The sequence below is a fragment of the Amycolatopsis sp. NPDC048633 genome, assembly GCF_040650695.1.
Lineage (GTDB): Bacteria > Actinomycetota > Actinomycetes > Mycobacteriales > Pseudonocardiaceae > Amycolatopsis.
The window spans coordinates 222,936-334,790 of sequence record NZ_JBEZHS010000002.1 but is presented as its reverse complement, the minus strand read 5'-3'; the positions used below and the strand labels follow the sequence as shown (position 1 = coordinate 334,790).

Below are 111,855 nucleotides of genomic sequence, written 5' to 3'. Positions count from 1 at the left end.
GTTGTCCGATGGGGAAAGCCTGCGCCACGCGACGCGTCCGGGCATCCGTGCTCACCACGGATCGGGTACGGAATCATGGCGGGGTGAGCGCGCTGCCGTGGGAGGACATCTCGGCCCGGGAGGCCGAGGTGCTCGCGGCCGTCGGCGAGCACCTGACGAACGCGCAGATCGCCGGCCGGCTGCACATTTCCGCCCGCACGGTGGAAAGCCACGTCTCGGCGCTGCTGCGCAAGTGCGGCGCGAGCGACCGCCGTCAGCTGGCGGCGCTCGCCGCCGAGGCGGCCGAACTCGGGGCGCGGTCCGGCGACGCGGTGCTGCCGGAGGCCCGGACCAGTTTCGTCGGCCGCGCCGAGGAGCTCGAGGCCGTGCGGACGGCGTTGGACACCGCCCGGCTCGTGACCCTCACCGGGCCGGGCGGCGTGGGCAAGACCCGGCTCGCCGTCACGGCGGCCGCCGCGGTGGCCCCGCGGTTCCCGGCCGGCGTGGTGTACCTCGACCTCGTGCCGGTGCCGCCCGGGCAGGTGGTGGCCGCCGCGGCCGCCGCGCTCGGCGTCACCGAACGCCCGCCGCGGCCGCTGCTCGACAGCGTCGCCGACCGGGTGCGCGGCCGGGCGATGCTGCTGGTGCTGGACAACTGCGAGCACGTGCTCGACGACGTCGGCGGGCTCGTCGAGGCTCTGTTGCGCGCGGGCGGGCGGCTGCGGATCCTCGCGACCAGCCGGGAACGGCTCGCCGTCACGGGCGAGGAAGCCCACGCGGTGCCGCCGCTGCCGCTCGGCTCGGCCGCCGAGGCCCTGTTCCTCGACCGCGCCCGCGCCCTCGACCGCACGTTCGCCGCCGCTCCCGCCCGGGTCACCGAGGCGTGCGCCCGCCTCGACGGGCTGCCGCTGGCCATCGAGTTGGCGGCGGCTCGCGCCGCCGCCATCGGCGTCGACGGGCTGCTCACCGCACTCGACGACCGGCTGCGGGCGGTGGTCGGTGCCCGCGGCGGCGAAGCACGGCACCATTCGCTGAGCGACGTGCTCGGGTGGAGCTACGACCTGCTGGACCCCGCGGAACGCGCGTTGTTCCGGCGGCTCGCGGTCTTCGCCGCGGGTTTCGACCTCGACGCCGCGGCGGCCGTCTCGCCCCGCGAGCGGCCGAGCACGGTCGCGCACCTGCTCGGCCGGCTGGTGGAGAAGAGCCTGGTGGTGCGGCGCGGCACCGACCGCACGCGGTACCGGCTGCTGGAGACGGTCCGGGCGTTCGCGCTCGAGCACTTCGAAGGCGACGACGAACGCGACGAGGTGCTGCGCGCGCACCTGGCGTGGGCGAGCCGGGTCGCCGTGGAGCTGGAAGCCGGGCTCGACGAGGACCTCGCGGCGCGCTACGACGAAGTGGCCGACGACCTGCGGGCCGCGTTCGCCCGGACCGGCGAGGAGCCGGATCCCGTGGCACACCGGCTGGGCCGGGCGCTGGCCCACCTGACGTTCGCGCGGGGTTCGTTCGTCGAGTCACGCGCGCACTACCGCGCCGCGGCCGGGCGGGCCACCGCGCCCGCCGACGCCGTCCGGGACCTGCGCAGCGCCTCGGAGGCCGCGCAGTCGCTGGCTGACGGCGACGACGCGTTCGCCCTGCTGCTCGCTGGCGCCGACCGGGCCGGTGACGAGCGGGACCGCGCGGTGCTGCGGGCGCTGGCCGTGACCCTCGCGACCCGCTTCGTCGGCGACTTCCGCCACCCGGTGCCTCCGGCCCGCCGCGCGGACCTGCTGGCGCGGGCCGAACGGGCCCCGGTCGAGGACCTCGAGCACGCGGCGGTGCTCGCCACCGCCCGCGCCTGGCAGGGCGGGGCCGACCCGGCCGCCGCCATCGAGGCCGCGCACGACCTGGGCGATCCGACGCTGCTGCAGGGTGCCCTGGACAGCGCCAACGCGGCCGCCGCGCGCCAGGGGCGGCTGCGCGAGGCCTACCGCGTCGCCCGCGAGCGGCTGGACCTGCTGCCGACGCTCACCCGGCACCGGCCGGCCGACGGCATCGAGATGTTCGATCTGTTCCACTCCATGTCGGTGGGCGCGCTGGCGGTGGGTGACCTACCCGGGGCGCTGGCCATCGCCGCCCGCGCCACCGAACAGGACCCGGTCAACGGCGACTACCCGTTCGTGTCGCTGCTGAAGTACCTGGCGCCGCTCACGCTGTCCGGCCGGTTCGACGAGGCCGTCGAGCTCGGCGAGCGGGCGTTCGCCGAGTGGCGCGCCGCGGGGTCCCCGCTCCTGGCGTGGCTCGCGCCGTCGGTGCAGGTGCTGGAGCTGGCGACCGGCCTGCGCGGCGACCACGGGCTCTGGCGGGCCCGCACGCTGGAGTTCGCCGGCCACCCCGAGCCGCGCTCGGGACGTCTCGCGGCCACGACAGCTTTCGTGGAGGCTCGACTGGCCGTCCACACCGGACACTTGACCGACGCGGACCGCTTGGTGCGCAACGCGTTCCAGGAGTTCCCCCAGCCGTGGTACCGGGCGTACGCGAACGCCGCGGGCGCGGAGCTGGCGGTCCTCGCCCACCTGCCCGACGCGGAGAAACGGCTGGAGCAGGCCGACCGGACGGCCGAGGAGAACGACTGGGCGGCCGCGTGCGTCGCCCGGGCGCGGGGCAGGTTCACCGGCGACGCCGCCGCTTTCCGACGGTCCTTGGAGATCTGGGACCGCATCGGCGCACAGTTCGAGCTGGAGCGCACGGCGGAGGCCGCGGGCTGACGCGACCACGCCCGGAGTCAGGACCGGATGAACTCCAGCAGGTCCGCGTTGATCGTGTCGGCCTCGGTGGTCGGCATGCCGTGCGGGAAGCCCGCGTAGGTCTTGAGCGTGCCGTTCGCCAGCAGCTTCACCGAGAGCGGCGCCGAATCGGCGTACGGGACGATCTGGTCGTCGTCGCCGTGCATGACCAGCGTCGGCACGGTGATCTTCTTCAGGTCCTCGGTGAAGTCCGTCTGCGAAAACGCGACGATGCCGTCGTACTGCGCCTTCGCGCCGCCTTCCATGCTCTGGCGCCACCAGTTCCGGACGATCGCCTCGGACTTCTCGGCCCCGGGCCGGTTGAAGCCGTAGAACGGACCGGCCGCCAGCGAAAGGTAGAACACCGAACGGTTCGCCGCGAGCTGCGCCTGCAGGTCGTCGAAGACGCTCTGGGGCAGGCCGCCGGGATTCGCGTCGGTCTGCACCATCAGCGGCGGGACGGCGCTGATGATCGCCGCCTTGGCGACCCTCGACTCGCCGTGACGCCCCAGGTAGCGCACCACTTCGCCGCCGCCGGTGGAGTGTCCGATGTGGACGGCGTCGTGCAGGTCGAGGTGGGCGGTGAGCGCGGCCAGGTCGTCGGCGTAGTGGTCCATGTCGTGCCCGTCGCCGACCTGCGCGGACCGGCCGTGGCCGCGGCGGTCGTGGGCGATGACGCGGTAGCCGTGCCGGGCGAAGAACAGCATCTGGCCGTCCCAGTCGTCCGCGGACAGCGGCCAGCCGTGGCTGAAGACGATCGGCTGGCCCGTGCCCCAGTCCTTGTAGAAGATCTCGACACCGTCGTCGGTGGTGATCACCGGCATGTCAGTACTCCTTCCCTGGCGCCGCCAGGACTTCGTTGAACGCTTCCGTCGACGACGGGTGCGTGTAGACGGCGTCGCGCAGCTCGCTCGCGGTCACGCCGTGGCGCATGGCCAGCGTGACGAGGTTGACCAGCTCCTGCGAATCGACGCTCAGCAGCGCCGCGCCCAGCACTTCGTCGGTCACGCGGTCGACGACGAACTTCATCAGCCCGCGCGTCTCGCCGACGATCTTCGCCCGCGGCATCGCGGCGATGTCCGCGACGGCCTTCTCGACGACCTTCACCGGCAGGCCCCGCTCGCGGGCTTCGCGCTCGGTGAGCCCGACGCGCGAGAGCGCCGGGCTCATGAACACCGTGTACGGCACGAACTTCCGGTCGGCGGTGGAGCGCTTGCCCTGGCCGGTGAGCTGGTCGGCGACGATCCGGCTGTCGTCGAGCGAGATGTAGGTGAACTGCGGTCCGCCGTTGACGTCGCCGACCCCGTAGATGTGCGGCCGGCTGGTGCGCAGGAACCCGTCCACCTCGACGGCGCCGGACGGCGTGGTGCGCACGCCGGCGCGCTCGAGGCCGAGCCCGGCGGTCGCGGGGGTGCGCCCGGTCGCCGCGAGCACGTCGTCGGCCGCCAGCACGTGCGTCCGGCCGCCGGCTTCGTAGGTGATCTCGACGCTGTTGTCCAGGTCGCGCACCGCCGTCACCTGGGCGTTCGGGACGAGTTCGACACCGGCTCCGCGCAGGATCGCGGCCGCCGCTTCGGCGACGTCGTCGTCCTCGCGGGGCATGATCCGCGGGCGCGCGTCGAGGACGGTGACGGCGCTGCCGAACTGGGCGTAGATCGACGCGAACTCCACACCGACGTAGCCGCCGCCGAGGATCGCCAGGCGCTTCGGGAGGTGGTCGAGGTCGATCAGGTCGGTGCTGGTGAGCAGGCGCGAGCTCTCGCGCAGGCCCGGAATCGACGGGACGGTGGGCACCGCGCCGGTGTTGATCACGATCGTGTCGGCTTCGAGGTCCAGGACGTCGTCCCCGGCGGTCACCCGCACGGTCCGGGGATCGAGGAACTCCGCCCGGCCGGTGAGGACGACGACGGAGTCGATCGTGTCGAGCATGGCGAAGTTCTTGCCGCGCAGGGCGGTGGTGAGCGCGCGCGTCTCGTCGACGGCCTGGCGGTGCCACTGCGCCGGACTGCCGGGCCCGGGGTGCTCGGCGCGGTGGACCAGCGCCTTCGTCGGGACGCAGCCGATGTTGATGCAGGTGCCGCCGTACATTTCGGCGGACTGCTCGATCATGGCCACCCGCTTGCCGAGCCGTCCCATCGCGGCGGCGAGGGTCTTGCCGCCCTTGCCGAACCCGATGACGAGCAGATCGAAGTGCCTGTCCTCCATGCGCCCATCCTCCGGCGGCGCGCGCGAGCCGGCCACGCGTGATCGGCTCGAATTCCGCCGGGATCGGCTCAGCGGTCACCCGTCCGGGCACTGCTCGGTTAGCGTGCCGGACATGATGCGAGCCGCTTACTACGACGACCAGGGGCCGGCTCACGAAGTCCTCCACGTCGGGGACGTGCCGGTGCCCGAACCCGGACCAGGCGAGGTGCGCATCCGCGTCGCGGTGTCCGGTGTGCACGTCGGCGACGTCGGGAAACGGCGTGGTTACTGGGGTTCCACGATGCCCTACCCCCGGGTCATCCCCCACGGCGACGGCGCCGGGACGATCGACGCCGTGGGCGCCGGCGTGGCCCCGGCCCGGGTGGGCAAGCGGGTGTGGGTCTACCTCGCCCAGTCCTACCGTCCATTCGGGACGGCGGCCGAGTACGCGGTCGTCCCCGCCGGGCACGCGGTGGTGCTGCCGGCCGAGGTCGATCTCGACCAGGGTGCGGTGCTGGGCATCCCGGGGATCACCGGGCACCGGGCGGTGTTCGCGAGCGGCCCGGTCGACGGCCGGACCGTCCTGGTCACCGGCCCGCTCGGCGGGGTGGGGCGCGCCGCGTTGGCGGTGGCCAGGCGCGGCGGTGCGAACGTGATCGCCGGTGTGCGCCACGCCGAGCAGGTGGACGAGACGCTCGCCGCGGGTGCGCACCACGTCGTCAAGCTCTGGGAAGGGGACGTCGCCGGGCAGATCCGCGCGGTCGCGCCGGAGGGCGTGGACCGGATCGCGGAGATCGACCTGGCCCGCAACCTCGACCTCGACATCGAGGTGCTCAAGGTCGGCGGCGTGATCGCCACGTACGCGACGAGCGACAGCAAGGCGCCGGTGTCCTACTGGCCGCTGGCGTTCAAGAACATCACGGTCCAGTACCTGAGCAACGACGACTTCCCCGAGGAGGCGAACGAGGCCGCGGCCGCGGACCTGACCGCTGCCCTCGCCGCCGGCGACCTTCGTTATCCCATCGCCGCGCGGTATCCCCTCGACCGCATCGCCGACGCCCAGGACGCGACCGAAGAGGCCGGCGCGGCGGGGCGGGTCGTGGTCGATCTGTAGGTCAGCGGCGTGCAGCTTCCTTCCGGTACTGAGCCGGCGACATCCCCAAAGCCGCCCGGAACGCCTGTCCGAACGCCGACTCCGACCGATACCCCACGTCCTTCGCGATCCGCGTCACGGAGTGTTCCGAATGGGTCAGCAGCTCGACGGCGACCATCATGCGGATCGCCGTCACCAGCGCCACCACCGTCGTCCCGGTGCGGGCGGCGAAGCGGCGCTGGAACGTGGCCCGGGACATCGCCGCTTCGGTGGCCAGCCGGTCGATCGTCCACGCCTCGCCCGGCCGCTCGACCACGCCGGCGATCGCGCGGCCCAGTGCGTCATCGCCGAGCGCCGTCCACAGGCCGGGCGTGTCCAGGCGCTGCTCGGGACGGCTGCGCAGCGCCATGGCCAGCAGCGCGTCGAGCAGGGCCGCGACGATGGCCTGCGTTCCGAGACCGTCGAAGCCGGCTTCGCCGCGCAGGACCTCGGCCAACGTCAGCGCGGGCGGGTCCAGCGAGACGTGCACCAGCGCCGGCATCAGACGGAACACCAGCGCGCCGGCACCGCGCTCGAAGCGGTAGTGGCCGCAGAACAGGTCCACCTGCGGTTCCGCGCCCGGTGTCCGTCGTGTCGGGAACGCCGTCCCGGGCTCCTCCTCGCAGGGGAGCCGTGGTCCCTCGGTCGCCGTCACCTGGTGCGCGTCGCCGTGCGGGAGCAGGACCATGTCACCGGGTCCCATGTGGACGGTGCTGGCGCCGGACGTCACGGTGCACCGCCCTTCCAGCACCAGGTGGAAGGGCACCGCTCCTGGCTCGGCCGCCGGGTTGTCGAGCGTGAAGCTCCCGGCCAGCAGGCAGCGCACGTCGACCTCGCCGTCGAGCCGCGCCAGCCGGACGAGCCGGCTCACGCTGTCCGTGGCGCCGCCGGTCACGAGCGGCCGCCCAGCAACCGTCGGGCCTCCGGGACCACCTCACCGGCGAACGCGGCGATCTGCTCCACCGACTCGTGCTCCGGCCAGAACACGAACGACGTGAAGGGCATTTCGGTGCCCAGGTGAGCCAGCACCTCCGCCCACTGCCCCGCCGTTCCCCGCACGGGATCGGCGCCGCTTCCGATCCGCAGCTGCCCCTTCATCGTCGTGACGGTACCGACCACCTGCGCGATCCGGCGGACGGAAGCCGGGTCCCGCCCCGCGGCTTCGGCCGCTTCGTCGATCAAGCGGTTGGCTTGACCCCACTTCTCGTACGGCAGGTAGGCGGCGATCGGCGCCGCCCACCCGTCGGCGACTTCGCCGGTGAGGGCCAGGGCGTTCGGGCCCTGCGCGCCGGTCCAGATCTCGATCGGGTGCGCGGGCACCGGCCCCGGGTGCGCGCCCGCGATCGGGTAGTACTCCCCCGCCAGCCGCACCGGCGCCGCGCTGTCCGCCCACAACGCCCGCAGCACCGTGATCGCTTCCCGCAGGGCCGCGTTCGCCTCGCGCGGACTGCGCCGGGGCACGCCCATCCGGGTGATGGCGTCCCAGTAGCCGCCGGCGCCGAGCGCCAGCTCGAACCGGCCACCGGACACGACGTCGAGCGCGGCCGCCGTCTTCGCCAGCACCGCCGGCGGGCGCAGCGGCAGGTTGGCGACGTTCGGGAAGACGCGGATCTTCCGCGTGGCCGCCAGCAGCTGCCCCAGCACCACGAAGGTGTCCAGGTAGGCGGGCACGTATGGGTGGTCCTGGATCCCGAGCAGGTCCAGCCCACCTTCTTCGGCTGCCGACGCCGCCACGTGGAGACCCGCCATGTCGGTGGTCGGCGTCAGCGAGATCCCGAACCTCGGGGCACCTTGCGGGTTAGTCATGTATTATTACTATCATGAATTCGGACCACCTGATCCGAACGAGCACGAGGAGCTGACGATGTCGGTCATCGAGATGACCACGTTCACCGTGACCCCGGAGAACACCGAAGCGATGCTGGCCGCGCGCCCGGGCATGGTGGCGGCGTTCCGGGCGGACCGGCGCGGGTTCGTCTCCGCCCGCCTGATCCGTCTCGACGACCGGACCTGGCTCGATCTGGTCGAGTGGACCGACGACGCCGCGTGGGACGAGTCGAAGATCAAGGGGGCGAACCTGCCGGCGATCGGTGCTTTCTTCGCCACGATCGCCACGCTGGTCGGCGCCGAGCGCGGCCTGCGCTACGACGACGCCGAGGACGGCGCCCGCCGCGTCCGCACGATCGCCTACGGCCCCGAACCGTCACAGGTCGGTGAGCTGTACCTGCCCGAAGGCGACGGCCCCTTCCCGGTCGTGACGGTGGTGCACGGCGGCTACTGGGCCGCGATGTGGGACCGCCGCCAGAGCACCGCTGTCGCCGACGACCTGGTCGCCCGCGGGTACGCGGTGTGGAACGTCGACTACCGGCGGATCGGCGAACCGGGCGGCGGCTGGCCCGGCACCTTCCTCGACGTGGCCGCCGCGGTCGACGCCGTCGAAGGGCTGGACCCGGCGCTCGACACCGGCCGCGTCGTGCTCCTCGGCCACTCCTCGGGCGGTCACCTCGCCGCGTGGGCGGCGCACCGCGGCGTGCTCCCGCCGGAGGCCCCCGGCGCGAACCCCAAGATCACCCCGATCGGCGTGGTCGAGCTCGCCGGCGCGCTCGACCTGAAGACCGCCGACGCCACCGGTTTCGGCGCCGTCCTCGCCGATCCCGCCGCGGAGCCGCCGAAGGACGCTCCCGAACCGGCGCGCCCCGAAGCGTGGCCCGCCGTCGCGGCGGCCGCCGGCGAGGGGGTCGTCAAGCTCCTGCTGGGTGGCCACGTCGCCGAGCGGCCCGAGCGCTACGCCTGGGCGTCCCCGCTCGAACTGCCCGACGCCGGCGTGCCGGTCCTCGCCGTGCACGGCACCGCCGACGAGGCCGTCCCCGCCGGGTGGAGCCGCCGCTACGCCGAGAAGACCGAGGCCGAAGGCGGCACCGCCCGCTACGTCGAGGTCGAGGGCGGAACACACTTCGACGTGGTCCACCCGGACCACCCGGTCTGGCCGGTCGTCACCGGCTGGATCCACGACACCGTCACGGCTCACCAGGAGAAGGCATGAACCACGAAGCGATCTTCGAGCAGGCGTGGGCCGAGCCCGGCAGCACCTCGGTGGAACTGCCGCCGGTAGCGGTGAACGACGTGCTGCGCGAGCGCTACGACGTGCGGCCGCCGTTCAGCTACACCGGCGCCGAACTGTGGGACATGGAGGTGCGCAAGGCCGCGGCGCCGGACGTCTACATCCCGACGGTCGTGAAGCCGGGCAGTGCCGAGAAGTTCCCGAGCGTGCGCCACGGCCACCTCGAGGACTTCACCCGCGTGTCCGACCAGCGCTTGTGGGCCGACCCGGACCGCTACGCGACGATCATCGAGCACGTGCGCCTCGACCACGAGAACCGGCGCGCGTTCTTCATCGGCGCCGATCGCTTCGAGGCGCCCGACGGCCGCGTCTTCACCGCCGGCACCGGACAGCCGCTCTTCCACGTCGAGCACTCCGTCGGCGGCCCGGAGGACGCCCCGCTCAACCTCTGGCGCATCGTCCACCTCACCGGCGAGCCGGACCAGTCGCTGGTGGACGCCTTCGACGCGCTGGCGAACGACCGCTACCTGCGGGTGTTCGTCGAAGTCCACCTGCGGACCGAGCTCGGGCGCGAACTCGTCCGCCGCTGACGATCGTTAAGGTGTAGGCGAGGACGAGGAGGGGCCGATGGTCAGCCGGGCGGAGCGCAACGCGACAGACCCTGACCTGGGCGTCCTGGCGGGCCGGCTCCTGTTCGCGGTGCAGCGGGAGATGTTCTCGACGCTCGCCGATCAGGGGTTCGGCGACCTGAAGCACCGCCACGGCGCCGTGCTCGCCTACCTCGACCCGGAGGGGGTCCGGGCGACCGACCTCTCCCGGCTTTCGGGTCAGTACAAGCAGAACATCGGGACCTTGATCGACGAGCTCGAGTCACTCGGGTACGTCGAGCGGCGGCCCGACCCGAGCGACCGCCGGGCGAAGCTGATCTGCCCCACCGGACGCGGGCTCGCCCAGATGAAGGCGGCGGACGCGATCATGGCCGACATCCAGCAGCGCCACGCCCGGCGCCTCGGGGACGAGGACTACGGGCGGTTCAAGAGCGTGCTCATCGACATCACCGTGCACCAGCGCGACCACCTGGGCACGGCGGGCGACGACTGACCGTCCTCTGTGGACGGATCGGGGCGGCTCGTCCTGCTACGCGCTCCACGCCGCCACCGGCTCGAGGGTGCCGGGCGCGCCGAGCTTCTCGCCTTTGCGGTAGCCGCCGAAGATCAGCCCGAGCACCAGGATGGCCAGGATGATCAGCAGGGCCCACAGCCACAGGGACTTGCGCACACGTTCCCCCTCGTCGGAGACCTGACCACGGAAGCGAGCAAACCGTACCGCCCGACTCGCTTAGCCGCGCGCCGACCTGGGTATCTTTCGGACATGGGTGCATGGGGCAAGCGGCTCGTCGCGATCGCGGCGACGGTGGTACTTCTGGCGGTTGCGGCACTCGTCGCATCGGCGGTTCACCTGTTACCCCAACTGCGCAACCCGTTCGCCGAACAGACCGAGGAGCACTCCGGCCCGGTGCTGCTGCAGTCGATCGTCGAGCTGTCGCGCTACGAGGCCGCCAGTGGTTCGTTCCAGGTGGTCGTCGACATCACGACCAGCTCGGTCCTGCCCAGTTTCCTCGTGGGCAGCGACACCATGTTCATCGGAGTCGGCACGGACAACGCCTTCGTGGATTTCTCGCGGCTGAAGGGCAACGCGGTCCAGGTCTCCGACGACCGCCTGTCCGCCACGATCACCTTGGGCCACGCGCAGCTGGAGCCGGCGACGCTGGACGTGCACGAGTCGCACGTGTACGCGCAGCAGCAGGGCTTGTTCACCCGCATCAACGAGTTCCTCAGCGGGAACCCGAACTCGCAGCAGGCGTTGTACGAGCTCGCCCAGAAACAGATCCAGGCCGCGGCCGCGAAGAGCTCACTGGTGGTCGACGCGGAACGGAACACCAAGACGATGCTGATCGGCCTGCTGCAGTCACTCGGTTTCAAGAACGTCGTCGTCAACTACGCCGACAACGCGGCCGGCTGACGGCGCGTCACGGGCCCAGCTCTTCGATCCGCCGGGTGAGGTACCGCCGTTCCGCTTCGGTGGGCGCCAAGTCCAGCGCCTCCCCATAGGCCTCCACCGCTTCCCCGGCGCGGCCGAGACGACGCAGGAAGTCCGCGCGCGTCGCCGGGAGCAGGTGGTAGCCCGCCAGGTCGCCGGCCTCCGCGAGGTCGTCGGTCAGGGCCAAGCCCGCCGCCGGGCCGTCGGCCATCGCCACGGCCACGGCCCGGTTCAGCTCGATTACCGGGGACGGGTTCAGCTTCGCGACCAGCTCGTACAGCCGGGCGATCCGCGCCCAGTCCGTGTCTTCGGCACGGGACACCGTCGCGTGGCACGCGGCGATCGCCGCCTGGAGCTGGTACGGGCCCGGCCGGCCGAGCGCCAGCGCGGCGTCCAGGACGCCGACGCCTTCGTCGATCACCGCGCGGTCCCAGCGGGTGCGGTCCTGGTCGGCCAGGGTGACCAGGTCGCCCGCGTCGTCGGTGCGGGTCGCGTGGCGGGCGTCGTGGAACAGCATCAGGGCCAGCAGCCCGCTCGCTTCCGGCGCGTCCGGCAGCAGCTCGACGACGACGCGTGCGAGCCGGATCGCCTCCGCCGTCAGTGCCTGGCGGACCAGGCCGTCGCCCGCGCTGGCCGAATAGCCTTCGTTGAACAGCAGGTAGAGCACGCCGAGCACGCCCGCCGTCCGCTCGGGCAGCAGGTCGGCCGGCGGGACGCGGTAGGGGATGCGGGCGTTGCGGATCTTCCGCTTGGCCCGCACGATCCGCTGCGCCATCGTCGGTTCGGGCACCAGGAACGCGCGGGCGATCTCCGGGGTGGTCAGCCCGGCGAGCGTCCGCAGCGTCAGCGCGACCTGCGCCTCCAGCGGCAGAGCCGGGTGACAGCAGGTGAACATCAGCCGCAGCCGGTCGTCCGGGACGTCGTCCGGTTCCGGCGGCTCGTCGTCCCCGGACGTCGTGACGGCCAGCTCGCGCAGCCGGTTCGCCTCGGCCGCACCGCGGCGCAGCTTGTCCAGCGCCCGGTTGCGGGCCGCCGTCGTCAGCCACGCCCCGGGACGGCGCGGCACGCCGTCCCGGGGCCACGTGGCCAGCGCCTTGGCGAACGCCTCCTGGGCGCACTCCTCGGCCAGGTCCCAGTCCCCGGTGACCCGGATCAGGGTGGCGACGACGCGGCCCCACTCGGTGCGGAAGGCCTCGTCGACCGCCATGGAGACGGACTCGGTCACCCCCACACGGGCCGCAGCTCGATCGCGCCGAACTTCGCGACCGGGTGCGCCGCGGCGACGTCGATCGCCTCGGCCAGGTCGGCGCAGTCGAGGATGTCGTACCCGGCGATCTGCTCCTTCGTCTCGGCGAACGGGCCGTCGGAGACGAACGTGCCGCCCTCGCGCGGCCACAGCGTCGTCGCGTCGGCGACCGGCCGCAGCTGGTGGCCGTCGAGACGGCGGTCCCCGGCTTCGGCGACCCAGTCGTCCGGGTGGTCTTCCGCGGTGCCGACGAGGTCCGGGTCGACGCACACCCACATCAGGAACTTCATCGCTCAGTCCTCCCCGAACGGCCGGATCTCGATGGGGAACCGCCCGGCGGACGGGTGCGCGGCCGCGATCGCGATGGCCTCGTCGAGATCCGCGCACTCGACGACCTCGCAGCCGGCGATCCATTCCTTCGTCTCGGCGAACGGGCCGTCCGACGTCAGTCGCTGCCCGTCGCGCACCCGCACGGTGACAGCTTCGGCGGGCGGCCGCAGCAGCGTCCCGGTGTGGGTGGCGCCGCGGGCTTCGACGTCGCGCAGCCAGGCGACGAACTCGGGCATGGCATCGATCTCGGGCGGGCTGAACAGCTCCGCGCCGTCGTCGCAGATCATCAGCATGTACCGCAAGGCTCCTCCTGGTCGTCCGGTGCAGCTTCTCACCCACCCGACGCCGCCGCGGCCCGGAATCGACAGGTCCCCGGAAAGTTTTTCGGGCGACCTGTCGATCCGGGCGCAGCTCTGCGTCGTCCGGGCGGAACCACCCCAAGACCGGAGGAGCCGTCATGATCCCGATCAGCCAGACCGGACAACTGTGGACCGCCACCCACCAGGGTGACCGCGACCGCCGCCGCGCCGAGGAACGCCTCGGCGAGCTGGTCGCCCGGTGGACGCGCCGGCGGCGACCGGCCACCCGGGAGCCGCGCGCTCCCGGGTGGCCGGGGGCTCAGCCCACCTGCACGTCGATGCAGGAGTAGAACGCGTTCGTCGTGTCGGCGATGTTCCAGACCGCCAGGACCGTCTGGCGTCCGGTGTGGCCACCGAGGTTCACCTGGTGCGAAACGGTTTCCGGCGGCTGCTCGTTGTTGCCGCTGATGTCCGCGACCTTCTCGTTGCCGATCCAGTACTCGTAGTTCGACGTGCGGTGGCGGGCCGTGAAGGTCCACGTGAACGTCGCCGTCGTGCCGACCGGCCCGGCCTGCCAGCCCTTTCCGTTGTCGTTGAGTTCGGCGAACTGGGCATTGCCGCCGTTGCAGGACTTCAGCCCCTTCGGCCCTTCGACGCTCTGGGGTTCGTACGTGATGTCGCCGCACGACACGGTGCCCTGGGCGCACTGCGCCTGGCGGCTCGCCGGGGAGTTGACGTAGCCGTGCGCGCTCGCGATTCCGGCGGGGTTGAGCACCACCAGCACCGGGGCCAGGAGGACACCCGCCGCGGCCGCGACCAGTTTGCGCTTCATAGCAGCTCCTTCGGGGACAGGCTCGGTTCCCGCCGTCGGGTACGACGAAGTCGCGGCGGGCAGGCCCACCGCGTCGGGAAGGGGTTCGAGCGAAGGAAAATTGTGGTCTAGACCATACGTCGGGTCGGCCGATTGGTCAACAGATGGCAAAGTCGGAGTTCATGTTGGTAAGACGCCAACCGTCACCCGGTGTTCCGTTCAGCGGGACCCGCCGGGGAGACCAGGCAGCGCGGCGCGCGCCGCCTGCCTCTAGGATTCCGCCGGTGACCACCTACGACGACACGTTCGAGCACCTCGACGCCTCGGCCCTGCCGGAGCGGCAGCAGAAGATCCTGGTGGCCATCCGGGACTGGGTGGTCGGCCACGGCTACTCCCCCAGCACCCGCGAGATCGGCGAGGCCGTCGGCCTGCAGTCGACGTCGTCGGTGTCGAAGCACCTGGCGAGCCTGGAGGACAAGGGCTTCCTGCGCCGCGGTGCGGGCGTGTCGCGCCCGATGGACGTGCGTGCGTTCCTGCACGGCGGCGAAGCGCGCGAGGACAGCGACTCCGTCCCGGTGCCGGTCGTCGGCGACATCGCCGCCGGCACGCCGATCTCGGCCGTGGAGCACGTCGACGACGTCCTCAAGCTGCCGCGCGACCTCACCGGCCGGGGCACCGTCTTCGGCCTGCGCGTGCGCGGCGACTCGATGATCGACGCCGCGATCTGCGACGGCGACATCGTCGTGGTCAAGCAGCAGACCGAGGCCCACTCGGGCCAGATCGTCGCGGCGATGATCGACGAGGAGGCGACGGTCAAGGTCTACCGCCACCGGGGCGGCCACGTGTACCTCGAGCCCCGCAACCCCGCCTACGAGGTCATCGACGGCGACCGGGCGGCGATCCTGGGCGTGGTCGTCTCGGTGCTGCGGAGCGTCTGACCCGCTTCACCAGGTGACCGGCAGCTCGTACACGCCGTACACGGACCCGTCGTGCTTGAACGGGATCCGCTCGACGTCGGTGGCCAGCGCCAGCGTCGGGATCCGCCGGTACAGCGTGCTGTAGACGACCTGCAGCTCCAGCCGGGCGAGCGGCTGGCCGAGGCACTGGTGGACGCCGAAGCCGAACGCGACGTGGCGGTGCGCGTCCCGGGTGAGGTCGAGCCGGTCGCCGTCCGGGAAGACCGCCGGGTCGCGGTTGGCGACGTCGTTGGCCATGATCATGCCCTCGCCCGCGCGGATGGTCTCGCCGGCGATCTCGATGTCCTCCAGCGCGAGGCGGCGGCGGCCGTTGTGCGTGATGTTGAGGTAGCGCAACAGTTCTTCGACGGCCGACGCCACCAGCGCCGGGTCGTCGCCGTCGCGCAGCAGCGCCAGCTGGTCCGGGTGCTCCAGCAGGGCCAGGGTGCCGAGCGCGATCATGTTCGCCGTCGTCTCGTGCCCGGCGATGAGCAGCAGCACGCCCATCTGCGCCGCCTCCGTGCGCGACAGCTCCCCCGCGTGCACCCGGGCGGCGAGCCCGGAGAGCAGGTCGTCGGCGGGCGCCTCGAGCTTCTTTTCCATCAACCGGTCGAGGTAGCCGACGAGCGCCCGGTGCCCGGCCGCCCGCTCCTCGGGCTTGGCGTCCCGCCGGATGATGAGCTTGCTGTTCTCCTGGAAGAAGTCGTGGTCGGTGTACGGGACGCCGAGCAGCTCGCAGATCACCAGTGACGGCACCGGCAGCGCGAACGCCTCGACGAGGTCGACCGGCTTCGGGCCGGCCAGCAGCTCGTCGAGGAGGTCGTCGACGATCTTCTGCACCGCCGGGCGCATCGCGGCGACCCGCCGGATCGTGAACGGCGCAGTCACCATCTTCCGCAGCCGCGCGTGCTCCGGGTTGTCCATCAGGATGAAGCTGATCCCGGTGCCGCCCTGGGGCAGCGGGGCCGGGCTCGGGTAGCCGGGGCGGGTGATGTCGGCACTGACGCGGGGATCGGCCAACAGCGTCCGCTGCTCGGCGTAGCGGGTGACCAGCCACGGCGTGCTGCCGTCCCACAGCCGCACGCGCGCGAGCGGCGCCTCCCCCTGCAGCGCCCGGGCCGCGGGCGGCGGGTCGAACGGACAGCCCGCGGCGCGCGTCATCGGGAACTCGGGGATCTCGGCGGTACTCGTCATCGTTCCTCCGCGGTGGCCGGCAGTTCGTGATCAGTCAACCGAAGACTGCTACGCTAAGTCAAGCGACTGATTTAATTCGGACATCCGGAGGACCGCCCGTGCTCGACCCGTCCACGCCCGCGAGAGAGGCTTCGCCGCGCGCGAACCTCGTCGTCGCGGTCCTCGCCCTCGCGGGCATCACCGTCTCGCTCATGCAGACGCTGGTCATCCCGCTGATCCCCGCCCTGCCCGGGCTGCTGCACGCCTCCGCGGCCGACGCCACCTGGGCCATCACCGCCACCCTGCTCGCGGGCGCGGTGGCGACCCCGACCATGGGCCGGCTCGGCGACATGTACGGCAAGCGGCGGATGCTGCTCGTCAGCCTCGGCGCGCTGGTCGTCGGCTCGGCGGTCGGCGCACTCTCCGACACCCTCGTGCCGATGGTCGCCGGGCGGACGCTGCAGGGCCTGGCCGCCGGCGTCATCCCGCTCGGGATCAGCATCATGCGTGACGAGCTCCCCGCCGAACGGCTCGGCTCGGCCACGGCGCTGATGAGCGCGTCGCTCGGCGTCGGCGGCGCGCTGGGCCTGCCCGCCGCGGCGCTGCTGGCCGAGAACGCCGACTGGCACGTGCTCTTCTGGACCGCGGCCGGCCTCGGCCTGGTCGTCACCGCGCTGGTCGTCGCGCTCGTGCCGGAGTCGCCGGTGCGCACCGGTGGGCGGTTCGACGTCCTCGGCGCGGCCGGGCTCTCGATCGCCCTGGTGTGCCTGCTGCTGGCGATCTCCAAGGGCGCCGACTGGGGCTGGGGCAGCGCGGCCACGCTGGGCCTGCTCGCGGGGGCGGTGCTGGTCCTGCTGCTGTGGGGCCGCTGGGAGCTGCGCACCCCGCGCCCGCTCGTGGACCTGAGGACGAGCGCCCGGCGCCAGGTGCTGCTGACGAACATCGCGTCGGCGGTCTTCGGCTTCGCGATGTTCGCGATGTCGCTGGTGCTGCCCCAGCTGCTGCAGCTGCCGGCCGCCACCGGCTACGGCCTCGGCCGGTCGATGCTGGTGGTGGGCCTGGTGATGGCGCCGTCGGGGCTGGTCATGATGGCGCTGGCGCCGGTGTCCGCGCGCATCACGGCCACGCGCGGCCCGAAGACGACGCTGATGCTCGGCGCGGTCGTCGTCGCCGCGGGATACGCCCTCGGCATCGTGCTGATGAGCGCGACCTGGCACCTCGTGCTGGTCTCGAGCGTCATCGGCGGCGGGATCGGGCTCGCCTACGGCGCGATGCCGTCGCTCGTGATGGGTGCCGTGCCGGTGTCGGAGACCGCGGCCGCGAACAGCTTGAACACGCTGATGCGGTCCATCGGGACGTCGGTCTCGAGCGCCACCGCCGGGCTGATCCTCGCGCGGCTGACCGTCCGGCTCGGACCGGTGGAACTGCCTTCGCAGAACGGTTTCCGGCTCGTGCTGGGGATGGGGTCGGCCGCCGCGCTCATCGCGCTGGCCGTCGCCGCCTTCCTCCCCCGGCACACGCCGGCGGCGCCGGCACCCGCGAGCCCGGAACCCGCGGCGGCGGCGGGCCGCTGACCGGCGGCTCCCGGGACGGTTCGCGCGCGGTGCGCGTCCCGTCAGCGCCGGGCGCGAACCTCGGGGTCATCGCCGGGCCACCACGGCCCGGCACCGACCCGGAGGAGCCGGACATGACGAAGAACGCCTTGGTGACCGGGGGTTCGCGAGGGATCGGCCGCGCGATCGCCCGCCGGCTGGCCGCCGACGGTGCCGTGGTCGCCGTGCACCACGGCGGCAACGAGGTCGCCGCCAAGGCGACCGTCGCGCTGATCGAGGACGCCGGCGGGCGCGCGTTCCCGGTGGAGGCCCGGTTCGGCGAAGCCGGCGCCGTCGACCGGCTGGCCGACGCGGTCATCGAGGCGTTCGGCGACGCCGGGCTGGACGTGCTGGTGAACAACGCGGGTATCGGCTCGCACAGCACCATCGGCCGGCTGACCGAGGAGGAACTGGACCGGCTCCTGGCCGTCAACGTCAAGACGCCGATGTTGCTGATCCAGCGCCTGATGCCGCTGCTGAACGACGGCGGCCGGGTCGTCACCGTCGGTTCGATGGCCTCGCGGATCGCGGTGCAGAGCCAGATCGCCTACACCGTCAGCAAAGCCGCCGTCGAGGCGCTCGCGCCGACGCTGGCGAACGAGCTCGGCCGCCGCGGGATCACGGTCAACACGGTCGCGCCCGGGCCGATCCGGACCGACCTGACCGAACCGGTGCTGGCCATTCCCGAGGCGGCGGCGGGCCTCACCGCGATGACCGCGCTGGGCCGGATCGGCGAGCCCGAGGACGTCGCCGACGTGGTGGGGTTCCTGGCCGGGCCGGACGGCCGCTGGATCACCGGCCGCACCCTCGACGTCTCCGGCGGCACGTACCTCGGCCCGATCGCCTGAGCCGGCACCGGCCGCCCGGGAATCAGGCCCGGGCGGCCACGCCGTCGAGGTGGAGCACGCCGTCGGTGTGCTGCGCGGCGACGAACTCGGGGCCCTTGGTGACGAGCCGCGCGATCGCGGTCGCGTGCCCGTGGCCGAGGCTGTGTTCGGTCTTCAGCCAGGTGACGATCTCGCCGTGCTTCGTGAGCTTCTTCTCGGCCGCGAGGCCGAGGAAGGCGCGCGGGGTGATGCCGGTCTGCTTCTCGGCGTTGTCGAGGTAGGCCTGAAAAGACATGGTGACTCCACGGGTCGTCCGAAGGTTCTTCGGTCTGCCTTGCTTGCCCCCAAGGTTCCACCGACAACTTTTTTTGTCAAGGCTTCACGGCAACGACTGCCAGCGTCGTGTAGGACAGCGTGAAGCCGCCCCCAAGGCCATCGATCGCCGCGCCGACACCGGCGAGCACGTCCGCCAGCGCGTCCTGCGCAAGCCGAGTCAGACCGCCGGTCGTCGGCAGAAGATCCAGCCATTCGTCGCGACTGTAGGTCCGCTCCCACGCGAACGACCACCGCTCGGGTGCGCCGAAATGGCCCGATTCCCGGATGCCGTCGGCGAACTTGGCGAACATGACTTCGTAGAGTTCGGCAGCGCTCCGCGACTCCCCCGCGAACGGCGAGTCCGGCAACACCCGCCGAATACCTTCGGCGAGGGCTTCCGCCACCGCACCGGGCGGCTGGAACACGTGCGCGAACAGGGCAAGCACCCCGCCGGGACGCAAGACCGCGGCCGCCTTGGCGGCACCGGCGACGGGGTCGACCCAGTGCCAGGCCTGCCCGGCGACAACGGCGTCGAAGGAGCGCTCGGCCGGCTCCCAGTCCTCGAACTTGGCGACCTCGACATCAATGCCGCTCTCCCGGGCGAAGGCGGCCATCCGCGAATCAGGGTCGACACCGAGCACCCGGCAGCCGGCGGCACGGAACTGCCGGGCCTCGATCCCGGTACCGCAGCCGACGTCGAGAAAGTCGCGCCCAGGACTGGCAGCGAGGACACGATCGACGAGTTCGGCGGGATACTCCGGCCGGGCGCGGTCGTAGCGTTCGGCATCGACCCCGAAGGATTCGGCGAAGTGACGGGCTTCATGAGGCTGAGTGGGCATGCGCCCACCATAATGGGCACATGCCCACTAGGACAACCACGTGGCCGTTCGCGACGGGCGTAACGGAGAATGAGCCCATGCCGACCGGAGTCCACTTGCGCGACGTACGCCAGCAGCTGTTCCAGGCAGCCGAGCGAGTCCTCCTCCGCGAGGGCCCGAACGCCCTGACAAGCCGAGCGGTAACGGCCGAAGCCGACGTGGCAAAGGGCGTACTCCACAAGCACTTCACCGACTTCGACGCATTCCTGGCCGAGTTGGTCATGGACCGCATAGCCCGCCTGACGGACCAGTCGGCAATCCTGGTGGCCGCAGCGGGAACCCGCACAGTGGCCGAAAACCTGGTAGACGCCCTCACAGAGCTCTTCGACCCGGTCTCAGTAGCCCTCACAAGCTTGGTCTTCTTCCGCGACGAACTCCGCACGCGCCTACGCCGCCCAGACAACGGCCTACCGTTCCTGGCGGAGGCAAGGGAGATGCTGACGTCCTACCTGAAGGCAGAGCGAGCCCAAGGCCGCATAGCGGCAGACGCAGCCGCGGATTCCCTGGCCCTATCCCTGATCGGAGCAAGCCACCTGCACTTCGCAGGCCGCCCCCGCCACACCCTCCCGGAGGAAGCAGAGCTACAAAAGCTGGTCACCACAACAATCGCGGACGTAGTCCAGCGAAGGCTGCTGTAAAAGTCCAAAATAGACAAAAGTCTGGCCGACTACGAGAGGCGACCAGACTGGGGGTCCGGGGGCGTGCCCCCGGCGGGGGTGTGGGGGCTCGGCCCCCACAAGACACAACGAGAGGGTCATGTCCGCGCACTCCGCGGACACAACCCTCTCAACCATCTCGTGGGCGATACTGGGATCGAACCAGTGACCTCTTCGGTGTGAACGAAGCGCTCTCCCCCTGAGCTAATCGCCCGTTGTACGAACTTCCACGAGTTCCCGGGGGTGGGCTCGTGGTGCGCGATACTGGGATTGAACCAGTGACCTCTTCCGTGTCAGGGAAGCGCTCTCCCGCTGAGCTAATCGCGCGCTGCGGAACTCTGTACTGACAGAAGCATATCGGATGCCTGCGGAGGGTCAGCAGGGGGTCGGGTGTGACCGCGCGCACGGGGGAAACCGCCGTGACATGAAGGCGTCGAAACGGGCAGACTGCGAGGAGACAGCACGCTTGAGGTCCCGGTTGTCGCCGGGTCCGTGCGCCGACCAGGAGAGCTCCCACCCCGATGACCGACACCGTGTCCACTCCGCCTGCCGACCTCGACCGCGCTCCGGTGCGCCCGGGGTTGCTCATCGGCGTCCTCGTGCTGTCCGCGTTTGTGATGATCCTCAACGAGACGATCCTGAGCGTCGCGCTGCGTGACCTGACGGTCGACCTGCGGGTGCCGACCACGACGGTGCAGTGGCTGACCAGCGGGTTCCTGTTGACGATGGCGGTCGTCATCCCGACGACCGGGTTCTTGCTCGAGCGGTTCTCGCCGCGGGCGGTCTTCCTGTTCTCGCTGTCGGCGTTCAGCCTCGGCACGTTGCTGTGCGCGCTCGCGCCCGGGTTCGCGATGCTGATGGCCGGGCGCGTGGTGCAGGCGTGCGGGACGGCGGTGATGCTGCCGCTGCTGATGACGACGGTGATGCGGCTGGTGCCGCCGGAGCGGCGTGGCGCGACGATGGGCACGATCACGATCGTCATCGCGGTGGCGCCGGCGATCGGGCCGACGATCGGCGGCGCGGTGCTCTCGTCGCTGGGCTGGCGGTGGATGTTCTGGATCGTGCTGCCGCTGTCCGTGGCGGCGCTGGTGACCGGTGCGCTGCAGCTGCGCCTGACGAGCGAGACGCGGCGGGTGCCGCTGGACGTGCCGTCGGTGCTGCTGTCGGCGATCGGGTTCGGTGGCGTGCTCTACGGGCTGTCGTCGACCGGTGAGCAGGGCGGTGCGGAGCCGCTGGTGCCGGCGTGGCTGCCGATCGTCGTCGGGGTGGTCGCGCTGGTGGTGTTCACGTGGCGTCAGCTGCGGCTGCAGCGCCGCGACCGGGCGCTGCTGGACCTGCGGCCGTTCACGCACCGGAGTTTCGTGGTGGCGCTGGTGCTGACGTCGCTGCTGTTCGTGTGCCTGATCGGCGCGGCGGCGATCCTGCTGCCGCTGTACCTGCAGACGGTGCTGCACACGAGCACGTTCGTGAGCGGCCTGGCGGTGCTGCCCGGCGGCCTGGTGCTCGGCCTGCTGGGCCGTCCGGTGGGGGCGCTGTTCGACAAGGTCGGCGCGCGCCCGCTGGTGATCCCGGGCGCGGCGGCGATGGCGTTGTCGCTGTGGCTGTTCACGACGCTGGGGGCGGGTTCGCCGCTGATCGCGGTGATCGGGATCCACGTGCTGCTGATGGCCGGGCTCGGGCTGATGATGACGCCGCTGTTCACCGAGTCGCTGGGCGTGCTGCCGGAGCACCTGTACTCGCACGGGAGCGCGATCCTGTCGACGCTGCAGCAGGTGTCGGGGGCGTTGGGGACGGCGGTGTTCGTGAGCGTGGCGACGCTGTGGAGCGCGGACGGCGCGGCCGCGGGGCCGGACGCTTCCGGGCTGCGGGCCGCGTTCGTGGTCGCCGGGGTGATCGGGTTGCTGGCCTTCGCGGGGACTTGGCTGATCCGCTCGACGGGCGCCCCCAAGGCAGCTCCGAAGCACTGAAGCCGGGTCCGCTCGGCGGGCTCGAGGGGTCTGGCCGCGCGTTGGCGATGTCATGAAAGACTCTTTCACCTCGTCCGGCGAGGTGAAAGAGTCTTTCATGACATCCGGGCCGCCGTCGCGTCCGTCCACTTCGGACGAAAAAGTCCCGCTTCCGCTCAGCGAAGGCTTGGGGGGAGACCTGCGAGCGAAAGCGGGAGTTCGAGGCCGGTACGGGGGTCGCCTCGCGGCGAGTGGCGCTACACGGCTCCGGGCGAACCGGTTCTCCGTGAAGGCATTGGGTGAGGCCCGGGGACTCCTCCGTACCGACACCCGTTACAACGTCCCGCGCGCGCCGGTGTTCCCGACGTGACCGGGCTCATGCCAGCATCCGACCCAAGAGGACACCCAAGCGGGCACGATCCGCCGCCCCGAAGTCCGACAAGAGCGGGGCCATCGCCCGCGAGACCTCCGCCGTCAGTTCCGCGGCCAGCGAGTGACCCTCCGGGGTCAGGCTGACGCGCACCGAACGGCCGTCGTCGCGGCTAGCTTCTCGGGAAACCAGACCGCGGCGGGCCGCCCGGTCGACCAGGCCGCTGACCGACGACCGGTCCAGACCCAGGTGCGTCGCGAGCTCGGCCATCTTCGGCGTGCGGTCCCGCAGGATCCCCAGTACCCGCAGCTGCGTCAGGGAAAGCTCGTGCGCGGCCGCCACCTGGCTCAGCCGCGCCATCACGGCGAAGGACACCTGGGCCAGGTTGTCCAGCACCTCGTCGGGTTCGGTCATGCCGTCGAGACTACCTTGAACTAGTTGGCAATGCCATCTAAAGTAGTGGGCATTACCAACTAAAAGGAGCCACCATGCGCGCCGCCGTCGTCACCGGGTTCGGGACCCCGCCCACCTGTCAGGACTTCCCCGAACCACAGCCCACGAGCAAGGACGAAGTCCTCGTCGACGTCATGGCCGTGGGCCTGCACCCGCGCGTCCGCAGCCAGGCCGACGGTTCGCACTACACCGGATCGGGTGAACTTCCGCTCGTCCCCGGCATCGACGGCGTCGGCCGGGCACCCGACGGCACGCTGCGGTACTTCGTGCTGCCCGACACCGCCATGGGCGCCATGGCCGAACGCACGGTCGTGGACACGAGACGCAGCGTGGTCCTGCCCGGGGACGCCGACCCGGTGCTCGTCGCCGCGGGCATGAACCCGGCGATGTCGGCCTGGGTCGCCCTGCGCCGGCGCATCGAGTTCGCCGCCGGGCAGGACGTCCTCGTCCTGGGCGCCACCGGGAACGCGGGCCGGCTCGCCGTCCAGGTCGCGAAGCACCTCGGCGCGGGCCGGGTCGTCGCCGCCGGCCGCGACGCCAGGCGACTCGCCGACGTACCAGCCGACGAAGCCCTCACCTTCGACGAGCTCGGCAAGGCCACCGACGTCGACGTCGTCCTCGACTACGTCTGGGGCCCGCCGACGGCCGACGCGCTGCGCACGATCGTCACCGAACGCGCGGACCGGGGCCGCCCGCTGACCTGGGTCGAGATCGGCTCGGTGGCGGGGCGGACCACCGAGCTCCCGTCGGCCGCGCTCCGGGCGGCGCGCCTGCAGCTCGTCGGCAGCGGCCAGGGTTCCGTGCCGACCCGGGACATCGTCGAGGAGCTGCACGCGCTCGTGAAGGAGATCGGCCGCTTCCGGATCGACGCGCGCCCGGTGCCCCTCCAGGACGTCGAAAGCGCCTGGCGGGACACCGGCAGCACTCAGCGCCTCGTCATCACTCCTTGAGATCCTTGAGATCCTTGACCTTCGGCGTCGCCCGCACGCCGGAGTGCAGGTACCGCTCCCCCGTCGGCAGCGTGTAGAACGTCACCGAAATCCAGCCCCGCATGCCCGCGGGGCTGAAGGCGAACTGGGCCGGGCCGACCGGCACCAGCTCGTCCTCGGTCGTCGTCTCCGGCACCAGCTCGGCGAGCGGGCCGGTGACGGTCTGGCGCATCCGCAGCTTCCCGTCGAGCTCCATGACGTCGATCCGGACCGACTCCCGCTCGTAGACGCCGAGGAACTCCGAGGCGTCGACCGCGGGCGGCGGCACGGCCGGTTCGAGCGGGCGCGGCATCACCACGGCCGCCAGCTCGGCGAACAGCTCGCGGTAGAGCTCCTCGTAGAGGTCGTGGGTGCTGCCGCCGTTGGTGAGCAGGGTGATCGCCAGCCCCTGCTCCGGCAGGATCCGCAGGAACGCCGCCTGCCCGATCGTGTTGCCGTCGTGGCCGTACACGCGACGGCCGTCCCAGCCGAAGCGGATCCAGCCGAGGCCCCACGAGTCGCCGAGGGTGTCCTTGTCCGGCATCTCGAACTGCTCCTCGGTCATCGCGTTCGCCGACTCCGCCGAGAGCACGCGCGAGCCGTCCGGGCCGAGGCCGCCGGTCAGGTGCAGGCGGGCGAACGCCAGGACGTCGTCGGTCGAGGCCGAGATGAGCCCGGCCGGGCCCGCCGAACGCTGCAGGCCCCACACCGGCGCGGGCTGCGGCTCGGCGTCCCCCGCCGCGACGTGCCCCACCGCGGCGCGCTGCAGGAGGGCTTCCTCCGGCAGGGTGCTCGTGCGCTTCAGGCCCAGCGGCGTGAACAGCCGCTCGCGCAGGGCCGCGTCCCAGGTCTTGCCGGTCAGCTTCTCGATCACCCGGCCGACCAGGACGAACCCCGAGTTGCAGTAGGACAGCGTCGCGCCGAGGGGATGGCTCTGCGCGGCCTGGTCGAGCACCGCCACGTACTTCTCGAGGCAGTCGTCGCCGCGGCCGGTGTCGGTGAAGACGTCGCCGTCGATGCCGCTGGTGTGCGTCAGCAGGTGCCGCAGCGTCACCTTCTTCGTGACGTCGGGGTCGGCCAGCCGCAGCTCGGGCAGGACGTCGGTGATCGGCGCGTCGAGCTTCAGCAGCCCTTCGTCGACGAGCTGCATCGCGACGGTCGCCGTCCACACCTTGGTGATCGAGCCGATCTGGAACACCGAGTCGTCGGTGACCTCGACGCCGGTCGCCTTGTTCAGCACGCCGTAGCTCGTCTGGACGACCTCGTCGCCGTCGAGCCGCAGGATGCCCAGCGCGGCACCGGGGACGCGGTGCTTGCGCGCGAGCTCGGCGAGCCGGCGGCGCCAGTGCGCGGCGTCGATCGGCACCCGGACCGGCTTGCCCGGCTCGCCCGCGTGCTGCTCGGCCCAGTCCACGATGCGGCGGTTGAAGTCGGCGCGGTGCGACGGGCGGCCCTCGAGGATGAACAGGTGCGACGCGTCCGGGTAGAGCACCAGCCGGGTGGGCACGCCCTGCTCGCGCAGCGCGGTGAACCACTGTTCGGCCTGTCCCGGCGGGCACCGGTCGTCGGCGGCGCCGTGCAGGACCAGCGTCGGCGTGCGCACCTTTTCCACCTGGGCCAGCGGGGAAAGCGCCGCGTAGTGCGCGCGGTTCTCCGCCGGCACGGCCCCGAACTCGGTGACGCCCAGGTAGTGGCCGCCGTCGGACGTGCCGGCCATGCTGACCACGTCGCTGACGACGCCGCCCGCGACCGCGGCGGCGAACCGGTCGTCCCGGCTGGTCAGGTAGCAGGTCATGAAGCCGCCGTAGCTGTAGCCGGACACCGCGAGCCGCCGCGAGTCCGCCACCCCTTCGGCCACGAGCTGGTCCAGCGGCTCGAGGAAGTCCTTGGCGTCGGCCAGGCCCCAGCTGCCGATCGCGGCGGTGTAGAACGCTTCGCCGTAGCCGTCGCTGCCGCGCGGGTTGAGCAGCAGCACCGCCCAGCCGCGGGCGGCGAGCTGCTGGTGGTAGAGGTGCACGGCGTCGGCGGTGCCGTTCCACGCGTTGTGCGGGCCGCCGTGGATGTCCAGCAGCAGCGGCCGCGGGCCGGTGCGGGCGGGGTCGCGCAGCAGCCAGCCGTGCACGACCGTGCCGTCGGAGACGGTGAACTCCCGCTCCTCGTGGACGAACAGCTCGACGTCGTCGTCGCCGTGCGCGGTGCGCACCTCGAGCTCTCCCCCGGGCAGGTCGACCGTCACGATCTCGCCGTGCGACGTCGGCGTGGCCAGCAGGATCGCCGCCGTGTTCCCCGCTACGGACAGCGCGGCCACGGTGTTCCCCGCGCCCCCGACGACGCGCCGCGGTTCGCCGCCGGCGACGTCGACGGCGTACAGGTGCGTGTAGCCGCGGTCCCGGACGCAGAACAGGACCGTGGAGCCGTCGCCGGCGAGCTGCGGGAGCGCGCCGGGGTAGCCCGGGCCGCCCGGCATCACGGTGCGGTCGAGCGGCGCGGCGAGGTCGGCGGTCTCCCCGCCGTCCAGCGGCACGCGCAGCAGTCCGGCGTGGCCCGTGGCGGTGTCACGGCGGCCGACGACGAGCAGGGCTTCGCCGTCCGCGGTCCACGTGACCGTCCCGCTCATGCCTTCGCCCGAGTCGGCCAGGCGCGGCTCGGCGGTGCGGTCGCCCGCGTCGAGAACGTAGGTGCCCGAACGGAAAGTCAGGTCGGCGTCCGCATCGCGCGCCGCGGGGAAGGCCAGCCGCCCGCCGTCCGGCGACCAGGCCGGGTCGCCCGCGTGCCAGTCCCCCGACGTCACCCGCCGGACCTCGCCGGTGGCGACGTCGAGGACGTGGACGTGCTTGCGCAGGGTCCGCAGGAACCCGGCGCCGTCGGCCTTGAAGTCCAGCCGGTCGGCGACCACCGGGGCGCTCGCGCGGCGGCCCTGCGCGCCGTCGTCTTCGCCCTCTTCGGCGGCGAGGTCCACGGGAGCGCTGAAGGCGATCTCGGCGCCGTCCGGGCGCCACACCGGCGTGCCCGCGCCCAGTGGCAGCGTCGTGACCCGCTTGGGCTCCCCGCCGCCGGCGGGCAGCAGCCACAGCTGCGGCGGGCCGTCCTGGGCGCGCAGGAAGGCGATCCGCGTCCCGTCCGGCGACCACGCCGGTGCCACGTCGGCGCGGCCGCGGGTCAGCCGGCGCGCCTCGCCGCCATCCGTGGCGATCTCCCAGAGCGAGCGGGTGTCCTCGTCCTGGTCACGGTCGGCGGTGCGCAGCACGTAGACGATCCGGGCGCCGTCGGGCGAGATCGCCGGCTGCTCGGGGAGCTCCAGGGCGTACAGGTCGTCGATGCCGAGACGTCGGGTCATGCGGATCTCCTTGTGGGATAACGGTCTCACGCGGCGAAGTGGCAAGCCGCGCGGTGCGGCCGGTGGGCGGCGTCGTCGGCCGGGTCGGCGCTGACGCAAAGAGTGCGGTCGGTGTGCACGAGCGGGCCGATCGGGCACCGCGGGTGGTACCGGCAGCCGGGCGGCGGGTGGTGCGGGTCGGCCGGTTCGGTGTCGGCGAGCGGGTCGCCGGTGTCGGCGAGCAGGTTCCGGTGCGCCGACGGCGCGGAGGCGAGCAGGTCCCGCGTGTAGGGGTGCTGCGGGTCGGTGAGCACCTGCTCGGCGGGTCCGGCTTCGACGATCCGGCCGAGGTACATCACGGCGACGATGTCGCTGACGTACCGCACGACGGCGAGGTTGTGGGAGATGAACAGCATCGACAGCGAGAGCCGCCGCTGCACGTCGCGGACCAGGTTGAGCACCGCGCCCTGCACCGAGACGTCGAGCGCCGAGGTGATCTCGTCGGCGATCAGCACCTTCGGCTGCCCGGCCAGCGCCCGGGCGAGCGCTACGCGCTGGCGCTGGCCGCCGGAGAGCTGCCCGGGCAGCATCGCGGCCCGGTCCGGGCCGAGGTGGACCAGGTCGAGCAGCCGGGCCACCTCTTCACGACGGGCGCCGCGGGAAGTGTCCCTCGGCATCGCCTCGGTGATCGACTCGCCGATCGCCATCCGCGGGTCCAGCGACGAGTACGGGTCCTGGAACACCATCTGCAGCGGGCGGCGCCGGGGCAGCTTCCGGACGTCGACACCGTCGAGCAGCACCCGGCCCGCGTTGACCGGCGCGAGCCCGACCGCGGCCCGGGCGAGGGTCGACTTGCCCGAGCCGGACTCGCCGACCAGGCCGACGACCTGTCCGGAAGGGACGGTCAGGCGGACGCCGTCGACCGCGGTCAACTTGCCGTAACGAACGCTCACCGCGTCGAACTCGAGCACGCTCATGCGGCACCTTCCTCCTGCGACCGTCCGGAAAGGACACTGACCTGCGGGTGCCAGCACGCGACCCGGTGCGCGTCGGCGGTCGGTTCCAGCACCGGGTCTTCGGTCCGGCAGCGCTCCGAGGCCAGCGGGCACCGGTCGGCGAAGGCGCAGCCGTCGGGTACCTGGTCCGGCTCCGGCGGGCGACCCGGGATCACGGCCAGTGGCTCGTCGCGGTCGGTGCCGAGGTCGACGGTCGTGGCCAGCAGCGCCCGGGTGTACGGGTGCTGGGCCGGGCTGCCGGTCGGCAGGTCCTCCACGACGCGTCCGGCGTACATCACCAGCATCCGTTCGCACGTCTGGGAAACGACGGCGATGTCGTGGCTGATGAGCAGGATCGCCGCGCCTTCCGCTTCGCGGGTGCGGGCGAGCAGGCGCAGGACCTGGCGTTGCACGGTGACGTCGAGCGCGGTCGTCGGCTCGTCGGCGATGATGAGCTTCGGCTGTCCCATCAGGCCCATCCCGATCATCGCCCGCTGCCGCATGCCGCCGGAGAACTCGTGCGGGTACTGCCGCGCGCGCCGGGCCGCGGCCGGGACGCGCACGGCGGTCAGCCGGTCGATCGCGCGGGCGAACGCCGCTCGCCGCGACAGGCCGTGGTGCTGTTCGGACACCTCGGCGAGCTGCCTGCCGACGCGGCGGGCCGGGTTGAACGACGTCATCGGGTCCTGGAACACCATGGCGAGCGAGGTGCCGAGCTCGCGGTCCGAGGCGGCCGCCAGCGGCGTCCCGGCGAACTCCAGCCGGTCGGCGGTGACCACGCCGGGCGTTTCGATCAGGCGGGACACCGCCAGCGCGGTCAGGCTCTTGCCGGAACCCGATTCGCCGACGACGCCGATCGCCTCACCCGGGCGGACGCTGAAGCTGACCCCGCGCACCGGCACGGTCCACCCGCTCGGGCCCGGGAACGCGACCTGGAGGTTCTCGACGACGAGCACCGCGTCGTCCGCCGGCTCCGCCACGGCCGCGGGCCGCGGCGCCGGCAGCGGACCCGCCGCCCGCCGGGAGGCACGCGTCCGGACCCCGACCACGCCGGCCACCGTCTCCCCCACGAGGTTGAACGCCAGTCCGGCCAGCACCACAGCCACACAGGGCCCGAGCGCGGCCACCGGGTTGACGTAGATGCCGTCCAGGCCTTCGCGCAGCAGCCGGCCCCAGTCGTAGTCCGGGGCCTGCACGCCGATCCCGAGGAACGACAGCCCGGCGAAGGCGAGCAGCGCCGAGCCGGCCCCGATGGTCGCGTTCACGACCAGCGGCTCCCCGATGTTGGGCAGCACGTGCCGGGCCAGCAGCCGGATCCGGCCGACGCCGGACACCCGGGCCGCGGCGATGAAGTCCCGCCCGGCCACCGACGCGGACAGCGTCTGCACCAGCCGGGCGAACGCCGGCGCCACCGCGAACGCGATCGCCAGCACCGCACCCTGCGTGCCGACGCCGAAGATCACCGCGAGGAACAGCGCCAGCAGCAGCCCCGGGAACGCGACCGCGACGTTGACCGCCGCGGTGAGCAGCCGGCCCGCCCAGCGCGGCAGCACCGACGGCAGCGTCCCGAGGAGTACCCCGACGCCGACGCCGATCGCGGTCGCCAGCACCGCGAGCCCGACCGAGAGCCGGGTCGCGACCAGGGTGCGGAAGAAGAGGTCACGCCCGAGGGAGTCGGTGCCGAACCAGTGCGCCCCGGACGGGCCCTGGCCGATCGCGTCCGTGTCGATCGCGGCCGCGGCGTCACCCCACAGCAGCGGGGCCAGCACCGCCAGCAGGACGACCCCCGCCAGCAGGACCGCCGAGCACGCGCCCACCGGCGTCCGCACGGCCGCCGCCCAGACCGAACCGCGTCGCGCCATCTCACGCCTCCCGAATGGCCGAGCGCGGGTCGAGCAGCCCGAGCACGACGTCGACCAGCAAGTTCACCAGCAGCACGCCGACCCCGTAGACCAGCACGATCCCCTGCACCAGCGGGTAGTCCTTCTGCAGGATCGAAGCGACGATCGTCGAGCCGAGGCCGGGCCAGGCGAACACGTTCTCCACGAGCACGGTGCCCGCCACCATCCCGGTCAGCATCAGCCCGCCCAGGGTGAGGGTCGCGGTCAGCGCGTTCGGCAGCGCGTGCCGGACGTACACCAGCCGCGCGGGCAGCCGCTTCGCCCGCGCGGTGCGGACGAAGTCGGCGCCCAGCACCGAAAGCAGCTCCACCCGGACCATCCGCGAAAGCACCGCCGCCGGCCCGACGGCCAGGGCCGCCACCGGCAGGACGTACGCGCTCACGTCGTCGCTGCCGGCCACCGGGAACCAGCCGAGCCCGACGGCGAGCAGCGCCACCAGCCCGACCGCGACCAGGAACTCCGGGATGGCGGCCAGGAACACGCTCACCGACGTGAACCCCAGCTCCGCGCCCCGGCGGCGGCCGCCCCGGGTCAGCACCGCGAAGCAGACACCGACCGGGACCGCGACGACGACCACGACCGCGAAGGCCAGCACCGCCAGCTGCAGGGTCGACGGCAGCCGGTCGCCGATCACCTGCGCCACCGGCTGGCCGCTCGCCATCGACGTCCCGAAGTCCCCGGAAAGCAGGCCGCGCACGTAGTGCCCGTACTGCACCCACAGCGGGTCGTCCAGGCCGAGCTCCGCCCGCTTGGCCGCCACCAGCTCGGCGGGTGCGGTGAGGCCGAGCGAGGCCCGCACCGGGTCGCCGGGGACCAGGTGGATCATCAGGAACGCCGCGGTGAGCAGCGCCCACAGCGACACGGCGAACCGGGCCAGCCGCCGCGCGGCGAACGCCGGCCACGGGCTGCCCCGCAGGCCGGCGGGCGCCGCCGCCGTGGTCATTTCGCGAACATCCGGATCGACGTCGGCGTCACGCTGCCCTGGCTGAGCTCGAACTTCGCGCCGCTGCCGTAGACCGGCACGACGGAGTCGAAGTAGGGCACCGCGTCCACCCGCTTGACCAGCGCGGTCTCCGCCGCGTTCCAGTCCGCGCAGCTGGCGTCGCCGGCCTTCGAAGCCGCCTGCAGCGCCGCCTGGTCGTAGCCGGGGTTGCTGATGTGGGCGAAGTTCGTGCCGTCGGGCGCGGCCGGGCCGGAGACGAACGGGACCAGCTGGCTCGGCAGCGAGAACCCGACCGGGCCGAGGGAGACCTCCCACTCGCCGGTGCCGAACAGAACCTGGCTGAGACCGGGGCTGTCGACCGCCTTGAGCGTCACGTCGGCGCCGAGGGACTTCCACGTCTGCTGGGCGAGCTCCGCGGTCGGCGCCATCGTCGGGCCGAGCTGGGTGCCGTAGAGGACGGTGAGCGCGAGCTTCTTCCCGTCCTTCGCGCGCACGCCGTCCGGGCCCGCCTTCCAGCCCGCCGCGTCCAGTGTGGACGCCGCCGCGGCCGGGTCGTGGGCCGGCAGGTTGCCGCCGACCGTGTTGCCCGGGCACACCTTCGGCTCGTTCGTGATCATGCCCTGCGACGGCTTGCCGGCGCCGCTGGTCAGCACCTTGCCGAGCTGGGGCAGGTCGAGCGCCTGGGTGAGCGCCCGGCGGACGGCTTCGTCCTGCCCGGGCCGCCCGGGCGCCTGGTTGTAGAACACCTCGCCCATCGGGGCGGTGAAGTCGCCGTGGAAGAGCTTGCGCGCCTCCAGGCGCTGCCGGTCCGGCCCGATGATCGCGGCCGCGCTGAGCTCGCCCGACAGCAGCAGGTTCGTCGCGGTCGTGGTGTTGGGGATGACCCGGATGACGACCTTGTCCGGCAGGCCCGGCTCCGCCTTCCAGTCGCCAGGGCCCCACGTGTAGTCCTTGCGGCGGGTGAAGGTGTAGTGGTCGTTGGGCACGGCCTCGGTGACGCTGAACATCCCGGTGCCGCTCTCGCCCTTGGCCAGGAGCTTGCGGTCCGCGAGTCCCTTGGCGCAGGCGATCGGCACCCCGCCGATGTTGCGGGCCAGGAACGCGTCCGGTTTCCCGCTGGTGACGCTGATCGTGCGGGACGCCTCGTCCGCGGTCGCCTTGGTGCCCGGGGCGATGTACAGCCCGGCGATGGGCGACTTGTTCGCCGGGTCGCCGATGAAGTTCACGTTGGCCGCGACGTCGGCGGCGGTCAGCGGGGTGCCGTCCGCGCACGTGATGCCCGGGCGGAGGGTGAAGGACGCGGTCGTCGTCGACGCCTCCCACTTCGCGGCCAGCCCGGCGACCGGCTTGCCGTCGCCGTCGAGCCCCAGCAGCGAGTCGTAGAGGAACCGGTCGACCTGGATGGCCACCGACAGCACGGTCATGTGCGGGTCGAGGGTGCCGGGGTCGGAGCCGGCGCCGAAGCTGAACGTCTTGCCGTCCACCGGGGTGCCGTCGCCGGAGCCCGAGCCGCTGCCCGATCCCCCGCAGGCGGTCGCGGTCAGGGCGAGCACCCCGAGCAGGACCGCCGCGGTCCGTGTCTTGGTCATGGGGTTTCCTTCCGCAGGTGGTCCACGGCGAGGCGGGCGGCCTCGCCGATCGCGGCGTCGACGGCGGGTTGCCGCTCGGCGAGGGAGTCCGCGCGGGTGAAGACGGCGACGGCGAACCGGCGTCCGTCCGGGTAGGACACGACGCCCGCTTCGTTGCGCACCGCGGGCAGGGTGCCGGTCTTGGCCGCGATGGCGACGCCGGAGGGGAAGCCGCTCGAGAGCCGGTGGGGCCAGATCTGGCGCGCCATCATCGAACGGACCCGTTCGCACGCCGCCGGGTCGGCGACGCGGTCGGTCCAGACGGCGTCGAGCAGCGTGGTGATCTCCCGGGGCGTGGACGCCGTCGTGCGCTCCGGGTCGAGCGTGGCGAGCTTCCACGTTTGTTCCGGGGTCGCGCCGGCGAACACGGCGTCGAGGTCATCGTCTTCGGCCGCACCCAAGTCCGCCATGACCGAGGCGAAGAGGTCTTCGCAGCAGCCGATCAGCCGCGTCCGGTGCAGTTCGAGGTCGGCGAGGACGCGGTCGACGGCTTCCTGGCCGACGCGGTGGTAAACGACGTCCGTGGCCGCGTTGTCGCTCATGGTCAGCATGACCAGCGCGAGGTCGCGCCAGCTCATCTCGACGTCGTCGGCGCAGCCCGCGGTGCCGATCCCGCCGATGCGGTAACGCTTCCCCACCCGGGTCCGCGCCGTCTCGTCCAGCCGGCCCGCGACGACCTCCCGCGCGTAGGCGACGGCGACCGGGATCTTGAACACCGAGGCGAGCACCACCGGGTCGTCGGCGCCGACGGCCACCTCCGGCCCGCCGCCGATCTCCCGCGCGTGCAGGAAACCCCGCGCGCCGGCCGCGGTGAACACCCCGGCGATCTCGTCTTCGACGGCCGTCACGCGCTCACCCGCCGATCGGCCCGGCCGGTGTGCAGGTACAGCGCGCGGCCGGTGCCGTCGTCGCCGACGAAGGCGTGCGGCAGGTACATCCCCTGCATCGGCTCGGCCAGGATCAGCGTGTCGCCGTTCATCGCGACCAGCTCGGACTTGTCGGGCTGGGCCAGCTCCGCGAAGATCCCCTTCGGGACGCGCTCGACCCAGACGCGGCCGTCGTCGTCCTGGCTGACCACGATGTCCGCGACCGACGACGAGTACTCGCCGACGTACCGGGTGGCGTCGATGCGCGGCGGGTCCGGGGCCGGCACCGGCGGCACGGCCAGCTCGATGCCGGTGAGCTCCTTGAGCAGGTGGGCGACGACCTCGGTGTAGACGGCGACCGGGTCCCCGCCGTTGGTCAGCAGCGCGACGGCGACGTCGTGCCCGGGCGCGAGGCGCAGGAACGACGCCTGGCCGATCGTGCCGCCGTCGTGGCCGACGACCGCGCCGCCCTCCCAGTCGAAGAGCGACCAGCCGAGGCCCCAGGCGTCGCCCATCAGGCCGAGGTCGGGCAGCTCGACGAGGCGCTCCCGCATCGCGCGGGCGTTTTCCGCGCTGAGCACGCGGGTGCCGTCCGGGCCTTCGCCGTCGCGCAGGTGCATGCCGGCGAACGTCACGAGGTCGCGCGCCCGCATCGCGAGCATCGAGCCGGCCGGGGCGTTGGACGGCGCCAGCGCCCAGATCCCGGCGGGCTCGGGGTCCGCGCCCGGCCCGGGCGTGACGTGCCCCAGCGCGGCCCGGAAGCGGATCGCTTCGTACGGGCTCGCGGCGGCGTGCGTCAGTCCCAAGGGGACGAACAGGTGCTCGGCCAGGCAGTCGTTGTACGCCTTGCCGCGCAGCACTTCCACGACGCGGCCGAGCACGCAGAACGCGGCGTTGTTGTAGGAGAACATCTCGCCGGGCGGGAACAGCTGGGGCACGTCGCCGAGGGTGGCGACGTACTTCTCGACGCAGTCGGCGCCGCGGCCGGTGTCGGTGAAGATGTCGCCCTCGAAGCCGGCGGTGTGGCACATGAGCTGCCGGACGGTGATCCGCGCGGCGGCGTCCTCGTCGGCGATCGTGAACTCCGGCAGGTACTTCCGCACGGGCTCGTCGAGGTCGAGGGCGCCTTCGTCGACGAGCTGCAGCGCCAGCGTCGTCGTCCAGATCTTGGTGACGGACCCGATCTGGAACAGCGAGTCGGCGTCGGCCTCGACGCCGGTGCCCTTGTTGAGCACGCCGGCCGCGTGGTCGATGATCTCGCCGCCGGCGTACACCGCCACGGCCGCGGCGGGGACGTGGTGCTCGGCCAGGACGGCGGGGAGCCGGCTCTCGAGCCAGGCGGCGAGTTCGGTGAGCTTCGACATGGTTGCCTCTCGTCCGAATGGGGAACCGGCGATGCGGGGATGCTAGGACGGCGACCGGGGCGGCCGGTTCGTCGAAACCGACGAGACCCGGGGAAACTTTCATCCCGGCGGACGAATCACCGCAGCCGCCGCGGCAACGCGGACCGGGCCGCCGCGTACCCGAGCGCCACCCGGATCCGGACCTTCGACGTGGTGACCGCCGCCCGGACCGCGTACTGCCGGGCCCGCGCGAGCATCGTGTCCACTGTGGTCATGACGCGACCCACGCCTTCGCGGTGGTCACTTCGGCGAGCCGCTCCGGGATCGGGGTGACGCCGAGGCCGGGACCGGACGGCACCGGCAGCCGGCCGCCTTCGAGCACGAACGGTTCGGTGATGTCGCTGGTGTAGAAGCGGTCCGACGCCGAGGTGTCGCCGGGCAGGGTGAACCCGGGCAGCGACGCGAGCGCGACGTTGGCCGCCCGGCCCAGCCCGGTCTCGATCATCCCGCCGCACCACACCGGGACGCCGTGCGCGGCGCAGACGTCGTGCACCCGCCGCGCCTCCAGGTAGCCGCCGACGCGGCTCGGCTTGATGTTGACGATCCGGCAGGCGCCGAGCTTGATCGCGTCGGCGGCCGACCGGGCGGAGACGATCGACTCGTCCAGGCAGATCGGCGTCCGGATGTGCTTCGCCAGCTCGGCGTGGCCGAGCACGTCCTCCTCTTCGAGAGGCTGCTCGATGAGCAGCAGCTCGAAGGGGTCGAGCCGCTGCAGTTGCGGCACGTCCGAAAGCGTGTACGCCGTGTTCGCGTCGACCTGCAGCAGGATGTCGCCGAACCGCTCGCGGACCGCGCGCACCGGCTCGACGTCCCAGCCGGGCTCGATCTTCAGCTTGATTCGGAGGTACCCCGCGTCGAGGTAGCCGCCGACGACGTCGACGAGCTTCGGAATGGTGTCCATGATGCCGACCGACACCCCGCACGGCACCGAGTCCCGGGTGGACCCCAGCGCCGTGCCGAAGGACACGCCGTGGGCGCGGAGCTCCGCGTCGAGCACCGCCATCTCCAGCGCGCCCTTGGCCATCCGGTGGCCCTTGAACTTCGCCAGCAGCGGCGCGACCTTGTTCGCGGTGAGGTCCCCGGCGGCGAGCAGGGCCGGTACGAGGAACGTCCGCAGCACGTGCTCGACACCCTCGACGTACTCCGAGGAGTAGAGCGGGTCGACCATCGCCCCGCACTCGCCCCAGCCCTCGCCTTCGGATGTCACCGCGCGCAGGAGCAGGAGTTCGCGTTCGGCCTGCGTGCCGAACGACGTCCGGAACGGCGCGACGAGCGGCATCCGGACACGCAGGAGTTCCACCCCGGTGAGTTTCACGACGACTGCTCCTTCGCGACCACGTACCAGCCGGCACGATCGAATCCGACGACCGAGGCGCCGCCGGCCAGCAGGCCGCCCAGCACCTCCCGCAGCGCGACCCGCCACGCCCGGCCGCAGCCGGGGTCGGCGCGCCGGAGCGCCTCGATGTCCGGCGGCACGGCGACGAGCACGACCGGCGCGTCGGCCGGCCCGGTGACCGGCGCACCGTCGGGGCCGGCCGCCAGCGCGGCCACGGCACCCTGCTTCCGCAGCGTGGCCGCGTCGAGCCGGGCGGGCCTGCCTTCGGCGGCCGCCCGCACGGACGGGCTCGTCAGGTCCCAGACGGCCATCAGCCGGTCGGTGTCGCCCGCGCCGTTGATGCCGTCGTGCATCGGGCCGTAGAAGTCCGGCAGGTACTGCTCCGGGCGGGCGGCGAGCTTGGTCAGGTTGAAGTGGGCGTTGCGCCGCACCAGCGGGTCGAACGTCCACGAGATCACCGGGACGTCCTGGCGCAGGGCCCACGCGCGCTGGTGCAGTTTGAGCGCGAAACCGATGCCGCGGCCGTGCCCGGCGGTGGCGACCCCGGCGATGTGGCTGTGCAGTCCCCCCTTCGCGGGTCCGCCGAAGAACCCGAAGCAGGCGCCGAGGAGGTCGGTCCCGTCGAACGCGCCCGCCACGTAGTTGCCCGCCGAAACCATGGCGCGCAACAGTTCGGACGTCACGGGCTGGTTGCCGGGGGCCGGGCGCCAGATCGACTCGAAGAGCCGGGTCACGGCGGTCAGGTCGGCGACCTCGGCCAGGGTCCGGACCTGGACCCCCGAGGCCGTGGCGGCGGCGACCGCGACGGCGGCCGCCTCGTCCCGCAGCGGCGGGGCTGTGTTCGTCACGACTTCTGTCACGCCTCCGATCCTCTCCGGAGACCGCCGGCGGGTCACCGTTGTCCCGCACCGGATTCGCCCCGCGTGTTCGTCGGGGCGGACGAACTCCGGTGCGCCAGCACGGTTTCGGTGAGGGTCTTGAGGAGCGCGGTGCGGCGGGGCAACTCGACGACGACGACGTGCTCGTCGTCGGCGTGGGCGCCACCGCCGACCGCGCCGAGGCCGTCGAGCGTCGGAATGCCCAGCCCGGCCGTGAAGTTGCCGTCGGACGCGCCGCCGACGGCCGCCTCGGTGAGCGTCCCGGCGGCGAGTTCGTTGGCGAGCGCGAAGAGGTCCGACGACGCCTGCGCGTCCAGCGGTGGCCGGTTGATGCCGCCGTCGATGCGGATCCGCGCGCCGGGGAGGCGGGGCCGCAGGCTTCGGATGGCCGTGTCGACGCGGTGTTGCTCGGCCGCGTCCCACACCCGCACGTCGACCGCGACGCTCGCCGCGGCGGGCACGGTGTTGGTCGTCGTCCCGGCGCTCAGGGCGGTCGGGACGACCGTGGTGCCGCGGTCCCGGTCGGCGAGCGCGGCCACCGCGAGGATCTGGTGGGCGACCTCGACCCCGGCGTTGACGCCCTTCTCCGGTTCGAGCCCGGCGTGCGCGGCGCGGCCCTCGACCTCGATCCGGTACAGGGAAACGCCTTTGCGGCGCGTCTTCAGCGCACCGCCGTCGGCCGAGGCTTCGAGGACGAAGACCGCTTCGCAGGTCTTGGCCTCTTCCTCGATCAGCGCCCGCGACCGCGGTGAGCCGATCTCCTCGTCGCCGGTGATGAGGATCGAGAGCCCGTCCCGGTCGGGTAGCGCCGCGGCCGCGTGCAGGGCCATCACCACGCCGGCCTTCATGTCGAAACAGCCGGGACCGCGCAGCACGCCGTCTTCGACCGAAAACGGGTGCGTGCGCAGGGAACCCAGCGGCCACACGGTGTCGTGGTGCCCGAGCAGCAGGACGCGCGGCGGGCCGGCGCCGAACCGCCAGCGCAGGTGCGTGCAGCCGTCGGTGACGATGCGCTCGGGCTCGGTCCCGAGCAGGCGGCGACCGATCCCGGCGACGGCTTCGGCGCTGCGGGCGACGGCTTCGTGGTCTGCCGACGGCGACTCGCACCGGACGAGCGTCTCGATGTCTTCGATCACTTCGGCTCACCCCGCAGCGGTTTGCCGGGCAGCGCGCCGGTGTTCAAGTTTCCTTCGCTGACAACGGGAACTCCGGCGACGAACAGGTGCCGGACGCCGGCCGACGGGCGGGTGGGGTCGGTGTAGGTGGCGGCGTCGGTGACGCGGTCCGGGTCGAGGACGACGAGGTCGGCGTCGGCTCCCACCCCGAGGTGTCCCTTGCGGCGGGCGGCGGGCGCGACGTCGTCGAGGATGCGCGAGGGCAGGTACGAGCAGCGGCGGAACGCTTCGAGCCAGCTCCACTCGGCGGACTCCCGCACCATCAGGCGCAGGGTCTTCGCGAAGGTGCCCGCGGTCCGCGGGTGCGTCGTGCCTCCCGGCGGGAGCGGCCACTCCGTGCTCTCGGTGCGGCCGTCCTTCCAGTAGACCGGCATGGCGTCGCTGGCGACGATGGCGTCGGGGAACGCGAGCGCCCGGTGCAGCAGGCCGCGGTCGCGGGGGTCTTGTTCGTCGAGGAACTCGAGCAGGCACGGCGCGCCGGGGTCCTGCCGCCGCAGGTCGTTCAGGCGGGCTTCGTCGCGCACCCGCTCCCCCGTTTCGAGGATGACGACGCTCGACGGTTTCAGGCCCTTCAGGCGCAGGCGGTCCGGGTCGATGAAGGCGGCGCCGACGGCCGTGCTGCCCGCGCCGTACGGGTAGGCCTCGACGGTGACGCGCGAGCCTTCGCGGCGGGCGGTGTCGAGGGTGGCGAGGACGCGGTCGATGTGGTGGCCGGAGGTGCTGTTGACGTGGCAGTGGTGCATCGCGGCACCGGTCTCGCCCGCGGCGGCGGTGATCTCCACGGAGCCGTCGACCGGGATCGCGGGGTCGACCTCGACCAGTTCGCGGACGTGGGTGTAGGTGGGCACGCCGGCCTTCGCGGCGAGGTGCGCGACGGCCATGAACTCGCCGGGCTCGGTCGCGGGCGCGTAGCCCATGAGGACGCCGATGCCCAGCGCGCCCTTCGCGAGTTCGGCTTCGAGCAGCGAAAGCCACGCGGTCAGCTCCTCCTTCGAGGAACTCCGTTGCCACCGCGGGTTTCCGAGCACCGCGAGTCCGCTGTCGATGCTCGCGTCGGGCGCGATGTTCGCGAGGACCTGCGCCCGGGCGGCGCCCCAGGAGGCGGAGAAGCCGTAGTGCAGCGGCCGCCCGGCTTTTGCGGCCTCGGCGTAGGCGCGCTCGATCGGCATCAGCCCGGCTTCCAGGTCGAGGGCGGTGGTGACGCCGTCCATGGCCTGCAGCCGCTGCCCGGCGATGGAGTGCACGTGGCTGTGCAGGTCGACGAACCCGGGCCCGACGACGAGCCCGCTGACGTCGACTGCCGTGGCGTCCGCTTCCGGGAGCCCGGCGCCGACGGCCTCGACGTGACCGTCGTTCAGGAGGACGTCGGCGATGCCGTCGAAGCCGCTCCCGGGATCCACGACCCGGCCGCCCCGCAGGAGTGTCCGCATCGAGGTGACGTTAGGAGGATTTCCGGCGCGACCGTTCGTGCGCGCCGACGAATCGGAGCGGCGCGGTTGATCCGCGCGGACGAACTCCGTCAGGCCGGCGACGTCATGAAAGAGTCGTTCACCGCGCCGGACGACATGAACGAGTCGTTCATGACCTTCGTGGCGCCCGGGTGAACGTCAGGCCGGGGTGACCGGGGCCAGCAGCAGGCCGGTGATCGCGTCGATCAGGCCCGTCCCCGCGTCGTCCCAGGTCGCCCGCGGAGTGGGGGTCCCCTCCGCCAGCGCCCGCTCGCGCTCCGCCGTCATGTGGATCATCAGCTGGCGGGCCATGTCGCTGCGCTCCGCGCGGACGTCCGCCGGGAGGCCGTCCAGGCAGCGGTTCAGCCCGTCGACCGCGCGGGCGAGCGCCGGGGACGACAGCGACTCCTCCGCGATGATCTCCCGCAGGGCGGGGTCGGTCATCACCTGAGCGCTGAACCGGGCGAACCACGTCGGGGCGCCGAGCTCACGCAGGTACGTCGTGCTCGGGCGGACCAGGCAGGCCACCCATTCGCGCAGGCCGGCGTCACCGTCGGTGGCCTCGACGAGCTCCGTGCGCAGCCGCTCCATCGGCTCGGCGTGCTTGCGGACGATCGCGCGGACCAGGTCGACCTTCGTGCCGAAGTGGTAGTTGACGGCGGCGTTGTTGCCCTGGCCGGCGGCCTCGCTGATGTGCCGGTTGGACACCACCTGCACCCCGTGCTCGGCGAACAACCGCTCCGCCGTCACGAGGATGCTCTCCCGCGTCGCACTCGCGCGGGCAGCCTTCACGTTCATTCCGAAACCACCTGGTCAGCCTGATCATCTACCGGCCCCCACCATACGGAGCTGCCGCGCCGGCGAGAAATCGGCAGAGCGTGGCAGAACAGCCATCGGCCGGTTGGCGCGCCGGAGCCGCGGGTACCCGGCCGGACATGAGCACCGACGTCGAACGCGCCGCGCACGCCTTCTGCCCCCGGTGCCACCCGGACCCGCAGCCGGGCGAGGTCCTCCTCGCGCTGTGCGGCGCCCGGCACCCGTACTACGGCCGCCGCGACCGGCCCGTGAACACGTGCCCGGCCTGTGTCCGGCTGGCATCGGCGAACATCTACGCCTGCGGCCACCCCGGCGGCTAGTCCCGCCACGCGCGCGCCAGTACCGGCAGCGCGATCACCAGGGCGAGCCCGCGCACGGCGGCCGCCACGAGGTACGGCGCCCGCAGCCCCAGCCCGTGGGCCACCAGCCCGCCGGTCAGGGTGCCGACCGGGATCAGGCCCCAGCCGAGCAGCCGATACGCGCTCGAGACCCGGCCGAGCAGCGCGGCCGGCACCAGCCGCTGCCGCAGCCCGACGGTGACGATGTTCCACAGCGTCGTCACGAAACCGTTCACGGCGAGGAACGCGCCGAGCACCACGGCGTCGCGGCTCAGGCCGATGCCCGCGAACGCGCCGACGTTCACCGCCAGCGCGGTGAGCAACGCCGCCCGCGACCCGATCCGGGCCACGATGCGCGCGTTGACCAGGCCGCCGAGCACGCTGCCCAGCGCGGCCCCGGCGAGCAGCAGGCCGTAGCCGCGCGCGTCCAGGTGCACGACCTGGGTGGCGAGCAGGACCAGGGTCGCGTAGGCGAGCTGGCCGCAGAAGCCGTTGACGCCCACCAGGATCGCGAGCGTGCGCAGCAGCCGGTGCCGCAGGAGCCACGCCAGGCCGTCCCGGACGGCGGCGCGCGTCCGGGTCCCGCGGGCCCGCCGGGGCAGCGTCGCCACCAGGACGGCCGACACCGCGAACGAGACGGCGTCGAGGCCGAACGGGAGCGCCGCCGCGACGCCGAACAACAGGCTGCCCAGGGGCGGGCCGGCGAACTGCTCGGTGACCGTCGTGATCGCCTGCTGGCGCCCGTTGGCGCGGGGCAGCAGCGGCTGGGCGACCAGGTCGGGCAGGATCGCCTGGGCCGCGGTGCCGAAGACGACGTCGCCCGCGCCGACCCCGAACGCCGTGACGACGAGGACCGGGATGCCGATCGCCCCGCAGGCGGCCAGCACAGCGGTCACCGCAACCAGCACGGCCTGCGCCGCCTGCGCGCGCCACATCAGGCCGGCCCGGTCGTGGCGGTCGGCCAGCGCGCCGGCGGGCAGGGACAGCAGCAGCCACGGCAGGTACGCCGCGGCCGAGACGAGCGAAACGAGCCGCGGGTCGTGGGTGACCGTGACGGTCAGGAGGGGCACCGCCGCGGTGAACGCGCCGGTGCCGAGGTGGTCGATGCCGGTCGCCCACAGGAGCCGCCGGAAGTCCGGTCCGATCATGACCCGATCCTTTGGCCCGCCGCGGCTTCGCGGACAGCATTTAGCTCCGGGCTACATACTCGGAGCCATGGCCCTGACGATCGAACTCGGCGTCGCGGAGCTCGCGGCGACCCGCTTCGCGATCTCCCCGCTGTCGGAGACGGTCGCGTGCCTGCAGCAGCTGGGCGGGCGCGAGCGGCAGGCGAGCGCCCTGCCGTGGCTGCGCTGGGCGGAGGACGAGCTCGCCCGCGCGCCGCTGGACCTGCCGTGGACGTGGCCGCTGATCGTGAGCGACCGGCCCAACTGGCCGGAGTTCCTGGTCCCGGCGCCGCGTGGTGCCGGTCCGTCCATCGAGGACGATCTGGCCGCGCTGCGGCGGACGACCGCGCGTCAGGTCCGGGCCAGCCTCGGACGGGTGTTCGGCACCGACCTCCGCGGGACCGTCGCCGAGCTCGCCGCGCGGCCGGCGGCCGGGCTGAAGGCGATCGCCGGAGAGCTGCTCCGGGCGCACGACCGGCTGCTCGCCCCGCACTGGCCGAGGATCCGGGCCGTCCTCGACGCCGACGTCGCCCATCGCGCGCGGGTGCTGGCCGCGGGCGGCGCGGACCGGCTGTTCGCCGGCCTGCACCCGGACTTGCGCTGGCGTGCCGGGCAGCTGCTGCTGACCGGCGACCGCCTGGTGAACCGGGGTCCCGGCGGCCTCGTCCTCCTCCCGGTCGTGCTCGGCTGCCCGCACGTCCTGGTCAAGGGGAACACGTCCACGCAGACGACGGTCCGCTACCCGGCCCGCGGGCGCGGCGTCCTGTGGACGGCGGGCACCCGGCCCCCGGCGGCCGGCACGGTCCGGCTGCTGGGCCGCGCACGGGCCGGGCTCCTCGAGGCGCTGCGCTCCCCCGCCACCACGACCGACCTGGCCCGCGCCCTCGACGTGACGCCCAGCGCGGTGTCGCAGCACCTGAGCGTCCTGCGGGAGAACGGTCTGGTCGAACGGGAACGCTCCGGGCGCCAGGTCCTCTACCTGATCACGGCGCTCGGAACGTCCCTGCTCAGCGGTTAACCCAGCGAAGACAGCGGCACCGCGAACACCGACCGGCCGCACGTCTGGCTCTGCGCCTTGCAGTCGGCCGTCGACCACTCCGACTGGGACCACACCAGGCCCGTCGACCAGTCGTACGTCAGCGCCTCCGGGTGGACCGCCCAGCACGCGGCCGTGGAGCCGCAGGTCGCCGACGTGCTCGCCGCGGTCGTCTGCGCCCAGAGCTGGCCGTTGATCGTCGCCGAGCTGTGCGCGACGTACCACTTGCCGTCGTGGGACAGGACGCCCTGCATGTTGCCGACGTAGCTGCGGAACGCCTCCGTCGCGGTCCCGGTCAGCAGGTAGTCCGTGCCCATCGGGAAGCGGTAGAGCCGGCCGTGCAGGCTCTGGTCGGAGAAGTACTCGGTCGTCACGATGCTCGGCGGGCTCGTGCTGCGGTCCAGCGACAGCGAGGAGAAGCACGGCACCCCGGTGTCGGACGCCATGCTGCACGTGCCGCCCGCGTAGGTGTAGTAGCCGACCTGCATCATCGCGTACTTGTACGTGTACGCCGCATATCCGCCCGACGTCTTGCCGATCGCGTTGGACGTCGTGTCGGTCAGCTGCAGGATGTGCTTGGTGCTGAACACCCGGATCGCGGTCGAGGTGTTCCCGACGGCGGTGACGTAGATCTTGTCGCCGTACCAGGCCATCCCGCCCATGTGCGCCTTCGCCGCCGAGAAGGTGCTGCCGGTGCTGTTAGGCACGGCCAGGTACAGCATCCGATGGGCCGCGGAGGCGGGGTCGTTGTAGTTGACCGCCTGGATCCGCGCGTCGTTGTACCGGCCGAGCTCGTCGGTGCCGTGCCAGCCGGACAGGATGATCTTGTCCGCGCCCCACATCCCGTCGTCGTCGGCGTCGCCGGAGGTCGTGATGCCCTGCGGGACCCACGTCGTGCTGCCGGCTCGTTCCGAGTCCCAGCACAAAGACTTCGTCGCCACCGGAGCCTTGGGCAGCGCGGCCTTCTCCGCACTGGTGCAGCCGGTCATCGGGTAACTGGTGTCGTTGACGACGGTGTTGAGGCTGACGTTCGGCAACGCGTTGTCCAGCGCGGTCAGCGCGGCGGCGGGCGTGGCGTGCCAGACCAGGTTCTGCTTGGTGGTCGTCGTCAGCGGGTCACTGTAAGCGGCGCTGGCCGTCCCGGGCAGCGCCAGTGCGCCGGCCACCACGGCCAGCCCGAGGAGGAGCACTTTCGGAGTTCGCATGAACGGCATTGGGCCAGAGGCGGATCCAAAATCCGTACAACGCTCGTACTAGTCGGCCAGCGAAAGCACCGTGCGCGCCTGCTCCACCATCGCCACGTCGAGGAACGTCCCGTCGGGCAACGCGATCGCGCCGACGCCCGCGGCCGTCGCGCCGGCGACCCGGGCGATGACCTCCCGCGCCCGCGAGACCTCCTCACGGGTCGGCAGGAACGCGGTCCGGATCGTCTCGAGCTGCACCGGGTGGATCGCGGTCCGGCCGCGGAAGCCGAGCGCGCGGCCCGCCCGGCACGACGCCGCCAGCCCGTCGAGATCCCGGACGTTCACGTAGGCGGACATCGCTGGCGGCCCGAGCCGGGCCGCCCGCGCCGCGACGATCACGCGGCTGCGCGCCCACGTCAGGCCGGCGTCGTCGGCGACGCCGAGGTCCGAGCGCAGGTCGGCCTCGCCGAGCCCGATCGACGCGATCCGCGGCGACGCCGTCGCGATGTCCAGGGCTCGTTCCACCCCGAGCGCCGACTCGATCAGCGGGTGCAGCGCCCGGCCCGGCAGCACGGCCTCGACGGCCAGGATCTCCGCCGGCCCTTCGACCTTCGGCAGCCGCGCGCCGACCGCCGGCGGGAGTCCGGCGAGCGCGGCGAGGTCGTCGTCGTGCCAGGGCGTGCTCGGGTGGTTGACGCGCACCTGCACCGGCCTGGACACCGAAGCGAGCAGCTCGAGCACGTTCGCCCGCGCCTGGTCCTTGCGCGCCGGGGCGACGGCGTCCTCGAGGTCGACGAGCACGACGTCGGCCTCGGACTCCAGGGCCTTGCGCACCCGGTCCGGCCGGTCGGCCGGGGCGTAGAGGAACGTCAGCGGCGGGCTCACACCGCACCCCGCGCGCGCAGCTCGGCCACCCGCTCGGGCGAGAACCCGAGCTCCGCCAGCACGGCGTCGGTGTCGGCGCCGTGCGCGCGGCCGGTGAACCCGATGACGCCGTCGTGGCCCGACAGCCGGAACAGCGGGCCCTGCATGAGCATCGGGCCGAGGTCGGTGTCCTCGATCTCGTGGATCGTGCCGAGCGCGCGGAACTGCGGGTCCTCGACGATGTCGGCGGCGTCGTAGATGGGCGCGACGGCAGCCTGTGCCTCTTCGAACGCGGCGACGACCTCGTCGCGCGTGCGCTGCCCGATCCACTTGCCGACGGCCTCGTCGAGCTCGTCGGCGTGGCGGGCCCGGTCGGCCCCGGTGGCGAACCACGGCTCGTCGGCCAGCTCCGGCCGGCCGACCATGCGGACGACGCGCTCGGCGATCGACTGGGCCGAGGTGGACACCGCGACCCACTGGCCGTCGGCCGTGCGGTAGGTGTTGCGCGGCGCGTTGTTCGTCGACCGGTTGCCGGTGCGCGGCTGGACGGTGCGCAGCTGGTCCCAGCGCGTGATCTGCGGGCCGAGCATGGCCAGCATCGGCTCGATGATCGCCGTGTCGACGACCTGCCCGCGCCCGGTGGTGCCGCGCGCCGCGAGCGCGACCATGATCGCGTAGGCCGTGGCCAGGGACGCGACGCCGTCGGCGAGCCCGAACGGCGGGAGCGTCGGCGGCCCGTCCGGTTCCCCCGTCGTCGCCGCGAAGCCGCTCATCGCCTCGGCGAGGGTGCCGAAACCCGGCCGGCTCCGGTAGGGGCCGAGCTGCCCGAAGCCGGTGACGCGGGCGAGCACGAGCTTCGGGTTCCGGCTCGCCAGCTCGTCGTACCCGAGGTGCCAGCGTTCGAGCGTGCCGGGGCGGAAGTTCTCGATGACGACGTCCGCCGTGGCGGCCAGGGCGAGGAACACCTCGCGGCCGCCTTCGCTGCCGAGGTCGGCGGTGACCGTGCGCTTGTTGCGGCCCAGGGTCTTCCACCACAGGTTGACGCCGTCCTTCGCGGCGCCGTGGGTGCGCGAGGGGTCGGGTTTGCGCGGGTGCTCGACCTTGATCACGTCGGCACCCATGTCGCCCAGGTGCATCGCGGCCATCGGGCCGGCGAAGAGCGTGGACGCGTCGACGACGCGCAGCCTGGCCAGCGCGCCGGTCGAGGAATCGCGAGAGACCGTCACGCCGGCACCTCCCACGCGCAGCGGAAACCGACCGTCGCGCTCCGTGCGAGACCCAGACCGGGCAGCAGGAGCTTGACGGTGTAGTCCGGGGTTTTCACGCCGCCTTCGACGTACCACTCGGAACCTTCGGCCGCGTAGTCGCTGCCGCCCTTGAGCATCACGAAGCGTGTCCGGCCGTCGGAGTGCTCGCTCTCGGTCCAGTTCCACACGGCCGGAGTGCCCCGGTTCAGGCTTTCGCCGGCCAGCTGCCATTCGTCCTCGGTGGGCAGGCGGCCGCCGCGCCACGCGCAGTACGCCCGCGCGTCGTCGAGGTCGACGTAGGTGACGGGTTCGTCGGGCGCGCCCAGGTGCTTCGGTTTCGGCTCGTAGCCGGTGGCGGTCAGGAACTCCGCGTACTGCGCAGTGGTCACCTCGGTGGCGCCGATCGCGACGGCGGTGGCCAGCTCACCCTCCCGCTGCAGCGTGCGCGCGTCGTGCAGGCGGGGCGCGAGCGGCTTCCATTCGTCCACATAGGGCGCTCCCTGGTACATGCCGGTCTCGCGGGCGCGGTACCGCACGGTCAGCACGTACGGCCCGGCCGGGACGACGACCGCGTCGTCGTCGGGCTTGCCGGTGGTCCTTTGTGGACTGACCCGGGTCGCGAGCCGGTGCGGGAAGCGGGAGTCCGGGTCGTGCGGCAGCTCCGGAAGATCCGGCAGCCACCCTTCCACCGAGGCGCCGATCCCCCGGGCCGGCACTCCGCCCAGGAGGTCGGTGCCGGGCAGCGGGCCGTGGTAGTCGGTGTCGCCGCGGTTGACGAGGGTCCACAGGGTTTTGCCGTCAAGGTCCCACTTGGACGCGTAGACGCCAGCGGCTTCGGCCGCCGGATCCAGGTCGGCCAGGGGCGTCCACTCGCCGTTCAGCAGCAGGTCTTTCGCGGCACGCTGGAGGGTGACCATCCGGCGCACGGTGGCGGCGTCGCGGGGCGACCAGCCGACCCACACGCCGAAGACGACCTCCCACACCATGACGCCGACGCCGTTGAGCCACGCCGACTGCAGTTCCTCGCTGTGGTCGCGGTGCCAGCGGCGGACGTGGTGCTGCATGTGCCGGCGCTCGTACCAGTGGGCGCGCAGGACGCCGGGCACGGGCGAGTCGGCGAAGAACTGGGCCCACGACGCGGCGTGGTCCTCGATCCGCTCGACCGGCAGCTTGGACTCGCCTTCGAGGACGATGCCGGGCCGGGCGGCTTCGAGCCGCTCGACGAAGTCCGGCTCGGCCTTCTTGAGCGTGTCGAGGAAGACGCCGTCGGCTCCGAGGTCCGCGACCAGTGCCGCCAGCTCGGTGAGGTCGTCGTCGCCGCGGCGGGTGCCGACGTCCCAGGGGTTGTAGTCGACGAAGACGTGCAGTCCCCGGTCGTGCAGGGTCTCGATCAGGCCGGTGAGGCCGGGGACGTCGCGGTAGAAGTCCCACTGGTTGCGGTCGTCGAGACCGATCACCGGGTAGGCGTGCCAGAGGACGACGGCGTCGAGGCCGCCGAAGCGCACTTGGGCGTCGGCGAGGAAGCGCTCGGGGGTGAACCGGTGCTCGTCGAAGGAGTAGAGCAGCTCGTCCCAGAGCCACACCTGGGCGACCGTGCGACAGGTCTGCGCCCAGGCCGCTCCCGGGCGTTCGTAGGCGGCGCCGGTGTAGCCATGACGGCTTCGCGCGTCTTCGCGCCATTCGAGGAGTTTCGCGCGCCACGCCGGCCGGTCGGCCGGGCCCGCGGGTGCGGCGAAGATCTTCGCGTCGTCGAGGTCGGGCAGCGGACCGCGGACCTCGGTGGGCCGGTCGATCGGCCGCGGGACGAGCGGGTCGAACGTGTAGGTCATGATGTCTTTCCTGCGACCTCGGCTTCGGTGGGGACGGCGGCCTGTGCGCCGGGCCGGGTGACGGCGAGCGCGCCGGCCACGGTCGCTCGCCGGGCGGCTTCGGGGAGGTCCTGTCCCCGCGCCAGTGCCGCCGCGAGGACGCCGCAGAACGTGTCGCCGGCGCCGGTGGTGTCGACGACGTCGACGGGAATGCCGGGGATCCGCACGGGTTCGTGGTCCCTTCGGAGGACAACACAGCCTTCGCCGCCGAGGGTGACCACGACGGCGGGTACGCGCTCGAGCAGCTTTTCGGGCTCGCCGGCGAGGTCGGCGGCCTCGTGCTCGTTGACGACGAGCAGGTCGAGGACGTCCCACAGCGAATCCGGCAGCTCCCGCGACGGCGCGGCGTTGAGGATCATCCGCGCTCCGGGCTTCCTGGCCGCGGCGGCGGCCGCCACGACGTCGAGCGGGATTTCCAGCTGGGCGAGCACGACGTCGGCTTCGGCGATCCGCTCGGCCTGGGCGGCACCGACCTGCACGTGCTCATTCGCACCGGGCGCGACGACGATGGCGTTCTCGCCGTCCGGGGCGACGGTGATGAAGGCGGTCCCGGTGGGGGCGTCGGCCCGTTCGACCAGGTCGGTCCGGACCCCGGCACCGCCGAGGGAGACGAGCAGGAGGTCGGCGGCCTCGTCTTCGCCGAGAGCGCCGACGAAGGTGGTGTCGGCACCCCCGGCATAAGCGGCGGCGACGGCCTGGTTCGCCCCTTTGCCCCCGGGACTGCGCCGCAGCCGGCCCCCGAGAACGGTTTCCCCGGCTTTCGGCGGCCGCGCAACATCGACGGCGAGGTCGACGTTGGCCGAGCCGACTACGACAACTCGCCCGGTGGGATTCGGGCGGCCAGGCAAAGCTTGGCCGGGAGAGCTGCCGGTCATGCCCCCACCTCCGCCAGCGCCGCCGTGCGCGCCGCGAGGTCCTCGATCCGCCGCTCGCCACCAGGCAGCGAAGTCGCGATCCGGCCGTCCAGGGGTTTGGTCCAGTACTCGCCGATGCCGTCCACCCCGCTCAGCGCGCCGACCACTCCGCCGACCGTCGCGGCCGCCGAATCCGTGTCCCAGCCGGCCGTCACCGCGATCGACACGCTCGGCCCGAACTCGCCGCCACCCGCGGCGAGCGCGTACGCGATCACCGCCGCGTTGTTGAGCACGTGCACCCAGTGCAGGTGCCCGTAGGCCGCGTGCAGCCGGTCGAGTCCACTTCGGACATCGCCTTCCGCCGCCGCCGAACGGCCGAAACGAATCGCCGCCGCGAGGTCGCTCGACAACGGAACCACCGCCGATGCCGCGTCGAGGACCTCGTCCACCGTGTCGCACACCATCGCCGCCGAGGCGAGCGCCGCCGCCCACATCGCGCCGTACACGCCGTTGCGCGTGTGGCTCAGGCGGGCGTCGGTCCGCGCCAGCCGCGCCGCCGAACGCACGTCGCCCGGGGACACCCAGCCGAACACGTCCGCGCGGATCAGCGCGCCGATCCACTCCCGGAACGGGTTCCGGTAGGTCGCGGTGTCCGTTCGGGCGTCGAGCAGGTTCCGGTACGCCGCGCGTTCCGCCGTGAACACCCGCCCGGCCGGCAGGTTGTCCAGCCACAGCTGCGCGACGTCCTCCGTCGTGAAAGCGAAACCCCGCGACTCCAAGAGCGACAACGCCAGCATCGGGTAGTTGAGGTCGTCGTCCTCGGGCATCCCGTCGATGTTCTCTTCCAGCGACGTCGGCGCGGAACGTCGGTTCCACGGCCACCGCGCCGCGACGTCGGCGGGCAGCCCCACCGCGGTGAACCACCCGGCGAGAGGCCAGCGGCCGGTCGCCCGGAGGATCTCCTCGATGCCCTCCCGCGGGATCTTCTCCACGGGCTTGCCCAGCAGGCACCCGGCGGCCCGGCCGGTCCACGCGCCCAGCTCACGCCCGCGGGATCCGCGAGGCAGCGAAGGCGTCGCAGGCAGGTCCAAAGAGGACCACGAAGGCTCCTCGACCGGCGCGTCGAGCTCGTCCAGCAGCTCCCGCGCGAGCGATCGCAGCGAACGCGCCTCGGGACCGGCGCCGCTCACGGCAGGCGTCGCGGAACCACCCGCCGCGACCCACCGCGCCCGCACCGCGGCGACGTCCTTGCCCTCCGCGAGGGACTGCACCAGCTCGTGCGGGAGCAGGTCCTCGGGCTGGGCCCAGGTCAGCCTCACGCCGGCTCCTCGAGGAAAGCGGCCCGGGCCGCGGCCCGCTCGCGGTCGGCCTTGAGGATGTCCGCGGCCGCCGAGGCCAGCAGGTGCCCGGTCTCGCGCAGGTCCATCCGGCTGGCGTCGCCGATCTCGTCGACCCACGCGGCCGGCACGACGGCCGTCCCGCCGAGACCCGCGCAGATCGCCGCCGCCATGACGGCGATCGAGTCGGCGTCGCGGCCGTAGTTCACGGCGGCGAGCACCGCGCCGCGGAAGTCGCCCCGGTGCGCGAGGACGAACGCCAGCGCGGCGGGCAGCTCCTCGATGGACTTCGTCCGCGACGGGCGCCGCGCGTCCATCGACATCTCCCGGTAGTGCGGCCCCACCGAGTCGAACGGCGCGACCGTCTCCCGGACGAGCGCGGCCAGCGCCCGTTCTTCGTCGTCGGTGGCCGGGGGGACGGTCCGGCCACCGAACTCTTCGACGACGGCTCGCAGGGCCGCCGCGGTCCCGTCGTGGGCCACGTCCAACGCCGCCGCGACGACGTCGTCGAGCGACGCGCCCGGGGCGACGGCGGCCGCCACCATCGCGGCCAGCACGCCCGCCGCCTCGCGGCCGTAGCTCGACTGGTGCGCGCCGGTGAGGTCGATCGCCTCGGCGTACGCCGCCCGCGGGTCACCCGCGTTGACGACGCCCACCGGGGCGACGTACATCGCCGCGCCGCAGTTGACCACGTTGCCCACGCCGGCTTCGCGCGGGTCGACGTGTCCGTAGTGAAGTCTCGCGACGATCCACTTCTCGGCCAGGAAGACCCGCTGCAGCAGCAACGCGGTCGACTCCAGCTCCGGCACCCAGCGCGGCTCGCCGATCATGAGCGGCACCAGGTCCTCGGCCATCGCGTACGCGTCGAGGTGCGCGCGCCGCTTCGCGTACACCTCGACGAGCGCCCGCGTCATGAGGGTGTCGTCGGTGATGTGCCCGTCGCCCTTGTGGTACGGCGCGATCGGGCGCGCCGTCCGCCAGTCGGGGTACCACGGCCCGACGACGCCGGTCACCCGGCCGCCGTGCCGCTCTTCGATCTGTTCGGGGGTCCACCCTTCGGTGGCGCCGCCCAGGGCGTCCCCGACAGCCGCACCGGTGATCACCGCGACGGCCCGGTCTTCCAGCCAGGTCAAGAATCCGCTCCTGTCACTTGCTGACGCTCTTCCAGCCGTCCTCGAGCTGCTTCGCGAGGCCGGCGGCGTCGATCTTCTGTCCGAGGAACTGCTGGTACGCCGGGGTCGCGACGGTGTCCTTCCACTGTGCGTACTTGCCGGCGAACAGGTACGGCGCCGAGGTGAGGTACTGGCCGGAGGCGAGGATCGCGTTCCAGCCGTTCTTGGCGCCGAGCTTGGTGGTGAGCGCCTGCCGCGCCGACGTCGTCGGCGGGATCAGCGCGTCGGCCTCGTTGATCGCGGCCAGGTTTTCGGTGCCGGTGAAGAAGTCGACGAACTCCGCGGCCTCCTTGACGTGGCCGGAGTCCTTGTTGACCGACAGCGTCTGCGGGTTGGCGGCCTGCGCGGGCCCGGCCGAGCCGGCCAGCGGGGGCAGCACGACCCAGTCGAAGCCCTTCGGCGCGTCCTTCGCGATGTTGGCCGCCTGGTAGGAACCCTGGACGGTCATGGCGATCTGGCCGGCGTAGAACGGGGCGAGCGCCTTGGTGCCCGACTGCGTCAGCGTGACCGGCAGGATCGAGTGGTCCTGGTGCGCCATCGCGTCGACGAGCTGCGGCAGTGCCTGCTCGCCCGGCCCGATGGTCACGTTCGCCTTGTCACCCGTGCCCTCGAAGTACTTCCCGCCGAAGCCGGGGGCCAGCGCGACGAACGCCGCTGTCGGGCTCGACAGGCCCCAGCCGAGGCCGAACTTGCCGTCCTTCGTGGTCGCCTTGGCGATGTCGCGCAGCTGGTCCCAGGTCATCGTGGCGCCGGTCGGGATCGTGACGCCCGCCTGCTGCAGCTGGGTCTTGTTCGCGAAGACCACATAGGACTGCAGCTCGGTGGGCGCGGCGATCACCTTGCCGTCGACCGTCACCGAGTCCAGGACGCCCTTCGGGATGTCCGCGCGCTTCTGCTCCGGCAGGTACTGCGTCAGGTCCGCGAGGTAGCCGTCGGTGGCGAAGGGCGCGATGCCGGCCGCCTCGTAGTGCACGATGTCCGGCGCGGTGCCCGCGTTGAACTGGGTGATCAGCTTGTCGTAGACGCCGTCCCAGCCCGCCTGGACGATCTTGACCTGCACGTCCGGGTGGGCCTGGTTCCAGTCGCCGACGATCTTCTGCGTCGCGGCGATGGCGGCGGGCTGGTCGGACAGGGACTGGAAGGTCAGGGTGACCGGCCCGTCCCCGCTGTCGCCGCTTCCGCCGCCTCCGCAGGCGGTGAGCAGCAGGCCGACGGCCGTCAGTGCGGTGGCGGCAATCATGCGTCGTGTCTTCATCGACCGACCTTTCGAGTGATTCTTGGTGGGGTTCATCCCTTCACCGCCCCCGCCATCAGGCCGCTGGTGAGCTTCCTGCGCAGGATGCTGAAGAAGACGATGCTGGGGATGGCGGCGAGCACGGCGCCCGCGGCGAGCGGGCCGAGGGCGACTTTGCCCTCGCCGCCGACGAACATGTTGAGCGTGATGGGCAGCGTGTAGTTCTCCGGCGACTGCAGCAGGACCAGCGCGAAGAAGAACTCGTTCCACGACGAGACGAAGCTGAACATCGCCGTCGCGACGACCCCGGGGGCGAGCAGCGGGAAGACGATCGTGCGCAGCACGGTCAGCCGGCTCGCGCCGTCCATCGCCCCGGCTTCTTCCAGCTCGACCGGGATCGCGGCGACGTACCCCTGCAGCATCCAGAGCGCGAACGGCAGCATGTACGTCGTGTGCACCAGCGTCAGGCCGGCGAGGTTGTCGGCCAGGCCGAGCGTCCGCAGGATGAGGTACAGCGGCAGGATGATCAGCACCACCGGGAACACCTGGCTCACCAGGATCCAGCCGACGCCGGCGGCGCGCACCTTGCCCTTGAGCCGCGCGAGCACGTAGGACGCGGGCACGGCGATGACGACCGACAACGCGGTCGAAGCGAGCGCGACGATCAGGCTGTTCGCGGCGGACCGGACCAGGCCCTGCTTTTCCAGCGCCTGGGTGTAGTTGTCCCAGTGCCATTCGCTCGGCAGCAGGCTCACCGTCAGCGAATTGAGCTCGCCGGACGACTTCACCGACGCGGAAATCAGCCACAGCAACGGGAAGCCGAGGAACAGGATGTACAGCGCGAGGGCGACGTATTGCGCCGGGCGTACCAGGGTCCTCATCAGCGCCCCTTCACGGCGCGGTCGTCGCGGAACTGCGACCGCAGGTAGACGGCGAGGATGAGCACGACCACGACGACGAGCACCAGGCCCATCGCGGCGGCGTAGCCGATCTCGCGGTTCTTGAAGGCTTCGAGGTAGATGAACAGCACCGGGACCATCGTCTTGCCGCCCGGGCCACCCGCGGTGAGCACGTAGACCAGCGAGAACGAGTTGAAGTTCCAGATGAAGTTCAGCGAGGTGATCGACGTGACGATCGGGCGCAGGCTCGGCCAGGTCACCGCCGTGAACCGCCGCCACGCGCCGGCGCCGTCCATCGCGGCGGCTTCCTGCAGCTCGGCAGGGATCTGCTGCAGGCCGGCCAGCAGCGTCACCGTCGTCTGCGGCATGCCGACCCAGACGCCGACGACGATCACCGCGGGCAGCGCGACCGAGAAGTCGCCGAGCCAGTTGATGTCGCTGGGCAGGCCGACGCTGCCGAGGAAGGCGTTGAGCGGGCCGCCGTTGGCCGAGTAGATCATCTGCCACATGATCGCCACGACGACCGGCGGCATCGCCCACGGCACGAGCGCGAGCACCCGCGTCAGGCCCTGCAGCCGGAGGCCCGAGTTGAGCAGCAGCGCCAGGCCCATCGCGGCGGCCAGCTGAAGCACCGTGACGCCGACGGTCCAGATCATGCCGATCCGCAGCGAGTCCCAGAACAGGTCGTTGCCGGCGAGCTTCGTGAAGTTGTCGACGCCGGCGAAGCCGTAGTCCGGGTGGCGCACCAGGCGTGCGTCGGTGAAGGCCAGGAAGATCCCGACGACCAGCGGCGCGACGCTCAGCACGAGGATCGGGATCAGCGACGGCAGCACCAGCCCGATCGCTTCGCGCCGCCGGGAGCGGGCCAGCGCGGGCTTCTTCTTCCTGTTCGCGGGAGCCGGACGGGTCAGCGTCGCGGTCATCGCACACCCCCGGTCGATTCGCGCACCATCAGCTCCGGGCCGACGGTGATCTGCTGGGCCGCGTGGTCCGGGTCGTCGGCGAGCCGGAGCATGATCCGGGCCGCCGCGCGCCCGCGCTCGGTGGACCCGAGGGACACGCTGGTCAGGCTCGGCTGGAAGACCCGGCCGATCTCGGTGTCGTCCATGCCGGTGACGGCGACGTCCTCCGGTACCGAGAGACCGAGTTCCCGCACCGCCCGGATGGCGCCGATGGCGAGCAGGTCGTTCGCCGCGACGAGCGCGTCGAGCTTGCCGCGGGCGAGGAGCCGGCGGGCGGCCTCGAGCCCGGCGGTGACGGTGAAGTCACCGGCGACCTCCTGGTCGGCCCGGTCGAAGGCGATTTCCCCGGCCACGGCGTCGAACCCCCGCTGGCGCGCGGCGCCGGGCGTCGTGTCGAGCGGGCCGTTGAGGAAGCCGACCCGGCGGCGGCCGAGGGCGTGCAGGTGGCGGACGGCCGCGCCGATCCCGCCCGCGGAGTCGGTGGAGACCGAGCTGATGCCCCGGTCGTCCAGCGCCCGCCCGATCACCACGACCGGGACGGGGGCCTGCTGGATCTCGCGGATCAGCCGGTCGTCGGTGCGCAGCGGGCTGACGACCATGCCGTCGACGAACCCGCTGTTGAGGCTGCGGACGAGCTCGGTGGTCGACGTCGCGGTGTCCCCGGTGCTCATCACGACGACCCGGTAGCCGTGCGGGGCGAGGACTTCGTGGATGGCCCGCATCATCTCGACGTAGACGGGGTTGCCGATGTCGGCGACGGCGAAGGCCACCTGAAAGGTCTTCTTCAGCCGCAGCGACCGCCCGATGGCATCGGCGCTGTAGCCGAGCTCGGCGGCGGCGGTGCGGACCCGCTCGACCATCGCCGGGCTGGCCCCGGTGCCGTGCAGCGCCCGGGAGGTCGAGGCCAGTGACACCCCGGCGCGCTCGGCGACCTGGAGCAGCGTGGCCCGTGTTGACGTCATCGGCTACCTCGTTGTGCGTTCTTGGAAACGTTTCCAGGTGCGGATGGCGAAGGTGGAAACGTTTCCAATCGGATTAATCCCGATACTGACACCGGTGAGCGGGGCATGTCAACAAGACACGGAGAGCAGCAACCCGATCACGCGGAGACGCCAGTCAGTCGGCTCACGTACCCAGGCAGTCGGCTCGCGTACCTGGACGGTCGGCTCGCGTACCCAGGCGGTCGGCTCGCTATCCGACCCTTCAGGTACGCGAGCCGACCCTCTGGGTACGCGCGGCTTGGCTCCCGCATCCTGGTACGGCTGGCCGCGATGACCGGAATGCCCCGATAGTGGTCGCGTGCTCACTTCCCGTGCCCCGCTGACCCTGCCCCGGGCCGAACGGACCGGGACGCGAGTGTCCTATCGGGACGCGCTCGTGGCGACCCTCGCCGGCTACCGGCCGCTGCTGCTGGACCTCGTCGTGCCGGCCGGGCAGGCGCGCGCCGGCGGCCACCCCGTGGTGGTCTACCTCTACGGCGGCGCGCCGGCGGGCGGGTCGCACAAGCACAGCCTGCTGGGCGACCGGGTGACGGACCGGCTCGTGGCGGCCGGGTTCGCCGTCGCGCGGGCGCAGTACCGGCATGGGCGCGAAGCGCCGTTCCCCGCGCAGGTCCACGACGTGAAGGCCGCGGTGCGCTGGGTGCGCCACCACGCCGGGGAACTGGAGCTCGACGCCGGCCGCGTCGCGGCGTGGGGACACTCGGCGGGCGGTTACCTGGCCGCGATGCTCGCGGTGACGGCGGACGACGCCGGCTTCGAAGGCGACCTCGGGATCACCGGCCCGCCGAGTCACGTCGGCGCGGCGGTCGCTTGGAGCCCGCCGACGGACTTCACGCGGATCCCGCCGCCGCCGGCGGGTTCGCCGTTGCACAGCAGCGGCCACGACCCGCACGACTGGCTGCCCGGCCCGACGGCGAGCCCGCTGCTCCACGCGTCGGCGACCGCGGCCCCGCTGCTGCTGGCCCACGGCACCGACGACGCCGGAATCCCGATCGCCCACAGCGAAGCACTGGTCGCGGCCTACTGGCGGGCCGGCGCCGACGCCGACCTCGTCCGCATCGAAGGCGCGGGCCACTTCTACGGCGAACGCAAGCTCCAGCACGTCACCGACGCCGGGATCGCCTTCCTCCGCAACCACCTCACGGCCGAAGCCTGAGCGGCACTGCGCCGTTCGGGTGACGTCCCCGGCGACCGCCAACCGGTTCCGTACCTCCGGAGTGACTGCACCGCACACACCCGGAGCCACCAGGAGGAACCATGCCGAACCGAAAACTGCCCACCGTCGCCGCCGCGGTGTTCCTCGCCCTCGGGGGCGCGGTCGCCACAGCACCCGAAGCGTCGGCGCACGACGCCATCGCCGAGGTCTCAGGCTGCCAGTACCAGGGGCAGTTCCGCTGCGGCTACGGCGGCGTGACCAACAGCCACACCCGCGTCTACGCCTGCGACACCTCCGGCGACGGCTACGGCTTCCGCACCCAGTTCCTGCTCCGCAGCGGCGGAGGCGGCTACGTGGACGACGCCAACGGCAGCAGTTCCGGGTGCAGCGCGAAGGTTCCGGGCACCTCGGCCAACCCGGTGAGCATCTTCCGCGTCTGCGCGAAGAAGCCGGTGTTCGTCTGCAGCAACTGGCTGACCGCCTGAGCTCAGCCGACGACGTCGATCTCGAACGGCTCGGCGGCGCTGTACTCGACGTCGGCCCACACCGCGCCCGGCAGGGCGAAGCGGCGGTGGGACGTCAGCCGGTCGTCGTAGTTCGGGTTGGACTTGGGGTTGTTGCCGACGCCCGCCTTGTCCGAGCCCCACGCGAAGATGTTGCCGACCCACATCGGCTTCGACACGCCCTGGCCGTTGATCTGCGGCCGGACGACGAGAGCGGCGCCGGCACTGCCGGACAGGTTGAGCCGGACCGTGTTCTGCCCGGCGTTGGGCGGGGTGACGGTGATGCGTTCCATGAGTTCCACTTCCGGTTCGGCGGTCAGTTTTCCGGATCCCGGTGAATCCACGCCGGGCCAGAAGTCGGCCACGACGGAGATGTCGATGCCGGGCGCGACGTCGAGCAGGTACTGCGCGGCGATGGCGCCTTCGGGTATTTCGGGCCGGCCGGTGGCCGTGGCGATCCAGTACAGCGGCGGCTCGACGCGCTGCGCCTTGAACGCCGCCTTCACCTTCGGCCAGGTCGACCGGTTGCAGTAGATGACCGGGAACGCGAACCCCGACGCACGCCGCCGCTTCGCCCAGCCCGGCGCCTCTTCCGGCGTGGCGTCGCCCGGCTCGACGTCCAGGACGTGCCCGTCATTGGTCGACGCCTTCTTGACGATCTCCACCTTCAGGGCGTCCGGGAAGAGCGCCCAGTCGGCGGCGCTCCACGGCGCGAGCTTGATCCGGTCGATGTACCCGGCCACCAGCGCGGGCCGGCCGTCCTTCTTCAGGATGTTCCGCGCCGTGACGGCGTCATACATGGTGCGCATCGGCTTGCCCCTGAATCGTGCGACGGCGGATATCGACGTATTCACGATCGCGGAAAGCGGATAGCCCCACAACGGCGAAAAGGGCGCCTTTTCGGGCGAAATCGGGCTGCCGAAAAGACTTGACGGGTGGGGACGGGCCCGGAAACAACCGGACTCGCCCCCGTCCCGGGTCATTCTTCGCGCAGATTCTCCAGGTTCGTCGTCCGCCACAACGCGGGCAGTGTCAGCGCCGTGACGAACAGTACCGCGGCGATCGCGGTCGCCGTCAGGAGCGCGATCACCGGCACGTCGGCCGTCATCGGGCGGTGCACCACGAACTCGAGCACCAGCCAGTCGAGGGCGAGCCCGGCCGGCACGGCGACGACCACCGCCACGGCCACCGGGATCGCCAGCTGCCACACCAGTGACCGGGCGAGCACGCCGCGGCCGACGCCGTTGGCCGCCAGCGCGGCGAGGCTGCGCCGCCGTTCCCGCAGCTGTTCCCACGCGGCGACCAGCAGGCTGCCCGCGACGAACAGCAGCACCAGCACCGAGCCGACCTGCAACACCCGGGTGATCAGCGCGGAGGTACCGTCCCGCCCGGTGCCCAGCGAGTCCACGGATCCGTTCCAGCCCACCACGTTCCGGACGCGCTCCACCAGATCCGGGCCGGCGTCGGGCAGCGTCGCGGACACCGTCAGCCCGACGCCCGACGCCGTCGCCAGCGCGCCCGGGGTGACGAGCAGCTCCGGCGCGTCCTCCCCGTGGACCGGCACGCGGTGCACCGCCGGCACCGTCCACTGTGGAAAGCCGGCCCGGTGGGCGCGGCGGACCTCGGAAAACCACACGTGATCCCCCGGCTCGGGCACGAAGCTGCTCCGCGTTGTCGCGGCGTAGACGTCGCCGTCGCGGCAGTTCGCGATCCCGGCGAGGTCCCGCAGCCGCGGGCAGCTCTCGACGACGACCGAGGTGCGTTCGCCCGTCGCGGTCTCGATCATGGCACCGGTCCGCACCGGCACGGCACCCAGCCCGGGCAGCGCGTGGAAGGCGGCGGTGAACGCCTCGCCGTCGGCGACGCTCGTGGCGTAGTAGCTCGCGAGCACCCGGATGTCCCGCGGGGCAGGACGTTCGCTCTCGGTCCGGGCGTAGACTCCTTGCAGCGCAATGGATCCGGCCAGCACCACGGCGACCCCGCTGACGAGGCGCGCCGCCGTCGCGCTGTCCAGCTGGAGCCGGCGGACGGCCAGCAGCCAGGCCGGCGAACCGCCCCCGAGCAGCCCCGCGACCCGTTCGACCACCCACGGCAGCACGAGGGGTACGGCCGCGAGGACGAGAACCACCCCGACGACCACGGACGGGTTGTCGGCGCCGCCGCCGCCCAGGCCGGTGAGCAGCAGTACGCCGCCGGTGACCGCGGGAAACAGGCGCCAGGCCAGTTTCCGCCGGGTCCGCGTCCCCCGCCGTTCGACACCCAGCGGCTCGATGACGATCGGCCGCAGCGCGACCATGGCCGCCGCGCACGCCAGCACCGGCAGCGCCAGCAGGGCCGGGACGCCGAGCCGCCAGTCGGGGACGACGTCGGTGCCGAAGAGGCCGCCGCGGAAGGCGTCCACGGTGATCGCCGGGACGAGCACGCGGATGAGCTGGAACAGCGCGAGTCCGGCGAGCAGGCCGGCGAACGACCCGAGCAACGCCTCGCCGGCCGCGATCCGGTGCACCTGGCCCCGGTCCGCGCCGACCAGGCGCAGCGCGGCGAGCCGCCGGTCCCGGGCCGCCGCCGCGAGCCGGGTGCTCGTGACGACGAAGACGAACACCGGCACAAGGCAGGTCGTCGCGCCGACCACGACCAGCAGCAGCTCGAGCGCCGACAGGGGGCGGTGGGAGCTCTCGCCCCCGAAGCGGCTCACCGAGACGGCGTCCGGCTGCTGCGCGACGGTGGTGGAGCCGACGTAGAACAAGAACTCGTTCGGGCCGGTCAACCCGGTGTCGCCGACCGTCCCGACCACCCGCTCGGAGAAGCGCGGACGCAGCAGCTCGCCTTCGGGCGACCGCAGCAAGTCCGCCAGCGCCGGCGAAAGCACCGCCTCCCCCGGGCCCGGCAGCCGGTCGACGCCCGGCACGGCGGGCGGACGTGGCCCGGTCGGCTGCACGAGGTAGCCCTGCAGGCCGCGCCCGCGGAACTCGTCGTTCCGGCGGGCCACGAAGACCGGGTCGACGCCGTCGACGGCCGCGGCCGCGGCGGGGAAACGCGCGCTCGCCCGGTCGTCCCGGGCGGCGAGCAGGTGCGGCACCGACGTCGCGGTGAGCAGGACGGCGACGCCGAGGCCGACGCCGACCGCCGTCAGCGTGAGCCGCACCAGGGCGGTCCGCGCCCCGCCGCCGCCCAGCGCGAGGCGCATCCCGAGCGCGAGGTCGGCGGCCCAGCGCCGGATCACCGCGTCACCTCGAGCTCCCGCGTCCGCCCGTCGCGCACGACGACCTCGCGGTCGGAGTACGCCGCGACGCGGGGTTCGTGCGTCACCAGGACGACCGCCGCGTCCCGCTCGCGGGCCGCGGTCGTCAGCAGCTGCATCACCTGCTCGCCGTTGAGCGAGTCCAGGGCACCCGTCGGCTCGTCGGCGAAGACGACGCGCGGGCCGGTCACGAGCGCGCGGGCCACCGCCACGCGCTGGCCCTGCCCGCCCGACACCTCGCCCGGCCGCTTGCCCGCCACGTCGGCGAGGCCGAGCTCCGCCAGCATTTCGCGGGACCGCCGCGCCGCCACCCGGCCGCGCTCGCCGTTCAGCCGCAGCGGCAGGGCCACGTTCTCCAGGCAGGTGAGCTCCGGGACGAGCCGGCCGAACTGGAAGACGAAGCCGAAGTCGGTGCGGCGCAACGCCGAGCGCGCGCGGTCGGTCAGCAGGGCGAGGTCGGCGCCGCGGTAGCGGATGGTGCCGTCGTCCGGCCGGACGATCCCGGCCAGGCAGTGCAGCAGCGTCGACTTCCCCGCCCCGGACGGGCCCATCAGGGCCACGACCTCGCCCGCGCGCACCCGCAGGCTCGCGGACGTCAGCGCGTCCGTGGGCCCGTACGCCTTCCGGACTCCGTCGGCCTCCAGCAGGACGTTCCCCTCGGTGCTCACGCGATCTCCTTCGCCAGCTGGTCGAGCCGGGCCGCGGTCAGTTCCAGCCAGCGGAGGTCGGCCTCCAGGTGGAACAGCGCGTGGTCGCAGACCAGCTGGTCGACGAGGTCGCCCTGGGTCTTGCGGCGGGTCAGCTCGCGCATGGCGTCGAGGTGGGCCGAGCGCTGGACGTCGAGGACGTCGACGGCCGGGCGGCCGGAGAGCAGGGCCAGCACCACCTTGGTGTAGAGCGTGTTGTGCAGGTAGGCCTCCGGCTTCTCCGGGGTCGCCAGCCACTTGCCGACGTCGGCGACCCCGGCCTCGGTGATCGCGTAGCGCTTCCGCTCGGGGCCACCGCCGGCCTCGATGCCGTCGGCCTCGACGAGCCCCTGCTTGAGCAGCCGGGCCAGGGTCGAATAGACCTGGCCGTAGTGGACTCGGCGGTCGTGCCCGAACCGGTCGTCGTAGGCGCGTTTGAGGTCGTAGCCGTGCCGGGGGCCGTTTTCCAGCAGCCCGAGCAGGGTTTGTCCGATCGACATGCTCGAACTGTACATGGGGTGTATAGCCGGAGTTTATACACCCCGTTCATAGTGATCAGCCGAGGATGCCCCGCAGCGGTGTCGCGGGCCGTCCGAGCAGTTCTTCGAGGTCAGGGCCGGTGGCGGCGAACTCGCCCCGGCGCGAAGCGTGGAACATGCCGAGCAGCATCGCGGCCTGGCTCGGGGGAACACCGTGCCCGGTCAGGCCCGCCACCCACTCGTCGTCGTCGGCGACCACCCGGCGGATCGTCCGGCCGGTGAGTTCGCCGAGGAGGCGCGCGACGTCCGCCAGGTCGAGCGCGACGGGAGCGGTCAGCGGCGGCGTCGGCCCGTCGAACCGGCCCTCGTCGGCGAGGATGACCGCCGCGGCTTCGGCGAGGTCGGCGTGCGCGGTCCACGACACGGGCCCGTCGGCCGGCGCGACCAGCTCACCGGTCTCCCGCACCTGACCGAGCAGCAGCGGGACCGTGGCGGCGTAGAAACCGTTGCGCAGCGCGGTGAACGCCGGGCCGGCCGCCGCGAGGTGGCGCTCGGTCGCGGCGTGGTCGGGCATCGGCGCGAAGAGCGAGTCGTCGGCCGCGGCCTGGTGGCTCGTGTAGAGAACGCGCTTGACGCCGGCGTCCCGCGCGGCGTCGATCGCCGCGATGTGCTGCCGCAGAGCCGCTTCGCCGGTGGCGTCCGTCGAGACGACGAGAACCTGCGTCGCGCCTTCGAACGCGTCGGCGAGCGACTCCGGGTCGGCGAAGTCTCCGCGTCGCACGCGTACGCCGCGCTCGGCGAGGCCGCTCGCCCGGCCGGGCTCGCGGACACTGACGCCGACCTGCCCGGCCGGGACGCGCCGAAGCAGTTGCTCGACGACCTGGGAGCCGAGCTTGCCGGTGCCGCCGGTGATCACGATCATGGTTGTCCCTCTCGGTTGACTAACACTGATAGTAACTACGTTAGCACCATCGATAGCAATAGTGAGTTATCATCGGAACCATGACGAAGAGCCGGAGCGAAACGCGGGCGCACATCGTCGAGACCGCCGCGCGGCTCTTGGACGACGAAGGCGCGGCCGCGCTCACCATCCGCGCGGTCGCCCACGCCGCCGGCCTGCAGGCGCCGGCGCTCTACCGGTTCTTCGAGGACAAGGACGCGCTGCTCGACGCCGTCGCCGAGCACGTGTTCACCGCTTACGTCACCGGGAAGACGGCCGCGGACGGCGGCGACCCGGTCGCCGACCTTCGCGCCGGGTGGGACGCCCACATCGGCTTCGGCCTGGCCAACACGGCACTGTTCGGCCTGCTCGTGACGCCGGGTCGGACGTCCCCGGCGGCCGAGGCGGGACTGGCGGTCCTGCGCGCCCGGGTGCACCGCATCGCCGAGACCGGCCGGCTGCGCGTACCCGAACCTCTCGCGGTCGAGCTGGTCCATGCCGCCGGCACCGGCGCCGTGCTCACCCTGCTGGCCCGGCCCCCGCAGGACCGGGGCCTGGGCCTCGCCGAGGCGATGTTCGAGGCTGTCCTGGGCCGGATCCTCACCGACGCCCCAGCCCCGCCCGACGCCTCTCCGGAGCTGGCGAAGCTCACCGGCGCCGAGCGCGCCCTGCTCGCGGAGTGGCTCGACCGCGACTGAGCGGCGCAGGGCGGGCGGGCGGCCGCGGCGACGTCATGAACGACCCTTTCACCTCGCCCGACGTCATGAACGAGTCGTTCAGGACGTCCGGTCCACCGCCCCCGCCGGGACTGAGCGGTTCGTGTGCATTTTCCGTCCGGATGTAACAACTATCGGACTTCCGGCGCCATACGGGACGGTCCCGGTCCCCGCGCACCAGGAGTTCCCATGCTGCTTTTCCGTCGTCCCCTGTTCTCCCGAAGATCCAGACGTACCTTGGCTGTGGCCGTCGCCGGGTCGCTTGCCGGCGCCCTCGCGGTGGCCGTCGCCGCACCTGCCGCGGCCGTGCCCGCCGGGTTCGCCGACACCGTCGCGATCGGCGGCCTGACCTCGCCGACCGCCGCGGCGTTCGCGCCCGACGGGCGGGTCTTCGTCGCCGAGAAGAGCGGCCTGGTCAAGGTCTTCGACTCCCTCGCCGACCCGACCGCGACCGTGTTCGCCGACCTGCGGACCCCGACCCAGGACTTCTGGGACCGCGGCCTGCTCGGCCTGGCCGTCGACCCCGCGTTCCCCGCCCGGCCGTACGTCTACGTCTCCTACACCCTCGACGCCCTGCCCGGCGGCACCGCGCCGCGGTGGGGCGACACCTGCCCGACCCCGCCCGGCGCGACCGACCAGGGCTGCGTCGTCACCGGCCGGATCTCGCAGCTCACCATGGGCCCGGCCGGCACCGCCGTCAGCGAGAAGCCCCTCGTGACCGGCTGGTGCCAGCAGTTCCCCAGCCACTCGGTCGGCTCGCTGGCCTTCGGCCCGGACGGCGCCCTGTACGCGGGCGGCGGGGACGGCGCCAGCTTCAACTTCGCCGACTACGGCCAGGTCGGAAACCCCTGCGCCGACCCGCCTTCGCCGGCAGGCACGAACCTCGCCCCGCCGAACGCCGAAGGCGGCGCGCTGCGGTCGCAGTCGCCGCGCCGCGCGGCCGGCCAGCCGGTGCTGCTCAACGGCACGCTCCTGCGCCTCGACCCCGACACCGGGGAAGGCCTGCCCGGCAACCCCTTCGCGAGCAGTTCCGACGCCAACGCCCGGCGGGTGATCGCGTACGGCGCGCGCAACCAGTTCCGGTTCGGGTTCCGGCCCGGGACCGGCGAGCTGTGGGCCGGCGACGTCGGCTGGAACACCTGGGAGGAGATCAACCGCGTCCCGAACGCCGGCGACGCGGTGGCGGAGAACTTCGGCTGGCCCTGCTTCGAAGGCACCACCCGGCAAGCCGGCTACGACGGCGCCAACCTCGACCGCTGCGAATCCCTGTACGCCGCCGGCGGGCAGACCGCGCCCTTCTACGCCTACAACCACAACGCCAAGGTTGTGGCGGGCGATCCGTGTCCCACCGGCGGTTCGTCGATCAGCGGGATCGCCTTCGAGTCCGGCAGCAACTACCCCGCCGCGTACGCCGGCGCCCTGTTCTTCGCCGACTCCTCGCGCGGGTGCATCTGGGCGATGCAGACGGCGGGCGGCCAGCCCAGCCCGAGCAGCCTCGTCCCGTTCGTGACCGGCGTGAACGCACCCGTGCAGGTGCTGACCGGCCCCGGCGGTGATCTCTTCTACGTCGCGCTGGGCAGCGGCGAACTGCGTCGCGTGAGCTACCCGGGCGGCACCAACCGGCCGCCGGTCGCTTCGGCCACGGCGACGCCGTCGAGCGGGCCGGCCCCGCTGGCCGTCCAGTTCGACGGCACCGGGTCCACCGACCCGGACGCCGGCGACGTGCTGTCCTACGCCTGGGACCTCGACGCCGACGGCGCGTACGACGACTCGGCGGCCGCCCGCCCCACCTGGACCTACACCACGGCGGCCGCGGTCGACGCCGGGCTGCGGGTGACGGACTCCCACGGCGCGACGGCCACCACGACGGTCCGGGTGACCGTCGGGACACCGGCCGGCCTGGACCCGGTGCCGGTCATCGACGCCCCCGCCGCCTCGCTGACGTGGTCGGTGGGCCAGACCGTGGCGTTCTCCGGCCGCGCGATCGACGCCCAGGACGGCACACTGCCGCCATCGGCACTGTCCTGGCGGCTCGCGATCCGGCACTGCGCGGCCAACGGCACCTGCCACACGCACAACGTCCAGGACTTCCCGGGCGTCGCGTCGGGCACGTTCGTCGCGCCGGACCACGAGTACCCGTCGTACCTGCAGCTCACCTTGACCGCGACGGACTCGACCGGCCGGACCGGCTCGAAGACCATCGACCTGCAACCGAAGACGGTGACGCTGAACTTCACGTCGAACCCGAACCAGGCGCTGCTCACGGTCGGCGGGACGCAGCAGCGCACCCCGTTCTCGCGGACGGTGATCGCCGGCTCCACCAACTCGATCAGTGCGGACAGCCCGCAGAACCTGCCGCCGCTCAACCTGAAGTACGCCTTCACGAGCTGGGCGCACGGCGGGGCGCGGGCGCAGAACCTCGTCGCCCCGGCGACTTCCGCGACCTACCAGGCGAAGTACCGGCTCTGCTGGCTGCTGCAACCCTGCTGACCGGATGACCCGGCCCCGCCGCGGGGCCGGGTCATTCCTTGGGCTGCTTGGTCTTCTCCGCCTTCTTCGACTCCTTGGCGGCCTGCTTCGACTCTTTCGCCGCTTGCTTCGACTCTTTCGCGGCCTGCTTGGCGTCTTTCTTCGCCTGCTTGTCGTTCACGGCCGTGCCGTCGGCTCCGGTCGTCCCGGCCTGTTCCTCGTCCGCCGCCTCTTCCGCGGACGACTCCGGGTTGGACGAAGCCGAGGTGACCTGCGCCCCGGACGTCGAACGAGGGTCGCCGGCCGGGACGCCCGCCGCGGGCTGGGTTCCCACCGGCTGCGTGGTCGAGCCTTCGGCACCGGGCGCCGGGGGCGGTGGCGCGACGTCGGACGTGCTCGCGCCGATGGTCACCGTCGTGACCAGCGCCGCGCTCGCGGCGGCCACTTTCGCCGCCGTGGCCCACGAGAGCACGGAAGCCCCGGTGCTCGCGGCCGCCCCGGACGAGGCGAGGGAGCCGGTGGTGGTCAGCCAGTGGGCCACGACCGGGAGGCCCAGGATCAGCGGGGCGACGGCGACGGGCAGTTCTTCGTTGATTTCCCGGAGACCGGTGGCCAGCTTGCGGCAGTCCGCGCAGCGGTCCAGGTGGGTCGTGATCCGGTGCGCCTTGTGGTCCCCGACGCCGTCGCGCACCCAGCGGGCGAGCTGGCCGGAGACGAGCCGGCAGTTGCGCCGCCGGGTCGTGTCCGGGACGTGCTGGTCCAGGTACGCCTGCCGCAGCCCTTCCCGCGCGCGGTAGGCCAGCGCGGCGACGCCGTTCGGCGTCATCCCGAAGTCCTCGGCGATCCGGGCCGGCGACTCGCCCTCGATCTCGGTCCGCCACAGCACCTCCCGCCACCGCTTGGGCAAGGTCGCGAACGCGCCCGCGGCGACGGTGCCGTGCAGCCGGCTGTCCACGGGTTCGTCGCTGCCCTCGCTCGGCAGGACATCCGGCACCTCGGCGACGAGCGAAACCGCCGAGTCGCGCCGGCGCCAGCTGACCATCGTGTTCCGGATGGTCGTCAGCAGATAAGGCCGGAATTCCTCGTCCGGACCCTCGCCCGTGCGCAGAATCCGTAGTACGCGGGTGAATCCTTCGGCGATGAGGTCGTCCCGCTCCGCCGCGTCCGACGCGATCGCGGCCGCCACCCGGCGGGCCGCGACCAGATGCCGGTCGTAGAGCTGGCCGTACGCGGCGATGTCCCCGCCGCGCACCGCTTGGATCAAGACCGCGTCGCTCGGGACATCCTTCGTCCCGGCCACCGCCGGTGCCACCTCGGTCACCCGCACCTCCCCCTTGCTCGTGCGCTTGCACGTGCAGAACGTCACGCGATAGTCGTCCAACGAGAGGCCGGGCGCAAGGTTTCGGCTCAGAAAGCCCTTTTTCTTCCGCGGTGAGTGTCCCGGACCCGTGTCTTGTCAGGTGACTGAGCACTCCGGCCCGGTTTCGTCCCGGCCCGGCGACCCGTCGTTGCCGTGGCGTTACCGGACGGGTAGAGACGAAGGGCGGTGGCCACCGCATCCGTGTCCGATGTGGACGGTCGACGTCCGCCACCAGGAGGGTCTCCCCCATGCGCAGAGTCCGGTGTCTTCTGCTGACCTTGCTGCTCCCGGCCGTTCTGCTCACCGGGGTGGCCGAGGCCGCCCCCGCGCCGGCGGTGACGGCGATCCCCGCGACCGCGGGCAAAGGATGGCCGGTCAGCGGCGCCCAAGGCATCCTCGACCTCGCCGGCCGGGGGTACGTCGAGGAGGAGTATCTTCTGTCCGGGCAGGCCGATACCTACGCCCAGGACGGCCTGTGGACCGACGACGGCCGCTGGGCCACGCACGTCGCGACCACCGGAAACCCCTACACCACACGGATGGTCGTGGTACAGCCGAGTGATCCCGCGCGGTTCACCGGCACGGTCGTGGTCGAGTGGCTCAACGTCAGCTTCGGCGTCGACATCCCGGTCGACTTCTCCCAGTCTTACGAGCATTTCTTGCGGGAGGGCCACGCCTACGTCGGCGTGACGACGCAGAAAGCCGGGGCCGACAAGCTGAAGAGCCTCGACCCCGGCCGGTACAGCTCCGTGGACATCAGCTCCGACACCCTGTCGTACGACGTGTTTTCGCAGGCGGCACAGGCGGTCCGGACGCATCCGGAGCTGCTCGGCGGTCGTACGCCGGCGGTCGTGCTCGGCACCGGGCACTCGCAGTCCGCACTGCGGCTGACCACTTATGCGAACGCTGTTCAACCGGTGCGCGGCGGCTACGACGGCCTGATGATCCACGGCCGGGCCGCACTGGCGGCCCCGATCGGCGACGGCGTCATCGGTCCGCTTTCCGCCCGCATCCGCACCGACCTCGGTGTCCCGGTGTTCGTGCTGCAGTCGGAGACGGACGTCGTGGCGTCGGCTTCGGTCCGGCAGGACACCGCCCGGGTGCGGACCTGGGAGGTCGCGGGCACGGCGCACGCCGACCGGTACGGGCTCGATCTCTACGACGCGGCCAACGCCCGGGACCGGTCGATCAACGACGGCGCGCCCACGACGTGCGACAAGCCGGTGAACAGCATGACGTTCCGGTACGCGGAGAACGCGGCGTTCGCGTACCTGGACCGCTGGGCCCGCGGCGGCGCGGCCCCGCCGGTCGCGACGCCGATCTCCTTGCTGCTGGGCCTGTTCATCCGCCGCGACGCCGACCAGAACGCCCTCGGCGGCGTCCGGCTGCCCGACTTCGACGCGCCGGTGGCCGCGTACGCCCCGAACAACAGCGGCGGCAACGTGCCCGGTGCGTGCCTGCTGCTGGGCACGACGACACCGTTGTCAGCGGCCCGGATCCGGCAGCTCTACCCGGACCACGCCACGTACGTCGCGAAGTTCACCGCCGCGGCGGACCGGGCGCTGCGGGCCGGCTACCTCCTCCCCGCCGACCGCGACGAAGCCGTCGCCCGCGCACAAGCAGCGCCGGTCCCCTAGGCCGCTGCCGCGAATGACTCATTCGGGACCTCCGTGGTCCCGAATGAGTCATTCGCGACCTCCCGTCAGTTGGTGTCGAGGGCGATGGCGAGGTCAGTGATGGCCAGCGGGAGCTGGCCCACCGCACTCGTCGCGCCGGTCAGCAGGTTCACGCTGTACAGCGTGGCCGAGCCGCCGGACGGGATGATCGTCGCGAACGCCGACGCCGAGACCGTCTTGCCGTTGACCAGGTCGCTGTAGATGTCGAGACCCGCGTTCGGGGTCGCGTCCACGCCGAGGGCGCCGGTCGGGGCCAGCGTGCCGTTGTTGGCCGGCGACTGGATGACGACCTGGTCCGTCGTCGTGTTGACGCCGAACAGCGTCGTCGCGGTGTCGGCGTTCAGGTCGTTGTTCGTGTACGCCGACGCCGTGACGCCGCGGGCCGGTCCGGTCAGCGGCGGGGTGGTGAGGGTGGTGTCCTCGGTCGTCGTGCCGTCGTTGAGGTTGTGCCGCAGGTTCTGGCCGTTGTCGCTGACCACCCGCAGCCGGTCGGCGGCCGGGTTGAAGTCGACGCCGAAGTTGGTGCCGTAGAGCGGGACGCCGAGCTGGGAGACCTTCTTGACGACGACGTCCGGCGTCACCGGCGGCGTGGTGATGGTGTAGATGCCGCCGTAGTTGCCGACGCCGTACATCGTGTTGTTCTGGGGGCGGATGTCGATGCCGATCAGCGACGTGTCGCCGCTGAGCCCGGTGACCACCCGGACCCAGTCGAGCACCTGCGGGCGGTCGGTGGTGAACATGGCCATCAGCGTGCCGTCGGCGGTGATGCCGAACGTCTGCAGCCCCGCGGCCTGCGCCACGCTGTCGCCCGCCGTGGCGACCGAGACGCCGGTCGCGGCCGACAGGACCGCGGCCGCGGCGGCGATCCCTCTCTTGATCCGTGCCTTCATCGTGGTTCCCCTCCTGGAGCTTCTGTGGGCGAGAGGAAGCTATTCGGACGAACTGGACATCCGTTGGACGTCGGCTGGACTGGGCGGAACGGCGTCTTGCGGGCCCTTGCCCGAGCCAGGACATTGGGACCACAACGGAAAACCAGGGGGTACGCGATGACCATCGGACGCAGACTGGGCACGCTCACGGCCGCCACCGCGGCACTGCTCGCCACCATCCCGTTCGCCACGGGCGCCACGGCCGGCGCCGCGGAAAAGGCCTGCTGGACCATCGAACCGATCGAACTCGCCCTCGAAGACGTCTGGAGCTACACCTACCAGGTGTCCTGGTGCGCCGAGGGATCGGAGATCGTCTCGGTCGACCCAGTGGTCTCGCACCAGGTGATCGCCCCGGTCTGCAGCTGGGTGGGCAGCGTCGAGGAGTCGGTGACGAAGTCCCCGGACGGCAAGGCCCGCACGGCGTTCAACCTGAGCGAGTTCTCCTGCCCCGGCGACATCGGGGCCAAGGGCGTGACCCCGTGGGCGATCGTCACCCTCCACCCGAACGGGACCTACACGATCGACGCCACCGGCATCCACCCCTAGCCGGCCGCGCGCGGAGTCGCGAATGACTCATTCGCGGCTTCGGAGGTCCCGAATGAGTCATTCGCGGCACCGCTTCAGCACCGCGAGCGCTTCCGCGGTGCCGTGGCCGGTCTCGCGGTGGACCGCCAGCGCGCGGCGGGCGTGGCCGGCGGCGGCGCCGGGATCGCCCCGTGCCAGCAGGATGCCGGCCAGCACTGTCAAGGCCTGGCCCCGCAGGGCCCGGTAGCCCGCCCGCTCGGCCAGGGCGAGGGCGTGACGCGCCGGGGCCGGGTCGGCGGCGGCCGCCGCCAGGCCGATCAGGGCGTCGGCCTCCGGGTAGCGGTCGCCGGTTTCGCGGATCAGGTCGAGGGCCTGGCCGTACCGGCGGAGCGCGGCCGCCCGGTCACCGGTGCGGTGGAGCACGGCCCCGAGGGTGGCCAGCGCCTCCGCCTCGGTCCGCGGGTCGCCGGCTTCGCGGGCCAGGGCCAGGCCCGCGCGGGCGCCCTCGAGAGCCTCGTCGCGACGGCCCAGGTCGCTGTGCGCCGCGGCCAGCCGGCTGCGGGTTTCGGCTTCGCCGCCGCGGTTTCCCGCTTCGCGCTGCAGCCGCAGCGACCGGGCGAGCAGCTCGGCCGCCTCGGCGGGCTGCCCGCGCGCTCGCTGCGTCTGCCCGAGGTTGGCGAGGTTGATCGCTTCGCCGTAGCGGGACCCGATGCGGCGGAACCGCTGCAGCGCCTCGGCGTGGTGCTCGGCCGCTTCCGCCAGCCGGCCCATCTCCCAGTGGACGAGCCCGAGGTTGGCGAACGCGACGGCCTCCCCCGCGACCTGGCCGATCCGGCGGCTCAGGGCCAGCCCGCGCTCGAACCGGGACGCGGCCGCGGTGAGCTGCCCGGACTGCCAGTAGACGCACCCGAGGTTGCCGAGCACGGCGGCCTGCGCCTCGGCCCAGCCCGCCCGCCGGGCCAGCTGCAACGCGGCGGTGTAGTGCCGCACGGCCGGCCGGTACCGGCCCTGGCGGAAGTGCAGGTCGGCGAGGCTGAGCCGGGAGACGGCCCGCGCCCGCGCGTCTCCGTCGGCCTCGGCGGCGGCCAGCCCGGCCTCGGCGGCCGCGGTCCATTCGACCCGGCGCATGCACATCCAGAAGTACCCCCGGAGCGCGTCCGCGAGCAGCCACGCCATCGGCCGCGGCCCGGCCTCCGCCGCGTGCCGGACGGCCGCGACGAGGTTGCCGCGTTCGGCGTCCAGCCAGTTCGACGCCTCGCCGAGCCCGGTGAACCGGCTGCCGGACTCGGGGACCGGTAGCCGCAGCATGTGCGGGTAGAGCAGGCGGGCCGCGCCGTCCACCGTGCCCAGGTACCAGTCGTACAGGCGGGCCAGCGCGCCGTCGCGGTCCAGCTCGGCCTGCTCGGCGGCGTAGCGGCGGAGGAGGTCGTGGAATCGGTAGCGGCCCGGGCTGTGGTGCTCGACGAGGTGCGCGCCGGCGAGCTTCTCCAGCAGCGCGCCCGCCCGTGCCGGCTCGGTGCCGGCGAGGGCGGCGGCGGCCTCGGCGCCGGCGTCGGCCCCGGGAACCAGGCTCAGCAACCGGAACAGCCGCTGGGCGTCGGCGGGCAGCGCCGCGTGCGACAGGTCGAACGCGGTCCGCACGGCGGTCTGCTCGTCACCCTGCACCGCGAGCGCGGCCAGGAGGTTCCCCTCGCGCAGTTCCGCGACGTAGTCCTCGATGCCGAGACCGGGCCGGTCGGCCAGGTTGGCCGCGGCGATCCGCAGCGCGAGCGGGAGGTGGACGCACAGCTTCGCGAACTCGACGGCCGCTTCCGGCTCCTCGCGCACCCGGTCGTGGCCGAGGACGCCGCCCAGCAGCTCGACGGCGTCTTCGGGGTTCAGCACGTCGAGCGTGAGCCGGCGCGCGCCGTGCACGGCGACCAGGCCCGTCATGCGGTCGCGGCCGGTCACCACCACCAGGCACCCGGGCCCGGCCGGCAGCAGCGGCCGGACGTGTGCCGGACCGGCGGCGTTGTCCAGCAGCACCAGGATCTTCCGGTCGGTCGTCAGGGTCCGGTAGAGGGCCGCGGCGGTTTCCCCGTCGGCGGGCACGCGTTCGGGCGGGATCCCCAGCGCGGCGAGGAACTGGGCGAGGGTTTCGATCGGCGGCGCGGGAGCGCCGGGGGCGTGCCCGCGCAGGTTCGCGTAGAGCTGCCCGTCGGGGAAGCGGTCGCGCACGCGGTGGGCCCACCGCACGGCCAGCGCCGTCTTGCCCACCCCGGCGGTGCCGGAGATCGCGGCGATCGCCCCGCCCGCGGCCAGCACGCTGTCCAAAAAGGACAGCTCTGCCGTGCGGCCGGTGAACCCCCCGGGCTCGGCGGGCAGCTGCTTCGGGATCCGCTGCGCAGGCCTGCTTTCAGCCGGCTCTGTGGCCGGGGCGACGTCGTCGTGCAGCAACGCGGCGTGGGCGGACAGGAGCTCCGGTCCGGGGTCGATGCCGAGCTCCTCGACGAGCCGGGCGCGCGTCCGCCGGTAGAGCCGGAACGCCTCGCCCCGCTGCCCGAGGGCGTGGTGGGCGCGGATCAGCAGAGCCTGCGCGGCTTCGTCGAGGGGCTGCTCGGCGGCGGCCTCCGCGATCGAGGGCAGGACCTCGGCCGCCGCGCCGGCGGCGATCATCGCGCCGGCGTACCGGGAAAACGCTTCCCGGCGCTCCGCCACGAGGGAGATGACCTTCGGATGCGCGGCCAGCGAAGGGAGATCGGCCAGCGGACGTCCCCGCCACAGCTGCAGCGCTTCACCGAGCGAAGCCGCGACGCGGGCAGTGTCGGCTTCACGGTGGGCGTCGTTCGCGTCGGCGATGAACCCGCGGAACTGCCACAGGTCGACGTCGACGGCATCCCGGCGCACCGCGTAACCGCCGCCGATGTGCGGCAGCACCCCGCTGCCGGACCGCGGTGCGCGGCCGGGTTCGAGCAGGTGGCGCAAGTGCTTCACGTGGGTCTGGACCACGTTCACCGCACTCGGCGGCGGCCGGTCGCCCCAGAGCGTGTCCACCAGTTCGCGCCGGGCGACGGCGTCGCCACCCGCGAGCGCGAGCAACCCGAGCACCGCGCGGCGGCCGGGCGGGCCGAGCTCGAGCTCCGCGCCGTCACGCCACGCGCGCACCGAACCCAGCACCTGGATGCGCACCGACCTCGTCGCCACGGTGTCCCCCGCTATCGGCTGCCGATCACCGAACGTAGCGGCCCCGGCCACCGGGACACAAGGAAGTGGCTCCGCTCAGCCCAGCGGCGCCCGTCGGGCGGGCTAAGGGGAGGATTCCGGCGATGAAACCTGTTCCACCGAAACAGGAGACGGACACCCCTTGCCCCGTGCGGGTATAGTGCCGAAAACAGTAACGTGTTCTAGTCTTACGCCGTGGAAGGGACCGGGATGGACGAGCAGGCGATGCGGTATCCGAACCACCTCGGGCATCTGGTCGTCTCCGCCCTGAAGCGCCACCGGGACGCGCCGGTGATGGTGCTGGGCGAGACCACGATGACCGGGGGCGGGACCGCCGAGCAGGTCAGCCAGTACGCGCAGGCGTTCGAGGAGCTCGGGGCCGGCACGGGCGCGGCGGTGGCGCTGCTGTCGCTGAACCGACCGGAGGTCCTGCTGATCATCGCGGCCGGCCAGATGCAGGGGTCGCGGCGGTCGGCGCTGCACCCGCTGGGCTCGCTCGACGACCACGCCTACATCCTCGGCGACGCCGGCATCACCACGCTGATCATCGACCCGGTGCCGATGTTCGTCGAGCGCGCGCTCGGCCTGCTCGAGAAGGTGCCGGGGCTCACCCAGGTGCTCACCATCGGGCCGGTGCCCGAGCAGCTCGCCCACGTCGGCAAGGACCTGACCGAGACCGCCGCGAAGTTCGAGCCGGGCCCGCTGAAGCCCGCCGACCTGCCGCCGGACCAGGTCGTCTCGATCACCTACACCGGCGGGACGACCGGCAAGCCCAAGGGTGTCATGGGCACCGCGCAGGCGATGGCGACGATGACCCAGATCCAGCTCGCCGAGTGGGAGTGGCCCGAGGCGCCGAAGTTCCTCATCTGCACGCCGCTTTCCCACGCCGGCGCGGCGTTCTTCGCGCCGACGCTGCTGAAGGGCGGCTCTCTGATCGTCGTGCCGAAGTTCGACCCCGCCGACGTCCTGCGGATCATCGAGGAGGAGCGGATCTCGGCCACCATGCTGGTGCCGACGATGCTCTACGCCCTGATGGACCACCCCGACTCGCGCACGCGCGACCTGTCGTCGCTGCAGACGGTGTACTACGGCGCCGCGTCGATCAACCCGGTCCGGCTGCGCGAGGCGATCGACCGCTTCGGGCCGATCTTCGCGCAGTACTACGGCCAGTCCGAAGCCCCGATGGCGATCAGCTACCTCGCCAAGGGCGACCACGACGACGCGCGGCTGTCCTCGTGCGGGCGACCGTCGGCGTTCCTGCGCACGGCGTTGCTCGACGCCGAGGGCAACCCGGTCGCCCCCGGCGAGCCCGGCGAGATCTGCGTGGCCGGCCCCCTGCTGGCGGCCGGCTACTGGAACCTCCCGGAGGTGACGGCGGAGACGTTCCGCGACGGCTGGCTCCACACGGGCGACGTCGCCCGCGAAGACGAGGACGGCTTCTGGTTCATCGTCGACCGGGTGAAGGACATGATCGTCACGGGCGGGTTCAACGTGTTCCCCCGTGAGGTGGAGGACGTGGTGGCCGAGCACCCGGCGATCGCCCAGGTGGGCGTGATCGGCACCCCGGACGAAAAGTGGGGCGAAGCGGTCACGGCAGTGGTGGTCCTGCGCTCCGACGCGGCCGCCGACGACGCCGCGATCGAGAAGCTGACGGGCGAGATCCAGGCGGCCGTGCGGGAGCGGAAGGGCCCGGTGCACGTCCCGAAGCAGGTGATCGTGGCGGCGTCGCTGCCGATGACGGGGCTGGGGAAGCCGGACAAGAAGGCACTGCGGGCCCAGTACGAGCCCAAGCGAGCGAGCGTGTAGGGCGTTATACGGCGGCGACCGCCTTGAGCTTGCCGGGGTTCATCATCCAGAGCACCTGGTCGATGCCCTCGGCCGAGGCGGTCACCGTCAGCACCGTGAACACCTCGCCGTCACGGGAAAGCAGCAGGGCGTGCGCGCCGTTGACGAACGCCGGGGTCAGCGTCACGCCCACCCAGAAGCGGTCGCGGAACGCGCGGACGTACTTCGCCACCGTTGTCGCGCCGTGCACCGGGATGCGCGACGCGCGGGCCGCACCGCCGCCGTCGGAGTAGCTGATCACGTCGGCCGCGAACAGCTCCTCCAATGTCGACAAGTCGCCTTCCTGGGCCGCGGTCACGAACGCGGTCAGGAGCCGGCGTTGTTCGGGCGGCGCGGCCGGCGTGCGCCGTTCCGCGGCGAGGTGCTTGCGCGCGCGGCTGACGAGCTGACGGGCCGAGACCTCCGTCGTCCGCACGATCTCGGCGATCTGGACGTACGGGTAGTCGAATGCTTCGCGCAGCACGTAGGCCGCACGTTCGGTCGGCGTCAGCTTCTCCAGCAGGAGCAGCACCGCGAGCTCCAGCGCGGCACCCCGCTCGGCGCCCAGCTGCGGATCGGCGGAGGTGTCCACGGGCTCCGGCAGCCACGGGCCGACGTACGTCTCGTGGCGCGCGTAGGCCGTCTTGGTCGCGTTGATCGCCAGCCGGGTGGTCGTCGTGGCGAGGTAGGCCGCCGGGGTGCGCACCGCGGCCCGGTCACTGGCCTGCCAGCGCAGCCACACCTCCTGGAGCAGGTCCTCCGCGTCGGCGACGCTGCCCAGCATGCGGTAGGCGATGCCGAAGAGCCGTGGCCGCACATCCGCGAAGACGGCGGCCGCGTCGTCGAGGTCCGGCATGCGGTGCGGATCCCTTCGGGGCGGCGGATACGGGCGGGAGCGTACCGCCGGCGAGGCGTTGTCACGAATCCACCGGCCGTCTTGTCGTAGTGGGTGCGCAGCCATTCCGGGCGCGCTCAGCGAAGGGAAGTCACATGAAGGTCGTCGTCATCGGCGGAACCGGCCTGATCGGCACGAACGTGGTCGCTCGGCTGGCCGGGCACGGCCACGAGGCGGTCGCCGCCGCCCCCAGCACCGGCGTGAACACCCTGACCGGCGAAGGGCTGAAGGAGGTGCTGCTGGGCGCGGACGTCCTGATCGACGTGTCGAACTCGCCGTCGTTCGCCGACGACGACGTCATGAGCTTCTTCCGCACCTCGACCGGTAACCTCGTCGCGGCGGCGAAGGAAGCGGGCGTCACGCACTACGTCGCGCTGTCGGTGGTGGGCACGGACCGGCAGCCGGACGTCGGGTACTTCCGCGCCAAGGTCGCGCAGGAGAAGCTGATCACCGAGTCGGGCCTGCCGTTCTCGATCGTGCGGGCGACGCAGTTCTTCGAGTTCGCCGGCGGGATCGCCGACACGTCGACCACCGACGGCGTCGTGCGGCTGCCGGCCGCCGGCGTCCAGCCGATGGCGGCAGCCGAGGTGTCCGCCGCCGTCGCGCGCACCGCGGCCGGGCAGCCGGTCGGCGGCCTCACCGAGATCGCGGGCCCGGAGGTCTTCGGCCTCGACGAGTGGGTGCGCACCGTGCTGACCGCGCGCGACGACCCGCGCGAGGTCGTCACCGACCCGGAAGCGCCGTACTTCGGCGCGGTGCCGGGACCGGAGGAGCTCCTGCCCGGGCCGGGCGCGAAGCTCGCGGAGACCAAGCTCGCCGACTGGCTGGCCCGGTCGTGACCGCGCCGCACGGGTGGCCCGGCGCCACCCGTGCGGACCTCCGCGCTGGACGTACCAGCCCGGCCGGATCGTGGTGAACTCGACGGTGCCGCGCCGGTTGGTGACCTGGGCGCCGCGCAGGTACCGCTTGTCGTCGGTTGGGCGAGATCGGCGTCCCGCCGGGCGGCGGGACGCCGGTGGGTGGGGGTCCCGCCCCCTCCCCCGGACGCCGCTTCCGCGCCGGAGTACAGGCCAGACGCGTCGCAGTGCCGGAACTCGACCACCGCGTGGAGGATCGGCTTGCACGTATCGCTGTCCCGCACCTGCAGGGCGAGCCGCAGCTTCGCGCCCTGCTTGGGTGGTAGACGCGGTGAGCGTGCAGGTCCGCGTCGGTCACGGCCCGCAGGGCGACGGTCTCCCCGGTCGACGTCGTGACCGCGCTCTTGCCGCGCACGCCGCGACGAGGGCGCCCAAGCCGACCGAGCTCACCCGGCTGATCCGGCCTGAACCAAGGTGGCGGCCGGGCCTGCGCCGGAGCCGTGGTGAGGCTGTGGGTCGCCGAGCGGTCACGGGCGGGGTACGCTCCTGCTCAACTTGTTGAGTAGGTGAGGTGAGGCATGACCAGCTTCCGGAAGGCCGTCGAGGCCCGTGATCCCGACGCCATGGCCGCAGCACTGGCGGAGAACGTGGTGTTCCGCAGCCCGGTGGCGTTCAAGCCGTACCCGGGCAAGGCCATCACGGCCGCGATCCTGCGCGGCGTGCTGCGGGTGTTCGAAGACTTCCGTTACGTGCGCGAGCTGAGCGGCGGCGAAGGCCGGGACCACGCGCTCGTCTTCGAGGCCCGGATCGGCGACGCGCGCGTCGAGGGCTGCGACTTCCTGCACTTCGACGACGACGGGCTGATCGACGAGTTCACCGTGATGGTCCGGCCGCTGTCGGCCGCGCAGGCGCTGTCGGAAGCGATGGCGGCCCAGTTCGAGCAGATCCAGCGGGAAGCACTCAACTAGTTGAGTATTTCGCTGCGCAACGCGCTGATGGCGGCGCTGCTGGAGGGCGAGGCGTCGGGCTACGACCTGGCGAAGGGGTTCGACGCGTCGGTGGCGAACTTCTGGCCGGCGACGCCCCAGCAGCTCTACCGCGAACTGGACCGGATGGCAGCGGACGGCCTGGTCCGCGCCCGGCTCGTCCACCAGGAGAAACGGCCGGACAAGAGGCTGTTCTCCCTGACGGAGGCGGGCGCTCAGGCCCTCCACGACTTCACGGCGCGCCCGCCGCGCCCGGGCGTGATCCGCGACGAGCTGCTGATCCAGGTCCAGGCGGTCGACGCGGGCGACGACGCGGCGGTCCGCCGGGCGCTGACGGAGCGCATGACCCGGGCGGAGGCGAAGATCGCCCGCTACGAGCGCCTCCGGGCGGGCCTGCTGGACGGCCGTTTCGAGGACGACTACCTCGCGGAGGCCGAGCGGGTGGGGCCGTACCTGACGCTGATGCGCGGGCTGTCGTTCGAGCGGGAGAACCTCCGCTGGTGCGAACAGTCCTTGAAGATCCTCGAACGCCGGGTGACGCGCTAGCTCAGGCCGGCGTCGTGGACCAGGATCGCCACCTGAGTGCGGTTCGCCGCCTCCAGCTTGGCCATGATGTGTCCGATGTGGACCTTCACCGTCGACTCGCTCACCACGAGAGCGCGAGCGATCTCCGCGTTGCTCAGCCCGCGTCCGATGTGGACAGCCACGTCATGCTCGCGAGGCGTCAGCGAAGCCAACCGGACCCGGGCCCGCGAACTCCCGCCGCCGGAAGCGAAGTCCGTCAACAGCCGCTTCGTGATCTTCGGGGAGAGCATCGCCTCGCCGCGGGCCGCCACCCGGACCGCGTTGACCAGCTCGCGCGGCGGCGTGTCCTTCAGCAGGAAGCCCGCCGCTCCGTGACGCAAAGCCGCGTACACGTACTCGTCGACGTCGAACGTCGTCAGCACCACCACCGCCGCCGCCGCCGGGTGCGCGGCCAGCCGCTTGACCACCTCGATGCCGTCCACCTTCGGCATCTGGACGTCCGTCAGCACCACGTCCGGCCGGAACCGGTCGGTCAGCTCGACCGCCCGCGCGCCGTTCGTGTCCTCCGCGACCACCTCGACGTCGTCCGCCGACTCGAGGATCATCCGGATCCCGCTGCGGACCAGCTCCTCGTCCTCCAGCAGCACGACCTTGACCGTCACTCGCCCTCCCCTACCGGAAACTGCGCCAGCACCCGGAACCGGCCGTCGCCCGTCGGGCCGGTGCGCAGCTCGCCCCCGGCCAGCTCGACGCGTTCGCGCATGCCCACCAAGCCGTAGCCGGACCCCGGGACGGCGCTGCCGTGCGGGGTCAGCCGGTTCGTCACCTCGACCGCCAGCCGCTCGCCGGTGACGGCCAGCCGGACGTCGACCGCCGTGTGCGGCGCGTGCTTGCCCGCGTTGGTCAGCGACTCCTGCACCACCCGGTAGACGGCCCGGCCGACCTGGTCCGGCACCCCGGGCAGCGGGTCCGGCAGCGACAGCTCGACGCGCGCCCCGGTCGCCGCGACCTGCGCAACCAGCTCTTCCAGTGACGCGAGCACGCCCGGATCCGTGTCCGGGGCGTCGTCGCGCAGCACCCGCAGGACAGCGCGCAGCTCGTCGAGCGCCACCGCGCTGGTGGCCCGGATGGTTTCAGCGGCCTGCTCGGTCTTCTCGTCCGGCGCCCGCAGCGACAGCGCGCCGGCTTGCAGCGCGACCGCGGTCACCCGGTGGGCGACGACGTCGTGCATCTCACGCGCGATCCGCCGTCGTTCGGCGAAGACGGCCTGGTCGGCCAGCAGCGTCCGGGTGCGCTCGGCTTCTTCGGCGCGTTCCCGCAGCACGCCCAGCAGCGCGGCGCGCTGGTGCATCCACAGCCCGGCCAGCGCCGGGCCGAGCACGAAGAAGCCCAGCACGATCACGAAGAGCGTGAAGCTCGGCGGGTCCCGCAGCACCGGCAGGACGTTCCCGGCGATCCCGGCGGCGACGACCGCGAGCCCGGTCACGACGCTCACGCCGTGCCGGGCCGCGACCGAGTACTGCGCCACCATCAGCGGCAGCAGCGTCACCCCGGCCGGCATGCACGCCACCGCGACCAGCAGCACGAGGAACGGCCACCGGCGCCGCGCCAGCAGGGCGAGCCCCGAGACGACCACCGCGGGCACGTAGAGCGCCGGGTGCGGGTCACGCGGGTCGCCGCCGGTCAAGGTCACCACGATCACGGCCGCGGCCACCGCGACGTCGAGCGCGAGCAGCACGACCCGGCCGTCCCACCAGCTCAGCCAGCGCTTCATCGTGTTCAGGTTAGGGCGCGCCGGATCAGCCGTCACGGCGAGCCAGGGTGAACGTCGTCGCGCCCAAGGCCAGCACCACCAGCGCCGCGAACACCGCGGTCCCCAGGAGGGCGGACAACGCCGTGCCGCTGAACGGCAGCGCGGCCACCGGAACGCGGGTGAGCGCGGCGAGGGTCGTCTCCGCGACGAACGTCCACGCCGCGAACACCCCGACGGCGAGCCCGGTGTGCCGCAGCAGCCCGCCGAGCGCCACCCCGGCGAGTCCGGACAGGACGGTCAGCGCGAGCACTCCGCCCACCGCCCTGCCTGCCGCCCCCGCGCCGGCAGGCAGGGCGCCCCCGCCGGTCAGCACCCCGGCGGCGGTCAGCACCACCATCAGGACGCCGCCCAGCAGCCCGAGGCCGGCGGTGACCCCCGCCCGCGCCGCGACGATCCGGGCCGGCGAGCGCAGCACCAGCCGGGTGGTCGCGAGGGTGCCGTGCTGGTGGTCGAGCCCGAACGCGGCGACGCCGACGGCCGCGACCAGCAGCGCCCCCAGCCGGTCGACGAGGCCGAACGCCGAGGTGAACGCGTCGAGGTCGCCGAGGTCACGCTTGAGGCCCCAGTACAGGCCGGACGCGAACTGCAGGACGCCGGCCCCGACCAGCAGCAGCCACGTCGACCTCAACGAGCGGGCCCGCACCCACTCGTAGGCCAGTGCGTTCTTCACGGGAGTTCTCCCCGGTGCCGGACCGCGGCCGCGGTCGCGGCGAGGAAGGCGTCCTCCAACCCGCTCTGCCGCACGAACAGCTCCCGCACGCCGACCCCCGCGCGGACGGCGATCGCCGCCACCCGTTCGGGGTCGGCGGTGTCGACGACCAGCTCGGCCGCGGCTTCCTGGCGCACGCGCAACCCGTCGCGGGCGAGGGCGACCATCAGCACGCTGGGCCGGTCGACGCGGGCCACGACGTCGGCGCGCGCGTGCCGCCGGAGGAACTCGCCCAGGGGCCCGGCCGAGACGAGCCGGCCCGCACCGATGACGATCAGGTCGTCGGCGAGCAGCGACATCTCGGCCAGCAGGTGCGAAGACGCGAGGATCGTGCGCCCCTCCCCCGCCAGCCGCCGCAGGAGGTCGCGGATCCACCGCACGCCTTCCGGGTCGAGCCCGGTCGCCGGCTCGTCGAGGATCAGGTACTCCGGGTCGCCGAGCAGCGCCGTGGCCAGGCCCAGCCGCTGCTTCATGCCGAGGCTGAACCGGCCGGCGGGCCTGCCCGCGACGGACTCGAGGCCGACGGTCGCGAGGACCTCCCGCACGCGCCGCGCCGGCAGGCCCCCGCCCGCGGCGACCATCCGCAGGTGCGCGGCGGCCGGGCGCGCGGGGTGCACCGCCGCGGCGTCGGTGAGCACCCCGACCGTCCTGAGTGGACCGGGGACCTCCGCGTAGGTCCGGCCGCCGAAGGTGGTGCGGCCGCGGCCGCGGGTCAGGCCGAGCATCAGCCGGATGGTCGTCGACTTCCCGGCGCCGTTGGGGCCCAGGAAGCCGGTCACCACGCCGGGCCGCACGGTGAAGGACAGGTCTTCGACGCCGGCGCCGCCGCGGTAGGTCTTCGCGAGCCCTTCCGCGACGATCATCGGCGCACCGGCTCGTAGGCGTCACGACGGCCGAACGCGAACCACAGCAGGCTGCCCAGGAACGGCGCACAGAAGGCGAAGATCACCCAGACGAGCTTCATGCCGCCGGTCAGCCGTGAGCCGAGGATGCTGACCAGGGCGGCCAGGAACAGCACGACGAACGCCAGCAGGACGGCGCCGGTCAGGCCGAGCACGAGCCACGACCAGGTCTGTTCGTGGCCTTCGATCAGGGCGGCCGGATGCATGGGGCTTCTCCTCACGTCGGTCTTTCGCATCCGAGATTCGCCGATCGCGCGTCCCCGCACATCCGCTCTTCGGGGACTCCGGGATAGGCGGAAAGTACTAGGCGGCCCGGCGCCCTTGTACGGCTCTTGTACGGCGTCCACCGACGATTCGCCCCACGGAATCGTTCTGGAGGACAAGTGAGAACCACACTCAAGGCGACGGTGGCCGGCATCGGCCTGGCCGTCGCGATCACCGGGCTGGCCGCGCCCGCGGCCCAGGCCGCGTCGGCCTACCCCGTCACGACCACAGTGGACGGTCGGACCGTCAAGGACCCGGACGTCGCGGTGGGCAAGCAGCGCATCGCGAACATGTACCCGTCGGGTACCTCGGTGACGCTGGCGTGCCAGGACACCGGCCCGGAGTACGGCGGCAGCAGCATCTGGGACCTGACCACCGACGGGCTGTGGGTCCCGGACGCCTACGTCAAGACCGGCTCGACGTCGATGGTCGCGCCGAAGTGCACCACGCCGCACGCGTACCCGGCGAAGGCGGACATCAACGGCCGCGCGAAGAAGGGTGACGCGGCCGACGCGGCGGGCAGCGTCGCGAACAAGTACCTGACCGGCGCGTCGGTGCCGGTGGTCTGCCAGGCCACCGCGTCGGACGAGATCTGGGACTTCACCACCGACAACCTGTGGGTGCCGGACGCCCTGATCAAGACCGGGACCGACGGGTTCGTCGGCGGAGTCCCGCACTGCGACACCGACGGCCTCAAGCCGGGTGGTTCGACCAGCCCCGCGGACGCGCGCGCCGACAGCGCGATCGCGTTCGCCAAGGCGCGCCTGGGCCACACGGACTGGAACAACCAGTGCGAGCTCTTCGTCGAACGCGCCTTCGGCACCAGCGGCCGGTTCGCCTCGGCCACCACGCACTACCAGTGGCAGAAGGCCAACGGCCGCATCCACACGGGCTCCGTCGCCCCGGCCGGCACCGCGGTGTTCTTCACCAGCACGACCAGCAACGGGCACATCATGCTCGCGCTCGGCGGCGGGGTCGCGATCAGCACGGGCCCGTCGGTGTACCAGACGAGCACGTACGCGCAGCGCTCCGACTACCTCGGCTGGGCCTACGTCCCGTCGAGCTGGTGATCGCCGGGACGTCGCGGAAAAGATCTTCCCCTGTTCGCCAAGAAGCTGTTGCTCATTCACCCCGCCCGGTTCTAGTGTGTCCCGGGCATTGATCGGACTACTGGGGGTCAGATGTCATTGCGCCACAGATTGGGCAAAGCCGCCGTCGCGGCGGGCGTCCTCGCAGGTCTGGTCGTCACCCCGCCCGCGGCCCTCGCCGCGGCCGGGCCGACCACCCTGCCCGCTTCGCAGTACACCCTGGCGGCGAACTACAACCAGTTCGACGCCGTCAACACCGCTTTGGTGTCCACGCTGGGCACCGCGGCCGTCCACACGGTCATGGACAACGCCAACCACGACCGCACGGCGTTGCCGTCGTCGTTCTCCGTCGCCGGGCTGTCCACGGGCTTCCGGTTCGACAGCGGCGACAACTCCGACTGCACGAACTACCCGCAGGGCATCACGACCAGCCGTGACGCGGTCGGCACGGCCAACAGCGGCAACTACGACGGGCACCAGCTCGTCGTGGTCAGCTGGTACACCAAGGACGGCTGCGACGGCGGCCAGGCCCGCAGCCGGATCACCCTGGTCGACTGGGACGCCACCTACCCGAACAAGTACCGCAAGGTCCTGCTCGTCGAGCCGACCGGCACGGCGGCGGCACCGGACTTCAAGGACATCCCGGTCCACGCCGGCGGCGTCTCCTGGTACGGCGACTACCTGTACGTCGCCGACACCGGGCACGGCATGCGGGTCTTCGACATGCGGAAGATCCTCAAGACGAACACGGGTGGCACGGCCGGCCAGATCGGGCACCAGACCGGCAGCACGTACTACGCGCACAACTACGCGTACGTCCTGCCGCAGGTCGGCACGATCACCTCGAAGACGACGTCGGGCACGAACCTCGCGTGGTCGTCGATCTCCCTCGACCGCGTGAGCAAGTCGATCGTGATGACGGAATACACGTGCCCGTCCGGCTGCACGGACTACCCGAACCGCGCACCGCGCGCGATCCGCTACCCGTTCGCCTCGTCCGGCACCTTCGCCGCGACGACGACGGCGAGCCAGGCTTTGCAGCTGCCCTGGTACAAGCTCAACGGGCTGGCGTCGCACAACGGGCGCTGGTGGTTCAACTCGTCCGGCAACAAACAGCTGTACTACTGGACACCGTCCGCCGGCCCGTCGACGTTCGCCTGGGTGGGCAGCGGCGAAAGCCTCTCCTACTGGGAAGACGACACAGCCGCCGACCTGCTGTGGTCATTGCAGGAGGGCGTGGGCAGCCGCAACGTCTTCGCGGTCACCCAGGCCACCTACGGCGGCGGCTGAGGTAGCCTGGCCTCATCGGACACAGCGAACAGCAGCGCGACCCGAGGCGGAAGCACCGCCTCGGGTTGCTGCTTGCTGTCCTGCTGTTCCTCTCCGGGGCACCGGTATTCCTTCCGGCGGCGAGTGTCGCCGACGGTCCGGCGGTGGCGACTTCACAGTCGGACTTCGTTGTCTCCGGGCGGCATGCGGTGCCGCGTCCGCCTGCTTCGATCCCTTGGGCTGTCGGTCCTTCTTCGGTGGGATTCTTTGCTGTTTCGCTGTGGTCGCTTGGTGAGCGTCCGCGGGAAGCATCTCCCGTCGTCGAGGTGCCGACCTCTCGGTCGACCCGTGGGCCTCCGTCCTTCGTGAGCTGAGCTTTCTTTCTCCGGCGCCGGGTTCCCGGTGTCGTGATCGCTGCTGCCCGAAGGACTTCTCTCTTGATGTCTTCTGTTGTTCTCGCTCTTCTTGCTGGCGTTGTTGCTTGTGCTGTTGGGCTTTTCGTGAAGATGGTTCGGCAGGATGATCCTTTCTTTGGCGGGATGGGGATCTCTCTGCTTGTTGGGCCTGGTTCTCTGTTGGCCTTTGTGCACGTGGGTCTCACCGAGTTCTAAAGATGCGGCTTCGCCATTGCGTGGGAAATCGGCGCTTCGTGTTCTTGCTTCCCGCTCGGTGCGGGAGCGCCGATTCCCCACGCTACGGTGTCCCTGCCGAACTTATAGTGGATCACCCTGTCGTGTGATGATCGTGCGTTCGACTGCCGGTAATCTTGATGCGTGGACAGCGAAACGGTGTGGAAAGCGGATGCGGTGGCCTTGGCCGATCGCATCTCCGCGCTGCTCACTGTGGTGCGGTCTGCCGAGGCTGAGATCGGTTCTCTGCTCGTGGAAATCGAGTCCCGCGGTGTGATGGAGTTGTTCGGATACCGGTCTGTCGCTCGACTTTTCGAGCATCTCGCTGATGTTCCCAAGTCTGCCGCCGAGACCGTGGTCAAACGAGCCCGATCCCTTACGTCCGGCCAGAACCTCGACGGCACTCCGATCCCCGCCGTTGCTCCCGCCACCGGCCTTGTTGCCTTGGATGGCCGGTTGAGCACGCCGATGATCGACACCATCGTCGGCGCGCTCGTCCAGGTCCCGCCTGAACATCGCGACGACGCCGAACGCGATTTGCTGACCTTCGCCGAAGGCGCTGGCCACAAGCAGGTCGCCGCGTTGGGTGCCCGCATCGTGGCTCACCTCGATCCCGACGGCGCCGAACCCGACGAGACTGAACCGGCCACCCCCCGCCGAGAACTGTCGTTGCGGCGCAAAAGATCCGGAGTCTGGGAGCTGAACGGCCGTTTCGACGACGAGACCGGCACCCGCACCAGCGCTCTGCTGGACTCCCTGGCGCAACGCCGCACGACCGACGAGGGCCCGGATCTCCGTTCGCCACAGGAACGCTACGGCGACGCCTTATCCGACGCCATCGACCTCGCGCTGAATTCCCCAGAGTTGCCGATGCAGGCTGGCGAGCGAGCCCACGTGATGATCGCGGTTTCGTTGGAAGACTTGAAGTCAGGCATCGGCACGGGCCCGCTCGGCGACACCCCCACCACACCCGAGACCGGCGCCGGCCGGGCCACTCTCGGCGACCTTGGCACCATCTCAGCCGCCGAAGCCCGGATCCACGCCTGCGACTGCATGCTCATCCCCGCGGTCCTGGGCACCAAGAGCGAACCCCTCGACCTCGGCCACCAGCGCCGCCTGATCTCGACCCCGCTCCGCCGGGCGCTGTACCTGCGCGACCGCGGCTGCGCCTTCCCCGGCTGCCACCGCCCACCCCGCCACTGCCAAGGTCACCACATCCGCCACTGGGCCGACGGTGGCCCCACCGAGCTGGGCAACCTGGTCCTGATGTGCGCCCACCACCACCGGCTACTGCACCGCTCCGGCTGGCAAGTCCGCATCGCCGCAGACGGCCTACCTGAGTTCTTGCCACCGGTGTTCCTGGACAGGCGCCGAAAACCCAGGCGCAACAACCTCCACCAACCGCTGCCCTTCGCAGCCTGAGCATGGGAAAGGCCCGCAGCCACCGGCTACGGGCCTACACCCACGCGCTGACCCAGGTCGCCCGTCGAACCGATCTCGATCCGCCACCGAGGCACGCGCGCCCACTACCCCAAGTCGGCCTCCGGGCGAACCTCGATCGTCGCCCCGGGCTGGTGCAGCTCCAAGACCACGAGCTCATTCACCCCCCGGCGCCACAACGGCTTCGGTGCATACAACGTCCGCTGGGGCCCGACCTTCCAATACCGGCCCAGGTTGAAGCCGTTCAACCACACGATCCCCTTCTCCCACCCCGGCAGCGCGACAAAGCCATCTTCAGGACTCACCACGGAAACCGTCGCCCGGTGGAACGCCGGTCCGGACACCGCCGCGGACGAGAATCGCAGCCGGGAAAGGTCGTCCAGGGGCAGGGGGCGGATCTCCCAGCCGAAGAGCTTCTGCTGGGTGCTCATCGCCACCCAGCCGTCGATGCCCTTGCGGTCGGCCAGGTACGGGCCGTAGTTCACCCGGCCCATCGCGTCGACCAGGATGTCCAGCTGCGTCGATGGCTTCGTGAGCGACAGGTTCAACGTCCCCGATGGCTCGTTGCGGTCGAGGACGCCCAAAGGCGAACCGTCCACGAACACCGATGCTCGGTCCGCCAGGCCGTGGATGCTCAGCGGTCCCGAATGCGGGCCCTGGATCGTTGTGCGGTAATGGATCAAGCCCGTCGCCTGGCCGACGCGCTCCATCGGTACCGGCTGGGCGGACCGGACCGGCGAAGACAACAGCGGCAGCGAGTCCAGCAGCGATACCGCACCTGAGGGCGTCACCGTCTGTCCGGGCAAGCGCGCCGAACGGCTGGGGATCGGGCCCGGTGGTACGCCCGTGTACTTCGTCAACACCGCGCGCATTGCCGTGAACTTCGCGCCCAGGTCGCCCGCCTCGCCCACCGGCGAGTCGTAGTCGTAGCTGGTCACCGTCGGCTGGTACGTCGTACCTGACGTGTTCGCGCCCGAAGTGAAGCCGAAGTTCGTGCCCCCGCAAGCCATGTACAGGTTCACCGATGCGCCCGTCGCCAGTAACGCGTCCACGTAGGACGCCATCTGCTGAGGGTCACGCGTGCCGTGCTTCTCGCCCCAGTGGTCGAACCAGCCGTCCCAGTACTCGGCCATCATCACCGGCTTGCCCGGCTGGAACTTCTTGATCGCCGCCACGCTGGGCGCCGGGTCGCCGTCGCCGGTGCCGACCTCCAGGGTGCCCGGCAGCGAGCCGAAGCGCATGAAGAAGTCCGACGCGCCGTCGGCGGCGAACAGCAGGCTGGTCAGGCCGCGAGCACGCAAGCCGTCGCGCAGGTGGGCGAGGTAGCTCGTGTCGTTGCCGTAGCTGCCGTACTCGTTCTCGATCTGCACCGCCACGATCGGGCCACCGTGCTGGGCCTCCAGGGGCACCAGGCGCGGGATCAGCTGGTCGTACCAAGCGTCGACGGCCTCGAGGTACGCCGGGTCCGCGCAGCGCAGCTCCATGTTCCGGTCGGCCAGCAGCCACGCCGGGAGGCCGCCGAACTCCCACTCCGCGCAGATGTACGGGCTGGGCCGGACGATCACCTGGAACCCGAGGTTGCCCGCGAGCCGGACGAACGCCGGCAGGTCGCGCCAGCCGCTGAAGTCGGCGCGGCCGCGGGCAGGCTGGTGGAAGTTCCACGCCACGTACGTCTCGATCGTGTTGAGCCCCAGCGCCTTCAGCCGCACCAGCCGGTCGCGCCACTGGTCCGGGTGGATGCGGAAGTAGTGGACCGCACCCGACACGATCTGGAACGGCTTCCCGTCCAGCAGGAACCGCTCACCGGAAACCGAGAGACCCCGTCGGCCCGCCGCTCCCGCCGGGCCGGCCAGCACCGCGCCCGCCGTGATCGCCGCCGCTCCGCCGAGGAAGCTCCGCCTGCTCACCGAGTTCATGACTGCTCCCGAAGCTGGACGAGCAAGGTGTCCAGGACGCCGTCGCCGACGAGCGCCTGCCGGACACCCCACCGGTTCGTGTTGCCGGTCTTGACCGCCTGCGCCCGGGTGACCAGGTCGTCCGCACGGGCGGTGAGCCGCGAAGCACGAGCGTGGTCGCCCCGCGAAGACGCCGCGAACGCGTCGAGCCGGGTCACCAGCGCGTCGCCCCACAGCGCCGTCGCGTCCAGCCACGGCCCGGCCTCGGCGACGAACGCGCTCTGCACCCGGCCGCCGCGGATCACGCCCGCCGCGTCGCGGATCCGGACCGCGTACGCACGCAGGTCGGACCAAGCGTGGTGGCCGCCCTGCCAGAACTCGGCGGCCCGAGCGGCCAGCACCGGTGCCTGCGGCTGCCACGGCGTCGGGCCGAACGTCGGCGCGAGGTGTTCGAGGTCCGCGAAGACCTCCAGCGCGGCCGACGCCCGCGGGTCACCGCCCGCCAGGCGGGCCAGCGCCTGCGGCCACGACCGCGAAGGCGAGTAGCCCGCGTCGTTCCACGCGAAGTCCGCCGCGCCGAACTCGGCGACCTCGCTGGCCGCCTCCTGGTTCATCGGGTTGGCGACGATCCCGTTGAGGTACCGCGAAAGCCCGGCCTCCCGCTGCGCGTAGGGCGCGAGCAGCAGGCGCCCGGCCGACTGCTCGTAGTCGTTCACCGGGTAGTTGTCCCAGAGGAACACCTTGCGCCCGTACACCGCCGACACCTGCGCGGCCTCGTCGGTGGTCACGCTCGGCGGGACGACGTCGGTCCCGGTCCACTGCACCACCACCGACGGGTCGAGGTGCTCGCGCAGCTCGGTCTTGTACGGCGAGTCCTTCAGGTCGCTGTACTCCGTCGGCACCGTCTGCAGGGGACGGACGCCGTCGTGGGTCCGCCCGAACTGCTCGGTGATCGTGTTGAGCAGCGAGACCTGCGCCGTGCCGGCCGCCGCCTGCCCAGGCGCCCCGAAGGCCGCCTGGTCGGCGTCGCAGTTCCACTTCGTGTACGAGATGTCGTCGAACGGCAGCGAGAACGACCGGACGCCGAGGTCGTAGACGGCCTGGAACTTCGCTTCGACCGCCGCGACGTCGGCCGGCGAAGAGAAGCAGACCGAGACGCCGGGCGAGAGTGCGTACGTGAACTCGACGTGGTGAGCCGCGGCCGACCGCACCAGCTGCCCCAGGGTGGCCAGCTCGTCGGCCGGGTACGGGTCACGCCACTTCGCGCGCAGGTAGGTGTCGTCCTTGGCGCTGTAGATGTAGGTGTTCGCCTTGACCTCGCCGAGGAACGCGAGCTGCCGCAGCCGGTCCGCGGTCGTCCACGGTGGACCGTAGAAGCCCTCGATCGACCCGCGCAGGGCCATGTTCGGCCAGTCGCGCACGGCCGCGCCGCTCACCGCCCAGCCGTGTCCCGAGTGGACGAACAGCTGCCGCAGCGTCTGCACGCCGTAGTACTGCCCGGCGCCGTCGCGGCCGCCGATCGTGATTCCGGCCCGGGACACGCTCAGCGCGTACCCCTCGGCCTGCTCGGGCACGCTCGTCCCGGCACTGCCGAGCCGGACGGGCAACCCGTGGCCGCCGGTCCGGACACCGTGGTCATGCAACAGCGAGGTCAGCAGGTCCTTCGCCGCCGGGTCGGTGGTGGCGTCGGTGACGAGCGCGACCGACGACGGCAGCGACACATCCGCGGACGTCCGGGTGATCTGCTGCGGGGTGGGCGAAACGACGGGTAGCGCGCCACTCGCGGCAGCGGGTCCGGTGGTGGTGAGGGTGGCGGCCACCGTGACGACGGCAGCGAACAGGGCTCGGCGGCGGGTCATGATTCCCTTTCAGGCGGCGGTGCGGTACAGCGCGAAGGTGGCCAAGTACGGCGTGGCGCGGGACTGCGTGACGACGACGCGCAGGTGCCTGGCGGTCACCGGCATGGGCAGCGTGACCAGGCGGCTGTACCCGATCGTGGTCACCGTGGCGAGGGTCTGCCAGGTGCCGCCGATCTCGGCCTGCACGAGCGCGCCTTCCACGTGCTGGCCGCGCGTGATGTCCTCGCCGAGCCGGATCTGGTCGAACGTGACCGGCCGGGGCAGCCGGACGTCGAGCGGGCGGTCCAGGGGTTCCGCCGTGGTGACCGACGAGTCCGTGACCGCCCGGGGAGCGCCGACGGCCAGGTTGCGGCCTTCCGTCCGGGCGATCGCCTGACCGAACCCGGCCAGCGCGGCGGTGTCGGCGGGCGCGATGCGGCCGTCCGGGCCGGGTGGGACGTTGAGCAGCAGCGACGAGTTCCGCCCGACCGTCCGGCGGTAGACGTCGACGAGCTGCGCGGCGGACTTCGGCTGCTCGTCGGGGTGGTAGAACCAGCCGGGCCGGAGGGAGACGTCGGACTCCGCGGGGGCCCACTGCAGGTACCGCACCGACGGGTCGGCCAGCACCTGGCGGGACCCGAGGTCCGCGGCGGTCGCGCCGCCGAGGAACAGCTCCTCGTTGTGTGCGGTCCGAGGGTCCCCGGTGGTGGGGAGCGCACTCCACTCGGTCTCGCGCGCCTGCCCGGCCTCGTTGCCGACCCAGCGCACGCCCGCCGGGCCGGCGAAGGTGACGGTGTCCGGGGACAGCGCGTGGATCATCTCGAACCACGTCGTGAAGTCGTAGGTCTCGCTGATCCCGTGGTCGCGCCAAGGGTTCGCGCCGTCCAGCCACAGCTCGTCGATCGGGCCGTACTGGGTGAACAGCTCGTAGATCTGGTTGAGGTAGTAGGCGTTGTAGTCGTCCTCGTCGACGGCGAACTTCGGCAGCTTGCCAAGAGCGAGCGCGGCGGCGCGGTCGTCGTGCGGCACGAGCGTCGGGATGGTCCGGCGGGTGACCGCGCTGTTCGTCCCGTAGCGGCCTTGGCCCTGCGGGGCGCTCGCGCGGTCGTCGTAAGTGGCCTGTTCTTCGATACTCAGCGACTGCCCGGCGGCGACCTTGGCTTCGATGCGCTGCACCTCGTCGGCGAAGAACGTCTTGGGCAGCTCCGCGCCGTCGGCGGGCGACAGGTAGACGCCGACCTTGAGCCCGGCCGCGCGGGCGGAGTCGACGTAGTCGCGCAGGATGTCGCCGCGGGGGTTGGCACAGCGGGTGTTCCGCGTCTGCCAGTAGGCGGACGGGTCCTGGGCCCGCGCGGCTTCCGCCGTGTCCCGGGCCGGGTCGGTGCACCCGGGGGTCAGCCACCACGGGCTCGCGACCACCGAGTGGTTGGTGTAGCGCGTCGGGTAGAGGACGAAGCCGTCGTGGTGCTTGGCGGTCAGCATCACCTGCGTGACCCCGGCGGCCTTGAGGGATCGCATCCACTGGGCGGTGTCGACGGCTGGCGGCGCGAAGGTGGATTCCTTCTCGGCGCCGGAGCCCCATTCGCGGTCGGTGAAGGTGTTCATCCCGAAGTGGGTGAACGCGGTGACCGGCCGCTGCTGCCAGGCCAGCTGCCCCTTCCGCGGGACGACGGCCGCGGCCTTCGCGACGACGCGGTCCGGGCTGTCGCAGGCGCGGACGGTCATGATGGTGGCCGGCCGGATCGGCCCGTCGCACCCGTCGGCCACGGCGGCCGGAACCGCCACCAGCGTGCTGGAAACGACGGCGGCAGCGAGGACCAGACCGCGAAACGTCATGACTCTCCTCGTGACGGACCGCGGCCACGCACCCGGCGGCGGCGAGACGGGGTGGACGATCGCCAGACTAGGTCGGCCATCCATCGGATGTCTAGACCTGACCAGATGACAACGAATGGCGTGGACAACCCACGGACCCGACTTTCGGAGGACATTGATCCGATGGGTCAAGGAGTGCCGCCCGGTCCGGTAGCCTGATGTCCGTGTTCACGAAGTGAACAGCGATTCCAGACTCCGGCGGAGGCTCCCCGTGACCAAACCGACGCGGTCCCCGGACACCCGCGCCGACCAGGCGGACATCCAGGCGGTGAGCCGGGTCAGCCAGATCCTCTCGCTGTTCGACCCGGCGACGCCCGACGTCACCGCCGCCCAGGTCGCCGAGCGGCTCGGCCTCAACCGCACCACGGCGTACCGGTACTGCACGTCGCTCGTCGCGGCCGGCCTGCTGGAACGCAGCGCCGACGGCGGTTACGTGCCCGGCGGGCTGCTGCTGCAGCTCGGCGCGTTCGCCATCGGCCACCGCCGCGTCGTCAACCTCGCGCCGCGGCACATGCAGGCGCTCTCGCGCGCCACGCAGACCAGCGTCGTGCTCAGCCTGTGGGGGCTCACCGGCCCGGTGGTCTCGCGGGTCGAGGAGAACCCGTCGACCATCGTCATCGTGTCCGTGCGGGTCGGCAGCCACCTGCCGCTGGACACCGCGCAGAGCAAGGTCTTCCTCGCCTACCACGCCGACCAGCTGTCGATGGAACGCCTGATCGGCACCCTGTCGGGCACGGCGCGCGACGAGCTGCGCGCCGACGTCGACCGGGTGCGCGCGGCCGGGCACTGCTCGGCCATGAGCACGCCCGGCATCGTCGCGGTGGCCGCGCCGGTCTTCGACGAGTACGGCATCTGCGCCACGATCGCGATCGTGGGCCCGGACAACACGCTGTCGATGGGCGACGACACACCCGAGCTGCGGGTCGTGGTCGACACCGCGCGTGAGCTCACCGCCGAGCTCGGCGGGCACTACCGGCCCGACGACGTCCAGCGGGCGGTGTAGGGCAGCCACGCGGGCGAGAGCGACGCGGGAACGTCCGCGTACTCGCGCGTTCCGGCGAGCGCGCTGCCGACGAAGTCGTCGCCGACCCCCGAAACGCCGTCCACCAGCTCCCGGAGCACGGCGGGCCCGCCGATCCACAATGCCGTGACGACTTCGACCGCTCGCGCGCCCGACGCGAGGAACCGCAGCACGTCCGTCGCGGTGCGGGCGCCGTTGGTGCCGACGATGGGCACGTCGAGCTGCCGGAAAGCCTTGCTCACCCAGTAAAGGCTCATCGGAAGACACCCGGGCGAGCTCCACGCACCCCACGACCCGAGCACCGCGCCGCCGTCGAGATCGGGCAGGAAGCCCGGGTACCGGCCGACCAGGCCGACGGCGTCCGCGCCGGCCGAGCGGGCCGCACGAGCCAGCGCGACGACGTCCGACGCCTGGCCCGGCAGCTTCACGAACAATGGGACGTCGACGGCCTCGCGGACGGTCCGGACCGCCTCGCGCACACCGTCCACTTCGGTCAGTTGCCGCACCGCGCGGGCCTCACGTCCGTGGGGCGCACCGATGTTCAGCTCGACCGCCGGGACCACCGAAGCCAGCGCGCGTCCGATGCGCGCGGCGGCGGCCGGGTCGCCGAGGGTGATGCTGCCGACGACCGGGCAACCCCGTGCCGCGCCGTGGGAGAAGCCCGTGGCCAGGGTCTCGAGCCAATCGTCGAGGTCCACCTGCGCGAGCCCGGAGCGGTTCAGCAGGCCGTCACCGAGGTACGCCGAGCCCGGCGGGCGCACCTGCCGGTCACCGGAGACGAAGGCGTAGTCGGCGATGTCCAGCTGACGGCGGGCCGCGACGCTCTCGTTCACCGACTTCGCCACGACGGCACCGGCGCCCGCGTCCACGCAGGCGACGATGCCGTCGAGGGTCATGGTCAGCTCGGACGAGCCGACCCACACCGGGTTGGCGGCGACCAGCCCGCCTAATTCCATTTAGGACAGCGCCGGAATCGTGCTGTCGTCGGCCATGTCGACGTCCTTCGTCTCCGGGCCGAGGAAGCCGCCGAGGCTGATCAGCAGGCCGGCGAGAACGATCAGGACGCCCGGGGCGAGGTGCGCGGGCATGAAGCCGTCGAACCGCTGCAGGTAGAACTGGTAGAACGCCGGGGCGATCAGCGCGAGGCTGTAGCCGACGCCGTAGCCGGTCGACCGGATGCTCGCCGGGAACCGCTCGGTCAGGTACGCCGCGATCGGGCCGAACGTGCCGACGGTGAACACCCCGATGAGCACGCCGAAGCCGAGCGCCGCGCCGAAGCCGCCGTTCGAGGCCATCAGCAGCGTGTAGGAACCCGCGCCGACCACGACCATCGACAGGCCGTAGCCGATGTAGAACCGCCTTCGGCCGATGCGCTGGGACAGCACCCCGAACAGCGGGTAGGACAGCGCGGCGGCCGCGTTGATGACGAGCATGGTCATGGTGACCTCTTTGCTGGAGAGCAAGAGGTGCGACTTCAGCTGCGCGGGCGTCACAGCGGCTTCCATGTTGGTCGCGAGCCACGTGCCGGTCATCAGGATGAACACCTGGCCCAGCGCCCGCGGGTACTTCTTCACCAGCCGCACGAACGGGAGCTTGTGCTTCTCGCCGGTCAACTCGGCCGGCGGCTCGTGCACCTGCTTCTGGTAGTAGCGGAACAGCACGGCCGCCAGCAGCGCGCCGACGAAGAACGGGATCCGCCAGCCCCACTGGACGTACGCGCTGTGCAGGCCGACCGACGGCAGCAGCTGCAGCATCAGCAGCGTGATGGCGGCGATGACCGCGTACGCGGCGGGCGAGGTCGACGTGATGATCGAGGCGTAGAGGCCGCGTTTGTGCTTCGGGCTCCACTCCATCGCCAGCGGCACCGCCGTCGTGTACTCGCCGCCGAGGAAGATGCCGTCGACGAACCGCAGCGCGATGAGGATGCCGACCGACCACGTCCCGATCGTCTCGTGCCCGGGCAGGCACGCGGTCAGCAGCGTGATGATGCCGAAGCCGCCGACCGCGACGAGCGTCGTGCGCTTGCGCCCGACCGTGTCGGCGAAGTGGCCGAAGATGATGGCGCCGAGCGGGCGGCCGATCAGCGTCGACGCGAACACCAGGGACGCCAGCAGCGCCGTCGTGCTCGCGCTGAGGTTGGCCGCCTGGAAGTACGCCGTCGCCGGGGCCAGCACGACGATCGGCAGGTAGATGTCGAACTGGTCGACGAAGTAGGCGAGCGTCCCGCCGCGGACCGCGGCGCGCACCTTGGTCGCGTCCGGGCCGTGCGGGGTACCGGGACGGGCGGCCGCCGCTGCGGCGCTGGGCGGTGTGGACATCGGCGTCCTCCGGGGGTCGGCTCGAAGCTCCGAACTCAATGTTCACCAAGTGAACGGAAGTCACTCTAAATACGGGCTGGCGGTTGCACAAGAGCGGTCACAGGGTTGACACGCGGTCTTATAGTGAACTTTGACTTCATAATGCGAACGGAAAGGCCGCTCATGAGCCCGCGCCCCGCCATCGCCTCCGTCCTGGACGGCCTGGTCGACATGCACGTCCACTCCGGCCCCAGCCCGTTCCCCCGGCGGTTCGACCACGTCGAGGCCGCCGAGGACGGCGCCCGGATCGGGATGCGCGCCATGGTCGCCAAGTCCCACCACCACAACACCCAGATGGACGTCCTCGCGATGAAGGGGCGCTTCGCAGGCGTCGCGGCGCAGGCGTTCGGCGGGATCGCGCTGAACAGCACGGTCGGCGGGCTCAACGTCCACGCCGTGCGCATGACCCTGCGCATGGGCGGCAAGGTCGTCTGGTTCCCGACCATCTCCTCCGGCCGGCACATCGACTGCCACCCCGAGGACGGCGCCTTCCCGACCACCACCGTCCCACTGACGCTGGAGCGCATCGACATCGTCGACGGCGAAGGCGCCCTCAAGCCCGAGGCGATCGAGATCCTCGACGAGATCAAGGACCAGCAGGCCGTCCTCAACGGCGGCCACATGTACCCGGAGTACATCCGGACGCTGTTCCAGGAAGCGCACGAGCGCGGCATGAAACGGATGGTCGTCAGCCACCCGGACTTCGTCATCGGCGCCGACCCGGCCGTGTGCCGTGAGCTGATCGAGCTCGGCGCGTTCATCGAGCACGAGGTCGGGATGTACGACCCCGAAGGCACCCAGAAGTGGGACCCGAAGCAGCTGCTGACCTGGATCGAAGCGCTCGGCCCGGAGCACACGGTGCTGGCGTCGGACTTCGGCCAGAAGGCCAACCCGAAGCCGGTCGACGCGTGGCTGCGCGTCGGCGAGGCGCTGCTCGACCTCGGCCTGCCGGAGAAGGACCTGCGGCGGATGGTCCGCGACAACCCGACGTACCTGCTGAACCTCGACGCCTGAAAGGACACCCGTCGTGTACGAAAAGGACGATCCCCGTTCGGCGCTGGCCACCGCGGCCCGGCCCGACAGCGGCGCCGCGATCACCGCCGCCCAGTACCTCGACCTGCGCGCGACCCCGGTGGTGCGCGCACAGAACGTCATCCTCATCCACACCGACGCCCGCGACGGCGACGACCTCGACAACGGCACCCTGGAGGGCGAACTGGCGATCGTCGTCACCGGCGCCTCCCCCGCCTTCACGGTGCTGACCGGCGAGGGCGCCATCCGCATCGACGAACCCGGGCTCGTGGTCGTCCCGCCGGGGGCTTCGCGGATCAGCGTCCACGGCGACGGACCGCTGGTCCGGCTGGTCGAGGCGACCGAACCCGCGTGGCGGGAGCGCGTCGCCAACGCCGACGCGTACGCCGAGGACCACCCCCGCGTCACGCTGCTGGAACGCTGGCCGGCACCCGCCGAAGCGCGGGTTCGCTTCTACCCCCTGTCCGACGTCCCGGACGACCCGAAGCGGTTCGGGCGGATCTTCCGCACCCGCTCGTTCATGGTGAACTTCCTGCCGCTGCAGGACGGGCCGCGCGACGCGCGGAAGCTGTCCCCGCACCACCACGACGACTTCGAGCAGCTTTCGCTGGCCGTCCAGGGCGAGTACGTCCACCACATCCGCACGCCGTGGCTGCCCGACAGCACCACCTGGCGCGAGGACGAGCACGTGCGGATCGGGAGCCCGTCGGTGACGGTCATCCCGCCGCCGACCGTACACACGTCCGAAGCGAGCGACCCGGGCGTGAACCAGCTGATCGACATCTTCAGCCCACCGCGCGTGGACTTCTCGGAGAAACCCGGCTGGGTTCTCAACGCCGACGACTACCCGATGCCGTGAGCGGGCGCACCGGTGGCGGGCTCTTCGCCCGCGAGACCACTCCCCTGGGCACCTGGCTGAAGATCGCGTCGGGCGAGCCGGCCGAGATCATGGCGTTCGCCGGGTTCGACTTCGTGGTCGTCGACCTCGAGCACGCGCCCCTCGACCTGGTGACGGCGTACCGGCTGATCAACACCGCGGCGGCGCTCGGCATGACGCCGATCGTCCGGGTGCCGGACAAGACGCCGTCGACGATCCAGAAGATCCTCGACGCGGGCGCCATGGGCATCCTCGTGCCCCATGTGGACACGGTCGAGGAGGCAGCGGCCGTCGGGCGGGCGTGCCGGTTCCCGCCGCACGGCGTCCGCGGCGCCGGCGGCACCAGCCGGGCCGGGACGTGGGGGTTGAAGCCGAACGCCGAATACCTGGCGACGGGCAACGACGACGTTCTGTGCATCCCGCAGCTGGAGAGCGTCGAGGCGATCAAGGCCGCCCCCGAGATGCTGGCCCTGGACACCGTGGACGCGGTGTTCGTCGGCGCGGCGGACCTGTCGATGTCGATGGGCTCGACGCCGGCGTCCCCGGACGTGCTCGACCTGATCGCCTCGGCGATCGCGGCCGCGCACGCCGCCGGGAAGCGCTGCGGCCTGGCGTTCGGCGGGGTGCCGGAGAAGGCCGCGCAGGCGGTGCGGGACGGCTGCGACTTCGTCCTGCTCAGCAACGACACGACGATGCTGGCCGAGGCCGCCCGCGGCCTGGTCCGGGCGTTCCGGGACGCGACCGCATGACGCTGTCCCTGCCGCGCACCGCGTTGTCGGTCGCCGAGCTGGACGACCTGGACCACGCCGGTGTCGTGCGGTTCGCGCGGGCGCTCGAGGAGTACGGCCACCGCATGGTCTGGATCCCCGAGGTCGCCGGGCGCGAGGCGTTCACGACGGCGGCGCTGGTCCTGGCGTCGACGTCGGCTTTGGTCGTCGGCAACGGCGTCGCGCGGGCCCTCGAACGCGTGCCGAAGTCGGCGGCGTCGGCGGCCCGCGACCTCGCCGCCGGCTACCCCGGGCGCTACGTGCTGGGGCTCGGGGTCAGCGGAGCGGTCCGCGAACGCGGGGTCGGACCGCTCCCGTTCCTGCGCGACTACCTCGACGGCGTCGACAAGGTCGCGCCCGGGGTGCCGCGGGTCCTCGGCGCGTACTCGGCGGGGATCACGCGGCTCGCCGCCGAGCGCGCCGACGGCCTGCTCACGTTCCTCGTCACGCCGGAGCACACCCGCTGGGCGCGCGAGACGGTCGGGCCGGACCTGTTCCTGTCGGTCGTCCAGTGGGCAGTGGTGGGTCGCTCGCGGGCGGCGGCGCGGGAGGTCGCGCGCCGCCGTCTCGCCTACTACCTGACGCTGCCCCACCAGCTCGCGAAGCTGACGCGGCTCGGCTTCACCGACGCTGACCTCGCGCCGCCGGGGTCCGACCGGCTGGTCGACGCGCTCGTCGCGTGCGGCACGCCGTCGCAGGTGCGCGAGGCGGTGCGGGCGCAGTACGACGCGGGTGCGACGCAGGTGGCCTTGAGCCTGGTCGGGCCGCTGGACGACGCCAAGCTGGACGCCTACCGGGCGCTCGCACTACAGGAGGACTGATGCGCACGGCCGAAAAGGTCATCATCACCACCGCGATCACGGGATCGGTGAACATCCCGTCGCAGAGCCCGTACTTGCCGTTGTCCGCCGACGAGGTCGCCGACGCTGCCTTGGCGGCCATCGAGGCCGGGTCGGCCATCGTGCACCTGCACGCCCGGGAGCCGGACGGGCGGCCGACGCCCGATCCGGACGTGTTCGAGAAGATCGTCGGGCGGATCACCGCGGAGACCGACGCCGTCATCAACATCACCACCGGCGGCGCGTCCTCGATGACGATGGACGAACGGCTCGCGGCCGCCTACCGGCTGCGGCCGGAGCTCGCGTCGATGAACATGGGGTCGATGAACTTCGTCTACTCCGGCATCGCCGACAAGGTGACGGAGTGGAAGCACGACTGGGAAAAGCCGTACGTGCTCAACACGTACTCGAAGCCTTTTGTGAACACGTTCGACAAGATCGAGCACACGCTGCGGACGCTCGGTGAGTCCGGGACGCGGTTCGAGTACGAGTGCTACGACATCGGGCACCTGTACTCGCTGGCGTACTTCGTCGAGCTCGGGCTGGCGAAACCGCCGTTGCTGATCCAGGGCGTGTTCGGCGTCCTCGGCGGGATCGGCGCCGACCACGCGAACCTGGAGCACATGGTGCGGATCGCGGACAAGCTCTTCGGCGACGACTACGCGTTTTCGGCGTTCGCCGCCGGCCGCGACCAGCTGGGCTTCGGCACGCACAGCGCGTGGCTCGGCGGGCACGTCCGGGTCGGCCTGGAAGACAGCCTGTGGATCGGAAAGGGAAAGCTGGCCGAGAGCAACGACCAGCAGGTGCGCAAGATCCGGGCGGTGGTGGAGGATCTCGGCAAGCCCATCGCCACACCGGCCGACGCCCGCGCGATGCTGGCCCTGCGAGGAGGAGAGGCATGAGCCTGCTGACCGGAAAGGTCGTCCTGGTCGTCGGGGCCAGTTCGGGCATCGGCGCGGACGCGGCGCGCGTGTTCGCCGAGGACGGCGCTTCGGTGATGCTGGTGGCCCGGCACGAAGAACCCCTGGCGAAACTGGCGGCCGAGCTCGGCGACTACGACGTCGCCTACACGACTGGTGATGTCGCATCGGCGTCCGACGTGGAGGAGTTCGTCTCGGCGACGGTCACGCGGTTCGGTCGTCTGGACGGAGCGTTCAACAACGCGGCCATGGGCGGCGGCGGACGGCTCGACTCGGTGTCCGAAGCGGACTTCGACCGGATCATGGCGGTGAACGTGAAGGGCACGTGGCTGTGCCTGCGCGCGGAGGTCGCCGTGATGGAGCGCCAGGGATCCGGCTCGATCGTGAACGTGAGCAGCATCGGCGGCCTGCGGGGAAGCCCGGGCATGGGCGCGTACCAGGCGACGAAGCACGCGGTGATCGGCCTGACCCGCACGGCCGCCCACGACTTCGGGCCGCTGGGCATCCGGGTCAACGTGCTCGCCCCGGGCCCGACGGAGACCCCGATGCTGGACGAGCTGCGCCGCACGATCCCGGGCGGCGTGGAGGCCCGCATCGCGGCAACCCCGTTGCGCAAGGCGGGCACGGGCGCGGAAGTCGGCTCGACGGCGGCGTTCCTGCTGAGCGACCGGGCGAGTCACCTGAGCGGAGTAGTCGTCCCGGTGGACGGCGGCTTCACGGCCTGAGCGGTGGGGCGCCGGTTTCCCGGCGCCCCACCGTCGTCACGCCAGGTCCGGGATCAGCTCCCCGATCAGGCGGATGCTCTTCAGCACCTTCTCGTGCGGGATGCCGCCGATCTGCTGGAGGCACATCATCCGGTCGATGCCCAGGTCCGCGTACGCGCGCAGCTTCTTACGGCACGTCTCCGGGCTGCCCACGATCAGCGAGTCCTGCGCGCTCAGCACCTCGAACACCTCGTCGTCGGCCACCTGCTCGCCCTGGAGGATCCGGGCGATCAACAGGTTCGCCTCCGATGGTGCGTTCGCCGCCTCGCCGCGGAGGAAGTCGCCCGTGAGGCCCGGGGACTTCATCAGCTCTTCGTTGCGGGCGTTCGCGCGGACGAACTCCGTCGCCGCTTCGAAGAACGTCAACGCCGTCACCGTGTACCAGGCCGCGGCCGCCGCCGCGCCGTTGCGCATCGCTTCCTCGTCCGTGTCCGCGCAGTGGACGAACGTGAAGAACGCGACCTGGTCGTTGACGAACGCCCCGACCGGCGACGTGCATTCCGCGGCCGCCGCCCGGTACAGGCCGATCAGGCGGCTCGCCCGCTCCAGCGACTCCCACATGGTCGTGCCCAACACGCCCACCCCGCGGCGGCCGGCCTCTTCGAACGAGGCCGGGCTCGCCGCCGCCTGCCAGAGCGGCGGGTGCGGCCGCTGCAGCGGCTTCGGCCCGATCGCGACGTCGTCGACGCGGTAGTCGGCGCTCTCGTGGGAGAACCGTTCGGACGTCCACATCTTCGGCACCATCTCGAACGCCTGCTGCGTCTGGGCGCGCGCGTCCTCCGGCTCGATGCCGAACAGCCGCCACTCCGGGATCGTCGACCGGGTCAGGCCCAGCTCCACCCGGCCGCCACTGAGGTGGTCGAGCGTCGCCGCCCGCTCGGCGACGCGGATCGGGTGGTTGAACCGCCCCGGCGCGAGCACCGCGGAGTGCCCGAGCCGGATCCGGCTGGTGCGCTGGGAAAGCGCCGCCAGCATCAGCTCGGGAGCCGAGGAGAGGCTGAACTCCCCCGCACCGTGGTGCTCGACCTGCCACCAGCACCCGTAGCCCAGTTCGTCGGCCAGGACGGCCTGTTCGATGGCCTGCCGGAACCGCAGCTGTTCATGCCCTTCGGGCCACGGCCGCGGGTTCTGGATTTCGTTGAACAGATCGACCTTCATCCACGGCCTCCGCTTCGTCGGGGTCACCGAGAAGTCAGACGCCGAGAGCGATCGGTCCATTACAGGTAGTCACCTGGATGGAGCAGTTGCCCGGCGTACCGTCGCGGACCGGCTGCGGCGGCGCCTCGGTCAGCCCGGACCCAGGTCGGCCGACAGCCAGTGCTCCGGGCGCATGAAGAGGGCCGGGTGCTCGCCGAGCTCCTTCCGCTCGAAGGCGACGAACTCGTCGACCTTGCCCGCCGGGAGGTAGCGCGCCGCCATCTCTCGCGCCCGCTCGTCGTCGTCCGGCTCGGTCCTGGTCACCGGGCCCTCCACCGAGACGTAGCGGACCGTCGGCTCGGTCCGCTGCACCAGCAAGCTGAAGCGGCCGGCCACCTCGATCGCCCGGGCCTTCCGCGACCCCGGCGCCGTGCGGATCCACAGCTCGCCGCCCGGCGTGTACTGGTACCAGATCGGCACCGTGAGCGGCGCCCGATCGGGCCGCTCCACCACCGAAAGCGCACCGACGTGGGGTTGAGCCAGGAATTCTTCGCGTTCCTCCTTGGACAGCACCATGCCCCGAAGCTACCCGGGGGGTCCGACAAAAAAACGCTGAGACGCCCGTCACGTCGGCGTGGCTCATCGCGCCGGGGTGCCGTCCGCCTGCCATCCTGTGCCGTCAAGGAAGACAGGCGGACGGAGGCACCGTGGGCGTCATCAGCTGGATCGTGCTCGGGCTCATCGCGGGCGTGATCGCGAAGGTCCTCATGCCGGGCAAGGACCCCGGCGGCTGCATCATCACGATCCTGCTCGGCATCGGCGGCGCGTTCGTCGGCGGCTGGGTCGGCAAGACCCTGTTCCACACCGACCTCGGCACCTTCTTCGACCTCCGCACCTGGGGCCTCGCGGTCCTCGGCGCGCTGATCATCCTGGTGATCTACCGGATGGCCTTCGGCCGGAGCCGCCGCGACTAGTTGAGGCTGACGCCGTACGCGCTCAAGGCCTCGCCGACCGGCTGGAAGAACGACGTCCCGCTGCCCTTGCCCGACGTGATGCCCAGGCCGACGCTGCCGGCGAACAGGCAGCCGCCCGAGTCGCCCGGGTTGACCAGCGCGTTGGTCTGGATCAGCTGGGACACCGAGCCTTCGGCGTAGTTCACGGTCACGTTCGTCCGCGTGACCGAGCCCGACGTCAGGTGCGTGGTGCTGCCGCTCTTGCTGATCCGCTGGCCGACCGTCGCGGTGCCGGCCGAGCTGATCCGCTGCGTGGAGCCGTTCCACAGGGTGACCGCGCCCGGCGCGCTGCCGGTGTTGTTGCGGATCAGCCCGTAGTCGTTGCCCGGGAAGCTCGAACCCTGCGACGGGCCGACGTTCCACGTCGACACCGCGCGCGTGCAGTGGCCGGCGTCGACGAGGTAGTTCACGCCGCCGCGGTTGGTGTTGAAGCCGGCCGAACAGCGGGTGCCGCCGCCGGTGATGGCTTCGCCGTTGTAGATCGTGGTGTGCATCTCGCCCGTGACGCGCTCCACCCGGACGCGGTCGCCGAGTGCGGAAGCGGCCTTCAGCAGGGCGTCGGAGCCGCGCGCCGCGTCCGCCACGGTCACCACGACCTGGTTGGTCTTCGGGTCGAGGCCGATCGACGTGTGCGCGACCGCGGGCAGCGCCTGCAGGGCGTTCTGCGCGCCCGCCAGCGCGGAGCTCGAGTGCTTGACCAGCCGGGCCTGCCCACCGGCCGCGGTGACCTGGTCGGCGGCCGCCTGGTCGAGCACGTTCACCACGGGTTTCGCGGCCGCGTCGAGGTAGCCGTCGACGGCCCGGGCGCCGAGCGCGCCGGTGACCTGGTGCAGGGTCTCGACACTGGCCGCCTGCGTCCGCAGCAGCGCGACGGCGGCGGACTCGCTGATCCCGGCCTCCGCCGAGAGGGAGGCGACCGCGTCGCGCTGCACGTCGGGTGAGTAGCCGTCGATGGTGACGGCGGTGGCCGGGCTCGTCAGGAAGGCGGCGACCGCGCCGGCGGCCACCAAGGTGGTGGCGGAGCGGGCGAGCAAGTGTTTCGTGCGCATGCCGGTACTCGCTTTCACGGGGAACCGGCGCGAGGGATGGCCACGCCGGTCGCGGTGGGGTGACCGGTGTTCCGGTGCGCCCGAGGGTGATCCGCGGCCGGAACCGGCGGTACCGACTTTCGTCGGACAGGACAAAAGATAGGTACCGGACAATTCGCCCCGCGCACAGTAACCGGACAGCGAAGCGGACCAGTCGTGGTCCGTGGTCTGTCCACTTGCGACGGACGCGGCCTCAGCCCCGCGCCGGAGAAGGCCACGCGAGGCCGTCGATGGTCAGGAAAGGCTCGCCCGCCACCACGGCCGGCGTGATCCCCGTGAACGCCCGGACTTCGCGGTGCAAGTGGGACTGGTCGGCGTAGCCCGCGTCGGCGGCGACGAAGGCGGCGTCCTGGCCCGCCACCAGCCGGTGGACGGCGTGGTCGAAGCGCACCAGCCGCGCCGCGCGTTTGGGCGGCAGGCCGATCTGCGCCCGGAACCGGGACCACAGGCGCTTGCGGCTCCACCCGACGTCATCGGCGAGCCGCTCGACGCGGACCCGGCCGCGGGTGCGGACCATGCGCCCCCACGCCCACGCGACCTCCGGGTCGGCCGCCGGTCCCGCGTCGAGACGGCGGGCGAGCACCGCGTCCGTCAGCGCGAACCGCTCCTCCCACGACGGCGTCTCGCTCAGCCGCTCGGCGAGCCGGGCCGCGTCCCGGCCCCACAGGTCGTCCAGGGCTATGAACCCGCCGTCCAGCTCGGCCGGGCGGACGCCGAGGACGGCGCCCGCGATCATCGGCGGCAGGCGCACCTGGACGCAGGCGAAGTCCGCCGCCTGCGTCACCCGGGTCGTGCCGAACCCGAGCCCGGCGACGACACTCCCCCGCCCGGCCGCGCCGGACAGGACGACGGTGCCGGGACCGAACACCAGGGCCAGCGTCACCGCCGGGGGCGGGATCAGCCGGAGGCCGGCCGGGGTGCGGCCGCGGTCGGAGAACCCGGCCATCGCGGCGCCGGGCAGCCGGCCGGGCGACGCCGGGACCGCGACGTCCCACAGTGGTTCCTCGGGCCCCATGGTTCCCAAGCTACGCGGAACATTCGTCCAATCCACCGGCATCCCGGGCGGCCAGGGTCGGCGCATGACGAACCTCCACCTGACCGACGACGGCCCGCGCGACGCGCCGGTCCTCCTCCTGATCCACGGGTCCGCCTCCTCGACCCGCTCGTGGGACGCGCTGCTCCCCCTGTTGACCGGCGCCCACCGCGTGGTCCGGGTCGACCTGCTCGGGCACGGGCGGTCGGCCAAGCCCGACGACGCCGGGTACGGCGTCCCCGAGCAGGCCCGCCGGGCCGGCGAGGAGCTGGACCGGCTCGGTGTCGAGCACGCCGTGGTCGTCGGTCACTCCAGCGGCGGCTTGGTCGCCACCGCCCTCGCCGAGGAGCGGCCCGCGCTGGTGACCGCGCTCGTGCTCGTCGACACCGGGCCGAGCCTCGACACCTACATCGGCCCGCAGATCGCGTTCGAAGCCGGGCAGTGGGCGCAGCTGACCGACGAGGAGATCCGCCAGGCCATGACATCCGCTTTCGGCCCCGGTGACTACGAGGCGCCCGCGGCACTCGTGGCCGACGTGCGCGAGATGACCTTCACCTCGTTCACCGCGACCCAGCGTGGAGCCGTCGAATACCTTGCGCGCCAACCGATCCCGGAGCGGCTGACGGCGCTGGGCACACCGGTGCTGGCGCTCTTCGGCGAAGACGACCGGCGCTGGCAGCCCTCGAGTTCCCTCGCGGCCTACCGCGCCGTGCCGGGCACGCGGGTCGTGCCGCTGCCCGGCGTCGGTCACTCCCCCATGCTGGAAGCTCCGCCGCGGACCGCCGAAGCGCTGCTGGCCTTCACCGGGTCCACGCTGACCAGGCAGAGCTCGGCGAGCCCGCGCACGTAGCGGCTGGCCCGCAGGTCGCTCGGCATCACGAGCGTCGGGCGCGGCAGGACCTCGCCGTTGTACCGGGTCGCCAGCAGGGCGGCGCAGTGGCCGAACTCGGGGTCGATCTCCGCCAGGGACAGCACCACCCGGAAGCCGTCCTCGGCGACGGCGACCACGACGACGGTCAGCCCGGACATCTTGTGCCGCGGGTCCAGGGGCAGCGGCCCTTCGGTGAGGACGTCGTGGAGGTGCACGCCGTGCACCTCGTGCCGCTCCCGCTTGCGCCGCGTCACGTACTCGACGTCGAGCCGGACCTGCGAACGGGCCCGCAGCTCACCGACGTCGATCAGCCGAGAAGCGCACCCCGTCCCCGTGACGAGCAGCCGCCCTTCCGGGGGCGGGGTGTAAGGCTCCATCGCTCCACGCTAAGTCGCACCCGGAGCCGCGCACATCCACCGATCAGGCACGACTCGGTCGCAAATACGGAACGATTCGCTGCGGGAAGCCGCAGAAGCGGTGATTTCGGGCCGTCAGCCGGTCGCCAGGGAGACCTCGGTCGACTTGAGCAGCGCGACCACCGGGGTGCCCGGTTCGAGCCCCAGCTCGGCGACGGCTTCCCGGGTGATCGACGCGGTGAGCTCGGCGCCGTCCACGGCGACCTTGACCGTCGCCATCGCACCGCCGGTCGCGACGGCGGTGACGTGGCCGGCCAGCTGGTTGCGGATGCTGATGCCGGTCACCGGCCCGGTCGCCAGCGACACCTCGGTCGACTTGACCAGCGCGCGCACGGCCGTCCCCTCGGCGAGACCGAGGTCCTCGACCGCCTCCCGGGTGACGGCGGCGGTGATCTCCTGCCCGCCGGACAGGCGTGTCTTGACGGTTGCCATCACCTCGCCCGGCGTGACGGCGGAGACCGTCCCGTCGAGCTGGTTGCGGATGCTCAGAGCCATGGCGGGACCCTAGCCGCGAGCCGGGAACCGTGCATTTCGCGACGTCACCGGAACGTGTCAGCCCACGGCCAGTTCGGCCCAGACGGTCTTGCCGCCGTCGTGCTGCCACTGTCCCCACCGCCGGCTGCAGGCGCCGATCATCATCAGTCCGCGCCCGCCGTCGACGTCCGGCGGCCGCGGGCGGGCCGGGCGCGGGCTGGCGTCGGTGACCTCGAACCGCAGGTGACCGGCCTTCCGGACGAGCCGCACCCGGGCCGGGGTCCGGCCGTGGCGGAGCACGTTCGAGACCAGTTCGTCGAGCACCAGCACCGCGTCGGCCAGGCTTTCCGGCGCCAGGCCGCTCAGCAGGTCCAGGGCCCACTTCCGGACCTTGGCCGGCTGGTCCGTGCCGGTGCCGAACTCACGCGTCGGGATCGTTCTCACACCCCTTCGAAACCTGGGCTTGATACCCCTTTCCGGCGGTTCCCAAACAAGGCGCGGCTCGGCCCACGCGGCGGGGGCCCGGGTGGCAGGATGTGCCCGGTGAGCATGCGCACCAGGAACAACGTGGTCGTGACCGGCCGTGAAGACGGGCCCACCGTCCTGCTGGCCCACGGTTTCGGCTGCGACCAGAACCTGTGGCGCCTCGTCGTTCCCGGCTTGGCCGCGCGGTACCGCGTGGTGCTGTTCGACCACACCGGCGCCGGGCGCTCGGACCTGTCGGCCTGGACCCCGGAGCGCTACGGCACTCTCGACGGTTACGCCGACGACGTCCTGGCCCTGTGCCACGAACTGGACCTGCGGGACGTCGTGCTCGTGGGGCACTCGGTCAGCGCGATGATCGCCGTGCTGGCCGCCAACCGCGAGCCGGACCGATTCGCGAAGCTGGTGCTGCTCACGCCGTCCCCGTGCTACATCGACGACGAGGACTACCGCGGCGGGTTCAGCCGCGAGGACATCGACGAGCTCCTCGAGGCGCTGGAGTCGAACTACCTGGGCTGGTCGGCCGCGATGGCGCCGGTGATCATGGGCAACCCGGACCGCCCGGAGCTGGGCGAGGAGCTGACGAACAGCTTCTGCCGGACCGATCCCGCGATCGCCCGCGTCTTCGCGCGCGCGACGTTCCTCTCCGACAACCGCGCCGACCTGGCGAAGGTCTCCGTGCCGACGCTGGTCCTCGAGTGCGCCAACGACGCCATCGCGCCCCCGGAGGTCGGGCGGTTCACCCACGAGGAGATCGCGGGCAGCCGGCTGGTGACGCTCGACGCGATCGGGCACTGCCCGCAGCTGAGCGCGCCCGAAGCCACCACAGCCGCGATCACGGCGTTCGTGAGCGGCCCATGATGTGCGCGGGCGACCGGGAGAACGCCGATCCGGCGTTTTCGGCGTTGCTGGAGGACAGCGTGGAAGACCTCTACGAGAATGCGCCCTGCGGATACCTCTCGACGCTGCTGGACGGCACGATCGCGAAGATCAACGCGACACTGCTCGGCTGGCTGGGCCACGAACGCGAGGAGATCGTCGGGCGGCGCCGGTTCTCCGACCTGCTCACCGTCGGCGGCCGGCTGTACCACGAGACGCACTTCGCGCCGTTGCTGCGCATGCAGGGCGAACTCGGCGGCGTCGCCTTCGAGATGAAGACGGCGGGCGGCGCCCGGCTGCCGGTGCTGGTGACCTCGACGGTCAAGGCCGGCTCCGACGGCGAGGCGCAGCTGATCCGCACCACGGTGTTCGACGCGCGCGACCGGCGCGCCTACGAACAGGAGCTGCTGCGGGCGCGCGACGAGGCCGAGCGCGAACGCGACCGGGTGCAGCGGCTGGCGAGGACGCTGCAGCAGACGCTGCTGCCGCCCGCCCTGGCCGAGGTGCCCGGGATGCGGGTGGCGGCCTACTACCACCCCGCGTCGGCCGACCAGGTGGGCGGCGACTTCTACGACCTGTTCCCGATCACCGGCGACACGTGGGGTTTCTTCCTCGGCGACGTCTCGGGCAAGGGGGCCGCCGCCGCGGTGGTGACGTCGCTGGCGCGCTACACGCTGCGGGCGGCCGCGGTGCACGACCCGGACCCGACCGTCGCGCTCGGCACCCTCAACACAGTGCTCAACCAGGAGTTCCACGGCACGGACCCGCGCTACTGCACCGTCATCCACGGCCGCATCCGCCCGCACGGCGACAGCGCGACGGTCACCCTGGCCGGCGGCGGCCACCCGCCGGCGTTGCTGATCCGGGCCGACGGGACGGCGTCGTTCCTGCCGATCCCGGGCGGCCAGCTGGTCGGCGCCCTGCCCGGCGCGCGCTTCGCCGCGGTGGACGTGCGCTTGGCGGCCGGGGACACGGTGCTGCTCTACACCGACGGGCTGACCGAAGCCCGCACGCACGGCCGCACGCGCTACAGCGAAGAACAGCTGCGCGACGACTTGACCGGCCTGGCCCCAACCACCGCCCCGTCGGTGATCGAGGCGGTCACCGACCTGCTGGCCGGCTTCGGCGACGGCGTCGAGGACGACACCGCCCTGCTGGCGTTCAGCATCCCGCTGCCCGGAGGCGACCAGCCATGACGAACCCGTTCTCGACTTCGACCGACGCGGCGGGCACGGGCCCGATCCTGACCGTCCGCGGCGAGCTCGACGTGGCCACCGCGCCCCGGCTCCGCGCCGGCATCGCCGAGCTCACGCTGGGGGCCGGGCAGCTGCTGGTGGTGGACCTGGCGGGCGTGACTTTTTGCGACTCCAGCGGGATTTCCGCGCTCATCGCGGCCCGGAACGTGGCCGAGGCGGCCGACGCGAAGGTCGCTCTGGTCGCGGTGCCCACCCGGCTCACGCGAACCTTCGCGCTGACGGGGCTGGCGGACTTCTTCCCGACCTATCCGACGGCCGAGGAAGCCATCTCCGCCCACGGCTGACGGGTTCGCCGCGGCTCAGCCGCTCGTCCCGCGGCGGGCCAGCCAGGTGGCGATCTGGGCCCGGGAGCCGAACCCCAGCTTCGCGAGGATGTGCGCCACGTGCGACTCGGCCGTGCGGCGGCTGATCACCAAGCGGAGCGCGATGTCCTTGTTGGTCAGTCCCTCGGCGACGAGCCGGGCCACCTCGTACTCCCGCTCGCTCAGCTCCGGCGGGTGGGCCGGCGGCTGCGGCTGCGCTTCGCCGAGGGCAGCGTCGACCGCCTGGACGAGGTCGCCGGCGGCCGAGGCGCCGTGGGCGAAGGCCGTGTCGTAGCGGGCCGCGCCCAATGCACGGACGACCTCGGCGACGCACTCTTCGTGGGCTTCGATCAGCTGCGGGAACCCGAACAGCGGTGCGGCACCGAGCAGCGGCCACACCGCGTGCGCGACGCCGAGCAGTTCCGCGGCGCGTTCGGGGCGCCGCAGGTCCGCCGTCGCCCACGCGAGCACCTCCACCGACTTCACAACGCCGAGCACGTCGGTGAAGGGGCGGGCGTGCCGCAACGCGGAGACGAGCTCTCGCGAGGCTTCGGCGGGCCGGCCGAGCCGCCACAGCGTCAGGCCGCGGACGTACCGCAGCGTGGTGCGCGAAAACTGCTCGCCCGTGCGATCGCTCAGCGCCAGCCCCCGGTCCGCAGTGGCGAGCGCTTCCTCGAGGTCTCCGCGCCACGCGAACGACTGGGCGAGCGAAGAAAGGCACTGGAACAGCATGCTGCTGCGTTCACCGGCCGCCTCCAGCCGGTCGGCGGCCGCGCGGAACAGGGTCGCCGCCCGCCCGACGTCGCCGGAGAAGAAGTGGCACCCGCCGAGCACGAGCTGGGCGTGCGCGAGCTCGCTTTCGTCGTCGTGAGCCCGTGCCCACGCTTCGACCTCCTCGGCCAGCTCGACCGCCGACGCGGCCTCGCCCATGAAACAGCGGGCCGAGGCGACGATCCACAGTGCCCGGACGCGGTCCCGGCTCGGCCCGGGATTCAGGGCCAGGGCGCGTTCGAGCCAGCGTCTGCCCTCGGTGACCTGCCCGAAGAAGAGCCACTGGAGCCGGCACGAGACCCCCAGGCGCAACCCCGCCGCCTCCTGGCCCGGCGTGCTCAGGCAGTACTCGAGCGCGACCCGGATGTTCGGGCCCTCACGCCGCAGGCGCGCGGCCGCCCCGGCCTGGTCCGGCCCGTGCCGCCAGCCGTGCTCGGCCTGCCCGGCGACGGCCAGGTAGTGGTCCCGGTGGCGCTGCCGCACGAGGTCCTCCTCACCGGACTCGCGCAGCTTCGCCAGCGCGTACTGCCGCACCGGCTCCAGCAGGTGGAAGCGCGGGACGCCGTCCGCGGAGGCGACCTGGACGACGGAGCTGTCGACCAGCCCCGCCACCAGGTCGAGCACGCCCACGTGCTCGCCGGCGTCGCACACGGCCTCGACGGCGGCGAGGTCGAAGCCACCGGCGAACACCGGCAGCCGCGTCCACAGCCGCCGTTCGGCCGGTGTGCAGAGGTCGTAGCTCCAGGCGACCGCACCGGCGAGCGTCCGGTGCCGGGCCGGCGCGACCGTGCTGCCGCGCGCGAGCAGGGCGAAGAAGTCGTCGAGCCGGTCGAGCAGCTCGTCGACGCCGAGCACCCGCAGCCACCCGGCGGCGAGCTCGACGGCGAGCGGGATGCCGTCCAGCCGGCGGCAGACCTGCACCACCTGCGGCCAGTTCGCGCGGTCCACGGCGAACCCGGCCGACACGGCCGCGGCCCGGTCGGCGAACAGCGCGACGACGTCCAGCCCCGCCGCGCT

The 111,855-nt window shown here is 72.3% G+C and carries 105 protein-coding genes and 2 tRNA genes (1 of these 107 cut by a window edge); 40 read left to right on the top strand and 67 right to left on the bottom strand.

Annotated elements, in window-relative coordinates:
• Positions 1-83: 83 nt before the first annotated feature.
• Positions 84-2,726: a LuxR C-terminal-related transcriptional regulator gene (locus tag AB0C38_RS08060; protein WP_360668421.1), complete on the top strand. Its 2,643-nt coding sequence runs from the start codon at positions 84-86 to the stop codon at positions 2,724-2,726.
• Between the two features lie 17 nt (positions 2,727-2,743).
• On the opposite strand, the gene AB0C38_RS08055 is transcribed toward AB0C38_RS08060, so the two are convergent.
• Positions 2,744-3,568, bottom strand: coding sequence for an alpha/beta hydrolase (locus AB0C38_RS08055; protein ID WP_360668418.1), 825 nt, complete (start codon positions 3,566-3,568; stop codon positions 2,744-2,746).
• A gap of 1 nt (position 3,569) precedes the next feature.
• On the bottom strand, positions 3,570-4,949 hold the full coding sequence (locus AB0C38_RS08050; RefSeq protein ID WP_360668416.1) for an FAD-dependent oxidoreductase: 1,380 nt from the start codon (positions 4,947-4,949) through the stop codon (positions 3,570-3,572).
• 112 nt (positions 4,950-5,061) lie between these two features.
• On the opposite strand from AB0C38_RS08050, the gene AB0C38_RS08045 reads away from it, so the two are divergent.
• The gene (locus AB0C38_RS08045; protein WP_360668413.1) at positions 5,062-6,042 is read left to right on the top strand and encodes an NADPH:quinone reductase; all 981 of its coding nucleotides are present in this window, start codon (positions 5,062-5,064) and stop codon (positions 6,040-6,042) included.
• A gap of 1 nt (position 6,043) precedes the next feature.
• Here AB0C38_RS08045 and AB0C38_RS08040 read toward each other — a convergent pair whose 3' ends face one another.
• Entirely contained in the window at positions 6,044-6,955 is a 912-nt protein-coding gene (locus AB0C38_RS08040) for an AraC family transcriptional regulator (protein ID WP_360668410.1), read from the bottom strand.
• Positions 6,952-7,866, bottom strand: coding sequence for an LLM class flavin-dependent oxidoreductase (locus AB0C38_RS08035; protein ID WP_360668407.1), 915 nt, complete (start codon positions 7,864-7,866; stop codon positions 6,952-6,954). The genes AB0C38_RS08040 and AB0C38_RS08035 overlap by 4 nt, the downstream gene beginning before the upstream one ends.
• Positions 7,867-7,924: 58 nt before the next feature.
• On the opposite strand from AB0C38_RS08035, the gene AB0C38_RS08030 reads away from it, so the two are divergent.
• Genes AB0C38_RS08030 through AB0C38_RS08020 form a run of 3 tightly spaced genes read left to right on the top strand, consistent with a single transcriptional unit; the run spans position 7,925 to position 10,222 of the window.
• Complete coding sequence (locus AB0C38_RS08030) at positions 7,925-9,103, top strand: alpha/beta hydrolase (protein ID WP_360668404.1); 1,179 nt, start codon at positions 7,925-7,927, stop codon at positions 9,101-9,103.
• Positions 9,100-9,711 (top strand): hypothetical protein, encoded by a 612-nt coding sequence (locus AB0C38_RS08025; protein WP_360668401.1) that lies wholly within the window; start codon positions 9,100-9,102, stop codon positions 9,709-9,711. The genes AB0C38_RS08030 and AB0C38_RS08025 overlap by 4 nt, the downstream gene beginning before the upstream one ends.
• A gap of 37 nt (positions 9,712-9,748) precedes the next feature.
• Positions 9,749-10,222, top strand: a complete 474-nt coding sequence (locus AB0C38_RS08020) for a MarR family transcriptional regulator (protein WP_360668398.1) — start codon at positions 9,749-9,751, stop codon at positions 10,220-10,222.
• Between the two features lie 36 nt (positions 10,223-10,258).
• Here AB0C38_RS08020 and AB0C38_RS08015 read toward each other — a convergent pair whose 3' ends face one another.
• Positions 10,259-10,399 (bottom strand): hypothetical protein, encoded by a 141-nt coding sequence (locus tag AB0C38_RS08015; protein WP_360668395.1) that lies wholly within the window; start codon positions 10,397-10,399, stop codon positions 10,259-10,261.
• A 93-nt stretch (positions 10,400-10,492) separates the two neighbouring features.
• Between AB0C38_RS08015 and AB0C38_RS08010 the strand changes: the two genes are divergently transcribed.
• Complete coding sequence (locus tag AB0C38_RS08010; RefSeq protein ID WP_360668392.1) at positions 10,493-11,143, top strand: DUF4230 domain-containing protein; 651 nt, start codon at positions 10,493-10,495, stop codon at positions 11,141-11,143.
• A 7-nt stretch (positions 11,144-11,150) separates the two neighbouring features.
• Here the strand turns inward: AB0C38_RS08010 and AB0C38_RS08005 are convergent, their stop codons facing one another.
• The 3 genes from AB0C38_RS08005 to AB0C38_RS07995 are packed head-to-tail and all read right to left on the bottom strand — an operon-like array spanning position 11,151 to position 13,039.
• A complete protein-coding gene (locus AB0C38_RS08005; RefSeq protein ID WP_360668705.1) occupies positions 11,151-12,368 on the bottom strand; it encodes an RNA polymerase sigma factor in 1,218 nt (405 codons plus the stop codon).
• Positions 12,369-12,382: 14 nt separating this feature from the next.
• Complete coding sequence (locus AB0C38_RS08000; RefSeq protein ID WP_360668389.1) at positions 12,383-12,697, bottom strand: YciI family protein; 315 nt, start codon at positions 12,695-12,697, stop codon at positions 12,383-12,385.
• 3 nt (positions 12,698-12,700) lie between these two features.
• Positions 12,701-13,039, bottom strand: a complete 339-nt coding sequence (locus AB0C38_RS07995; protein ID WP_360668386.1) for a YciI family protein — start codon at positions 13,037-13,039, stop codon at positions 12,701-12,703.
• 155 nt (positions 13,040-13,194) lie between these two features.
• Here AB0C38_RS07995 and AB0C38_RS07990 point away from each other — a divergent pair, with 155 nt between their 5' ends.
• Positions 13,195-13,386: a hypothetical protein gene (locus AB0C38_RS07990; RefSeq protein ID WP_360668383.1), complete on the top strand. Its 192-nt coding sequence runs from the start codon at positions 13,195-13,197 to the stop codon at positions 13,384-13,386.
• Here AB0C38_RS07990 and AB0C38_RS07985 read toward each other — a convergent pair.
• Positions 13,356-13,868, bottom strand: coding sequence for a lytic polysaccharide monooxygenase auxiliary activity family 9 protein (locus AB0C38_RS07985; protein WP_360668380.1), 513 nt, complete (start codon positions 13,866-13,868; stop codon positions 13,356-13,358). The genes AB0C38_RS07990 and AB0C38_RS07985 overlap by 31 nt on opposite strands.
• A 263-nt stretch (positions 13,869-14,131) precedes the next feature.
• On the opposite strand from AB0C38_RS07985, the gene lexA reads away from it, so the two are divergent.
• The gene (lexA, locus tag AB0C38_RS07980; RefSeq protein WP_360668377.1) at positions 14,132-14,785 is read left to right on the top strand and encodes a transcriptional repressor LexA; all 654 of its coding nucleotides are present in this window, start codon (positions 14,132-14,134) and stop codon (positions 14,783-14,785) included.
• Positions 14,786-14,791: 6 nt separating this feature from the next.
• Here the strand turns inward: lexA and AB0C38_RS07975 are convergent, their stop codons facing one another.
• Positions 14,792-15,997: a cytochrome P450 gene (locus tag AB0C38_RS07975; protein ID WP_360668374.1), complete on the bottom strand. Its 1,206-nt coding sequence runs from the start codon at positions 15,995-15,997 to the stop codon at positions 14,792-14,794.
• 98 nt (positions 15,998-16,095) lie between these two features.
• Between AB0C38_RS07975 and AB0C38_RS07970 the strand changes: the two genes are divergently transcribed.
• Together AB0C38_RS07970 and AB0C38_RS07965 are read left to right on the top strand one after the other, a co-directional pair.
• Entirely contained in the window at positions 16,096-17,550 is a 1,455-nt protein-coding gene (locus AB0C38_RS07970; RefSeq protein WP_360668371.1) for an MFS transporter, read from the top strand.
• Positions 17,551-17,663: 113 nt separating this feature from the next.
• A complete protein-coding gene (locus AB0C38_RS07965; RefSeq protein WP_360668702.1) occupies positions 17,664-18,416 on the top strand; it encodes an SDR family oxidoreductase in 753 nt (250 codons plus the stop codon).
• A gap of 22 nt (positions 18,417-18,438) precedes the next feature.
• Here AB0C38_RS07965 and AB0C38_RS07960 read toward each other — a convergent pair whose 3' ends face one another.
• Together AB0C38_RS07960 and AB0C38_RS07955 are read right to left on the bottom strand one after the other, a co-directional pair.
• Positions 18,439-18,690, bottom strand: coding sequence for a DUF4287 domain-containing protein (locus AB0C38_RS07960; protein ID WP_360668368.1), 252 nt, complete (start codon positions 18,688-18,690; stop codon positions 18,439-18,441).
• 76 nt (positions 18,691-18,766) lie between these two features.
• Complete coding sequence (locus AB0C38_RS07955) at positions 18,767-19,549, bottom strand: class I SAM-dependent methyltransferase (RefSeq protein ID WP_360668366.1); 783 nt, start codon at positions 19,547-19,549, stop codon at positions 18,767-18,769.
• Positions 19,550-19,626: 77 nt separating this feature from the next.
• Between AB0C38_RS07955 and AB0C38_RS07950 the strand changes: the two genes are divergently transcribed.
• Entirely contained in the window at positions 19,627-20,226 is a 600-nt protein-coding gene (locus tag AB0C38_RS07950; RefSeq protein ID WP_360668700.1) for a TetR family transcriptional regulator, read from the top strand.
• A gap of 160 nt (positions 20,227-20,386) precedes the next feature.
• Here the strand turns inward: AB0C38_RS07950 and AB0C38_RS07945 are convergent.
• Both AB0C38_RS07945 and AB0C38_RS07940 read right to left on the bottom strand, forming a co-directional pair.
• Positions 20,387-20,458: transfer RNA gene (locus AB0C38_RS07945), tRNA-Val, on the bottom strand.
• A gap of 38 nt (positions 20,459-20,496) precedes the next feature.
• A tRNA-Val gene (locus AB0C38_RS07940) sits at positions 20,497-20,571 on the bottom strand.
• Positions 20,572-20,765: 194 nt separating this feature from the next.
• On the opposite strand from AB0C38_RS07940, the gene AB0C38_RS07935 reads away from it, so the two are divergent.
• Positions 20,766-22,211 carry a DHA2 family efflux MFS transporter permease subunit gene (locus AB0C38_RS07935; protein WP_360668363.1) on the top strand — a complete coding sequence of 482 codons (1,446 nt, stop codon included), beginning with the start codon at positions 20,766-20,768 and terminating at the stop codon, positions 22,209-22,211.
• Between the two features lie 355 nt (positions 22,212-22,566).
• Here AB0C38_RS07935 and AB0C38_RS07930 read toward each other — a convergent pair whose 3' ends face one another.
• Positions 22,567-22,974: a MarR family transcriptional regulator gene (locus tag AB0C38_RS07930; RefSeq protein ID WP_360668360.1), complete on the bottom strand. Its 408-nt coding sequence runs from the start codon at positions 22,972-22,974 to the stop codon at positions 22,567-22,569.
• 74 nt (positions 22,975-23,048) lie between these two features.
• Between AB0C38_RS07930 and AB0C38_RS07925 the strand changes: the two genes are divergently transcribed.
• The gene (locus AB0C38_RS07925; protein WP_360668357.1) at positions 23,049-23,963 is read left to right on the top strand and encodes a zinc-binding alcohol dehydrogenase family protein; all 915 of its coding nucleotides are present in this window, start codon (positions 23,049-23,051) and stop codon (positions 23,961-23,963) included.
• On the opposite strand, the gene AB0C38_RS07920 is transcribed toward AB0C38_RS07925, so the two are convergent.
• From AB0C38_RS07920 to AB0C38_RS07860, 13 genes are all read right to left on the bottom strand, one after another.
• Positions 23,953-27,318 (bottom strand): serine hydrolase, encoded by a 3,366-nt coding sequence (locus tag AB0C38_RS07920; protein WP_360668354.1) that lies wholly within the window; start codon positions 27,316-27,318, stop codon positions 23,953-23,955. The genes AB0C38_RS07925 and AB0C38_RS07920 overlap by 11 nt on opposite strands.
• A 26-nt stretch (positions 27,319-27,344) precedes the next feature.
• Positions 27,345-28,274, bottom strand: a complete 930-nt coding sequence (locus AB0C38_RS07915) for an ABC transporter ATP-binding protein (RefSeq protein ID WP_360668351.1) — start codon at positions 28,272-28,274, stop codon at positions 27,345-27,347.
• Positions 28,271-30,154 carry a dipeptide/oligopeptide/nickel ABC transporter permease/ATP-binding protein gene (locus AB0C38_RS07910; protein WP_360668349.1) on the bottom strand — a complete coding sequence of 628 codons (1,884 nt, stop codon included), beginning with the start codon at positions 30,152-30,154 and terminating at the stop codon, positions 28,271-28,273. The genes AB0C38_RS07915 and AB0C38_RS07910 overlap by 4 nt, the downstream gene beginning before the upstream one ends.
• A gap of 1 nt (position 30,155) precedes the next feature.
• On the bottom strand, positions 30,156-31,136 hold the full coding sequence (locus AB0C38_RS07905; RefSeq protein ID WP_360668346.1) for an ABC transporter permease: 981 nt from the start codon (positions 31,134-31,136) through the stop codon (positions 30,156-30,158).
• Positions 31,133-32,725 carry an ABC transporter substrate-binding protein gene (locus AB0C38_RS07900; protein WP_360668343.1) on the bottom strand — a complete coding sequence of 531 codons (1,593 nt, stop codon included), beginning with the start codon at positions 32,723-32,725 and terminating at the stop codon, positions 31,133-31,135. Before AB0C38_RS07900 ends, AB0C38_RS07905 begins: the two co-directional genes overlap by 4 nt.
• Positions 32,722-33,612 carry a serine hydrolase gene (locus AB0C38_RS07895; protein ID WP_360668340.1) on the bottom strand — a complete coding sequence of 297 codons (891 nt, stop codon included), beginning with the start codon at positions 33,610-33,612 and terminating at the stop codon, positions 32,722-32,724. The genes AB0C38_RS07900 and AB0C38_RS07895 overlap by 4 nt, the downstream gene beginning before the upstream one ends.
• Positions 33,609-34,994 carry a serine hydrolase domain-containing protein gene (locus AB0C38_RS07890; protein WP_360668337.1) on the bottom strand — a complete coding sequence of 462 codons (1,386 nt, stop codon included), beginning with the start codon at positions 34,992-34,994 and terminating at the stop codon, positions 33,609-33,611. The genes AB0C38_RS07895 and AB0C38_RS07890 overlap by 4 nt, the downstream gene beginning before the upstream one ends.
• Positions 34,995-35,110: 116 nt before the next feature.
• The gene (locus tag AB0C38_RS07885) at positions 35,111-35,248 is read right to left on the bottom strand and encodes a hypothetical protein (protein ID WP_360668334.1); all 138 of its coding nucleotides are present in this window, start codon (positions 35,246-35,248) and stop codon (positions 35,111-35,113) included.
• Entirely contained in the window at positions 35,245-36,348 is a 1,104-nt protein-coding gene (gene menC, locus AB0C38_RS07880; protein WP_360668331.1) for an o-succinylbenzoate synthase, read from the bottom strand. Before menC ends, AB0C38_RS07885 begins: the two co-directional genes overlap by 4 nt.
• Positions 36,345-37,229 (bottom strand): GNAT family N-acetyltransferase, encoded by an 885-nt coding sequence (locus AB0C38_RS07875; protein WP_360668328.1) that lies wholly within the window; start codon positions 37,227-37,229, stop codon positions 36,345-36,347. Before AB0C38_RS07875 ends, menC begins: the two co-directional genes overlap by 4 nt.
• Positions 37,230-37,261: 32 nt before the next feature.
• Positions 37,262-38,383, bottom strand: coding sequence for a M20 family metallopeptidase (locus AB0C38_RS07870; protein WP_360668325.1), 1,122 nt, complete (start codon positions 38,381-38,383; stop codon positions 37,262-37,264).
• Complete coding sequence (locus AB0C38_RS07865) at positions 38,380-39,852, bottom strand: amidohydrolase family protein (protein WP_360668322.1); 1,473 nt, start codon at positions 39,850-39,852, stop codon at positions 38,380-38,382. The genes AB0C38_RS07870 and AB0C38_RS07865 overlap by 4 nt, the downstream gene beginning before the upstream one ends.
• A gap of 177 nt (positions 39,853-40,029) precedes the next feature.
• Positions 40,030-40,668: a TetR family transcriptional regulator gene (locus AB0C38_RS07860; protein ID WP_360668319.1), complete on the bottom strand. Its 639-nt coding sequence runs from the start codon at positions 40,666-40,668 to the stop codon at positions 40,030-40,032.
• A 137-nt stretch (positions 40,669-40,805) separates the two neighbouring features.
• On the opposite strand from AB0C38_RS07860, the gene AB0C38_RS07855 reads away from it, so the two are divergent.
• Complete coding sequence (locus AB0C38_RS07855; protein WP_360668316.1) at positions 40,806-41,006, top strand: hypothetical protein; 201 nt, start codon at positions 40,806-40,808, stop codon at positions 41,004-41,006.
• On the opposite strand, the gene AB0C38_RS07850 is transcribed toward AB0C38_RS07855, so the two are convergent.
• A complete protein-coding gene (locus tag AB0C38_RS07850; protein WP_360668313.1) occupies positions 41,003-42,172 on the bottom strand; it encodes an MFS transporter in 1,170 nt (389 codons plus the stop codon). The genes AB0C38_RS07855 and AB0C38_RS07850 overlap by 4 nt on opposite strands.
• A 67-nt stretch (positions 42,173-42,239) precedes the next feature.
• Between AB0C38_RS07850 and AB0C38_RS07845 the strand changes: the two genes are divergently transcribed.
• Positions 42,240-43,208, top strand: a complete 969-nt coding sequence (locus tag AB0C38_RS07845; protein WP_360668310.1) for a DUF5937 family protein — start codon at positions 42,240-42,242, stop codon at positions 43,206-43,208.
• Here the strand turns inward: AB0C38_RS07845 and AB0C38_RS07840 are convergent.
• Genes AB0C38_RS07840 through AB0C38_RS07790 form a run of 11 tightly spaced genes read right to left on the bottom strand, consistent with a single transcriptional unit; the run spans position 43,205 to position 55,809 of the window.
• The gene (locus tag AB0C38_RS07840; RefSeq protein WP_360668307.1) at positions 43,205-44,431 is read right to left on the bottom strand and encodes a hypothetical protein; all 1,227 of its coding nucleotides are present in this window, start codon (positions 44,429-44,431) and stop codon (positions 43,205-43,207) included. The two genes, AB0C38_RS07845 and AB0C38_RS07840, sit on opposite strands and share 4 nt — an antisense overlap.
• A 48-nt stretch (positions 44,432-44,479) precedes the next feature.
• Positions 44,480-45,295 (bottom strand): CoA ester lyase, encoded by an 816-nt coding sequence (locus AB0C38_RS07835; RefSeq protein WP_360668304.1) that lies wholly within the window; start codon positions 45,293-45,295, stop codon positions 44,480-44,482.
• Positions 45,292-46,500 (bottom strand): CoA transferase, encoded by a 1,209-nt coding sequence (locus AB0C38_RS07830; RefSeq protein WP_360668301.1) that lies wholly within the window; start codon positions 46,498-46,500, stop codon positions 45,292-45,294. Before AB0C38_RS07830 ends, AB0C38_RS07835 begins: the two co-directional genes overlap by 4 nt.
• Complete coding sequence (locus AB0C38_RS07825) at positions 46,497-48,350, bottom strand: SUMF1/EgtB/PvdO family nonheme iron enzyme (RefSeq protein ID WP_360668298.1); 1,854 nt, start codon at positions 48,348-48,350, stop codon at positions 46,497-46,499. The genes AB0C38_RS07830 and AB0C38_RS07825 overlap by 4 nt, the downstream gene beginning before the upstream one ends.
• Positions 48,347-49,264, bottom strand: coding sequence for a ribokinase (locus tag AB0C38_RS07820; protein ID WP_360668295.1), 918 nt, complete (start codon positions 49,262-49,264; stop codon positions 48,347-48,349). The genes AB0C38_RS07825 and AB0C38_RS07820 overlap by 4 nt, the downstream gene beginning before the upstream one ends.
• Positions 49,261-50,562, bottom strand: a complete 1,302-nt coding sequence (locus tag AB0C38_RS07815; RefSeq protein WP_360668292.1) for an ADP-ribosylglycohydrolase family protein — start codon at positions 50,560-50,562, stop codon at positions 49,261-49,263. Before AB0C38_RS07815 ends, AB0C38_RS07820 begins: the two co-directional genes overlap by 4 nt.
• Positions 50,559-51,713, bottom strand: a complete 1,155-nt coding sequence (locus AB0C38_RS07810; protein ID WP_360668289.1) for an ADP-ribosylglycohydrolase family protein — start codon at positions 51,711-51,713, stop codon at positions 50,559-50,561. Before AB0C38_RS07810 ends, AB0C38_RS07815 begins: the two co-directional genes overlap by 4 nt.
• A 13-nt stretch (positions 51,714-51,726) precedes the next feature.
• Positions 51,727-53,007: a sugar ABC transporter substrate-binding protein gene (locus tag AB0C38_RS07805; protein ID WP_360668286.1), complete on the bottom strand. Its 1,281-nt coding sequence runs from the start codon at positions 53,005-53,007 to the stop codon at positions 51,727-51,729.
• Between the two features lie 32 nt (positions 53,008-53,039).
• A complete protein-coding gene (locus AB0C38_RS07800; protein ID WP_360668284.1) occupies positions 53,040-53,867 on the bottom strand; it encodes a carbohydrate ABC transporter permease in 828 nt (275 codons plus the stop codon).
• Positions 53,867-54,808, bottom strand: coding sequence for a sugar ABC transporter permease (locus tag AB0C38_RS07795; RefSeq protein WP_360668281.1), 942 nt, complete (start codon positions 54,806-54,808; stop codon positions 53,867-53,869). The genes AB0C38_RS07800 and AB0C38_RS07795 overlap by 1 nt, the downstream gene beginning before the upstream one ends.
• Positions 54,805-55,809, bottom strand: coding sequence for a LacI family DNA-binding transcriptional regulator (locus AB0C38_RS07790; RefSeq protein ID WP_360668278.1), 1,005 nt, complete (start codon positions 55,807-55,809; stop codon positions 54,805-54,807). The genes AB0C38_RS07795 and AB0C38_RS07790 overlap by 4 nt, the downstream gene beginning before the upstream one ends.
• A 337-nt stretch (positions 55,810-56,146) precedes the next feature.
• Here AB0C38_RS07790 and AB0C38_RS07785 point away from each other — a divergent pair, with 337 nt between their 5' ends.
• Positions 56,147-57,004, top strand: coding sequence for an alpha/beta hydrolase fold domain-containing protein (locus AB0C38_RS07785; protein WP_360668275.1), 858 nt, complete (start codon positions 56,147-56,149; stop codon positions 57,002-57,004).
• Positions 57,005-57,105: 101 nt separating this feature from the next.
• Positions 57,106-57,489 (top strand): hypothetical protein, encoded by a 384-nt coding sequence (locus tag AB0C38_RS07780; RefSeq protein ID WP_360668272.1) that lies wholly within the window; start codon positions 57,106-57,108, stop codon positions 57,487-57,489.
• Positions 57,490-57,491: 2 nt separating this feature from the next.
• Here AB0C38_RS07780 and AB0C38_RS07775 read toward each other — a convergent pair whose 3' ends face one another.
• The 5 genes from AB0C38_RS07775 to AB0C38_RS07755 form a co-directional block, all read right to left on the bottom strand.
• A complete protein-coding gene (locus tag AB0C38_RS07775; protein ID WP_360668269.1) occupies positions 57,492-58,316 on the bottom strand; it encodes a hypothetical protein in 825 nt (274 codons plus the stop codon).
• Between the two features lie 170 nt (positions 58,317-58,486).
• Positions 58,487-60,730: an FtsX-like permease family protein gene (locus tag AB0C38_RS07770; RefSeq protein WP_360668266.1), complete on the bottom strand. Its 2,244-nt coding sequence runs from the start codon at positions 60,728-60,730 to the stop codon at positions 58,487-58,489.
• On the bottom strand, positions 60,727-61,416 hold the full coding sequence (locus tag AB0C38_RS07765) for an ABC transporter ATP-binding protein (RefSeq protein WP_360668263.1): 690 nt from the start codon (positions 61,414-61,416) through the stop codon (positions 60,727-60,729). Before AB0C38_RS07765 ends, AB0C38_RS07770 begins: the two co-directional genes overlap by 4 nt.
• Positions 61,413-61,934: a PadR family transcriptional regulator gene (locus tag AB0C38_RS07760; protein ID WP_360668260.1), complete on the bottom strand. Its 522-nt coding sequence runs from the start codon at positions 61,932-61,934 to the stop codon at positions 61,413-61,415. Before AB0C38_RS07760 ends, AB0C38_RS07765 begins: the two co-directional genes overlap by 4 nt.
• Before the next feature lie 55 nt (positions 61,935-61,989).
• A complete protein-coding gene (locus tag AB0C38_RS07755) occupies positions 61,990-62,835 on the bottom strand; it encodes an NAD(P)H-binding protein (protein WP_360668257.1) in 846 nt (281 codons plus the stop codon).
• 80 nt (positions 62,836-62,915) lie between these two features.
• Here AB0C38_RS07755 and AB0C38_RS07750 point away from each other — a divergent pair, with 80 nt between their 5' ends.
• Complete coding sequence (locus AB0C38_RS07750) at positions 62,916-63,551, top strand: TetR/AcrR family transcriptional regulator (protein WP_360668254.1); 636 nt, start codon at positions 62,916-62,918, stop codon at positions 63,549-63,551.
• 207 nt (positions 63,552-63,758) lie between these two features.
• Positions 63,759-66,059 (top strand): PQQ-dependent sugar dehydrogenase, encoded by a 2,301-nt coding sequence (locus AB0C38_RS07745; RefSeq protein WP_360668251.1) that lies wholly within the window; start codon positions 63,759-63,761, stop codon positions 66,057-66,059.
• 31 nt (positions 66,060-66,090) lie between these two features.
• On the opposite strand, the gene AB0C38_RS07740 is transcribed toward AB0C38_RS07745, so the two are convergent.
• Entirely contained in the window at positions 66,091-67,359 is a 1,269-nt protein-coding gene (locus tag AB0C38_RS07740) for a sigma-70 family RNA polymerase sigma factor (RefSeq protein ID WP_360668248.1), read from the bottom strand.
• A gap of 287 nt (positions 67,360-67,646) precedes the next feature.
• On the opposite strand from AB0C38_RS07740, the gene AB0C38_RS07735 reads away from it, so the two are divergent.
• Positions 67,647-69,035, top strand: coding sequence for an alpha/beta hydrolase domain-containing protein (locus AB0C38_RS07735; protein WP_360668246.1), 1,389 nt, complete (start codon positions 67,647-67,649; stop codon positions 69,033-69,035).
• Between the two features lie 65 nt (positions 69,036-69,100).
• Here AB0C38_RS07735 and AB0C38_RS07730 read toward each other — a convergent pair whose 3' ends face one another.
• Positions 69,101-69,964: a DUF4394 domain-containing protein gene (locus tag AB0C38_RS07730; RefSeq protein WP_360668243.1), complete on the bottom strand. Its 864-nt coding sequence runs from the start codon at positions 69,962-69,964 to the stop codon at positions 69,101-69,103.
• 156 nt (positions 69,965-70,120) lie between these two features.
• Here AB0C38_RS07730 and AB0C38_RS07725 point away from each other — a divergent pair, with 156 nt between their 5' ends.
• Complete coding sequence (locus tag AB0C38_RS07725) at positions 70,121-70,549, top strand: hypothetical protein (protein WP_360668240.1); 429 nt, start codon at positions 70,121-70,123, stop codon at positions 70,547-70,549.
• A 57-nt stretch (positions 70,550-70,606) separates the two neighbouring features.
• On the opposite strand, the gene AB0C38_RS07720 is transcribed toward AB0C38_RS07725, so the two are convergent.
• Positions 70,607-73,711 (bottom strand): tetratricopeptide repeat protein, encoded by a 3,105-nt coding sequence (locus AB0C38_RS07720; protein WP_360668237.1) that lies wholly within the window; start codon positions 73,709-73,711, stop codon positions 70,607-70,609.
• A 213-nt stretch (positions 73,712-73,924) separates the two neighbouring features.
• Between AB0C38_RS07720 and fadD8 the strand changes: the two genes are divergently transcribed.
• The gene (gene fadD8 / locus AB0C38_RS07715) at positions 73,925-75,535 is read left to right on the top strand and encodes a fatty-acid--CoA ligase FadD8 (RefSeq protein WP_360668234.1); all 1,611 of its coding nucleotides are present in this window, start codon (positions 73,925-73,927) and stop codon (positions 75,533-75,535) included.
• Between the two features lie 4 nt (positions 75,536-75,539).
• Here the strand turns inward: fadD8 and AB0C38_RS07710 are convergent, their stop codons facing one another.
• A complete protein-coding gene (locus AB0C38_RS07710) occupies positions 75,540-76,409 on the bottom strand; it encodes an RNA polymerase sigma-70 factor (protein ID WP_360668231.1) in 870 nt (289 codons plus the stop codon).
• A 134-nt stretch (positions 76,410-76,543) separates the two neighbouring features.
• Here AB0C38_RS07710 and AB0C38_RS07705 point away from each other — a divergent pair, with 134 nt between their 5' ends.
• The 3 genes from AB0C38_RS07705 (at position 76,544) to AB0C38_RS07695 (ending at position 78,837) form a co-directional block, all read left to right on the top strand.
• Positions 76,544-77,287 (top strand): SDR family oxidoreductase, encoded by a 744-nt coding sequence (locus AB0C38_RS07705; protein WP_360668228.1) that lies wholly within the window; start codon positions 76,544-76,546, stop codon positions 77,285-77,287.
• Between the two features lie 596 nt (positions 77,288-77,883).
• Complete coding sequence (locus AB0C38_RS07700) at positions 77,884-78,273, top strand: nuclear transport factor 2 family protein (protein WP_360668225.1); 390 nt, start codon at positions 77,884-77,886, stop codon at positions 78,271-78,273.
• A gap of 6 nt (positions 78,274-78,279) precedes the next feature.
• Positions 78,280-78,837 (top strand): PadR family transcriptional regulator, encoded by a 558-nt coding sequence (locus AB0C38_RS07695; RefSeq protein ID WP_360668698.1) that lies wholly within the window; start codon positions 78,280-78,282, stop codon positions 78,835-78,837.
• Here AB0C38_RS07695 and AB0C38_RS07690 read toward each other — a convergent pair.
• Genes AB0C38_RS07690 through AB0C38_RS07670 form a run of 5 tightly spaced genes read right to left on the bottom strand, consistent with a single transcriptional unit; the run spans position 78,834 to position 82,446 of the window.
• Positions 78,834-79,478: a response regulator transcription factor gene (locus tag AB0C38_RS07690; RefSeq protein ID WP_360668222.1), complete on the bottom strand. Its 645-nt coding sequence runs from the start codon at positions 79,476-79,478 to the stop codon at positions 78,834-78,836. The two genes, AB0C38_RS07695 and AB0C38_RS07690, sit on opposite strands and share 4 nt — an antisense overlap.
• Complete coding sequence (locus AB0C38_RS07685) at positions 79,475-80,590, bottom strand: histidine kinase (protein ID WP_360668220.1); 1,116 nt, start codon at positions 80,588-80,590, stop codon at positions 79,475-79,477. Before AB0C38_RS07685 ends, AB0C38_RS07690 begins: the two co-directional genes overlap by 4 nt.
• 25 nt (positions 80,591-80,615) lie before the next feature.
• On the bottom strand, positions 80,616-81,299 hold the full coding sequence (locus AB0C38_RS07680) for a hypothetical protein (protein ID WP_360668217.1): 684 nt from the start codon (positions 81,297-81,299) through the stop codon (positions 80,616-80,618).
• A complete protein-coding gene (locus AB0C38_RS07675) occupies positions 81,296-82,201 on the bottom strand; it encodes an ATP-binding cassette domain-containing protein (RefSeq protein WP_360668214.1) in 906 nt (301 codons plus the stop codon). Before AB0C38_RS07675 ends, AB0C38_RS07680 begins: the two co-directional genes overlap by 4 nt.
• Positions 82,198-82,446, bottom strand: a complete 249-nt coding sequence (locus AB0C38_RS07670) for a PLD nuclease N-terminal domain-containing protein (protein WP_360668211.1) — start codon at positions 82,444-82,446, stop codon at positions 82,198-82,200. Before AB0C38_RS07670 ends, AB0C38_RS07675 begins: the two co-directional genes overlap by 4 nt.
• A 177-nt stretch (positions 82,447-82,623) precedes the next feature.
• Here AB0C38_RS07670 and AB0C38_RS07665 point away from each other — a divergent pair, with 177 nt between their 5' ends.
• The 3 genes from AB0C38_RS07665 to AB0C38_RS07655 all read left to right on the top strand — a co-directional run bounded on the left by AB0C38_RS07665 (position 82,624) and on the right by AB0C38_RS07655 (position 86,912).
• Complete coding sequence (locus AB0C38_RS07665) at positions 82,624-83,574, top strand: hypothetical protein (RefSeq protein ID WP_360668209.1); 951 nt, start codon at positions 82,624-82,626, stop codon at positions 83,572-83,574.
• A gap of 111 nt (positions 83,575-83,685) precedes the next feature.
• Complete coding sequence (locus AB0C38_RS07660; RefSeq protein WP_360668206.1) at positions 83,686-84,882, top strand: hypothetical protein; 1,197 nt, start codon at positions 83,686-83,688, stop codon at positions 84,880-84,882.
• A gap of 752 nt (positions 84,883-85,634) precedes the next feature.
• Positions 85,635-86,912, top strand: a complete 1,278-nt coding sequence (locus AB0C38_RS07655) for a DUF222 domain-containing protein (protein WP_360668203.1) — start codon at positions 85,635-85,637, stop codon at positions 86,910-86,912.
• A 104-nt stretch (positions 86,913-87,016) separates the two neighbouring features.
• Here the strand turns inward: AB0C38_RS07655 and AB0C38_RS07650 are convergent, their stop codons facing one another.
• The 3 genes from AB0C38_RS07650 to AB0C38_RS07640 are packed head-to-tail and all read right to left on the bottom strand — an operon-like array spanning position 87,017 to position 92,499.
• Entirely contained in the window at positions 87,017-88,846 is a 1,830-nt protein-coding gene (locus tag AB0C38_RS07650; protein ID WP_360668200.1) for a beta-galactosidase family protein, read from the bottom strand.
• Positions 88,843-90,684, bottom strand: a complete 1,842-nt coding sequence (locus AB0C38_RS07645; RefSeq protein WP_360668197.1) for a beta-N-acetylglucosaminidase domain-containing protein — start codon at positions 90,682-90,684, stop codon at positions 88,843-88,845. Before AB0C38_RS07645 ends, AB0C38_RS07650 begins: the two co-directional genes overlap by 4 nt.
• A gap of 9 nt (positions 90,685-90,693) precedes the next feature.
• Positions 90,694-92,499: an alpha-L-fucosidase gene (locus AB0C38_RS07640; protein WP_360668194.1), complete on the bottom strand. Its 1,806-nt coding sequence runs from the start codon at positions 92,497-92,499 to the stop codon at positions 90,694-90,696.
• 250 nt (positions 92,500-92,749) lie between these two features.
• Between AB0C38_RS07640 and AB0C38_RS07635 the strand changes: the two genes are divergently transcribed.
• The gene (locus tag AB0C38_RS07635) at positions 92,750-93,541 is read left to right on the top strand and encodes an IclR family transcriptional regulator (RefSeq protein ID WP_360668191.1); all 792 of its coding nucleotides are present in this window, start codon (positions 92,750-92,752) and stop codon (positions 93,539-93,541) included.
• Here the strand turns inward: AB0C38_RS07635 and AB0C38_RS07630 are convergent.
• Together AB0C38_RS07630 and AB0C38_RS07625 are read right to left on the bottom strand one after the other, a co-directional pair.
• Positions 93,508-94,515, bottom strand: a complete 1,008-nt coding sequence (locus AB0C38_RS07630) for a hypothetical protein (protein ID WP_360668188.1) — start codon at positions 94,513-94,515, stop codon at positions 93,508-93,510. The genes AB0C38_RS07635 and AB0C38_RS07630 overlap by 34 nt on opposite strands.
• Positions 94,516-95,877 carry an MFS transporter gene (locus AB0C38_RS07625; protein WP_360668185.1) on the bottom strand — a complete coding sequence of 454 codons (1,362 nt, stop codon included), beginning with the start codon at positions 95,875-95,877 and terminating at the stop codon, positions 94,516-94,518.
• Positions 95,878-96,039: 162 nt separating this feature from the next.
• Here AB0C38_RS07625 and AB0C38_RS07620 point away from each other — a divergent pair, with 162 nt between their 5' ends.
• From AB0C38_RS07620 to AB0C38_RS07595, 6 genes are read left to right on the top strand one after another with little or no spacing between them, the layout of a single operon-like run.
• Positions 96,040-96,930, top strand: a complete 891-nt coding sequence (locus AB0C38_RS07620) for a DUF6282 family protein (RefSeq protein ID WP_360668181.1) — start codon at positions 96,040-96,042, stop codon at positions 96,928-96,930.
• A 13-nt stretch (positions 96,931-96,943) separates the two neighbouring features.
• Complete coding sequence (locus tag AB0C38_RS07615) at positions 96,944-97,807, top strand: hypothetical protein (RefSeq protein ID WP_360668179.1); 864 nt, start codon at positions 96,944-96,946, stop codon at positions 97,805-97,807.
• Positions 97,804-98,574: an aldolase/citrate lyase family protein gene (locus AB0C38_RS07610; protein WP_360668176.1), complete on the top strand. Its 771-nt coding sequence runs from the start codon at positions 97,804-97,806 to the stop codon at positions 98,572-98,574. Before AB0C38_RS07615 ends, AB0C38_RS07610 begins: the two co-directional genes overlap by 4 nt.
• Complete coding sequence (locus AB0C38_RS07605; RefSeq protein WP_360668173.1) at positions 98,571-99,413, top strand: LLM class flavin-dependent oxidoreductase; 843 nt, start codon at positions 98,571-98,573, stop codon at positions 99,411-99,413. The genes AB0C38_RS07610 and AB0C38_RS07605 overlap by 4 nt, the downstream gene beginning before the upstream one ends.
• Complete coding sequence (locus tag AB0C38_RS07600; RefSeq protein ID WP_360668171.1) at positions 99,413-100,333, top strand: 3-keto-5-aminohexanoate cleavage protein; 921 nt, start codon at positions 99,413-99,415, stop codon at positions 100,331-100,333. Before AB0C38_RS07605 ends, AB0C38_RS07600 begins: the two co-directional genes overlap by 1 nt.
• Positions 100,330-101,076, top strand: coding sequence for an SDR family NAD(P)-dependent oxidoreductase (locus AB0C38_RS07595; RefSeq protein ID WP_360668168.1), 747 nt, complete (start codon positions 100,330-100,332; stop codon positions 101,074-101,076). Before AB0C38_RS07600 ends, AB0C38_RS07595 begins: the two co-directional genes overlap by 4 nt.
• Before the next feature lie 36 nt (positions 101,077-101,112).
• Here AB0C38_RS07595 and AB0C38_RS07590 read toward each other — a convergent pair whose 3' ends face one another.
• The gene (locus tag AB0C38_RS07590) at positions 101,113-102,273 is read right to left on the bottom strand and encodes an LLM class flavin-dependent oxidoreductase (RefSeq protein WP_360668165.1); all 1,161 of its coding nucleotides are present in this window, start codon (positions 102,271-102,273) and stop codon (positions 101,113-101,115) included.
• A gap of 129 nt (positions 102,274-102,402) precedes the next feature.
• A complete protein-coding gene (locus tag AB0C38_RS07585; protein ID WP_360668162.1) occupies positions 102,403-102,828 on the bottom strand; it encodes a pyridoxamine 5'-phosphate oxidase family protein in 426 nt (141 codons plus the stop codon).
• Between the two features lie 131 nt (positions 102,829-102,959).
• On the opposite strand from AB0C38_RS07585, the gene AB0C38_RS07580 reads away from it, so the two are divergent.
• Entirely contained in the window at positions 102,960-103,226 is a 267-nt protein-coding gene (locus AB0C38_RS07580) for a GlsB/YeaQ/YmgE family stress response membrane protein (protein ID WP_155547145.1), read from the top strand.
• Here AB0C38_RS07580 and AB0C38_RS07575 read toward each other — a convergent pair.
• Both AB0C38_RS07575 and AB0C38_RS07570 read right to left on the bottom strand, forming a co-directional pair.
• Positions 103,223-104,314, bottom strand: coding sequence for an alpha-lytic protease prodomain-containing protein (locus AB0C38_RS07575; RefSeq protein WP_360668159.1), 1,092 nt, complete (start codon positions 104,312-104,314; stop codon positions 103,223-103,225). The genes AB0C38_RS07580 and AB0C38_RS07575 overlap by 4 nt on opposite strands.
• A gap of 232 nt (positions 104,315-104,546) precedes the next feature.
• Positions 104,547-105,368 (bottom strand): helix-turn-helix domain-containing protein, encoded by an 822-nt coding sequence (locus AB0C38_RS07570; RefSeq protein WP_360668156.1) that lies wholly within the window; start codon positions 105,366-105,368, stop codon positions 104,547-104,549.
• 64 nt (positions 105,369-105,432) lie between these two features.
• On the opposite strand from AB0C38_RS07570, the gene AB0C38_RS07565 reads away from it, so the two are divergent.
• Complete coding sequence (locus tag AB0C38_RS07565) at positions 105,433-106,236, top strand: alpha/beta fold hydrolase (protein ID WP_360668154.1); 804 nt, start codon at positions 105,433-105,435, stop codon at positions 106,234-106,236.
• Here the strand turns inward: AB0C38_RS07565 and AB0C38_RS07560 are convergent.
• The 3 genes from AB0C38_RS07560 to AB0C38_RS07550 form a co-directional block, all read right to left on the bottom strand.
• Positions 106,134-106,634, bottom strand: coding sequence for a molybdopterin-binding protein (locus tag AB0C38_RS07560; protein ID WP_360668151.1), 501 nt, complete (start codon positions 106,632-106,634; stop codon positions 106,134-106,136). The genes AB0C38_RS07565 and AB0C38_RS07560 overlap by 103 nt on opposite strands.
• A 114-nt stretch (positions 106,635-106,748) precedes the next feature.
• Complete coding sequence (locus AB0C38_RS07555) at positions 106,749-107,168, bottom strand: TOBE domain-containing protein (protein ID WP_360668148.1); 420 nt, start codon at positions 107,166-107,168, stop codon at positions 106,749-106,751.
• 57 nt (positions 107,169-107,225) lie between these two features.
• The gene (locus AB0C38_RS07550) at positions 107,226-107,591 is read right to left on the bottom strand and encodes an ATP-binding protein (protein WP_360668145.1); all 366 of its coding nucleotides are present in this window, start codon (positions 107,589-107,591) and stop codon (positions 107,226-107,228) included.
• A 90-nt stretch (positions 107,592-107,681) separates the two neighbouring features.
• On the opposite strand from AB0C38_RS07550, the gene AB0C38_RS07545 reads away from it, so the two are divergent.
• The 3 genes from AB0C38_RS07545 to AB0C38_RS07535 are packed head-to-tail and all read left to right on the top strand — an operon-like array spanning position 107,682 to position 110,049.
• A complete protein-coding gene (locus AB0C38_RS07545; RefSeq protein ID WP_360668143.1) occupies positions 107,682-108,491 on the top strand; it encodes an alpha/beta hydrolase in 810 nt (269 codons plus the stop codon).
• Positions 108,491-109,705 carry a SpoIIE family protein phosphatase gene (locus AB0C38_RS07540; protein ID WP_360668141.1) on the top strand — a complete coding sequence of 405 codons (1,215 nt, stop codon included), beginning with the start codon at positions 108,491-108,493 and terminating at the stop codon, positions 109,703-109,705. Before AB0C38_RS07545 ends, AB0C38_RS07540 begins: the two co-directional genes overlap by 1 nt.
• Positions 109,702-110,049 carry an STAS domain-containing protein gene (locus AB0C38_RS07535; protein WP_360668138.1) on the top strand — a complete coding sequence of 116 codons (348 nt, stop codon included), beginning with the start codon at positions 109,702-109,704 and terminating at the stop codon, positions 110,047-110,049. Before AB0C38_RS07540 ends, AB0C38_RS07535 begins: the two co-directional genes overlap by 4 nt.
• Positions 110,050-110,064: 15 nt before the next feature.
• On the opposite strand, the gene AB0C38_RS07530 is transcribed toward AB0C38_RS07535, so the two are convergent.
• A protein-coding gene (locus tag AB0C38_RS07530; protein WP_360668135.1) for a LuxR C-terminal-related transcriptional regulator crosses the window boundary here: on the bottom strand, positions 110,065-111,855 show its 3' portion. It continues 492 nt past the right edge of the window; only the last 1,791 of its 2,283 coding nucleotides appear in the window; its start codon lies beyond the right edge, outside the window; the stop codon is at positions 110,065-110,067.

Coding starts and splice junctions, on each gene's coding strand:
- AB0C38_RS07710 (WP_360668231.1), bottom strand. CDS start 76,409: ATGCCGGACCTCGACGACGCGGCCGCCGTCTTCGCGGATGTGCGGCCA.
- AB0C38_RS07755 (WP_360668257.1), bottom strand. CDS start 62,835: ATGATCGTGATCACCGGCGGCACCGGCAAGCTCGGCTCCCAGGTCGTC.
- AB0C38_RS07760 (WP_360668260.1), bottom strand. CDS start 61,934: ATGTCGATCGGACAAACCCTGCTCGGGCTGCTGGAAAACGGCCCCCGG.
- AB0C38_RS07850 (WP_360668313.1), bottom strand. CDS start 42,172: ATGATCGGACCGGACTTCCGGCGGCTCCTGTGGGCGACCGGCATCGAC.
- AB0C38_RS07600 (WP_360668171.1), top strand. CDS start 99,413: ATGCGCACGGCCGAAAAGGTCATCATCACCACCGCGATCACGGGATCG.
- AB0C38_RS07700 (WP_360668225.1), top strand. CDS start 77,884: ATGACCAGCTTCCGGAAGGCCGTCGAGGCCCGTGATCCCGACGCCATG.
- AB0C38_RS07865 (WP_360668322.1), bottom strand. CDS start 39,852: ATGCGGACACTCCTGCGGGGCGGCCGGGTCGTGGATCCCGGGAGCGGC.
- AB0C38_RS07885 (WP_360668334.1), bottom strand. CDS start 35,248: ATGACCACAGTGGACACGATGCTCGCGCGGGCCCGGCAGTACGCGGTC.
- AB0C38_RS07790 (WP_360668278.1), bottom strand. CDS start 55,809: ATGACGTCAACACGGGCCACGCTGCTCCAGGTCGCCGAGCGCGCCGGG.
- AB0C38_RS07675 (WP_360668214.1), bottom strand. CDS start 82,201: ATGATCGTCGCGGAAGGGCTCGCGAAGACCTACCGCGGCGGCGCCGGC.
- AB0C38_RS07565 (WP_360668154.1), top strand. CDS start 105,433: ATGACGAACCTCCACCTGACCGACGACGGCCCGCGCGACGCGCCGGTC.
- AB0C38_RS08005 (WP_360668705.1), bottom strand. CDS start 12,368: ATGGCGGTCGACGAGGCCTTCCGCACCGAGTGGGGCCGCGTCGTCGCC.
- AB0C38_RS07560 (WP_360668151.1), bottom strand. CDS start 106,634: ATGGAGCCTTACACCCCGCCCCCGGAAGGGCGGCTGCTCGTCACGGGG.
- AB0C38_RS07985 (WP_360668380.1), bottom strand. CDS start 13,868: ATGAAGCGCAAACTGGTCGCGGCCGCGGCGGGTGTCCTCCTGGCCCCG.
- AB0C38_RS07590 (WP_360668165.1), bottom strand. CDS start 102,273: ATGAAGGTCGATCTGTTCAACGAAATCCAGAACCCGCGGCCGTGGCCC.
- AB0C38_RS07990 (WP_360668383.1), top strand. CDS start 13,195: ATGATCCCGATCAGCCAGACCGGACAACTGTGGACCGCCACCCACCAG.
- AB0C38_RS07900 (WP_360668343.1), bottom strand. CDS start 32,725: ATGACCAAGACACGGACCGCGGCGGTCCTGCTCGGGGTGCTCGCCCTG.
- AB0C38_RS08000 (WP_360668389.1), bottom strand. CDS start 12,697: ATGAAGTTCCTGATGTGGGTGTGCGTCGACCCGGACCTCGTCGGCACC.
- AB0C38_RS07745 (WP_360668251.1), top strand. CDS start 63,759: ATGCTGCTTTTCCGTCGTCCCCTGTTCTCCCGAAGATCCAGACGTACC.
- AB0C38_RS07730 (WP_360668243.1), bottom strand. CDS start 69,964: ATGAAGGCACGGATCAAGAGAGGGATCGCCGCCGCGGCCGCGGTCCTG.
- AB0C38_RS07640 (WP_360668194.1), bottom strand. CDS start 92,499: ATGACGTTTCGCGGTCTGGTCCTCGCTGCCGCCGTCGTTTCCAGCACG.
- AB0C38_RS07795 (WP_360668281.1), bottom strand. CDS start 54,808: ATGACCGCGACGCTGACCCGTCCGGCTCCCGCGAACAGGAAGAAGAAG.
- AB0C38_RS08055 (WP_360668418.1), bottom strand. CDS start 3,568: ATGCCGGTGATCACCACCGACGACGGTGTCGAGATCTTCTACAAGGAC.
- AB0C38_RS07650 (WP_360668200.1), bottom strand. CDS start 88,846: ATGAACTCGGTGAGCAGGCGGAGCTTCCTCGGCGGAGCGGCGGCGATC.
- AB0C38_RS07915 (WP_360668351.1), bottom strand. CDS start 28,274: ATGAGCGTGCTCGAGTTCGACGCGGTGAGCGTTCGTTACGGCAAGTTG.
- AB0C38_RS07950 (WP_360668700.1), top strand. CDS start 19,627: ATGCCGACCGGAGTCCACTTGCGCGACGTACGCCAGCAGCTGTTCCAG.
- AB0C38_RS08030 (WP_360668404.1), top strand. CDS start 7,925: ATGTCGGTCATCGAGATGACCACGTTCACCGTGACCCCGGAGAACACC.
- AB0C38_RS07840 (WP_360668307.1), bottom strand. CDS start 44,431: ATGCGAACTCCGAAAGTGCTCCTCCTCGGGCTGGCCGTGGTGGCCGGC.
- AB0C38_RS08045 (WP_360668413.1), top strand. CDS start 5,062: ATGATGCGAGCCGCTTACTACGACGACCAGGGGCCGGCTCACGAAGTC.
- AB0C38_RS07545 (WP_360668143.1), top strand. CDS start 107,682: ATGTGCCCGGTGAGCATGCGCACCAGGAACAACGTGGTCGTGACCGGC.
- AB0C38_RS07620 (WP_360668181.1), top strand. CDS start 96,040: ATGAGCCCGCGCCCCGCCATCGCCTCCGTCCTGGACGGCCTGGTCGAC.
- AB0C38_RS08035 (WP_360668407.1), bottom strand. CDS start 7,866: ATGACTAACCCGCAAGGTGCCCCGAGGTTCGGGATCTCGCTGACGCCG.
- AB0C38_RS07595 (WP_360668168.1), top strand. CDS start 100,330: ATGAGCCTGCTGACCGGAAAGGTCGTCCTGGTCGTCGGGGCCAGTTCG.
- AB0C38_RS07845 (WP_360668310.1), top strand. CDS start 42,240: ATGGCCCTGACGATCGAACTCGGCGTCGCGGAGCTCGCGGCGACCCGC.
- AB0C38_RS07805 (WP_360668286.1), bottom strand. CDS start 53,007: ATGAAGACACGACGCATGATTGCCGCCACCGCACTGACGGCCGTCGGC.
- AB0C38_RS07935 (WP_360668363.1), top strand. CDS start 20,766: ATGACCGACACCGTGTCCACTCCGCCTGCCGACCTCGACCGCGCTCCG.
- AB0C38_RS08020 (WP_360668398.1), top strand. CDS start 9,749: ATGGTCAGCCGGGCGGAGCGCAACGCGACAGACCCTGACCTGGGCGTC.
- AB0C38_RS07645 (WP_360668197.1), bottom strand. CDS start 90,684: ATGACCCGCCGCCGAGCCCTGTTCGCTGCCGTCGTCACGGTGGCCGCC.
- AB0C38_RS07955 (WP_360668366.1), bottom strand. CDS start 19,549: ATGCCCACTCAGCCTCATGAAGCCCGTCACTTCGCCGAATCCTTCGGG.
- AB0C38_RS07975 (WP_360668374.1), bottom strand. CDS start 15,997: ATGACGAGTACCGCCGAGATCCCCGAGTTCCCGATGACGCGCGCCGCG.
- AB0C38_RS07605 (WP_360668173.1), top strand. CDS start 98,571: ATGACGCTGTCCCTGCCGCGCACCGCGTTGTCGGTCGCCGAGCTGGAC.
- AB0C38_RS08010 (WP_360668392.1), top strand. CDS start 10,493: ATGGGTGCATGGGGCAAGCGGCTCGTCGCGATCGCGGCGACGGTGGTA.
- AB0C38_RS08050 (WP_360668416.1), bottom strand. CDS start 4,949: ATGGAGGACAGGCACTTCGATCTGCTCGTCATCGGGTTCGGCAAGGGC.
- AB0C38_RS07825 (WP_360668298.1), bottom strand. CDS start 48,350: ATGACCTACACGTTCGACCCGCTCGTCCCGCGGCCGATCGACCGGCCC.
- AB0C38_RS07820 (WP_360668295.1), bottom strand. CDS start 49,264: ATGACCGGCAGCTCTCCCGGCCAAGCTTTGCCTGGCCGCCCGAATCCC.
- AB0C38_RS07965 (WP_360668702.1), top strand. CDS start 17,664: ATGACGAAGAACGCCTTGGTGACCGGGGGTTCGCGAGGGATCGGCCGC.
- AB0C38_RS08025 (WP_360668401.1), top strand. CDS start 9,100: ATGAACCACGAAGCGATCTTCGAGCAGGCGTGGGCCGAGCCCGGCAGC.
- AB0C38_RS07660 (WP_360668206.1), top strand. CDS start 83,686: ATGTCATTGCGCCACAGATTGGGCAAAGCCGCCGTCGCGGCGGGCGTC.
- AB0C38_RS07775 (WP_360668269.1), bottom strand. CDS start 58,316: ATGCGCACCATGTATGACGCCGTCACGGCGCGGAACATCCTGAAGAAG.
- AB0C38_RS07585 (WP_360668162.1), bottom strand. CDS start 102,828: ATGGTGCTGTCCAAGGAGGAACGCGAAGAATTCCTGGCTCAACCCCAC.
- AB0C38_RS07685 (WP_360668220.1), bottom strand. CDS start 80,590: ATGAAGCGCTGGCTGAGCTGGTGGGACGGCCGGGTCGTGCTGCTCGCG.
- AB0C38_RS07925 (WP_360668357.1), top strand. CDS start 23,049: ATGCGCGCCGCCGTCGTCACCGGGTTCGGGACCCCGCCCACCTGTCAG.
- AB0C38_RS07575 (WP_360668159.1), bottom strand. CDS start 104,314: ATGCGCACGAAACACTTGCTCGCCCGCTCCGCCACCACCTTGGTGGCC.
- AB0C38_RS07920 (WP_360668354.1), bottom strand. CDS start 27,318: ATGACCCGACGTCTCGGCATCGACGACCTGTACGCCCTGGAGCTCCCC.
- AB0C38_RS07555 (WP_360668148.1), bottom strand. CDS start 107,168: ATGGCTCTGAGCATCCGCAACCAGCTCGACGGGACGGTCTCCGCCGTC.
- AB0C38_RS07625 (WP_360668185.1), bottom strand. CDS start 95,877: ATGTCCACACCGCCCAGCGCCGCAGCGGCGGCCGCCCGTCCCGGTACC.
- AB0C38_RS07750 (WP_360668254.1), top strand. CDS start 62,916: ATGACGAAGAGCCGGAGCGAAACGCGGGCGCACATCGTCGAGACCGCC.
- AB0C38_RS07860 (WP_360668319.1), bottom strand. CDS start 40,668: ATGAACGTGAAGGCTGCCCGCGCGAGTGCGACGCGGGAGAGCATCCTC.
- AB0C38_RS07890 (WP_360668337.1), bottom strand. CDS start 34,994: ATGTCGAAGCTCACCGAACTCGCCGCCTGGCTCGAGAGCCGGCTCCCC.
- AB0C38_RS07960 (WP_360668368.1), bottom strand. CDS start 18,690: ATGTCTTTTCAGGCCTACCTCGACAACGCCGAGAAGCAGACCGGCATC.
- AB0C38_RS07570 (WP_360668156.1), bottom strand. CDS start 105,368: ATGGGGCCCGAGGAACCACTGTGGGACGTCGCGGTCCCGGCGTCGCCC.
- AB0C38_RS07540 (WP_360668141.1), top strand. CDS start 108,491: ATGTGCGCGGGCGACCGGGAGAACGCCGATCCGGCGTTTTCGGCGTTG.
- AB0C38_RS07735 (WP_360668246.1), top strand. CDS start 67,647: ATGCGCAGAGTCCGGTGTCTTCTGCTGACCTTGCTGCTCCCGGCCGTT.
- AB0C38_RS07705 (WP_360668228.1), top strand. CDS start 76,544: ATGAAGGTCGTCGTCATCGGCGGAACCGGCCTGATCGGCACGAACGTG.
- AB0C38_RS07780 (WP_360668272.1), top strand. CDS start 57,106: ATGCCGAACCGAAAACTGCCCACCGTCGCCGCCGCGGTGTTCCTCGCC.
- AB0C38_RS07670 (WP_360668211.1), bottom strand. CDS start 82,446: ATGCATCCGGCCGCCCTGATCGAAGGCCACGAACAGACCTGGTCGTGG.
- AB0C38_RS07800 (WP_360668284.1), bottom strand. CDS start 53,867: ATGAGGACCCTGGTACGCCCGGCGCAATACGTCGCCCTCGCGCTGTAC.
- AB0C38_RS07535 (WP_360668138.1), top strand. CDS start 109,702: ATGACGAACCCGTTCTCGACTTCGACCGACGCGGCGGGCACGGGCCCG.
- AB0C38_RS07910 (WP_360668349.1), bottom strand. CDS start 30,154: ATGGCGCGACGCGGTTCGGTCTGGGCGGCGGCCGTGCGGACGCCGGTG.
- AB0C38_RS07855 (WP_360668316.1), top strand. CDS start 40,806: ATGAGCACCGACGTCGAACGCGCCGCGCACGCCTTCTGCCCCCGGTGC.
- AB0C38_RS07725 (WP_360668240.1), top strand. CDS start 70,121: ATGACCATCGGACGCAGACTGGGCACGCTCACGGCCGCCACCGCGGCA.
- AB0C38_RS07630 (WP_360668188.1), bottom strand. CDS start 94,515: ATGGAATTAGGCGGGCTGGTCGCCGCCAACCCGGTGTGGGTCGGCTCG.
- AB0C38_RS07905 (WP_360668346.1), bottom strand. CDS start 31,136: ATGACCACGGCGGCGGCGCCCGCCGGCCTGCGGGGCAGCCCGTGGCCG.
- AB0C38_RS07930 (WP_360668360.1), bottom strand. CDS start 22,974: ATGACCGAACCCGACGAGGTGCTGGACAACCTGGCCCAGGTGTCCTTC.